99 protein-coding genes and 2 pseudogenes (2 of these 101 cut by a window edge) are annotated in these 115,343 nt (G+C 47.9%); 84 read left to right on the top strand and 17 right to left on the bottom strand.

All coding sequences use genetic code 11. The features are described 5' to 3' along the window. From OIN60_RS15940 to OIN60_RS15850, 19 genes and pseudogenes are all read left to right on the top strand, one after another. Window positions 1–2,244, top strand: partial view of a helix-turn-helix domain-containing protein gene (locus tag OIN60_RS15940; RefSeq protein WP_305755867.1) — the 3' portion only. The gene continues 66 nt to the left of window position 1, outside the view; only the last 2,244 of its 2,310 coding nucleotides appear in the window; the start codon falls outside the window, past its left edge; its stop codon occupies window positions 2,242–2,244. 251 nt (window positions 2,245–2,495) lie between these two features. Next, window positions 2,496–3,464, top strand: coding sequence for a tripartite tricarboxylate transporter substrate binding protein (locus tag OIN60_RS15935; protein WP_370872516.1), 969 nt, complete (start codon window positions 2,496–2,498; stop codon window positions 3,462–3,464). 27 nt (window positions 3,465–3,491) lie between these two features. Beyond that, a complete protein-coding gene (gene kdgT / locus OIN60_RS15930) occupies window positions 3,492–4,496 on the top strand; it encodes a 2-keto-3-deoxygluconate transporter (protein WP_305755865.1) in 1,005 nt (334 codons plus the stop codon). Window positions 4,497–4,686: 190 nt separating this feature from the next. Then, window positions 4,687–6,750 carry a methyl-accepting chemotaxis protein gene (locus OIN60_RS15925; RefSeq protein ID WP_305755864.1) on the top strand — a complete coding sequence of 688 codons (2,064 nt, stop codon included), beginning with the start codon at window positions 4,687–4,689 and terminating at the stop codon, window positions 6,748–6,750. Window positions 6,751–6,798: 48 nt separating this feature from the next. Then, window positions 6,799–6,969, top strand: coding sequence for a hypothetical protein (locus tag OIN60_RS15920; protein ID WP_305755863.1), 171 nt, complete (start codon window positions 6,799–6,801; stop codon window positions 6,967–6,969). Window positions 6,970–7,012: 43 nt separating this feature from the next. After that, on the top strand, window positions 7,013–7,912 hold the full coding sequence (pyrB, locus tag OIN60_RS15915; protein ID WP_305755862.1) for an aspartate carbamoyltransferase: 900 nt from the start codon (window positions 7,013–7,015) through the stop codon (window positions 7,910–7,912). A 222-nt stretch (window positions 7,913–8,134) separates the two neighbouring features. Continuing rightward, window positions 8,135–8,836, top strand: a complete 702-nt coding sequence (sigK, locus tag OIN60_RS15910; RefSeq protein WP_305755861.1) for an RNA polymerase sporulation sigma factor SigK — start codon at window positions 8,135–8,137, stop codon at window positions 8,834–8,836. 194 nt (window positions 8,837–9,030) lie between these two features. Continuing rightward, window positions 9,031–10,284, top strand: coding sequence for a leucine-rich repeat domain-containing protein (locus OIN60_RS15905; RefSeq protein WP_305755860.1), 1,254 nt, complete (start codon window positions 9,031–9,033; stop codon window positions 10,282–10,284). A 244-nt stretch (window positions 10,285–10,528) separates the two neighbouring features. Beyond that, window positions 10,529–10,975 (top strand): annotated as a pseudogene (locus OIN60_RS15900) (sigma-70 family RNA polymerase sigma factor); the annotation flags it as partial. 177 nt (window positions 10,976–11,152) lie between these two features. Then, complete coding sequence (locus tag OIN60_RS15895) at window positions 11,153–11,329, top strand: hypothetical protein (RefSeq protein WP_305755859.1); 177 nt, start codon at window positions 11,153–11,155, stop codon at window positions 11,327–11,329. Continuing rightward, window positions 11,322–11,924, top strand: coding sequence for an ATPase (locus OIN60_RS15890; protein WP_305755858.1), 603 nt, complete (start codon window positions 11,322–11,324; stop codon window positions 11,922–11,924). The genes OIN60_RS15895 and OIN60_RS15890 overlap by 8 nt, the downstream gene beginning before the upstream one ends. A 639-nt stretch (window positions 11,925–12,563) precedes the next feature. After that, complete coding sequence (locus tag OIN60_RS15885) at window positions 12,564–13,385, top strand: C40 family peptidase (RefSeq protein WP_305755857.1); 822 nt, start codon at window positions 12,564–12,566, stop codon at window positions 13,383–13,385. A 264-nt stretch (window positions 13,386–13,649) separates the two neighbouring features. Continuing rightward, a complete protein-coding gene (locus OIN60_RS15880) occupies window positions 13,650–14,666 on the top strand; it encodes a glycoside hydrolase family 130 protein (RefSeq protein ID WP_305755856.1) in 1,017 nt (338 codons plus the stop codon). 404 nt (window positions 14,667–15,070) lie between these two features. Further along, window positions 15,071–16,381, top strand: a complete 1,311-nt coding sequence (locus OIN60_RS15875) for an extracellular solute-binding protein (protein ID WP_305755855.1) — start codon at window positions 15,071–15,073, stop codon at window positions 16,379–16,381. Between the two features lie 126 nt (window positions 16,382–16,507). Next, window positions 16,508–17,383, top strand: coding sequence for a carbohydrate ABC transporter permease (locus OIN60_RS15870; protein ID WP_305755854.1), 876 nt, complete (start codon window positions 16,508–16,510; stop codon window positions 17,381–17,383). A 17-nt stretch (window positions 17,384–17,400) separates the two neighbouring features. Beyond that, window positions 17,401–18,231 carry a carbohydrate ABC transporter permease gene (locus OIN60_RS15865; RefSeq protein WP_305755853.1) on the top strand — a complete coding sequence of 277 codons (831 nt, stop codon included), beginning with the start codon at window positions 17,401–17,403 and terminating at the stop codon, window positions 18,229–18,231. A 36-nt stretch (window positions 18,232–18,267) separates the two neighbouring features. Next, window positions 18,268–20,100 (top strand): sensor histidine kinase, encoded by a 1,833-nt coding sequence (locus OIN60_RS15860; RefSeq protein WP_305755852.1) that lies wholly within the window; start codon window positions 18,268–18,270, stop codon window positions 20,098–20,100. Continuing rightward, the gene (locus OIN60_RS15855; protein WP_305755851.1) at window positions 20,045–21,646 is read left to right on the top strand and encodes a response regulator transcription factor; all 1,602 of its coding nucleotides are present in this window, start codon (window positions 20,045–20,047) and stop codon (window positions 21,644–21,646) included. Before OIN60_RS15860 ends, OIN60_RS15855 begins: the two co-directional genes overlap by 56 nt. A gap of 17 nt (window positions 21,647–21,663) precedes the next feature. Beyond that, entirely contained in the window at window positions 21,664–23,979 is a 2,316-nt protein-coding gene (locus tag OIN60_RS15850) for a glycoside hydrolase family 3 N-terminal domain-containing protein (RefSeq protein WP_305755850.1), read from the top strand. 92 nt (window positions 23,980–24,071) lie between these two features. On the opposite strand, the gene OIN60_RS15845 is transcribed toward OIN60_RS15850, so the two are convergent. Further along, window positions 24,072–25,115, bottom strand: a complete 1,044-nt coding sequence (locus OIN60_RS15845; RefSeq protein WP_305755849.1) for an SIS domain-containing protein — start codon at window positions 25,113–25,115, stop codon at window positions 24,072–24,074. A 476-nt stretch (window positions 25,116–25,591) separates the two neighbouring features. On the opposite strand from OIN60_RS15845, the gene fba reads away from it, so the two are divergent. From fba to OIN60_RS15780, 13 genes are all read left to right on the top strand, one after another. Beyond that, complete coding sequence (gene fba, locus OIN60_RS15840; protein WP_305755848.1) at window positions 25,592–26,458, top strand: class II fructose-1,6-bisphosphate aldolase; 867 nt, start codon at window positions 25,592–25,594, stop codon at window positions 26,456–26,458. Continuing rightward, entirely contained in the window at window positions 26,455–27,402 is a 948-nt protein-coding gene (locus OIN60_RS15835; RefSeq protein WP_305755847.1) for a 1-phosphofructokinase family hexose kinase, read from the top strand. The genes fba and OIN60_RS15835 overlap by 4 nt, the downstream gene beginning before the upstream one ends. 108 nt (window positions 27,403–27,510) lie before the next feature. Then, window positions 27,511–28,311: a DeoR/GlpR family DNA-binding transcription regulator gene (locus OIN60_RS15830; RefSeq protein WP_305755846.1), complete on the top strand. Its 801-nt coding sequence runs from the start codon at window positions 27,511–27,513 to the stop codon at window positions 28,309–28,311. An 82-nt stretch (window positions 28,312–28,393) separates the two neighbouring features. After that, on the top strand, window positions 28,394–29,686 hold the full coding sequence (locus tag OIN60_RS15825) for an ABC transporter substrate-binding protein (protein WP_305755845.1): 1,293 nt from the start codon (window positions 28,394–28,396) through the stop codon (window positions 29,684–29,686). 15 nt (window positions 29,687–29,701) lie between these two features. After that, complete coding sequence (locus OIN60_RS15820; protein WP_305755844.1) at window positions 29,702–30,637, top strand: carbohydrate ABC transporter permease; 936 nt, start codon at window positions 29,702–29,704, stop codon at window positions 30,635–30,637. A gap of 18 nt (window positions 30,638–30,655) precedes the next feature. After that, entirely contained in the window at window positions 30,656–31,480 is an 825-nt protein-coding gene (locus tag OIN60_RS15815) for a carbohydrate ABC transporter permease (protein ID WP_305755843.1), read from the top strand. 18 nt (window positions 31,481–31,498) lie between these two features. Next, window positions 31,499–32,800, top strand: coding sequence for an alpha-galactosidase (melA, locus tag OIN60_RS15810; RefSeq protein ID WP_305755842.1), 1,302 nt, complete (start codon window positions 31,499–31,501; stop codon window positions 32,798–32,800). Window positions 32,801–32,853: 53 nt separating this feature from the next. Next, complete coding sequence (locus OIN60_RS15805) at window positions 32,854–33,756, top strand: carbohydrate kinase family protein (protein ID WP_370872510.1); 903 nt, start codon at window positions 32,854–32,856, stop codon at window positions 33,754–33,756. Between the two features lie 71 nt (window positions 33,757–33,827). Then, entirely contained in the window at window positions 33,828–35,363 is a 1,536-nt protein-coding gene (locus tag OIN60_RS15800; RefSeq protein WP_305755914.1) for a right-handed parallel beta-helix repeat-containing protein, read from the top strand. Between the two features lie 530 nt (window positions 35,364–35,893). Then, window positions 35,894–36,655 carry an SDR family oxidoreductase gene (locus tag OIN60_RS15795; RefSeq protein ID WP_305755841.1) on the top strand — a complete coding sequence of 254 codons (762 nt, stop codon included), beginning with the start codon at window positions 35,894–35,896 and terminating at the stop codon, window positions 36,653–36,655. A 205-nt stretch (window positions 36,656–36,860) separates the two neighbouring features. Further along, the gene (locus OIN60_RS15790) at window positions 36,861–37,271 is read left to right on the top strand and encodes a cupredoxin domain-containing protein (RefSeq protein ID WP_305755840.1); all 411 of its coding nucleotides are present in this window, start codon (window positions 36,861–36,863) and stop codon (window positions 37,269–37,271) included. A 266-nt stretch (window positions 37,272–37,537) separates the two neighbouring features. After that, on the top strand, window positions 37,538–37,849 hold the full coding sequence (locus OIN60_RS15785) for a DUF485 domain-containing protein (RefSeq protein ID WP_305755913.1): 312 nt from the start codon (window positions 37,538–37,540) through the stop codon (window positions 37,847–37,849). Beyond that, window positions 37,846–39,387 carry a solute symporter family protein gene (locus OIN60_RS15780; protein ID WP_305755839.1) on the top strand — a complete coding sequence of 514 codons (1,542 nt, stop codon included), beginning with the start codon at window positions 37,846–37,848 and terminating at the stop codon, window positions 39,385–39,387. The genes OIN60_RS15785 and OIN60_RS15780 overlap by 4 nt, the downstream gene beginning before the upstream one ends. Window positions 39,388–39,520: 133 nt before the next feature. On the opposite strand, the gene trhO is transcribed toward OIN60_RS15780, so the two are convergent. Next, complete coding sequence (trhO, locus tag OIN60_RS15775; RefSeq protein WP_305755838.1) at window positions 39,521–40,423, bottom strand: oxygen-dependent tRNA uridine(34) hydroxylase TrhO; 903 nt, start codon at window positions 40,421–40,423, stop codon at window positions 39,521–39,523. Window positions 40,424–40,609: 186 nt separating this feature from the next. On the opposite strand from trhO, the gene sleB reads away from it, so the two are divergent. Continuing rightward, window positions 40,610–41,257 carry a spore cortex-lytic enzyme gene (gene sleB / locus OIN60_RS15770; protein WP_305755837.1) on the top strand — a complete coding sequence of 216 codons (648 nt, stop codon included), beginning with the start codon at window positions 40,610–40,612 and terminating at the stop codon, window positions 41,255–41,257. A gap of 73 nt (window positions 41,258–41,330) precedes the next feature. On the opposite strand, the gene OIN60_RS15765 is transcribed toward sleB, so the two are convergent. Continuing rightward, entirely contained in the window at window positions 41,331–41,486 is a 156-nt protein-coding gene (locus tag OIN60_RS15765; protein WP_305755836.1) for a tyrosine-protein phosphatase, read from the bottom strand. A gap of 452 nt (window positions 41,487–41,938) precedes the next feature. Here OIN60_RS15765 and yqeK point away from each other — a divergent pair, with 452 nt between their 5' ends. Both yqeK and OIN60_RS15755 read left to right on the top strand, forming a co-directional pair. Continuing rightward, complete coding sequence (yqeK, locus tag OIN60_RS15760) at window positions 41,939–42,556, top strand: bis(5'-nucleosyl)-tetraphosphatase (symmetrical) YqeK (RefSeq protein WP_305755835.1); 618 nt, start codon at window positions 41,939–41,941, stop codon at window positions 42,554–42,556. A gap of 330 nt (window positions 42,557–42,886) precedes the next feature. After that, entirely contained in the window at window positions 42,887–43,444 is a 558-nt protein-coding gene (locus tag OIN60_RS15755) for a YdhK family protein (RefSeq protein WP_305755834.1), read from the top strand. Window positions 43,445–43,509: 65 nt separating this feature from the next. Here the strand turns inward: OIN60_RS15755 and OIN60_RS15750 are convergent, their stop codons facing one another. Both OIN60_RS15750 and OIN60_RS15745 read right to left on the bottom strand, forming a co-directional pair. Beyond that, window positions 43,510–43,668 (bottom strand): hypothetical protein, encoded by a 159-nt coding sequence (locus OIN60_RS15750; protein WP_305755833.1) that lies wholly within the window; start codon window positions 43,666–43,668, stop codon window positions 43,510–43,512. Then, window positions 43,665–43,958: an Atu4866 domain-containing protein gene (locus OIN60_RS15745; RefSeq protein ID WP_370872509.1), complete on the bottom strand. Its 294-nt coding sequence runs from the start codon at window positions 43,956–43,958 to the stop codon at window positions 43,665–43,667. The genes OIN60_RS15750 and OIN60_RS15745 overlap by 4 nt, the downstream gene beginning before the upstream one ends. Window positions 43,959–44,147: 189 nt before the next feature. Here OIN60_RS15745 and OIN60_RS15740 point away from each other — a divergent pair, with 189 nt between their 5' ends. Continuing rightward, the gene (locus tag OIN60_RS15740; RefSeq protein WP_305755832.1) at window positions 44,148–45,101 is read left to right on the top strand and encodes an AraC family transcriptional regulator; all 954 of its coding nucleotides are present in this window, start codon (window positions 44,148–44,150) and stop codon (window positions 45,099–45,101) included. A 205-nt stretch (window positions 45,102–45,306) separates the two neighbouring features. Beyond that, on the top strand, window positions 45,307–45,930 hold the full coding sequence (locus OIN60_RS15735; protein WP_305755831.1) for a flavin reductase family protein: 624 nt from the start codon (window positions 45,307–45,309) through the stop codon (window positions 45,928–45,930). Between the two features lie 84 nt (window positions 45,931–46,014). On the opposite strand, the gene OIN60_RS15730 is transcribed toward OIN60_RS15735, so the two are convergent. Continuing rightward, window positions 46,015–46,884: an arylamine N-acetyltransferase family protein gene (locus OIN60_RS15730; RefSeq protein ID WP_305755830.1), complete on the bottom strand. Its 870-nt coding sequence runs from the start codon at window positions 46,882–46,884 to the stop codon at window positions 46,015–46,017. A 207-nt stretch (window positions 46,885–47,091) separates the two neighbouring features. Between OIN60_RS15730 and OIN60_RS15725 the strand changes: the two genes are divergently transcribed. From OIN60_RS15725 to OIN60_RS15715, 3 genes are read left to right on the top strand one after another with little or no spacing between them, the layout of a single operon-like run. Further along, window positions 47,092–48,663, top strand: a complete 1,572-nt coding sequence (locus tag OIN60_RS15725; RefSeq protein WP_305755829.1) for a spore germination protein — start codon at window positions 47,092–47,094, stop codon at window positions 48,661–48,663. Between the two features lie 12 nt (window positions 48,664–48,675). After that, window positions 48,676–49,881, top strand: coding sequence for a Ger(x)C family spore germination protein (locus OIN60_RS15720; protein WP_305755828.1), 1,206 nt, complete (start codon window positions 48,676–48,678; stop codon window positions 49,879–49,881). Window positions 49,882–49,898: 17 nt separating this feature from the next. After that, window positions 49,899–50,987 carry a GerAB/ArcD/ProY family transporter gene (locus OIN60_RS15715; RefSeq protein WP_305755827.1) on the top strand — a complete coding sequence of 363 codons (1,089 nt, stop codon included), beginning with the start codon at window positions 49,899–49,901 and terminating at the stop codon, window positions 50,985–50,987. A 391-nt stretch (window positions 50,988–51,378) separates the two neighbouring features. Here OIN60_RS15715 and OIN60_RS15710 read toward each other — a convergent pair whose 3' ends face one another. Then, window positions 51,379–52,782 carry a family 43 glycosylhydrolase gene (locus OIN60_RS15710; protein ID WP_370872508.1) on the bottom strand — a complete coding sequence of 468 codons (1,404 nt, stop codon included), beginning with the start codon at window positions 52,780–52,782 and terminating at the stop codon, window positions 51,379–51,381. A gap of 292 nt (window positions 52,783–53,074) precedes the next feature. On the opposite strand from OIN60_RS15710, the gene OIN60_RS15705 reads away from it, so the two are divergent. The 7 genes from OIN60_RS15705 (at window position 53,075) to OIN60_RS15675 (ending at window position 62,693) form a co-directional block, all read left to right on the top strand. Beyond that, on the top strand, window positions 53,075–54,301 hold the full coding sequence (locus tag OIN60_RS15705) for an extracellular solute-binding protein (RefSeq protein ID WP_305755826.1): 1,227 nt from the start codon (window positions 53,075–53,077) through the stop codon (window positions 54,299–54,301). A 1-nt stretch (window position 54,302) separates the two neighbouring features. Continuing rightward, window positions 54,303–56,108: a cache domain-containing sensor histidine kinase gene (locus OIN60_RS15700; protein ID WP_305755825.1), complete on the top strand. Its 1,806-nt coding sequence runs from the start codon at window positions 54,303–54,305 to the stop codon at window positions 56,106–56,108. A 4-nt stretch (window positions 56,109–56,112) separates the two neighbouring features. After that, entirely contained in the window at window positions 56,113–57,705 is a 1,593-nt protein-coding gene (locus OIN60_RS15695) for a response regulator (protein ID WP_305755824.1), read from the top strand. A gap of 97 nt (window positions 57,706–57,802) precedes the next feature. Beyond that, window positions 57,803–59,098 (top strand): ABC transporter substrate-binding protein, encoded by a 1,296-nt coding sequence (locus tag OIN60_RS15690; protein ID WP_305755823.1) that lies wholly within the window; start codon window positions 57,803–57,805, stop codon window positions 59,096–59,098. A gap of 92 nt (window positions 59,099–59,190) precedes the next feature. After that, entirely contained in the window at window positions 59,191–60,075 is an 885-nt protein-coding gene (locus OIN60_RS15685; protein ID WP_305755822.1) for a carbohydrate ABC transporter permease, read from the top strand. 16 nt (window positions 60,076–60,091) lie between these two features. Continuing rightward, window positions 60,092–60,910: a carbohydrate ABC transporter permease gene (locus OIN60_RS15680; protein ID WP_305755821.1), complete on the top strand. Its 819-nt coding sequence runs from the start codon at window positions 60,092–60,094 to the stop codon at window positions 60,908–60,910. 16 nt (window positions 60,911–60,926) lie between these two features. Beyond that, a complete protein-coding gene (locus OIN60_RS15675; protein ID WP_305755820.1) occupies window positions 60,927–62,693 on the top strand; it encodes a glycoside hydrolase family 2 protein in 1,767 nt (588 codons plus the stop codon). Window positions 62,694–63,056: 363 nt separating this feature from the next. Here OIN60_RS15675 and OIN60_RS15670 read toward each other — a convergent pair whose 3' ends face one another. From OIN60_RS15670 to OIN60_RS15660, 3 genes are all read right to left on the bottom strand, one after another. Further along, a complete protein-coding gene (locus OIN60_RS15670) occupies window positions 63,057–63,569 on the bottom strand; it encodes a hypothetical protein (protein WP_305755819.1) in 513 nt (170 codons plus the stop codon). A gap of 189 nt (window positions 63,570–63,758) precedes the next feature. Then, a complete protein-coding gene (locus OIN60_RS15665; RefSeq protein WP_305755818.1) occupies window positions 63,759–65,447 on the bottom strand; it encodes a hypothetical protein in 1,689 nt (562 codons plus the stop codon). An 88-nt stretch (window positions 65,448–65,535) separates the two neighbouring features. Beyond that, window positions 65,536–66,270: a hypothetical protein gene (locus OIN60_RS15660; RefSeq protein ID WP_305755817.1), complete on the bottom strand. Its 735-nt coding sequence runs from the start codon at window positions 66,268–66,270 to the stop codon at window positions 65,536–65,538. A 155-nt stretch (window positions 66,271–66,425) separates the two neighbouring features. Between OIN60_RS15660 and OIN60_RS15655 the strand changes: the two are divergent. Next, a pseudogene (locus tag OIN60_RS15655) lies at window positions 66,426–66,884 on the top strand (glycoside hydrolase family 2); the annotation flags it as partial. Window positions 66,885–67,228: 344 nt separating this feature from the next. Beyond that, complete coding sequence (locus OIN60_RS15650) at window positions 67,229–68,269, top strand: NADH:flavin oxidoreductase (protein ID WP_305755816.1); 1,041 nt, start codon at window positions 67,229–67,231, stop codon at window positions 68,267–68,269. A gap of 111 nt (window positions 68,270–68,380) precedes the next feature. Here OIN60_RS15650 and OIN60_RS15645 read toward each other — a convergent pair whose 3' ends face one another. Both OIN60_RS15645 and OIN60_RS15640 read right to left on the bottom strand, forming a co-directional pair. Further along, window positions 68,381–69,358 (bottom strand): aldo/keto reductase, encoded by a 978-nt coding sequence (locus OIN60_RS15645; protein ID WP_305755815.1) that lies wholly within the window; start codon window positions 69,356–69,358, stop codon window positions 68,381–68,383. Between the two features lie 31 nt (window positions 69,359–69,389). Then, a complete protein-coding gene (locus OIN60_RS15640) occupies window positions 69,390–69,860 on the bottom strand; it encodes a DinB family protein (RefSeq protein ID WP_305755814.1) in 471 nt (156 codons plus the stop codon). A gap of 272 nt (window positions 69,861–70,132) precedes the next feature. Between OIN60_RS15640 and OIN60_RS15635 the strand changes: the two genes are divergently transcribed. The 9 genes from OIN60_RS15635 (at window position 70,133) to cntE (ending at window position 79,356) form a co-directional block, all read left to right on the top strand. Continuing rightward, window positions 70,133–70,960 (top strand): histidine racemase CntK family protein, encoded by an 828-nt coding sequence (locus OIN60_RS15635; protein WP_305755813.1) that lies wholly within the window; start codon window positions 70,133–70,135, stop codon window positions 70,958–70,960. 34 nt (window positions 70,961–70,994) lie between these two features. Next, window positions 70,995–71,789 (top strand): methyltransferase domain-containing protein, encoded by a 795-nt coding sequence (locus OIN60_RS15630; RefSeq protein ID WP_305755812.1) that lies wholly within the window; start codon window positions 70,995–70,997, stop codon window positions 71,787–71,789. 32 nt (window positions 71,790–71,821) lie between these two features. Next, window positions 71,822–73,129, top strand: a complete 1,308-nt coding sequence (locus tag OIN60_RS15625; protein WP_305755811.1) for an opine metallophore biosynthesis dehydrogenase — start codon at window positions 71,822–71,824, stop codon at window positions 73,127–73,129. Next, window positions 73,126–74,739, top strand: coding sequence for a staphylopine-dependent metal ABC transporter substrate-binding lipoprotein (cntA, locus tag OIN60_RS15620; RefSeq protein ID WP_305755810.1), 1,614 nt, complete (start codon window positions 73,126–73,128; stop codon window positions 74,737–74,739). The genes OIN60_RS15625 and cntA overlap by 4 nt, the downstream gene beginning before the upstream one ends. Before the next feature lie 9 nt (window positions 74,740–74,748). Continuing rightward, the gene (gene opp1B / locus OIN60_RS15615) at window positions 74,749–75,681 is read left to right on the top strand and encodes a nickel/cobalt ABC transporter permease (RefSeq protein ID WP_305755809.1); all 933 of its coding nucleotides are present in this window, start codon (window positions 74,749–74,751) and stop codon (window positions 75,679–75,681) included. After that, the gene (gene cntC / locus OIN60_RS15610) at window positions 75,681–76,568 is read left to right on the top strand and encodes a staphylopine uptake ABC transporter permease subunit CntC (protein WP_305755808.1); all 888 of its coding nucleotides are present in this window, start codon (window positions 75,681–75,683) and stop codon (window positions 76,566–76,568) included. Before opp1B ends, cntC begins: the two co-directional genes overlap by 1 nt. Beyond that, window positions 76,549–77,361, top strand: coding sequence for a staphylopine uptake ABC transporter ATP-binding protein CntD (cntD, locus tag OIN60_RS15605; RefSeq protein ID WP_305755807.1), 813 nt, complete (start codon window positions 76,549–76,551; stop codon window positions 77,359–77,361). Before cntC ends, cntD begins: the two co-directional genes overlap by 20 nt. Further along, on the top strand, window positions 77,362–78,108 hold the full coding sequence (locus OIN60_RS15600; RefSeq protein ID WP_305755806.1) for an ABC transporter ATP-binding protein: 747 nt from the start codon (window positions 77,362–77,364) through the stop codon (window positions 78,106–78,108). Between the two features lie 66 nt (window positions 78,109–78,174). Continuing rightward, complete coding sequence (cntE, locus tag OIN60_RS15595; protein WP_305755805.1) at window positions 78,175–79,356, top strand: staphylopine family metallophore export MFS transporter CntE; 1,182 nt, start codon at window positions 78,175–78,177, stop codon at window positions 79,354–79,356. A 146-nt stretch (window positions 79,357–79,502) separates the two neighbouring features. Here cntE and OIN60_RS15590 read toward each other — a convergent pair whose 3' ends face one another. After that, complete coding sequence (locus OIN60_RS15590; RefSeq protein ID WP_305755804.1) at window positions 79,503–81,758, bottom strand: alpha-galactosidase; 2,256 nt, start codon at window positions 81,756–81,758, stop codon at window positions 79,503–79,505. Window positions 81,759–81,810: 52 nt separating this feature from the next. Then, a complete protein-coding gene (locus OIN60_RS15585; RefSeq protein ID WP_305755803.1) occupies window positions 81,811–82,797 on the bottom strand; it encodes a LacI family DNA-binding transcriptional regulator in 987 nt (328 codons plus the stop codon). A 202-nt stretch (window positions 82,798–82,999) separates the two neighbouring features. Here OIN60_RS15585 and OIN60_RS15580 point away from each other — a divergent pair, with 202 nt between their 5' ends. The 13 genes from OIN60_RS15580 to OIN60_RS15520 all read left to right on the top strand — a co-directional run bounded on the left by OIN60_RS15580 (window position 83,000) and on the right by OIN60_RS15520 (window position 99,990). Then, window positions 83,000–83,692 carry a FadR/GntR family transcriptional regulator gene (locus OIN60_RS15580; protein WP_305755802.1) on the top strand — a complete coding sequence of 231 codons (693 nt, stop codon included), beginning with the start codon at window positions 83,000–83,002 and terminating at the stop codon, window positions 83,690–83,692. After that, on the top strand, window positions 83,689–84,897 hold the full coding sequence (locus OIN60_RS15575; RefSeq protein ID WP_305755801.1) for a CynX/NimT family MFS transporter: 1,209 nt from the start codon (window positions 83,689–83,691) through the stop codon (window positions 84,895–84,897). The genes OIN60_RS15580 and OIN60_RS15575 overlap by 4 nt, the downstream gene beginning before the upstream one ends. A 979-nt stretch (window positions 84,898–85,876) precedes the next feature. Then, window positions 85,877–86,524 (top strand): FusB/FusC family EF-G-binding protein, encoded by a 648-nt coding sequence (locus OIN60_RS15570; protein ID WP_305755800.1) that lies wholly within the window; start codon window positions 85,877–85,879, stop codon window positions 86,522–86,524. 206 nt (window positions 86,525–86,730) lie between these two features. Further along, entirely contained in the window at window positions 86,731–88,173 is a 1,443-nt protein-coding gene (locus OIN60_RS15565; RefSeq protein WP_305755799.1) for an amino acid ABC transporter substrate-binding protein/permease, read from the top strand. Next, on the top strand, window positions 88,166–88,894 hold the full coding sequence (locus tag OIN60_RS15560) for an amino acid ABC transporter ATP-binding protein (RefSeq protein WP_305755798.1): 729 nt from the start codon (window positions 88,166–88,168) through the stop codon (window positions 88,892–88,894). The genes OIN60_RS15565 and OIN60_RS15560 overlap by 8 nt, the downstream gene beginning before the upstream one ends. A gap of 327 nt (window positions 88,895–89,221) precedes the next feature. Beyond that, window positions 89,222–90,991: a cache domain-containing sensor histidine kinase gene (locus tag OIN60_RS15555; RefSeq protein ID WP_305755797.1), complete on the top strand. Its 1,770-nt coding sequence runs from the start codon at window positions 89,222–89,224 to the stop codon at window positions 90,989–90,991. A 42-nt stretch (window positions 90,992–91,033) separates the two neighbouring features. Then, window positions 91,034–91,843 (top strand): response regulator transcription factor, encoded by an 810-nt coding sequence (locus tag OIN60_RS15550; RefSeq protein WP_305755796.1) that lies wholly within the window; start codon window positions 91,034–91,036, stop codon window positions 91,841–91,843. A gap of 184 nt (window positions 91,844–92,027) precedes the next feature. Further along, complete coding sequence (locus OIN60_RS15545) at window positions 92,028–92,909, top strand: ABC transporter permease (protein WP_370872514.1); 882 nt, start codon at window positions 92,028–92,030, stop codon at window positions 92,907–92,909. 2 nt (window positions 92,910–92,911) lie between these two features. Continuing rightward, window positions 92,912–93,781 (top strand): carbohydrate ABC transporter permease, encoded by an 870-nt coding sequence (locus OIN60_RS15540; RefSeq protein WP_305755794.1) that lies wholly within the window; start codon window positions 92,912–92,914, stop codon window positions 93,779–93,781. Between the two features lie 13 nt (window positions 93,782–93,794). Then, the gene (locus OIN60_RS15535; RefSeq protein ID WP_305755793.1) at window positions 93,795–95,366 is read left to right on the top strand and encodes a type 2 periplasmic-binding domain-containing protein; all 1,572 of its coding nucleotides are present in this window, start codon (window positions 93,795–93,797) and stop codon (window positions 95,364–95,366) included. Between the two features lie 2 nt (window positions 95,367–95,368). Then, window positions 95,369–98,017 carry a glycosylhydrolase-like jelly roll fold domain-containing protein gene (locus OIN60_RS15530; protein WP_305755792.1) on the top strand — a complete coding sequence of 883 codons (2,649 nt, stop codon included), beginning with the start codon at window positions 95,369–95,371 and terminating at the stop codon, window positions 98,015–98,017. Window positions 98,018–98,239: 222 nt separating this feature from the next. Then, entirely contained in the window at window positions 98,240–98,914 is a 675-nt protein-coding gene (locus tag OIN60_RS15525; RefSeq protein ID WP_305755791.1) for a response regulator transcription factor, read from the top strand. Beyond that, window positions 98,911–99,990, top strand: a complete 1,080-nt coding sequence (locus tag OIN60_RS15520) for a sensor histidine kinase (RefSeq protein ID WP_305755790.1) — start codon at window positions 98,911–98,913, stop codon at window positions 99,988–99,990. Before OIN60_RS15525 ends, OIN60_RS15520 begins: the two co-directional genes overlap by 4 nt. Before the next feature lie 249 nt (window positions 99,991–100,239). Here the strand turns inward: OIN60_RS15520 and OIN60_RS15515 are convergent, their stop codons facing one another. Together OIN60_RS15515 and OIN60_RS15510 are read right to left on the bottom strand one after the other, a co-directional pair. Beyond that, window positions 100,240–100,401 carry a hypothetical protein gene (locus tag OIN60_RS15515; protein ID WP_305755789.1) on the bottom strand — a complete coding sequence of 54 codons (162 nt, stop codon included), beginning with the start codon at window positions 100,399–100,401 and terminating at the stop codon, window positions 100,240–100,242. Continuing rightward, entirely contained in the window at window positions 100,401–101,786 is a 1,386-nt protein-coding gene (locus tag OIN60_RS15510; protein WP_305755788.1) for an MFS transporter, read from the bottom strand. The genes OIN60_RS15515 and OIN60_RS15510 overlap by 1 nt, the downstream gene beginning before the upstream one ends. A gap of 127 nt (window positions 101,787–101,913) precedes the next feature. On the opposite strand from OIN60_RS15510, the gene OIN60_RS15505 reads away from it, so the two are divergent. From OIN60_RS15505 to OIN60_RS15450, 13 genes are all read left to right on the top strand, one after another. Continuing rightward, window positions 101,914–102,798: a LysR family transcriptional regulator gene (locus OIN60_RS15505; RefSeq protein WP_305755787.1), complete on the top strand. Its 885-nt coding sequence runs from the start codon at window positions 101,914–101,916 to the stop codon at window positions 102,796–102,798. Then, window positions 102,798–102,995: a hypothetical protein gene (locus OIN60_RS15500; protein ID WP_305755786.1), complete on the top strand. Its 198-nt coding sequence runs from the start codon at window positions 102,798–102,800 to the stop codon at window positions 102,993–102,995. Before OIN60_RS15505 ends, OIN60_RS15500 begins: the two co-directional genes overlap by 1 nt. 30 nt (window positions 102,996–103,025) lie before the next feature. Next, the gene (locus tag OIN60_RS15495; RefSeq protein ID WP_305755910.1) at window positions 103,026–103,883 is read left to right on the top strand and encodes a DUF1835 domain-containing protein; all 858 of its coding nucleotides are present in this window, start codon (window positions 103,026–103,028) and stop codon (window positions 103,881–103,883) included. 89 nt (window positions 103,884–103,972) lie between these two features. Next, entirely contained in the window at window positions 103,973–104,815 is an 843-nt protein-coding gene (locus OIN60_RS15490) for a GNAT family N-acetyltransferase (protein ID WP_305755785.1), read from the top strand. Between the two features lie 6 nt (window positions 104,816–104,821). Next, complete coding sequence (locus OIN60_RS15485) at window positions 104,822–105,220, top strand: hypothetical protein (protein WP_305755784.1); 399 nt, start codon at window positions 104,822–104,824, stop codon at window positions 105,218–105,220. Between the two features lie 272 nt (window positions 105,221–105,492). Next, a complete protein-coding gene (locus OIN60_RS15480) occupies window positions 105,493–106,446 on the top strand; it encodes an AraC family transcriptional regulator (RefSeq protein ID WP_370872507.1) in 954 nt (317 codons plus the stop codon). Between the two features lie 313 nt (window positions 106,447–106,759). After that, complete coding sequence (locus tag OIN60_RS15475; protein WP_305755782.1) at window positions 106,760–107,650, top strand: SDR family oxidoreductase; 891 nt, start codon at window positions 106,760–106,762, stop codon at window positions 107,648–107,650. A gap of 999 nt (window positions 107,651–108,649) precedes the next feature. Then, entirely contained in the window at window positions 108,650–111,517 is a 2,868-nt protein-coding gene (locus OIN60_RS15470; RefSeq protein WP_305755781.1) for a S1 RNA-binding domain-containing protein, read from the top strand. Between the two features lie 136 nt (window positions 111,518–111,653). Next, on the top strand, window positions 111,654–112,550 hold the full coding sequence (locus tag OIN60_RS15465) for a DUF6414 family protein (RefSeq protein WP_305755780.1): 897 nt from the start codon (window positions 111,654–111,656) through the stop codon (window positions 112,548–112,550). 206 nt (window positions 112,551–112,756) lie between these two features. Beyond that, window positions 112,757–112,939, top strand: coding sequence for a hypothetical protein (locus OIN60_RS15460; protein WP_305755779.1), 183 nt, complete (start codon window positions 112,757–112,759; stop codon window positions 112,937–112,939). A gap of 96 nt (window positions 112,940–113,035) precedes the next feature. Beyond that, entirely contained in the window at window positions 113,036–113,218 is a 183-nt protein-coding gene (locus OIN60_RS22660) for a type II toxin-antitoxin system RelE/ParE family toxin (RefSeq protein WP_370872506.1), read from the top strand. A 506-nt stretch (window positions 113,219–113,724) separates the two neighbouring features. Further along, entirely contained in the window at window positions 113,725–114,288 is a 564-nt protein-coding gene (locus tag OIN60_RS15455) for a GNAT family N-acetyltransferase (RefSeq protein WP_305755778.1), read from the top strand. 443 nt (window positions 114,289–114,731) lie between these two features. Next, window positions 114,732–115,178 (top strand): GNAT family N-acetyltransferase, encoded by a 447-nt coding sequence (locus OIN60_RS15450; RefSeq protein ID WP_305755777.1) that lies wholly within the window; start codon window positions 114,732–114,734, stop codon window positions 115,176–115,178. Window positions 115,179–115,247: 69 nt separating this feature from the next. Here the strand turns inward: OIN60_RS15450 and OIN60_RS15445 are convergent, their stop codons facing one another. Beyond that, on the bottom strand, window positions 115,248–115,343 hold the 3' end of the coding sequence (locus tag OIN60_RS15445) for a MerR family DNA-binding transcriptional regulator (protein ID WP_305755776.1). 612 nt of this gene lie beyond the right edge of the window; 96 of the gene's 708 nt are visible here — the last part of the coding sequence; its start codon lies beyond the right edge, outside the window — the gene reads right to left on this strand; its stop codon occupies window positions 115,248–115,250.

Raw genomic sequence — 115,343 nt, 5'->3', positions numbered from 1 at the left:
CTATGCGTTTCCCTGCTGATTACATTGATTGGCCTAGGCTCGTACGCCCGCTACCGGGAAGGATTGGACACTGAACTGAATGCGCCTAACGTAGAGCTGCTGCAAATCAATATGGACGTTACGAACCGCGCTTTCCGGGAAGCGGATGAGAAGGCGGTGGATTTGTCCTATCGCGAGGAAATCCTGACCTATTTGAATACTGAAGCCTACAGGCAGCCAACTGCGGCTGCCGACGTTCAGCGGCTGCTGGCGAGCGCTTCTGCGGACAAAAAGCTGCATTCCATTGCCATAGCTGACCTTGCCCGTAAATCTGTAGTATCCAGTGACTTTGGCTATACAGCGAAAGGGGAGGAAGCGCCTGCTGCCTCCTGGAGCGCGTGGGTTCAAGGTATTGAGAGCCGTCCGCTGCTGATCAAACGGAGATGGCTTGAAGATGGATCGGGGGACAGCCGCACCGAACTGCTGAGTATTGTCAGGCCGGTGATGGTGGACGGAAAGGCGGCAGGGGCGGTCATCGTCAACCTGGATTACGACCAGTTTTTCTCGCAAATGTATACGCACCTGTCCAGCCAGCAGTATGTGTATAATCTGGACGGGGAACTGATCTACCCCAAGCTGAACGCCGGTGTGCAGCCGTCTGATATGGCCGCGGTTATTGATGAGCTTGCTGTGAGCCCGTTCAGTTATGTGAAGGTACAGGGTCAGGAATATATGGCTAACCAGACATTCTCGGACGTGACAGGCTGGAGGCTGGTTTCACTGGTGCCGATGGACCATTTGCTTAAGAATGTCAAGCTGGCCAGAAATATGATGCTGTTCTTGTCCCTGATCTCGATCATCGTGGGCTGTTCGGCCATTTACTACTATAATTATGCGGCATTCCGGCCCTTGCGCAGAATTCATCATTTGCTAAATCCAGCTTATAACGGAAGTCCGCAGGGCAATTTGTATGATCTGGAGCCTGTGATCGGCAAATGGGTGGGGGAATTCCAGAGCAAGACGTTCGTGGCGGAAAGAAGCCTGCCCGAGCTGAGGAGCAAGTACATCCAGGACATTCTGAACCGCTGCATCGGAATGAGGGAGGTCCACACCAAATGGAGCCACTACTTCCATGATTGGAGCACAGAGCCTTTGAACGTGATGGTGGTGTCCATTGATCGGTACTGGCAGTGGGCGGCGTCTTTTATGGAGGAAGACCGGATGTTGTTGAAATACGCCCTGCAAAATATTATGGAAGAGGTTCTTGATCCGGTGTGGAGATCGGTATGTGTTACAGCGAAGAAGGACAGTTTTGTCGTACTGTTGCAGTCCAAGCACGGATCGATAGGAACGGGGACGCTGCGGTTGGACGCCGAGAAATTGATTGGAATCGTAAGCAGGCACCTTAATATGTCCGTTTCCGTGGGCATTGGCTCGGAGGTGCAGGATATTTCCGGCCTCGAACGGTCGTGTGCCGATGCGCGCAAAGTTCTGGCTTACCGTTTGTACGAAGGTTATGGACGCGTCCGCGAGTATGCAGTCTGGGACCAAGATATGAACGCCAGTATGGAAGAGGCCTGGTCAACCGAGATCCTTAACGGTCTGCAGGCTATGGATGGCAGAGCGAACGAAGCTTCGGTTGTGAAATGGGCTTCCCTGATCCGTGAGCATGGAGTAGAGCCAGAACAGGTGTACAAGGCAGCGGATCATATTTTGGAGGGAATCCTGGACATAGCGGCTTCCTGTAACATCGATCCTCCTGAAGAGATTAGTAACTACAACTGGAATCAGGTCAAGACGATGGATCTTGCGGAAATGGAGCATATGCTGTGTCAGGTAATCGCCAAGATTGCGGAGCAGTTCCAGGTTCACAGTCATTCAAGGGAATACAAGCGTGTGCAGGACATGATTCTGTATATGGAAGAAAATTTGCAGAACAATATCGGACTGCAGGATATCGCCGCACATGTCGGCATGAGCGTTTCATCCGTGAGCAGCATGTTCAAAGAAGAAACAGGAACGACCGTATATGACTATCTGACCCATTTGCGTATCGACAAGGCCTGTGAACTGCTGCGGGAAAGCGACCACAAAATTGCGAGCATCGCATGCATGGTCGGCTATCAGAACGAAAACAGCTTTATTCGTGTGTTTCGTAAAATCAAAGCGGTCACCCCAGGCAAATTCCGGGAGAGCAGCAAATCTTCCAATGGGTATGCAGATCTGCCAAAACCGCGCCACTCCGGCGTTTTTGAAGATATTTAAGAAGATTGAACGATAGATCGGTCTTTCATCGCGGGTTACACTGAGATTGTGAAATGCTTCTCAATCGTTGCAGTTCGCTGTCACACTCAGAATAACCTGCGGGGGGTGAAGTAAGGACGGATACCGGAAGACTTGAGAGAGATTAGAAGAGGGTCAAGCCGGACGACGGCCGTATACATTAGAAAAGAGGGATAACAGACGTGAAAAGTACAAGATGGCGAAGCTGGGCGGCACTTGCGGTAGCCGCTGCGATACTTGCGGCGGTATGGTTCTTAACCCGTCCAGGGAACGGTTGGACTTTGAATGCGGAACAACGTAGTACGGCTGCTTTTCCCAACAGACCGATCACACTGGTCGTCCCGTATGCTGTCGGCGGAGGAACGGACATTATGGCGAGAGCGCTTGCCAAAGCGGCTGAAAAGCAATTGGGTCAGCCGGTTGTCGTTGTGAATCGGACAGGAGGAGGAGGCGCCATCGGATTGATGGAAGGAGCAGATGCCAGAGCGGACGGATACACCGTCACCTGCATGGTAACGGAGCTGGCGATCCTGCCCCATCTCGGATTGCTTCCGATCACCTATGAACAATTCAAGCCGATTGCACAGATCAATCATGATCCTTCGGCCATCACCGTTCGAGCGGACGCGCCGTGGAAGACCGCGGCTGAATTCTTGGATTATGTCAAGGTCCATCCCGGTGAGGTCAAGCTGGGCAATGCGGGAACAGGAAGCATATGGCATCTGGCTGCGGCGACGTTGGAAAAAGAAAGCGGTCTTGCGTTCACACATATTCCGTATGAAGGAGCGGGGCCGGCGGTATCGGCGCTTCTGAGCGGGTTTGTGGATGCGGTGCCTGTAAGTCCGGCAGAAGTGAAAACCTACGTGCAGCAGAGTAAGCTGCGTACGCTGGCTATTAATGACAGCGTTCCATCGGAAGCGCTTACAGGTATTCCAACCCTAAAAGAGGCAACTGGGCTTGACATTAATTTCGCAGGAACCTGGAGGGGGCTTGCTGTGCCGAGAGGCACGTCCGATGAGGTTACGGACATCTTGACGGAAGCTTTCATGAAAGCAGCCGAAGACTCAGAGTTCAAGGAACAAATGAAGGAACACGGATTGGGATTGCTGGTGAAAGACGGCGAAGGTTTCGGCCGTCAACTGAAAGAAAGTCATGATTTGTTCGCGCAGTTGATACCTGAGCTGGGCTTGAGCCGAAAATGAGGGCTAATAAAGAAAGGTATGGTCATTATGAAAATCAAAAAAAGCATTGAGAAAATTCCAGGCGGAATGATGCTGGTTCCTTTATTCATCGGCGCCCTTGTTCATACATTCTGGGCTGGTGCCGGAGAATATTTCGGCTCGTTCACGAATGGGTTGATGACAGGCACGGTGCCGATTCTAGCCGTATGGTTTTTCTGCATGGGGGCATCCATTGATGTCCGCGCCACAGGCACGGTGCTCAGAAAATCGGGGACACTGGTATTGACCAAAATCGCGGTGGCCTGGGTGGTTGCAATGATTGCTTCCAGCTTCCTGCCGGAGGGAGGAATTCAGACCGGATTTTTCGCAGGACTGTCCATTCTGGCGCTGGTTTCCGCGATGGATATGACCAACGGCGGTTTGTATGCTTCCATCATGCAGCAGTACGGCTCCAAGGAGGAGGCGGGCGCATTTGTACTGATGTCGCTGGAATCCGGTCCGCTGGTGACCATGCTCATATTGGGCAGTACAGGACTCGCGGTATTTGAACCGCAAGCCTTCGTAGGTGCTGTTCTGCCATTCCTGGTCGGTTTCTTGCTCGGCAACCTGGATCTTGAGTTTCGCGAGTTTTTCGGCAAAGCCACGCATACTCTGATTCCGTTCTTCGGTTTTGCGCTTGGCAGCACGATCAATCTGGGCGTTATTCTCCAGACAGGGCTGCTGGGTATTCTTCTGGGCGTTGCGGTGATCATCATTACGGGTATTCCACTCATACTGGCTGATAAATTTATCGGAGGCGGCAACGGGACAGCCGGTCTTGCGGCTTCCAGCACGGCAGGGGCGGCGGTGGCCAATCCAGTCATTGTAGCCAATATGAAGCCTGAATTTCTGCCTGCGGCACAATCCGCCACCGCTTTGGTTGCGGCTTGCGTCATCGTTACCTCTATCTTGGTGCCGATCCTGACGGCTTATTGGGCTAAATACCAAAATAAAAATGGCAAGGCCAAGATTTCCGGCTCTGGCGAGCTGCCCCTTCAGGAAGCAAAGGCCTAAATCGGGCACAGAAAATAATAAGAATCCGGAGTGAGATTGGATTCAGAAAGAGCAGTGGACTGCGCGAGGGCGCTCCACTGCTCTTTTTTGTAAGCATTTATCAATAAATTTTTTCGGCAGATCTTCCGATATATATGTCATGGCTACATAAAAACTGCCGTATTGGAATCGAATAAAAGGGGATCATCCTATGAAAACACAAAACAAGGTTAGAACACGTTTTGCTCTATCCCGTCTTTCACTTAGAGTTAAGCTGCCGCTGTTCATCAGTATTTTGCTGGTGATTGCGCTGGCGGGTTCAAGTCTGGTGATGTACCTGTTCGGAGCGAAGATGCTGCTGGAAAAAAGTATGGACGAGGTGCAGGCCAACACGGACAGGATCGGTGAAAATATTTACTCTATCGTGAAGCTGGAGCAGCAGTCCAATTTTATCGCTTCAAATAGTAAGGTACTGAAGGATCTGCTGATGGCTCGCAATGAGGGCGCCCCGGATGCAGAGTTTTTCTCCTCTGACAACGAGCTTATTACAGAAGCCAACAGCCTGTTGCTTGATAATCTTGAGGGAAGCTTGGGCATTCAGGTGATGATCGTGGCTGATACGAAAGGCACGGTTGTGGCCGCCAACAGTCCCGATGCGATACAAGGAGACCGTTCCGACCGAGATTATTTCCATGCTGCGCTTAAAGGGGAACCTGTCATAAGCGATGCGCTTATATCCAAAACGACCGGGAAATTGGGAGTCGTGTTTGCGCAGCCCATCAAAGGTGATGACGGCAATGTCTTGGGTGTATTGATCAGTACGATCGATACATCGATGTTTGTGGACATGCTTCAGGGCATTCAAATTAACAATGAAGGCCGGATTTTTGTTACTAGCCGTGGGGCCACCGTTGTGTATGACTCCAAGGATGAATCTCTTGTCGGAACGGTTCTGGAGGCTGCGGAATATAACAGCGCCCTGAGCTTGCAGCCGTCCGAGGAGCTTCAGACAGGTGACGTTGAAAACCGCGAAAAATACATTCGTTATTCCAAGGTTCCCGGCGCCGATTGGACGGTTTTTGTCGAAGATCACTATAGTGACATCATCCGTCCGCTTGTGAAGCTTTTGCAGAATATTGCTTTTGTCACGGCAGCCGCTGTTGTAGTTGCTATTATTGTAGGAATTTTTCTTTCCCGCTCCATTACGCAGCCTATTGTTCGTCTTAAAGAGCTGTTCAAAAGGCAGGCTGAAGGAGATCTGACCATTCGGGCGGAAGGAAGCTTTAAAAGCGAATTCCGTGATCTTGCAGACAGCTTTAACCTAATGGCAGAAAATAACCGGCAGTTGATCGGGCATATGAATGGTTCGATTGAAGTGTTAAACAGCAACACGAAACAACTGGAGGAGACCTCCAAGCAAACGGCGGTATCTATAAAAGAAACGTCGATTGCTACAGCGGAAATATCCAAGGCTATGGAATCCCAGTCTCAAAATACGGAGCATATGGTGGGCAAATTTACGGAGCTTGGCGACAAAATGGCCTCCATCAGCCACAGCTCGGAAGCAATCAGGGAAAGAGCGGCTTCCATCATGAATGTGTTCCATGCCAATCACGAAATTATTGAATCTCTTATCGAGGTTAACCTTAGAAATGAACAGGAAGTAAGCAACATTTCCGCGATTACGTCTCTGCTTGCCGAGAGCTCCGCCCAGATTGGCAGGATTACGGGAGCTATTAATGAAATCGCTACCCAGACAAATTTGCTTTCCCTGAATGCTTCGATTGAAGCTGCCCGGGCGGGAGAGCATGGGCGCGGCTTTGCGGTAGTTGCCGACGAAATCCGCAAGCTTGCGGAACAATCCTCACGGCAGGCCGGAGAGATCGAGGGCATTATTCGGCAAACCCTTGTTCAGGTGGAGAAGAGCAATCAGAGTGTAGGTGAAATTCAGAATATTGCCGGTTTGCAGGATGAATTTGTAGGGAAAACCAAGGATGCGTTCAAGCATATTATGGAAGATGTAACGGATATTGCGGGCCGGATTCAGACGATGGCTCAGGAAATTACAACCATGAACCATAGCAAGGGCGAGCTGATGGAATCCGCTCACAGCCTGTCTGCTGCCGGAGAAGAAGTATCCGCGTCGGCTGAAGAAGTGACGGCAACCGTTCAGGAGCAGTCCTCCATGGTTGACCAACTGGCGGTTATGGTTGAAAGCATTGATCACCTGACAAGCGCATTAGCCGAATCCGCCTCCCGTTTCAAGGTAGAGTGATGTGAGGTTAGAGATTAGAGATTAGGCTGGTAAAGGCGGTTGTTCCCCATGGATTTGGATAAACTGAATAAACTGCTGCTGGATTACAGCTTTGATGAGGGGCGTATCATTTGGGGAGAGGTGTTTCATCTGTCAAGGATCATGAATTGGTCGATGCTGTGCTTTATCAGGGCAGGTTCCGCCCAAGAAAATAAGTATTTACAAATGCTGATGAGCTGACTACAATCTTTGAGAACAAATACGAGCCCTATTGGAGGACATAATGAAGCATCTCATTTCATCAGAACAATTTACTACTGACCTTCTTCATGAACTGTTCGTACTGGCTGATCAGATGAAAAGCAATCCAAGAGATTTCGACGATGCCTTAAAGCATAAGGTTGTCGCTACCTTGTTCTATGAACCAAGTACACGTACACGCCTCTCCTTCGAATCCGCAGTACAGCGTCTGGGAGCCAAATTAATCAGCACGGAGAATGCCAGGGAAATGTCTTCGGCGATAAAAGGAGAGAACATCCACGATTCCATCCGGGTGGTTCAGGGCTATTGTGACGCGATCATCGTCCGCCATTATGAGAATGATGCCGCCCTCAAAGCCACCGAGGTGGCAAGGGTCCCGATTATCAATGCAGGTGGAGGTACGGGTGAGCACCCTACACAGGCGCTGCTGGATTTATATACGATTTACAGCTTCAAACAAAGAATATCCGGCATCAAAATCGCGGTTCTCGGGGATTTAAAAAATGGACGAACCATCCATTCTCTGCTGAAGGGACTGGCCTTGTACAGCGATATCGAGGTGTTCGGGTTAAGCCGCAAGGGGCTGGAGCTGCCGGATGAATATATTCATTATTTAAGAGATAAAGGCATCACCTATCATGCGATCTCTTCCTTGGAGGACATTCCTGCTTCAATCGATGTGTTATATCACACAAGAACGCAGACGGAGCGAATGAACGGGGAGGAAGCAGGCTCGGGGGAGATCATTATCGATCAGGCGGTAATGAACCGCTTTTCCGATCAGTCGCTGCTCATGCATCCTCTGCCGAGAAACCAGGAAATTTCAGCGGACGTGGATTCCGATCCCCGCGCGATCTATTTCAAGCAAAGTGAAAACGGCCTCTTTATCCGCATGGCCTTGCTCTATTCCTATCTTGGTTAACAATTGAACCGCACCTCTTATTTCAATGGACAACGCTGGTTATCCGATGAAGTAGGAGGTGTTTTTCATACGAAATACCGATATATCATGTAACAACTTTACCTGAACTTCCGACGCTAAAATGTAATTTCTATTTTCAAGGTACAGGCACGAGTGGGCGCTAGCCTACATACAATGAACAGACCGAAGACATTTGTACAATACTTCTTGGAGGTGTCATCCGTGCCCGGACTGTTTACCGCAATTGCCCTGTTTATCAAGGAACTGACGCTGCTTGTCTCGTATGTCAAAAATAATGCATTTCCCCAGCCGCTCAGCGAGCAGGAAGAAGCCAAGCACTTGAAGCTGATGGCCGAAGGCAACTCACATTCCCGCAATATGCTGATCGAGCATAATCTACGCTTAGTAGCCCACATAGTCAAAAAATTCGACAACACAGGGGAGGACCTTGAGGACCTGATCTCCATCGGGACCATCGGACTCATCAAGGCGATCGAGAGCTTCCAGACCGGCAAAGGCACCAAATTGGCAACGTTTGCAGCCCGGTGTATCGAAAATGAGATCCTCATGCATTTACGTTCCCTCAAGAAAACCCGCAAGGACGTCTCCCTGCATGACCCTATCGGTACTGATAAAGAAGGCAATGAAATTACACTTATAGATATCCTTGGCTCCGAGGACGATGATGTGGTCAACACCGTGCAGCTTAAGATCGAAAAAAGCAAAATTTATCGCAACCTGGACATTCTCGACGATCGCGAGAAGGAAGTGGTGATCGGGCGCTTTGGCCTGGAGACAGGCGGCGAGGAGCGAACCCAGCGGGAAATCGCCAAGGAGCTAGGCATCAGCCGCAGTTATGTGTCGCGGATTGAGAAGCGTGCGCTGATGAAGCTGTATCATGAGTTTTATAAGCAGAAGGGGTGAGGAAGAATCGTTCGTTGTATTGAGAAGGAACATGCATATTGAACATTAAGGCTATTGTGAGTCTCTAAATAGATAAGTGAAACACTCGCTTTTAACATTAAGAAAGCGGGTGTTTTTTGTGTTTTAATTCTTTATGGAAGCTGTTTAAGTTACGTTGTGTTAACTGTTTGGACTATTTTATCCGATACAATCCCGTGCAGCATAAAATTTCTATTGGTTTCTTCTCTGAGTATATACATATTTTCCCTGATAAAATTGATCCAAACATACATATATTTAGAATTCCACAACATCATAGTTCACGTGTGTATGTATCTGATACATTTAAGTCAGAAATCGAAAAACACAAATTGAAAGGTTTTGACTTCGTCCTAATCTGGGATACGGAAAATCTTGAGGAAATGAGAAAAGCCAAGTTAAAACGATATGATAGCTATTATGAAAGAATATTATCCCGACCACAGCTATCTTTTACCGATGCACTGCAAAAAGTTGAACAGGAAGGGAAGCTCATTCGGAGAGACGGTAAAATCTTTATAAACCGTAATAGCAGATTATTATATGGTAATGTTGGTGAAGATGAGTCAATTGATTGGGGAGAACTTGTGTACATTCCGCCACTTTTTTTCGACTTGGAATGGATTGTATATGAAGAGAATAACGTAGAATTGGCAATGCGAGAGTATTTGGCAGAGCTTTCTTATGAAGTAAATGGACCCCGTGGTAACGCGGTTCATATTCCTGATAAAATTTTAGAAACCTACTTTCGAAAAGAACTACAAATTTATAAAGAGGAACTTACTGACCTTCATCTAAAAAATCTGCTATATGTTCGCCTGAACAAAAATGAGGGGCCATTTAATTCTTTAAAAGGTATTGAAGCAGCCGTAAATCTGAGAGGACTTAGCATTTCGGATACCCCAAGTTTCAATCTCACTGAGTTGGATTATGTATCTGGAAAAATAGGAAGTTTATCGCTGAATGGCTGCAATTTATCTGATATTTCATACTTAAAGGAACTAAAGTTCCCGCACTTAACTCAAATATATCTTTATGACAATCGTCTCAGTAATTTGTCACCACTTGCAAACTTCACCGGGTTAAGAAGTATTCATGTGTCTAATAATCAGATAGAGGATATTAGCTCATTAAATCTGATTCCTTCGCTGGATTATCTTCACATCGCTAATAATCCTATAAGGAACATAAGTGATTTAAAGCTGCCCAATCTTACGTATTTGTATATGGAAAATATTCAATCTGAGGATTGGAGCGGGCTATTAAATAATTTTCCTTCACTGAAATACCTGCAAGTTTCTGATGAAGGGATGACAGAAGCTAACCGAAAAACGATAAGAGAAGTCATTAAGAAAAAGTTCTGCAAGGTGTCATGGAAAAAGGTTTCGGATGGATTATACCGAGACTACAATGCCAAATTCTCGGAATAATCGGATCAGGTGCTAAGAAGCTGCTAGAACCTAGAGATTTCTAAGCTCATGCAACTAAAATAATGTCAATAAGATAAGACCAAATTAATAAAACGGATCGTACAACCGGACGTCTGTTTTTTAGATCAAGTGATTGAATTAGAATGACTCCGGAATTACTGATGTCGATTATGAACTATTCTCGATCTATAATGTGAATTGGATGGTGGGTACTGAATGAGTCTCTTAAACATCGTTTCGTGTCCACAACGTCAAAAAATTCGACAACACAGGGGAGGACCTTGAGGACCTGATCTCCATCGGGACCATCGGACTCATCAAGGCGATCGAGAGCTTCCAGACCGGCAAAGGCACCAAATTGGCAACGTTTGCAGCCCGGTGTATCGAAAATGAGATCCTCATGCATTTGCGTTCCCTCAAGAAAACCCGCAAGGACGTCTCCCTGCATGACCCTATCGGGACGGATAAAGAAGGCAATGAAATTACACTTATAAATATCCTCGGCTCGGAGGATGATGGTGTGGTGAATACCGTGCAGCTTAAAATAGAGAAGGGTAAAATCTACCGCAACCTGGATATCCTTGATGAACGGGAAAAGAAATTCGTCATTGGGCGCTTTGGCCTGGAGACAGGCGGCGAGGAGCGAACCCAGCGGGAAATCGCTAAGGAGTTGGGCATCAGACGCAGCTAGAAGCGGGCGCTCATAAAGCTGTATCATGAGTTTTATAAGCAGAAGGGATAAAGCGAATATACTTACAGCAGACGAACCGGGTAACGGCCGTCTGTTTTTGTTTGTTTGAAAGTATGGCTTCGAAATCAATTATGATATACTCACGTTATATGATGTAAATTGGATGGTGAATACTGAATGGAGCGTATCCAAGATTTAGGTAAGTTAATTAAACTGACTGGAGACAGAGCAAAACTGGACGCTAAAGCAAATGGGACATACATTGTTTATAAATCACCGGATGGTCAGTTTATAAAAGAACATAGCAATGGCAAGATTGAGCGAATCAATGAACAGGAACTTCATCATGAGTGATCCGAATGCAACGATGTTTGTATTCGCAGGTAACAATGGCAGCGGTAAAAGTACAATTCGCAATCTACTTATTGATAAACTGGGAGTAAGTGTAAATATTGATCCTGATGCTCTAGCTCGGAGAATTGATCGTGATAACCCTGATCGGCGTAAAGTATCTGCGGGGAAAGAAGCGATTAAATTGGCGAGGGATTGCATAAAGAATAGACGTGATTTCACTGTTGAAACCACCCTTGCTGGTGGAAATGTGATTCGACAAATGCGTGAGGCCAAAGACCATGGCTTTGAAGTGATCATGTTCTTTGTAGGGCTGGGGGATTATCGCCTTAATATCGAACGTGTCGCTGCACGAGTTCGAAATGGAGGTCATCATATTGAGAACGCAGATATAATAAGGCGGCATCAGACTTCAATGGATAATTTGCTCTCACATTTTAGTCTTATTGATCATTTAATTGTGATTGATAACAGCAGTGCGGATGGAGTAATTGTATTGGAGGCAAATGGTGAAACCATAAGGCATCATGTGGCGACTTTACCGGATTGGGTACAAGTCATCGATCGTCACTTGCAAAACAAAGTTACCGATCATTAATAAACAGACGACTGTCTAATCTCAGTTGTCTGTTTATTTCATTTTTACATCGTTTCGTGTCCATAACGCAAAAATTTGGTACTACAGGTGGGGCTTGAAGGATCAAATCTCCATCTGCACTATAGGACTAACGAAGTTATGTTGGCTGCGCTCTCGTAGCAAACAAGCATTGCCTTACTCCTGAAAAGCCTAAATGGACCTACATTTATTATGATTAATATATATGATGTGGATAATTTGGATGAGGTTAATATGTGATCCGATGCATGAACGAAGCTAAATAGGTATACGGCTGATGTAATTTTTACCATCTTGCAGCAATTTCAAAGCGTTGATCTAGGACATAGGGCCCTCCGTCCTAGTTGGTGAATTGTACCTGCTCCAAATCATTAAAAAATGTAATGATATCAAAAGGTTACAATAATTTAACCTTATTTTAACCTTTTTGAAATCAGGGGTTTGTACTGCTTTAGCAATCAAATCATAGCTCTTCCTCTGATTCCTTGTGCTCAAGTGTGCCTGAATCCATACAGGACCCTGGGCTGATGATCGTTCTGGACGGTCCGTTTACAATGGGACAAGCCCGGTGCGTAACAGACCAGGTGAAAAATTCTGTGACATCAGGAGGAACACGACTTTATGAATTGGAAGAGCAAGATCATTACGTTGGGTGTAACAGCAACGATGCTAACAGCGAGTCTAACGGCAGGAGCATTCACGGCATCGGTATCGGCTGCCGCGGTTGAATATTCAAAAGCGAAGGTCATCTGGGGTACTAATCTGCGCACGTCGCCTTCGGTTTCGGCAGACGTTATTCGTCAGTTGCCTAAAGGTGAGACGGTAACGATCCTTGAAGAATCCGGATCAGAGTGGTACAAGGTGCAGGATTCCGCCAACCAGACAGGATATATATCATCTTCAACAAAATATACAGAAGCCATCGAAGGCAGTGGTAGTGACAGTGGCGGTTCTGACTATATAAGCACTTCAGACCCGGATGCTGTTTCCACCGCGAAAGGCAGCACATCTGTAGAAAAGGTAATCACTGCAGGCATGAAATATTTGGGCACCCCTTATGAATATGGGGCAAACCGTGCCAGCACTGCAACATTTGACTGCTCCAGCTTTGTACGTCGGGCCTTCCTGGATGCGCTCGGTGTCAAACTGCCATCCGATTCTCGTCAGCAGGGAGATTATGTGAAATCCAAAGGTAAGGTTCAGACCGACTGGAGGAAGCTGAAGCGGGGGGACCTGATGTATTTTATGTCCTATAAAGGAACCAAGGCCTCTGCATATGGCGCTGTTAACAAGGGAAGTCAACGGATTACACACACCGGCATTTATCTGGGGAGTGGCAAAATACTGCATACATATTCCGATGCTGGCGGGGGCGTAACCATCAGCGACATTGCCGGTAATCATTGGGAATATCGTTTCCTGTTTGGAGGAAGCGCACTGTAAGAAGAAATGGACGCCCTGGTATACGAGAACTACACATGGTATAGAGACGCTTCGTTGATTGCAATTAAAGACTCCAGACTCCACTTAAACGTGGTGTCGGAGTCTTATTTATGTTGTAATCCAGAAATGAAATATTAATCGAATTAACAGAATTATTTCGGATGTTTTCTAAAGTTTATCGGATATTACGGCGCTTGATTGCGGGCTATAATTAGGTCACAAATAGGTTTTACAACGAAAACAGCTTAGAACAGGAGGCTTTTCATGAAAATCACAAGACACCCGGAAAACCCGATTGTTGTGCCAGGCTTGTTCGAATGGAGAAAGGTAACCGTTTTCAATCCGGCCGTCATCATCGATAACGGCAAGTTTTACATGATTGAACGTACAGCGGGCTCGCTGACTCCGTGCAAAAATTTTCTTGGTTTGCTGGAAAGTGAAGACGGGGTTCATTTTACACATGTTAAGGATGAGCCGATACTTACACCGGATGAGCTTGGCTTTCCCTACGGCAGCGTACAGGACCCACGGATTGTTAAAATAGACGACACCTTCTATCTGAATTATGCGCTGCGTCCGTGTGCCATGAGCTATTACCCGACCGGTGCGGGAGTGCCGGAAAGATCCATTCCTGAATATCCGAACGGCTGGGGTGAAGACCCCGGACATTGGCTGACCCGTTCCAGTATAGCGACGTCCAATGATCTCATTCATTGGCAGTTCCTTTGTGACACAACCGAGCTTGATATCAATGATCGTGACAATATTTTGTTCCCGGAAAAGATTAACGGCAAATATGCTTTGCTGCGCCGTCCGGAAGAGTACATCGGGGAGGAGTACAGCACGGAGAAGGCGGCCATGTGGATCACGTATTCGGACGATCTAATCCATTGGGATAAACCCAAGCTGCTGGCCAAAGTCGAAAACGAAAGCTGGGAATTTAAAAAAATTGGTGGCTCTACCCCTCCGGTACGTACGGATAAAGGCTGGCTCGTGTTGTACCATGGCGTGGATGAAAATACGGTGTACCGGGTCGGGGCAATGCTGCTTGATCTCGATCATCCCGAAATCATCATTGCCAGAACCCGCAACTTTATTATGGAGCCGGAAACCTATTACGAGAAATTCGGTTACCAAATCCCGAACGTCATTTTCCCGACAGGCAATGTAGTGAAAGACGGACTCCTGTATATCTATTATGGTGTGACGGATACAGCCATCGCGCTGGCGACCGTACCGCTGGACGAATTGGTGGATTACATTTTAAACGAACCGCAGTAAAGCTAAAGGAAAGCTCAGGGTTTGGGTAACAGCGTGCGGCGGGGTAAACGGATTGGGGAATTGGCAGCAGCCTGCACGCCGGGCTTTAGATGGAATGCCGTCAAAGAACGGTATTCTTTTTGAGATGGTTTGTAAGCGGTTACCATTAAGATGATTGAATGTAAACTTTTGTAACGCATAATGATCCTTCATTCTCTATCCTCTGAAATAAAGTTAAAGAAATTAGGATATAATTGATGTTTTGTGGTATGTGTTGAAAAAAACATAACACTTATAATTTCGTTAACAGCTTTTGATGATATAAAAGACATCATATTCTGTCATATTAAGTTGCGAAGTCGAGCATGGCAAGGACAATGTGAGCAACAGGCAAAGCATTCAAACTCAGAAACGGGGGCTGCAATATGAAATGGTTAAACAAAATGAAAACGACAGTGCTGATCGGTTCAGTCACGCTGCTGGCGCTTACGACCGCCGCGTGCGGGAATAGTGCGGACAACGGTGCGGCGCAGAACACGGGGAAAATCACGCTGACGATGATGCATCCGTGGACTTCCCCGAACGTGGACAATGAAGTGTACAAGCAACGCATCGCCGCTTTTGAGAAGGAGCATCCGAATATTGTTATCGAGCAGGACGGTGTTCCTGCAGCGCAATATAAAACAAAGCTGCGCACGCTGGCCGCCGCCAACAATTTGGCAGATATTAATGTCGTGTGGCCGGGAGCCGATTTGCAGCCGATCGCGAGCGGAAACCTGCTGGAGCCGATTGATTCGGAAATGGATGCCTGGAGCAGCATTTTGCCTGAGGATGCTTTGGCCGGCTTTGCTCTCGATGGCAAGCAGTATGCGGTTCCGACCAAACAAACCTTTGTCGATATTATTTACTACAATAAGGAAATGTTTGCAAGCGTGGGTTATGACTACTTTCCGGCAACGTACGATGAATTCATTGATGCGGTCACCAAATTGAAAGCCGCCAGCATTACGCCGATTTCCCTGGGCAACAAGGAAAAATGGCCACTGCAGTCATCTTATCTATCGGCGCTCGGAGAGCGGTTTGCGGGCAGTGATTTCCTTAATAAAGTGCTGAGCGGTGAAGCGAAGTTTACCGATCCGCAGTTTGTGAAAGCCCTCGGTGTCATTGAAGAATTAACGAAGCTGGATGCCTTCAATACGGATGCCAACAATATGGATTCGGTGCAGGCGCAGGATTATTTTATTCAAGGCAAAGCTGCCATGCACATTTCTTCCTCCACGGTGGACAGCAGAATCCGCATCGACAACGAGCAAGGTGACAAATTTGGCATTGCGCTCTTTCCAAGCGTGCCGGGTGGAAGCGGTGATGCGGTCAAATCCGCAGGTGTCGTGCAGTATGGAATTGCTATCAAAAGCGGTCTCGACGAGCAAAAGCAGCAGGCAGCGCTTGAGTTTATGAAATATTTTGTAAATGAGGATCTGTACAAGGAACTGATCAGCAAAGGGGTTGTTGTGCCGGCCAAGGTGGATATTCCCGAAGATGCCAGCAAATATTTGAAAGAAATGATCGAGCTGACAGGCAATGGGACATCTCCGGTATTCGACAGTGTGATCCCGACACAAGTGGTTGACGTGATGCAAAACGGTCTGCAGGCCATGACGGTAGGCCGCACCACTCCGGAGGAGCTGGCCCAGGAAGTACAGGAAGCCATGGACAGAAAGCTGGGTAGCAAGTAAGTACGTTACAGCAGAAGGAAACCCGCATAACCCGAATTCTCCGGCAACCCGAGAATCCGTTATCGGGTTTTCTTTCTTAGAACGGCGGAGGCTTTTAAGGAAGTTACGAAAAAGGAGGACATTACAGTGCATACGCTTAAAGGGACGAAATATGCCATTTTTCTTGGGCTGCTGCCCGCACTGGTCATTTATATCGGTATAGCCCTCGTTCCGATCGGAATGTCGTTTTATTATGCCTTTATGGACTGGGACGGGATCAGTCCGATGACCTTTGTGGGTCTCGACAATTTTATTGAAATATTTAAGGACGATACCTTTTGGGTATCCGTTGAAAATAATGTATTCATTATGCTGACAGGGGTCGTAGGGCAAATTCCGCTTGGTTTGCTGCTCGCGCTGCTGCTGAACGGAAAGCTGAAGGGAGCGGGATTTTTCCGCACCGTCGGTTTCCTGCCGGTCGTGATTTCCTCCGTTATGGTTTCGCTGATTTGGGGGATGATCTATAACACGGAATACGGGCTGCTGAACGGTCTGCTCGGAGTAGTAGGCCTGGAAAGCTGGCAGCGGAACTGGCTTGGTGATACGTCCTGGTCCATGATCTCGTTAAGCATCGCGTATATCTGGCAGAACTGCGGTTTGTACATGGTTATTTTCCTGGCGGCTCTGCAAAATATATCCGAAGAGGTCAATGAAGCAGCCGAACTGGATGGGGCGACTGGACTCAAACGGACGTTTCTCATTACGATCCCGATGATCCGCAGCACCCTTATCGTTGCTGTTGTGTACAGCATCAGCAATTCGTTCCGGGTCTTCGACCTGATTCAGATCATGACCGGCGGCGGACCGGCGCATGCTACGGAAGTGATGACTGTCTATATGTATAACAACGCGTTTATGAACATGCGTTTCGGTTACGGCAGCGCCGTATCCATTCTGATTCTGGTTTTCAGCCTGATTGTCATCAGTATTGTGAACCGTATTAGCAGAGAAAAAGATGCTTAAAGAAAGGGGAACATCTGATGAGAAAAAAATCGGGTCTGCTAACATTTTTGACATACCTGCTGCTCAGTGCATTTGCTATCATTAATATATTTCCTCTCTTCTGGATGGTGGTCGATTCCTTCAAAACGGAACAGGAATATGCACAAAGTCCGTTTTCGCTGCCAACGGTGCTGCAGTTCTCCAACTATGCCAAGGCGTGGGAAGTAGCCAATATGAATGTCTATTTCCTGAACAGTGTAATTATAACGTTCGCTTCCCTGATTTTGACGGTTCTGCTGGGAGCGCTTGCTGCTTATTTTCTGTCCCGCTTTCAATTCAAGCTGCGGGGGTTCACGTACGGTCTATTTTTGCTGGGCATGATTGTGCCGATCCATGCAACGCTGATTCCGATCTTTATCATTATGCAAAAGCTGCATTTGCTTGATACCAGGTGGTCGCTTATTTTACCGTATACGGCTTTCCATTTGTCGTTGACGATTTTTATATTGGAAGGTTTTATGAAAGGTTTCCCTAAAGATTTGGAGGAGTCCGGTGTCATGGACGGTGCCGGCGTATTCCGCATTTTCTGGTCGATCATTCTGCCGATTACGAGGCCCGCGATGGCAACTGTCGTGATTCTTAATTTCATATATAATTGGAATGAATATTTGTTCGCGCTAGTATTGATCAACTCATCCGATTTGAAGACATTGCCGCTTGGCCTGGCTAATTTTGTCGGCATCGAAACCGCCAGTCTGACACTGCAAATGGCCGCATTGACCATTGCGCTCATTCCGATCCTCATTTTCTACCTGTTGCTGCAAAAGCAACTGGTGAATGGCATGACCGCAGGTTCTGTCAAGGGTTGATCATGCATCCGGTCGGGCGTTGGGGGGAGGAAAGGCATGATGATAAAACGCAGAAGCTTTGGTTTGACAAAAAAAGCACTCGTTATCTTTTTACTCTTCATTATTCTTCCGACCCTTGGCGTGGGCGTGATTGTGCAGTACCGGTTTACACTGGTGCTGCGCGATCAGTTCGTGCAGGCAACCAGGCTGAATCTGGATACCGTAACCAATCAGCTTGAGGAGCAAACCGAGATGGTGGAGGATATCGCGGATTATTTAATATTGAACCCGGATATGCGGGATTTTTTACGTATCAACTCTCCGCTGAGCGGGGACCTGTTGGATAACAGCAAACAAAACATTGAGGATTTCCTTACGTTCCAGTTGATGTCCAAAAGTTATATTAAATCTATTACGATTTCCGGTTTGAACGGCAACTCTATCCAAATGGGAGAGCCGGTGCGGGGCAATGAGCAGCCCTGGCTGGATAAGGCCGATCTCCGCAAGGGAGGCATCGTCTGGAGTGAGGGTTACCCTATATACAGCGATTGGAGCGGAAATATCCGGCTGATTTCCCTGTTTCGGGTGCTCAATTCTTACAATGAGATCACTGTTCCGCAGGGCCGTTTGGTGATCAGGCTGGATGAATCCAGCGTATCTAGACTGCTGGAAAGCGGAACTGTCAAAGAAAATGGTAGCGTGTTTGTGATTGGACCGGAGGGCGAAAGCATTTTGCAGACCGGCAGCCCGCTGCCGGATGGACTCAGGCCAGACGGTGAATTGCTGGACCGGCTCAAATCGGAAGGGGACGGTTATGTCCGCTATAAGGTTAAGCAAAGCAGCTATTTGACCTTTTACCATCAAATGAAAAATACGGGCTGGAGCGTTGTAGCGATGATTCCCCAATCCGCGCTCGACAAGGAGCTCAGTGGCGTTAAAAGAACGATGAACCTTGTTCTGTGCTCCATACTGCTGCTGGGTCTCTCTGCCCTTTACGGTTTTCATTATACGATTATCCGTCCGATTTTACGGCTGAAGAAGGAGACGAACCGGGTTAAACTGGGCGATTTCAGCGCCAGGGTACCGATTGAATCGAACGATGAAATTTCAGAGTTAAACAGCCAGTTTAATGAAATGGTTGCCACGATTGAGGAGCTGATTGAGCATAAATACAAGCTGGAGCTGCGCGAACGGGAAGCTGAGCTGAAGCTGCTGCAGAACCAAATGGATCCGCATTTTCTTTACAACACGCTTGATATGATCCGCTGGACGGCACGGCTGGAGAAAGCGGAGCAGTCAAGTCAACTGATTGAAATGTTATCCAAATTTTTTCGTTCAAGCCTGAACAGCGGAAGCTATGTGACCACGATTCGGCAGGAGTTGGAGTTTGTGCGTTCTTACCTGTATTTGCAGCAGCGCCGCTTGGGGAAAAAGCTAGTCTATACGCTGCATACCGAGGCGGCGATTGCCGAAGCGGTTACGTTGAAAGCCACAATTCAGCCTTTGGTGGAAAATTTTCTGAAGCACGGTTTAGACCGTGAAAAAAAAGTGAGTGTCATATCTGTCCGTTGTTATGCGAATGAAGGGGATATTTGGATAGATGTGAAGGACAACGGGAAGGGATTTCCTCCGGGACAGGTGGAGGTGTTGAACTTCTCGCTGCGTCATATGAGCGCAGGTTCCGGCGGCAGGATGGGAGCGATCCACAATATCCATGAACGGTTGTCCATTTATTTCGGAGAGGGTTATGGTTTGGAAATGATGCAACCGGATGAGGAAGGGGCCTGGATTCGGCTGAAGATTCCATGTACCGGGAACGGAGGAGGTCTGGAGCATGAAGAACAACCTAGAGGCAGGGAAACAGACGATCCGGATGCTGATCGTGGATGATGAGCCGGTGATCTGTCAGGGTCTGCGCTGTACGATAGACTGGGAGAAGTTGGGTATTGAAGTCGCCGGTGAAGCGTATGACGGAGAAGAAGCGCTGCAACTGACGGAGGAACAGCAAATTGATTTGCTGCTGACCGATATCCGTATGGAGGGAATGGACGGTCTGGAGCTGACCGCTCAGTTGAAGAGGCGTTATCCGCATGTGCGTGTCATCATGATCAGTGGTTATGAAGATTTTGACTATGCCCGCCAGGCCGTACGCTTGCACGTGTCAGACTACTTGCTTAAGCCGGTTGATATCGATGAGCTTGTTACTGTCGTCCGTAAGGTAGCAGCTGAAATAAGGGATGACAAGGATATGGAATCCGGGCAGAATGACGCGCAGCGTTTGTCAAATGAGGTGCTGTGGTTGTCGAATATGGTTCGAAACGTACCATCTTATGACAGAGAATTGCCGCCTCATCTGCAGGGCGAGCAGTACCGCATCATTGCAATGCAGATAGATCAGTTCTCAGTGTGGCGAACAGGCTTGTCCAATCAGGAATATACGGATGTCCAGCAGCAGTGGCTGCAGTCCATAGGCCGCCGTCTTGAGAAGCACTCTTTACGCTGTATTTCCGTATTCGATCACATCAATCTGCTGTTTACGCTGGTGGTTGCGGACAGGCTGCTTGAACGTGAAGAATGGGACAGAGCACTTGCGGAAGCGGTGCGGCCTATGAACGGTGACATTCGGCTGTACTGCGCCGCTTCCCGTCCTTATGAACGGTTGGACGATACGGCTGATTACTGTATGGAGGCTCGGCGGATTTTGGAGCATCATGTGCTGGATCACGCGGCAGTGGTGCTGCTGTCCGAATCACGGGAGCGTGCCGAGGTCAGCAGAACCGTGGCTGAATATAACAGTGCCGGCCGGGTACAACTGCTGGCGGCTGCTTTATTCAAGCAGGACACGGCAGAAGTACAGCAAATTGTGCGGGAGATGTTTCTTTTTTTCAGAGAAAGGGATTTTCTGTTGAATGAGGTGGTTAAAGCCTGTGAGGAGGTTGCCATCCTGTTGCGTCAGCGGCTGCGCCAAAGCGGACTGACAGAGCTTGATCATGGACGCGGAGAGCCTGTCGATCCGTATGTGTACAATTCATATGAGGCCATCGAGGCGCTGGTGAACGAAGAAATGCTGCATCTGCTCCGGCTTATGGGCAAAAATGGCATGGACAAGTCCTATTGGATCATTGAAAAAGCCAAGAAGTATATGCAGGAGCAGTACAGTAACGAGCTCAAGGCGTTCGAGGTGGCGGCCTGGCTCAAAATTACCCCAAGCTATTTTAGTTATATTTTTAAGCAGAGTACCAGCAAAAGCTTTACCGAATACGTGAACGAGCTGCGCATTGACCATGCGAAGCGTCTGCTTGCTACAACCCATGACAAAGTGTTTGAGATCGCCGACAAGGTGGGCTACAAGGAATATAAGTATTTTGTGTCCGTATTTAAAGCGCATACAGGGATGACACCAAAGGAGTTTCGGGCACTGAATGTTAGACATTGACGGAGGTGCATCAAGGCATGGAAAAGTATAAGGATCATTCACTTTCGGCGGAGGAAAGAACTGCTGATCTCCTTCTCAGGATGACGCTGCAGGAAAAGGTCGGACAGCTCAACCAGCGCATGTATGGCTGGGATGCTTATCGGCGCACAGAAACGGGAACTGAACTGACAGACGAATTTAAGTGGGAGGTGGCTTTCGGCGGCGGGATGGGCGCACTTTACGGGCTGTTCCGCAGCGATCCCTGGTCAGGAGTCAACTATGCGAACGGTATACCTACAATGGATAATGCACAGGTGGCTAATGAGGTGCAGCGATACGTGATTGAGCATTCAAGGCTGGGCATTCCTGTTTTGCTGTCCGAAGAATGCCCGCATGGACATCAGGCGTTGGACGGTACTTTATTCCCCGTTAATATTGGCGCAGGCTCCACGTGGAACCCGGCTCTGCTTGAGCGTGCATATGCCCAGGTCGCAGCGGAAATCCGCGCCAGGGGGGCCCATATCGGTCTGGTGTCGGCACTGGATATCCTGCATGAACCGAGATGGGGCCGTTCTGAGGAGTGCTACGGGGAGGACCCTTACCTGGCGGCTCGGATGACGAAGGCTGTTGTCCAGGGAATGCAAGGGGAAGATGCCAAAGATTTGAAGGCGCCGGATAAGGTTGCTGCTGTACTTAAGCATTTATGTGCACAAGGCGCAGCGCAAGGCGGAATGAACTCCGGTCCGGCGGTGATTGGTGAGCGTGAGCTGCGCGAGATTCATCTGCCGGGTATGCTGGCTGGCGTCCGTGCGGGGGCTGCCGGCTGCATGGCGGCCTACAATGAAATCGACGGCATGCCTTGCCATGCCAACTCCAAGCTGCTTACGGGCATTTTGCGCGATGAATGGGGATTTGATGGAATCGTCATGGCGGACGGCGCCGCCGTTGACCGTCTGCTTGCGCTGACGGAATCCTATGAGGCCGCCGCTGCCTTGGCACTTTCTTCCGGTGTGGATTTAAGCCTGTGGGATAAAGCGTTCACTACTTTGCAGCAGGCGGTTGAACAGGGACTGATTCAGGAGCATTACATAGACCGGGCCGTAGCCCGCGTACTGCTGCTCAAGTTCAGGCTAGGGCTGTTTGATCAGCCTTATGCGGACACCACGCGTGCTGCATCAGTCGTTAAAAGCGAAGCTGCGCGGACAGTTAATTTGCAGTTGGCACGCGAGTCTGTCGTGCTGCTGCGTAATGACGGCAGGCTGCTGCCCCTGGGGGCCAGTGCCCGGCGCATCGCGGTCATCGGTCCGAACGCCGACAGTTTGTATCATCAGCTTGGCGATTATACAAGCGTGCAGCGCAAAGGAACAGGCACGACCGTGCTGCAGGGAATCCGACTGGCGGCTCCCGCCGATACGGAGATCGTATACGCGCGTGGCTGTGGTATCCGTGACGAATCCACGGAGTGGCTGGAAGAGGCTGTGGAGGCGGCGCGCAGCGCAGATGTCGCTGTGCTCGTTGTTGGCGGCAGCAGTGCCCGCCAGTTCGGCGGCGAGTTTGATAACAACGGCGAAGCGATCATCTCTGAAGGAGCTGTCTCGGAAATGGACTGCGGCGAAGGTGTTGATGTAGCCGACTTGAAGCTGGGTGGAATTCAGGAGCGCCTTGTGCGGGAAATACAGTCGACCGGTACACCTGTTGTTGTTGTCGTGATCCAGGGAAGACCCCATGAGCTGACGGCGATTGATGAACATTGCGGTGCGCTGTTGTGCGCCTGGTATCCGGGAACGGAGGGCGGACAGGCGATCGGGGAGATTTTGTTTGGCAAGGTAAATCCGAGCGGCAAGCTGCCGGTTTCGCTGCCGCGTGCGGTCGGTCAGCTGCCCATCTATTACAATCAGAAAAAAACGAGCCGGATCAGGCATTACGCCGATGTAAGCTCGCTGCCTTTATACCCGTTCGGATATGGTTTGAGCTACACCACCTTCCGTTACACCAGTCTGCGTGTACAGTCTGCCTTCATGGCCGTTGCGGAACTGCAGCAGGGGCAGGCTTTCGAGATCAGTGTTGAGGTGGAGAATACCGGGGAAACGGCCGGGGCTGAGACGGCCCAGTTATATATTCAAGCCAGCGGATCGGGCATCACACGCCGCAGGCTTGAGCTGAAGGCGTTTGAGAAAGTATGGCTTGCGCCGGGTGAATCGAAAACGATCACTTTTCTGCTGGATCAGGAGAAGCTGTCAATCTGGAACCGGGACATGGAATTCGCTTTGGAGCCATGCCGGCTTAAAGTCATGGTTGGCACGAGCTCTGCGACTGCTGCGGAACGGGAGCTGGAATTAACGGTAACCGGTTAGACAGCTTTCACACGTCAGAGGCTATAAATCCATATGCAAAAAGAACCTTCATCACCGCTTGACAGGCGGTGTGGAGGTTCTTTGACGTTTTTTTAAAGCTTTACCCAGGCCACCAGCCCGTCGGGCTGATCCGGGTTGATGCCGTGGCGTTCGGCGCTGGCGAGGGCGGCGATTTGCGGGATGAAAATAAACGGGATGCCCCGCACCGCAGCGTCCAGCGGACGGTCTGTCGTGATCGCGAGGTCGACGATGTCCTGCGGCACCGCTTCCGCCCGATCGGCAAAAGCGATGACGGTGGCACCGCGATCCTTGATATCGAGCATCAGGTTGCGCTGATGCTCGATGCCGCTGTCCGACAAGGCCGCGATCACGAGTGTATCTGGGCCAACCGTCACCATCGGGCCATGGCGCACGTCGAGCAGATGGTAGGCATGGGCCTGCGTCTTGGCGATTTCGGTCAAAGCGATCGCGCCCTCGGCGGCCAGTCCCTGCAGCTCGCCGTCCGCCAGCACGACAGCGTTCGTCCAGGCAAAGTTGGAGGCTCGACGGATGTCATTTTCCACCCGTGTCATGTAGGCTTCGCCCTGGTGAATAGCCGCTTGCATGTCTGCGATCAGAAGCTCATCGCCAGCAAGAAAGGCGGCAAGCAGCAGATTGGCTGCATACAGATTGGTAACCGTGCGGGTCTGGCAAACGCTGTCGTCGAAGGCCCAAGGCAGCTCCAGGGCAAAATCAGCCCTCGCAGATAACGGAGAGTCTGCGACACAGGAAATCGACAATACGGGAATGTGCTTTTCCGATTGAATCAGGCGCAGCGCTTCGACGACTTCGCTGGTGCTGCCGGACCGTGACGGAGCGATGGCCAGGGTGCCTGTCAGCATAGGGCGGTAGCGGTTGGCATGGAGCATCAGGTCGCCGGCGGCGAGGGAAAGCGCGGGCAGGCCAGCACGCAAACGGAAGGAGAAAGCGGCCGCCTCACTCAAGCAATAGCTGGACCCGGAACCGACAAAGGTTACGGAGGTGACCGCCTGTTCACGGACAAAAGCGGTAAATTCAGCGCGCTTGGCCACCATATATTCGAAGGTCTGTTGTAAGGCCTTATACTGGCCTTTAATTTCACGATACGTCAAGCTCATAAAAGGAACCTCCCGGAAATAGATTGATATGACGACTCGTGTCAATTTTATAATCATTTAGATCGAAAATGCAATAAAAATGATTAATTAATTCAAATATACGATTTTATAATAAAAAAATGAGCATTTTTTTATTTAATGATTGATTTAATCAAATTAAAAGATTATTATGATCACAAGAACAAGTGTTATCCAATCTTGTTGCAGTCATTTGCATAGTGGAAAGATCCCCCCAAATAACGTGAACGTTGGTGACGGCAGATCAGATCGCATGCAGCTAACGGACTTGAGAGAGCTTATTTGTCTGGAAAGGCAGCATTTGGCCGCACTCTGCACGTGATTACCGGATCGTTCCACTAAGGAAAGGGAGGTGTTAAGCGCGCTCAAATCCGCCGCTATACAGCCAAATAAAGGGTCTCCTAATCAACCTTTTGTACCCGGCATGCGGCCATACCTTTCAAGGGGGAAAAAAAGATATGCCACTGATCTCGTCTACTAAAATGCTGCAAACAGCCCGCAGGGAGAAATACGCGATCCCCGCTTTTAACGTGCACACCCTGGAAATGCTGCAGGCGGTCGTAGAAGCGGCGGTTGAAACGGATTCCCCGCTCATTATTCAAACGACGGTGGGCACGGTCAAACATTTGGGTCCGGATTACATCGCCCATGCGGCTAAAACCGCCGCAGACCGGACAGATCTGCCCATGGCGCTGCATCTGGATCACTGCACTGATTTCCCTACAATCATCCAATGTATACGGGCAGGTTATACCTCGGTTATGATCGACGCCTCCATGTTTCCATTCGAAGAAAATGTAAAGCAAACCTGCAAAGTGATGGAAATCGCCCAGGCTTCCGGTGTGAATGTGGAAGCGGAGCTTGGCAAGGTCGGCGGCGTCGAGGATGACATTGTGGTGGATGAGCGGGATGCTTTGCTGGCCGATCCTGAAGAATGTGCTCTGTTTATTGAACGTACCGATGTAACTACGCTTGCGCCTGCGATTGGCACCGCCCACGGTATTTACAAGGGTACGCCGAACATTGATTTCGAGCGGATTGCGCGCATCGCGGATCGTGTGGAGGTTCCTTTGGTGCTGCATGGCGGGTCGGGCATTCCGGCTGAGCAAATTCATCAGGCGGTCGCGCTGGGCATGGCCAAGGTGAACATTGCCACCGAGCTGCGCATCGCGTTCTCCGACGCGATCAAAGGCGTTTTTACAGAGCATCCTGCGGAAAACGATCCGCGCAAATACATGGTTCCGGCGAAGGAAGCGGTCAAACAGCTTGCTATGGAAAAAATGCGGCTCTGCGGTTCTGTCGGCAAAGCGGGCGTGGCCAGATGATCACCACCGTCACACTCCATGCGGCCATCGACCGGACGTATTATGTTGATAAGTTCAACGTGGGTCAGGTGCAGCGGGTGGCCCGTCAGGTCGATGAACCAGGCGGCAAAGGCAACAATGTCGCCAAGGTGATTCGCCAGCTCGGTGGGGAGGTCACGGCTACTGGCATCATTGCTGGCAGCAATGGCGCGTTTATCGAGAGCAGCCTGACGGACCGGGGCATCCAGACAGCCTTTGTCCATGGACCGGGAGAGTCGCGGGTCTGCCTCAATATTCTGGATGAGTCCAGCGGAACGTCCACCGAGCTGCTCGGGCAAGGACCGGCCATAACCGGCAGCGAAGTTGAAGCGATCAAGCAAAGGGTGCGGCAGCTTGCCCTGCAATCCACCGTAGTTGTGCTGTCTGGCAGTTTGCCCGCCGGTGCACCGGAGGGTTTGTACGCGGAGCTGACCGGCATCGTGCGTTCCACTGGAGCGCGGGCCTTCCTGGATACCAGCGGAAGGGCATTCAGCGCTGCGCTCGACGGAACGTCTCATCTCGACGTAATGCCTCACTTCGTGAAGCCGAACGAGCAGGAGCTATCCGGCTGGTTGGGACACATACCGCAGGAACTTAGCGAGTGGACCCGGGCCGCGCAGATGCTAGCCGACCAGGGGATTGCCGAGGTATGTGTAACACTGGGCAGCCGCGGAGCCGTGGCAATTCTGGACGGAGCAGCGTATCTGGTGACACCGCCGGTCATCCAGCCCGTGAACACGGTGGGCTGCGGCGACGCCTTTGTGGCAGGTATGGCGTATGCGGAAGAACGCGGCGATTCGGCCGCAGACAGACTGCGCACCGCCGCTGCAGCGGCGGCCGCCAATGCGATGTCCGCGAAAGCGGGAGATATCGACTACCGCCATTTCCGGGAATACGAGCGGCAGGTGCAGATTACAGCTTTGTGAAGAGCCCTGCAAGCGGGTTCATTTCGGCGTATTGCAATCCATCCTTCCATCCTCCACAATAGAGCTAACACGGGTTGTAACGGCCCAGATATATCAAAGGAGAGACATATGCAATATTCAAAGGGTGAACTTCGCAGAGCGAAAACACTGGAACTGATCAAATCGCGTGGAAAAATATCGGTGCAGGAGATTGTTGAGGCCATCGGCTGCTCGGAAGCGACCGCTAGGCGTGACCTGGACGTACTAGAGAAAGCGGGCGGCATTATCCGCACGACCGGTGGAGCCATTTACGAAGGGGCGCTGATGTCGTCGGCCGCAGAACTGCCCTTTGCCGCCAAGCATGATTTCAAACGGCAGGATAAGGAGCGGATTGCCGAAGCTGCGGCTGCCCTGGTCCAGGAAGGGGACATTATCTGCCTCACCGGGGGAACTACGACATTTTTTATTGCGAAAGCGCTGAAAAAACACCGGAATATCACGATTGTCACCAATGCGGTGAACATTGCTTTTGAGCTGGCCGATGCGGAAGATATTCAGGTGGTGGTGATCGGCGGCGTGATGCGGGCCAAGAGCTACGAGCTGAGCGGTCCGCTGGCGGAGAACGTGATCGATAAAATCAACATTACCAAAATGTTTCTTGGGGTGGACGGAGTGTCTCTCAATCACGGGTTTACGATGCACTCCGAGCTTGAAGCACGTATTGCCCAATTAATGATGGAACGTTCCAGCGAAGTATATGCTGTATTCGATCAAAGCAAGCTGGAGAAGAGCGCTTTGTTTACCATTACTCCCCTGAATCAGGTGACAGGGGTAATTACGAATAAACAGCCGGAGGGATGGTTTGAGCAAGCGTGCCGGGAGCAGCGGATTGCCGTACATACACCTATGGACCACACTGCTTTTATTTAATGGCTTCGGCTTCATGGCGCTTATCCTCAAGCAATCTCCCCTTCATATGCTGGTTAATTTGCAGGATTAGGGGGATATGCAAATGCGGTTTTCCAAGTTTATGCTGATCATCATGGCGGTTTGCGTTGTATTCGCTGCAGCGGGGTGTGGAGGCCCTTCCACTTCCGGCGGCGATACATCCGCAGACCCGCAAGGCAAGGTGAAACTTGTCTTTTGGAGCCATCAGGAAGACGCAATTGTAAACGCATACAAAAAGCTGGTCGTCAAATATCAGGATGCACACCCTGATGTAACCATCGAGTATCAAACCTTTCCGTATGACGTGTACAACCAGAAGCTAAAGGCTTCATTCTCCGCGAAACAACCGCCCGATATCGCCGAGTTTTTTGGCACATGGGTTCCCGAATATTCCAAGAACAATCTGCTCGTTGAAATCCCTGATAGTGAAAATGTAAAAAAAGCCTACTATGACGCGCCTCTTGGCGGGTATATGCGGGATAACAAGCTGTACGGGCTGCCGCTGGAATACAACATTGAAAATGGCGGCATGCTGATTCATCCGCAAATACTGAAGCAGCAAGGCTTCGATCAGCCGCCGTCCACCTGGGCGGAGCTTGTGGATTATGCCCGAAAACTGACCGTGCGTGAAGGTGATGTCGTTAAGGTCAAAGGCTTTGATTTTGTATCGTCGGACAATATTACATTTACCTTTTTGTCGCTTATCTTGCAGCAAGGGGCAAGCTTCTGGGGAGAAGGCGGACATGTGAATTTCAATACTCCGGAGGCGCGGACGGCGATGTCGGCCCTGGTCTCGCTTGTGGCTGATGACAAAGTCACGGATTTGACCGCGTTTGGCGGGGAGCTGGATACCTCCGATCATTTCTTTCGTGGCAACTCGGCCATGACCTACCGTGGCCCTTGGACGATTTCTGCGGGAATCAACAACTATAAGGTTAGCGATTTTGAATATGTGCCAGTGCCGTCCTTTACGGACAGCCCGCCTGTCTTTGCCGCCGAATCCGGCTGGGGCCTTGCGGTGGCGAAGCAAAGCAAGCAGCAGGAGGCTGCGCTGGATTTCATCCAGTTCATCTCGGAGAAGGACAACCTTGAGGCGTGGAATACGGACACCTTTACCGTTCCGGCCAAAAAAGAAATCGCCGAAGACCCGGCATTCCAGAGCAGCAATCCTTATATGAAAACCTCGCTGGCAGTGCTGCCGTTAGGCCAATGGATCGGCCCCGTGGCCGACCGGGATCACTTCTTCAAGCAGGTCAACGACAACTTTCAGTTGATGGTCAGCGGACAACTGAGTGTGGAGGACGGATTGGCGAACATCGAAAAGGCTATCAATGATAGCCAGGATCAACATAAGTGATAAGGGGGCTCGGGCATGAGTGTTGCTGTACCAACCGACAAGGCGAAGGGGCTTAAAACAGCGGGAAAAGCGGCGGGGTACAGGGCCAAACGGCGGTTTATCATCCTATCACTGGTGCCGATTCTGCTCCTGTTCGGGGTGTTTGCTTTTCTTCCCATCGCGTGGAGCCTTGGTTTGTCTGTATTCAAGTATGACCCGCTCAGCTCAAATGCGGTGTTTGTGGGAGCGGAGAATTATGTCCGCATGCTGCAGGACGCTGTTTTTCTAAAGTCGTTATGGGTCACGTTCAAGTTTGTCATCATCACCGTGCTGGCCAATATCGTCATTACGCTGCTGATCGCTGCGGCCATTCAGCGGGTCAGCATCCCTTGGCTTAAAAATTTGTTCCGGACGCTGTTCTTTCTGCCAACGATCGCACCACTCGCGGGCACGGCCATTGTATGGAGCACGATGTTTAATTACAACAACGGCTTGTTCAACATGGTGCTGGCTAAGCTGCATATGGCCCCGATCCAGTGGCTGAGCGATCCGCATTATGCGCTCTACTCTGTCATTTTGATGACCCTGTGGGCCGATATTGGCTATAACATCGTTCTGTTCATCGCCGGGCTGGATTCTATTCCCGATATGTATTATGAAGCGGCGATTCTGGAGGGCGCGGGCCGGGGGCATATCTTTTTCCACATCACTTTGCCGCTGCTGCGCAGAACGTTGCTGTTCGTCTCCGTGACCACCGTCGTTTCCTATTTTCAGGCCTTCCCGCAATTCCAGATCATGACCAAAGGGGAACCCTTCAACGAGACACGTGTGCTGGCGCTGCACATTTATGACCAGGCCTTCTCCAACTCGAATATGGGATACGCCTCCGCGATGGCGACTGTGTTTCTTATGATCATTCTGCTCGTGACTTTGCTGCAGCTGAGATGGGGACGTACGCAGTGGGAACATTGAGAGGGGGAAAAGAAGCTTATGCCGCATAAACGCAGTGTCTGGGATGGGGTGCTGATCGCTGTACTGGCAGTGGCAGCTTGTATCATGCTGCTGCCTTACGCCTGGATGGTGCTGTCTTCGCTGAAGAGTAATATGGAGATCGTGTCAGGCTCTGGCGGTTTTTTTCCCAGACAGCCCAGCCTTGAGGGATACCGGACGGTTTTCCGTGATGCGCCGTTTGTCACGTGGTTGTTGAACAGCCTGGTGACCTCGGTCATCATCACGGTGATCACCTTGTTCACCAGCTCGCTGGCGGGCTATATTTTTGCCAAACATCAATTTAAAGGGAAGAGGCTGCTGTTCATCCTGATCCTGGCGACGATGATGATTCCGTTCCAGGTAATTATGGTTCCGACCTATCTGATCACGTCCGAGCTCGGATTGGTTAACAGTTTGATGGCAATTATTTTGCCTAATCTGGTCAGCTCCTACGGCGTGTTCCTGGCCAAACAGTTCATCGAGGAAATCCCGCAGGATCTGCTGGAAGCCGCGAGAATAGACGGCGCTGGCGAGTTCAGGCTAATGCTGCGCATCATTTCGCCGCTCATCATGCCGATGCTGTCGGCGCTGGGCATATTTACGTTCATGAACTCGTGGAACAACTACCTGTGGCCGCTGATCGTGCTGAATGATGAGAGTAAAATGACCGTTCCGCTCGCCTTGGTCTATTTTAACGGAACCCACCAGGTCAATTACAATGTCGTCATGTCTGCAGCGGTTCTGATTACGATACCGGTTATTATGGTGTTCCTGATCTTCCAGAAGCAATTCATTAAAGGCTTGACCATGACAGGCATGAAATAAGGGGCGAGGAGAAGAGCTATGACGAAAATTTCAATTATCGGTGCAGGCAGTGCGTTTACCCGTGAAATCGCGATGGATATCCTTCTGATCGAAGGGTTGGAGGGCGGTACGATCGCCCTGGTCGATATCGACGAGCGGCGGCTTGAGCTGGCGCGCAGGCTGGTGCTCAAGATCGTAGAAATGACGGGGAAGAAGTGGGAGGTCATTGCTTCTACGGACCGTAGACAGGTCATCGGTGGTTCCCGTTTCGTGATCAACCAGATTGAGGTTGGCGGGCTGGAGACGGTGCGATACGAATATGAAATTCCGCTGAAATACGGGGTCAAGCAATGTATCGGCGATACGCTGGGGCCGGGAGGCCTGTTCAAGACGCTGCGCACCCTCCCCAGTTGGATCGAGATCGTCCGGGACGTTGAGGAGCTGTGCCCGGACAGCATGATTTTGAACTATACCAATCCGATGTCTGCGGTAACCCTGCTGACTTCCCGCATCACGGACATTCCTGTGGTCGGTCTCTGCCATTCCATCCAGAATACGTCCGCTCAACTGGCGGAATACGCTGGGGTTCCGTATGAAGAGATGCACTGGAGGGCAGGCGGCATCAACCACATGTCCTGGTTTGTGGAGCTGTCCCACGCCGGGCAAGACCTGTATCCGGTTCTGCTGGAAAAAATACAGGACCACGAGCTGCTGCGCCAGGATCCGGTCCGTTTTGACGCGATGAAGTATTTGGGAGCCTTTGTCTCGGAATCGAGCGGCCATTTCTCGGAGTATATTCCGTATTACCGCAAACGCGAGTCACTCATCGATGTGCACTGCAGCACCGGTTATAACGGGGCGACGGGCTTTTATGCCGACAACTGGCCGATTTGGCGCAAAGAGAACGATGAGCAGATCGCCCAACAGCTCGCAGGTACGCTGCCGCTCGAAATGCAATCCAGCAATGAATATGCGGCTGTCATTATCGAAGCTGTATTGAAACACGAGCCAAAGGTCATTTATGGCAACGTTCCTAACCGGGGACTGATCGAAAATCTGCCGTCAGACGGCGTGGTTGAGGTGGCCTGTCTCGTTGACCAGAGGGGCGTTCAGCCTACCCGCTTCGGTAAACTCCCTGAGCACTTGGCTGCACTGTGCCGCTCGAACATGGCCTTTTTCGATCTGGCTGTAGAAGCCGTGCTGAAGAGTGACAAGGAAATGGCCCGCCATGCCTTGATGGTGGACCCGTTGACGGCAGCCGTATGCTCGCTGGATGAAATCGGCAGCATGTTCGAAGAGCTGTATGAGGCGGAGCAAGGTATTGTTCCGGTATTGACATGATGCGGCCTCAGGAGGGGGCAAAGCCCGTCGTTGTTGTCGCCGGGGAGCTCAACGTGGACATTATTGTGTCTGGGAATGATGTTATGCCGGAATGGAACCGGGAAAAGATGGTCGACGGCTTCGAGGTCGTGCTCGGTTCCTCCTCGGCGATCACAGCCTGTGCGCTGGCCAGCCTTGGAGCGGATGTGCGGTTCGTCAGCGTGGTAGGGGACGACGATTTTGGCACCTTCTGCACGGGCGAGCTGCAGCGCATGGGTGTCAACACAGAGCACGTCACCCGGCTGCCGGGCATCAAGACAGGCGTGACCCTGTCCTTATCCACGCCTGCCGACCGGGGATTGTTAACCTACGCTGGCAGCATTCCGCTGTTGACGCCGGACTACATCCCCGAGACGCTGCTGCGGCAGACCCGCCACCTGCATTTTGGCTCCTATTATTTGCAGGACGGCATGAGGCCTCACTGGCTGGAGCTCTTTAAAAAGCTGCGTGCGGATGGGATCAGCACGTCCTTTGATACAGGCTGGGATGTGGCCAATCAATGGGATCGTGAGGGAATCAGTGCGCTGCTGGCGGAAACGGAGTTGTTCATTCCGAGCGAGGATGAGCTGCTGCATATTTTTCCAGCCGATCGGGTCGCTAGTGTGCTTGAATCTATGCTTCCGCCTGTGGCGGGTTTGGTGGCAGTCAAGCAAGGCTCCAGAGGCGCTTCGCTGCGCGAGCCTGACGGAAGTGTGATATCGGCAGCGCCTTATGTGGTGACCCCGGTGGATACGACGGGAGCGGGAGACTGCTTCAATGCGGGAATCATTTACGGTTATCTGCTCGGCCGCCGTGGCGAGGAGCTGCTGCGATTTGCCAATGCATGCGGGGCGCTGTCAACGCTTGGGGTTGGAGGCACCGGTAGTCTGCCGACGGTGGAGACCGCCTTACGTTTGCAAGCTGGGCATGGTCAGTGAAGGCGGGACACGCTCAGTGAAGACGGGTTATCATGTACGAATCCAAATTGGACGATGGGGGTTGAGGGATGATGTTGAAGCTCGGGAAAATGCTGCTGGCAGGTATAAGTTTGATGGTGGGTATTGGTCTGGCATCTGAACATGTGCAGCCTGCTGCCGCCTCTGCGGCGGGTGCTGAATATTATGTGGCGACGAGCGGCAGCGATACCAATGCGGGTACGAGTGCTGCACCGTGGAAGACGCTGCAGCATGCGGCTGACGTGGCTCCTGCGGGCAGCACGGTTTATGTGCGAGGGGGCGTGTACAATGAGAAGCTGAAGATCACCCGTTCCGGCTCTGCTTCGCAAGGCCCTATCGTGTTTAGCAACTATGACAATGAGACGCCAATCATTGACGGCAAGGGGCTTCCGGTCAGCGGTTCTGAAGGGCTGGTCGAGCTGGCCGATGTGAATTACGTTACCGTGCAGGGGTTTGAAATCCGCAATTTTACTACAGCTTTCAAGAATGCGGTGCCTGTGGGCATCTATGTTCATGGAGCGGGCGGCTTCATTAATCTGTCCAACAACAAAGTTCATGATATCCAAAACACAGCCACCCCGAGCGGCAGTGATCGGCTGGGGCGGGACGCCCATGGCATCGCCGTGTACGGAACGAAAGCTCCCGATGCGATTCACGACCTTACGATTGACGGCAATGAGCTGTTTAATCTCGTGCTGGGCTCCAGCGAAGCGCTCGTTTTGAACGGCAACGTGGACGGTTTTATGGTGAGCAATAACCTCGTGCACGACAACGATAATATCGGGATCGATCTGATCGGCTTTGAGGGCACCGCGCCGAATACTGCTTACGATCAGGCACGCAACGGCTTGGTGAAGGGCAACCGGGTGTACAACAACTCTGTTAGCAATAACCCGTCTTACGCGAAAGACGACAACTCGGCTGGCGGCATCTATGTGGATGGCGGCAAGGACAGCGTGATCGAGCAGAACTACAGCTACAATAACGATATCGGCATCGAAATTGCCTCCGAGCATGCCGGCAAGTCTACCAGCAATATTACGGTGCGCAGCAACGTGATTTATAACAACCGGCTGACAGGCATCGCCATAGGCGGTTACGACGACGAGCGTGGTTCAACGGTAAACTGCAAGATCGTGAACAACACAGTGTACAAAAATGACACTTTGAACGATTATAACGGTCAGCTCCTCGTGCAGTATGATACGAAAAATAACGTGATCAAGAACAATATTTTCGTGGCCAACTCCACAGATGTGCTGATCTACAATGAATACACCAAAAACTCCGGCAACGTGGTGGATTATAATTTGTATTTTGCTCCTGGCGGCAGCGCCGATGCCACCTGGACCTGGAAAAATAAAGAGTACACGGGCTTCGCCGCGTACAAATCGGGAACAGGCAACGATGGACATTCTTTGTTTGCCGATCCTAAATTCGTGAATGCGGCAGGTGGCGACTTCCATCTGCAGTCTTCGTCCCCAGCGATCGATGCCGGGCACACGGACAGCGCCATCATCGGAACGCAGGATATTAACGGGGAACCCAGAGTGCAGGGAGCTGCTGTAAATATCGGCGCCGACGAGTAAGCTCATATGCAATGAAATCTAGTGGGGCTGTCCCAAAAGTCATGAAAATGGCTTAGGGCAGCCCCCTTTTCAATTTTGTTAAGCCAGAAGATTGCGATTTCCGGTTGTTCTTTTTAAGTTGGGGGATGCACAAAAGCAGCGGAGAGAACGAAGCAATTCCGGAAAAGCGGAGCGGTCACCTTTGGCCCGGAGGGTCAACAGTGATGGAGGAATGCTTCGTTCTCGGAGCGTCTCACCCACGCACGAAACACGCACGAAAAGAGTGCCCCGGTCAAGAGCCTTTGGGGACACCCACACTGTTTATTCGCTTGGCCGGATAATCCGGATTTTCAAATACAGTTATTATATCGTTGAACACGATCACAATGTTGTGTATTGGTCGGAATACGACCAAGGGGGGACATTTTGCAGCATTGGAAGCTCCTGATTCCCCCTTTCGGACATGCACCTTCGTACAATTGACCTGGGGTTATAAGCAGATCTATAATTTGAATGAATAATTGTTTATTAAAATATTGGAGGGATTTTTCATGCGTTTGGAAGGGAAGGTTGCGGTCGTTACGGGCTCAGCATCGGGGATGGGAAAAGAGATTGCGACATTATTTGCAAAAGAAGGTGCAAGTGTTGTTGTTTCAGACCTGAACATGGAAGGCGCGGAAGCGGTTGCCGCAGCAATTAAAGCAGCAGGCGGATCTGCAATCGCAGTCCAGACCAACGTTGCCGACCTGAATGATATTAACGCGATGATCGATACAGCCGTTAATGAATTCGGCACCCTTGATATTTTGGTAAACAATGCCGGCATTATGGATAACATGGCGCCTGTAGGAGATGTGGACGACGAGAAATGGGATTTTATATTTGATGTGAATACGAAAGGCGTTATGCGTGCGATTCGCAAAGCGATTCCGATTTTCCTGGAAAAAGGACAAGGAGTGATTATAAATACGGCATCTACAGGCGGCTTCAGCGGTGCGCATGCAGGCGCTGCTTATACCGCTTCGAAGCATGCGGTAGTCGGCATTACGAAAAACACCGGTTTCATGTATGCTCAAAAAGGCATCCGATGTAATGCCATTGCACCAGGAGCGACAGCGACCAACATTTCTTCAACGATGCATAACTTGAATGAGTTTGGCGCTTCCCGAACGAAGGTTACACAAGGCGTAATTCCTCGTGTAGGACAAGCGGAAGAAATCGCAAAAGTAGCTCTTTTCCTGGCTTCCGACGAATCGAGTTTTGTAAACGGGGCTGTGATCGCCGCTGACGCCGGTTGGACGGCAGGCTTCTAATTCTGGCGCATTCGCTTGCAGCGCTCAAATGCTTGTGTTGAATTCAAGGCTACCAGCAGTTCGTTGCTGGTAGCCTTTTCGGATTCGGCGAAAGCGGCAGCGGTTTTTAACTGTAGCCCCCAAGAGCTATTTTGCAGAGCGCCGATTTCGTGGTATGTTGGATGAAGGGAATTTCACAATAAATACTCAAGATGGGATCTGTTAAATGATGACCAAAATCATTACGAAATGGTGGCCTTTGTTGGTTCTCGGACTGGCAGTTATAGTAGTGATAACAGGCTTACTGTTTTATTTAAAAAACACCTCCGTGTTGGACAAGCAGCAAGTCACGCAGAAAGAGGATTTGGCCAATTATGAAATTGTAACGATTAAAGTGGAGAACGACAGCTTCACCCCTGCTCATATCGAGGTGAAGGAAGGCGTGCCTACAAAAATCAATTTCAAAAAAATGACCAACTTAACACACATTAGAAGTATAGTATCGCAGGATCTTGATATGTTTGTATATTTAGAGAATGAAGATAATTACTTTACGGTTGATGAAACTTTGAAGCTGGGAACCTATAATTTTAATTGTGGAATGTATATGACCTATGGCACGATCACAGTGAAATAAAACGTTCATGAAGGCTACTGGCAACCCACTGCTAGTAGCCTCTTTACTTATGATGACCTCTAAAGGAAAGATGGGCAACGACAGCGAGTCCTCTAGTTCTCAAGGGTTTCAAAATTACATAAAAGTTTATAAGACACCCTAAGTTTGAAAGGGCTTACAATTGGTTAATGATTTGTAGATGCTTTGACACAAAAACGCTTACATACGAATGGATTCTAGTGTACTCCATTACAGTACAAGGAGGAATTTATTTGAACAACAAGCGAATGACGTACAGCGAAGCTGCCAAAACGGAGACCTTCCGGAACCTGATGGCAAAGAAAAAAAGGTTCATTATTCCGCTTTCCGTGTTTTTTCTGGCATTTTACTTTACCCTTCCGATCTTGACGTCCTACTCCGATGTATTGAATCAAGCGGCTTTCGGCTCCATCACTTGGGCATGGGTGTTTGCATTTGCCCAGTTTATTATGACCTGGGTGCTGTGCTATTTATACTCCAGGCAGTCGGTCAAGTTCGACGCCATGTGCAATGAGCTTAGAGCGCAAACCATTCAAGATGAAAAGAGGGCGGATCAATGATGAATACGGCATTTTTCCTGTTCCTCGTTATTGTTCTCGGTACCCTCGTCATCACCTATTATGCCTCCAAAAAAACAAAAACCGCCAGCGAGTTTTACACCGCCGGAGGAGGATTGACCGGTTGGCAGAACGGGCTGGCCATCGCAGGGGATTACATGTCTGCGGCTTCCTTCCTGGGGATCGCAGGCATGATTGCGCTGTTCGGGTTTGACGGATTTTTCTATAGCATCGGTTTCCTGGTCGCTTATCTGGTCGTGTTGTACATCATTGCAGAGCCCTTGCGCAATTTGGGTAAATACACGATGGCCGACATGATTGCCGCCCGCTTCGATAATAAGAAAATCCGCGGTGTCGCCGCTCTGAACTCCATCGTGATCTCCATTTTCTATATGATTGCCCAATTGGTCGGTGCAGGTGCATTGATCCAGCTTTTGATCCCCGGCCTTGATTATACAACTTCCGTACTTATTGTCGGTGTTTTAATGACTGTTTATGTTGTTTTTGGCGGCATGACGGCGACAAGCTGGGTACAAATCATTAAATGTGTTCTCCTCATCGCAGGTACCTTCATCATTTCGCTAATCGTCTTCGCCAAGTTTGATTTCAACATCGCTCATATGTTTCATGAAATGCGGACGTCAACGCCGCTCAAGGAAGCCTTTCTGCATCCGGGTAATAAATTCGCCGACGGGCTGGATACCCTATCGCTGAATCTGGCACTGGTGCTGGGAACCGCAGGGCTTCCGCATATTTTGATCCGCTTTTTTACGGTCAAAGATGCGCCGACGGCGAGGAAATCCGTAGTTGTCGCTACATGGATCATAGGGGTGTTTTATGTGCTGACCCTGTTTCTTGGTTTCGGTGCTGCCGCTTTCGTAGGGGAAAGTGCGATTGTGGAAGCCAACGCCGCAGGCAACATGGCCGCACCGCTGCTTGCCAGGGCCCTCGGCGGGGAATTTCTGTTCGCCTTTGTGTCAGCCGTTGCCTTCGCCACTATTCTGGCAGTAGTCGCCGGTCTGGTATTGTCTGGGGCATCTGCCTTCGCCCATGATTTTTACGGTCATATTATCCGCAAGGGCCAAGCACAGGAAAAGGAGCAGGTAAAAGCAGCCAAACTGGCTTCTGTCGGAGTTGCCGTGATATCGATTTTGCTGGCGTTGTTTGCCCAGAAGCTCAATGTCGCCTTTCTGGTTGCGCTTGCTTTTGCCGTCGCCGCCAGTGCGAACCTGCCTGTACTCGTTTTTACGGTATTTTGGAGAAGATTTAATACCGCAGGAGCGGTTACAGGCATGCTGGTCGGTTTATTGAGTGCGCTCATTCTTGTCGCGGTCAGTCCCAACGTATGGAATCCGGTTGAGGGGAAAGCGATCCTTGTAGGCACGCCACTGATCTCGCTCACCAATCCGGGCATTATTTCGATACCATTGGGATTTTTGGGAGCTTTCGCAGGAACCTATTTCTCATCCAGACGGGATGATGTGAAATTCGATGAGATTCTGGTAAAAGCAAATACCGGGATTCAGGACCTGAATTCGTAGGCTTTCATTTTTAAGTAAAGAAAAAGACGACTCTCATTCGGAAATACGCGAATGAGAGTCGTCTTTTGTATCAGCCGTATTTAGTTAAAGCGTTATTTGCGAACGGAGAGTATGAACTTCTCCAGCGATCCTTTTACAATGCCTGTGATTTAGTATCGTTAATTCTGCAATCCTCTGAGCAATAGCCTCCATGAGCCTCAAGACAATCATCACAGCACAGATGCTGAGCGTGGCACGTATCATCTGCACAATTGATATAACGATCAGTCGGGCTGCCACAGTGATGACATTTACCAATCGTGATATCTTCATCCGTCTGGTTGACCCGTACGGAAATACGCTCGTCAAAAACGTACATTTTACCATCAAATAAACGGCCTTGTACCTCTGGATCTTTACCGTAAGTCACAATGCCTCCGTCCAGTTGCGCGACATTGGTGAATCCTTCATTGATCAGGACACCGGTTAACTTCTCGCATCGAATACCACCTGTGCAGTAAGTGAGAATAGGCTTGTCCTTGGCGTCCTGTAAATGGGTGCGAATCCATTCAGGGAATTCACGGAAGGATTCAACATCAGGCCGTATGGCATTCCGAAAATGACCGAGATCATACTCGTAATTATTTCTTCCGTCCAGGACAATGATATCTTCATTTTGGAGTTGCTCATAAAACTCTTGAGGTGATAGCCGTTTACCGCTGGTTACGTTAGGATCTAGCGGGGTGTCATATTTTAAGGTCACCAATTCCTGCTTAGGGCGTACAAAGAGTTTTTTGAAGGCATGCTGCCCGGCTTCGTCGATTTTAAAAATCATATCCGAAAACAGCGGATGCTGCTGCATGTAATGCATGTAAGCCTCTGTTTGCTCAATCGTTCCGGACAACGTTCCGTTGATGCCTTCTTCAGCAACTAAAATTCTTCCTTTAATTCCAAGCTGCGTGCAGTATTCAAGATGCTCCTTGGCGAAGGTCTCATGCTCGGGAATCGTTACATATTTATAATAAAGCAGAATTCTGTAAGAATTACTATTTTCCATTCTGTACTCTCCTTGCTAGTCTGGTCGTTGCTAAAGTAAATGCTAGATAAATAAGCATCACTTAGAATGCTAAGCCACATTCAGAGCTTAGTCAACATTTTTGTTTATAAAGTATTATGCATTTCCAGTTAATAACGGTTGTCCTTACATGATAGGGAATTTATAATGCGACGAAAGGAGGGAGTTATGCTTTTCTTTAAAAAATCGTTGTTGCTTTTGATTACCGTGTGCGCATTGGTGTTTTCTTGGGTACCCGGTGCGGCAGAGGCCGCTCCGGTGCTGAAAGCCGGTAGTGCAAACGGAGATGTCTGGGATCTTCAGTATCGCTTAAAGACGCTCGGTTATTATACTGTGGATTTGGACGGCAGCTATGGCAGCCACACGTTGAATGCTGTCCGCAAATTTCAGCGGGACTACGGGATCACACCTGATGGAGTCGCAGGTGAGCAGACCTGGAGGCAGCTAAAAAGAAACAGTCTGAATAGATACGAAATGGACATGATGGCTAAAATTATATACAGTGAAGCACGTGGTGAACCGTACGAAGGGCAGGTTGCGGTTGGCGCGGTGGTCATGAACCGCATTCAATCCCCGTTATTTCCTGACTCGATTGAAGAGATCGTATTTCAGCCCGGCGCCTTTACGGCAGTGGCTGACGGACAATACTGGCTTGTCCCGAACCGTACCGCTTATTTGGCTGCATCGGACGCGGTGCGCGGCTGGGACCCGAGCGGCGGCTCATTGTATTATTTCAATCCGGACACAGCTACAAGCAAGTGGATTTGGACGCGTCCGCAAAACGTGAAAATCGGTAAACACATTTTTGCTGATTGAACTAAAAACAGAGAGCAGGGTATCTCACAACCGTTACGGTTGGTACCCTGCTCTTTTTCTATCGTCTCTTTCACTATACCAGGTATTTACTTTGCAATCGCGTTATTTCATCCGCTGTGATGCCGAGCCCATCATGAAGGTATTGATCCAGGGAACCGTACACCTCATCAATGGCATCCAGCGCGGCCTCGATAAAGGCTGCCTTCACCGTCGGCAAAATGCCCTGCATCACAATTTGCAGCTAGCTTGCACCTGTGGCCCGCATCGCTTCGAGCACCCCTTTATCGATTTCCTCAATCGATTGAGAATGGCTACCTGCAGAGATTCGATCGCTGCAAGAAGTGCATGGTGCGGCTGCTTCCGTGTCTGATTTGGAGTGGTTGCAAGCTTTATGGGGTCGCTGTTAAGATGAGTGAAAAAGGCAATGCAGGCAGGAAAGTCCCGTCTGGAATCGGAAGGTTATGTCACTTCACTTAAGAATCGTGGGATTTTGGTTAAAGAGCTCAACGGAAAGATGTTTCTTGACCTGATTTGCAACGCAGGGATTATTCCTCGGCGCAGGACATTGTGCTGTCGTTAGCCCGGATTTCGAAAGAAAAAATGTTGGCTTCCGGATACTTCTAAGCAGAGGACTGCTTAACCGCTTGCTGCATCGGAAACCACGGTAAAGGGGATAGGTGCATGAATTCAGTTTTAGAACCATATGTACAAGGTCTGAAAATATCCGAAGACCTGGAAACTGATATCAAGTCTTTCTTTTTAGTGCACGATGACATCGAAACTCTAGATCATACACTCAAGGTTGCGAATGAAGCGGAACGGGTGGCAAAGCTGTATGGGTTGCATCCAGGCAAGGCTAAACAAGCAGGACTATTACATGATATTAGTAATGTAGTTCCGGTAAGCGATATGATGCATGTCGCAGAAGAGTTATCCCTAGATATTCTGGAGGAGGAGCATCTATATCCGCAAATTATTCATCAGAAGCTATCTAAGGCTATGGCTGCGGAAATCTTTAATATCCGGGACCGTGAAGTATTAGAGGCGATCGAATGCCATACAACGCTAAAGCCTCAATCAGGCATGCTGGATAAAGTGCTGTTCATCTCAGATAAGATCTCCTGGGAGCTCCCGGGTGAACATTCGTATTTACTCGATATTAGAGACAAGGTAAATGATCGGAAACTGATTGAGGGAATACTGATCTATTTAAATCATGTTTGGGAACAACGCGACCAGCTTAAACTGGTACATCCATGGCTTATTTCTGCAAGAGAAGAATTATTGCTTGTCCCATAGGATTGAGGTGCATGAATGCTTTTGAAATGGATAGCATGCTCAGTCCCGGATCGGATACGCTATATATCTGAGAATTCCGAACAGGGTTCTTTTGTACACCTTGAACTGTTGAATAAATCCCTGGTGCAATTTGAAAGCAAAATCATAATAAAAGATGACCAGCAGAAAAAAATCCATCTGGATATAGAGTTGGAATCCTCCTGGATAATATGGAAAAACAAATCCACACAGCAATAATACACTTAGATCTTCACAATCTCTTCACAAGTTATGTTTAAAATTTTAATAAGCGTAAAACATAATTTGATGAAGGAGAGATGTTTCGTGCACATGAATCAGAAAAAAATGATAACGATACTGCTTATCGTCTTCATGATTGGGTTAAGCGCATGCGGAGACAGATCTACTGACAATGCCTCCCCGCAAGGAGAAATGAATCATGCAGGCATGGAAATGGACCACTCCGGCAGCGGCGAAGTTCCGGAGGGGCTCAAAGAGGCGCAAAACCCGCGATTTGCAGTAGGGAGTCAGGCCGTGATTAACGCCGACCATATGCCAGGCATGAACGGTGCCGAAGCAACCATCGTAGGGGCATATGATACAATAGCCTATACCATAGCTTATACTCCAACCACAGGCGGGGAGAGGGTAACCAATCACAAATGGATTATTCATGAAGAGATTGAAAATGCCAGTGATGCTCCATATGAGCCGGGAGCGGAGGTCACCATCACGGCTGACCATATGGAAGGGATGAAAGGAGCGGTCGCCACCATTGAATCCGCCGAGCCCACGACAGTGTATATGGTTGATTACGTCCCCGCTACGGGAGGAGAAAAGGTAACCAATCATCAATGGGTGACCGAAAGCGAGCTGTCAGATCAATAAGAAGTTTAAAACAAAGACCGCCCTCACCATGTTGGAATGGAGGAGGCGGTCTTATTCTATTATATTCAGGCGAGACCGTAAACCAACAGCACAAGACTGATAATCGGCGCGGATAAGCCCATTGTTGTTTGCAGATAAGGCGTAATATACGCATAGATTGTAAATTGCCCCGTCATCTGCAGAATGGAAACCAAATGGGCAGAGAGAATCTTGGGGCTTTTCAACGTACCAAGCTGTTCCCATCCTTCTCCCGATACAGAATCATACCGGCATGATAGAGAATACCGTCCCGAAAGTCGCCGTCCGCAGTGAAGCCTGTATCATCCACATAATCGATATGGTTTCCTGTAATTGTATAGCTGCCTCTATAAGCGCTTGTTCTGTTGCCCCGTGCCTCGTCATAGCGGCCATTCGGCAGGAGCTCATGACGGATATAACCGTCCGCGGTGACCCACATCCCAACATAGGTGTTGGCATTTTCCATGTTCATTTTACTACCAGCATTGTTTTTCATGTGAATCTTCTCCTTTATAATGTTGTTGATTGCTTGCAACCGATAAGGATATTATGGAGCAATTGCAAATCTGGCCGATAGAAGATTCATGGCAAAAGATTGCTCAATCCTCTCAAGCTGCTAACGAAAATTAGGAAAAAGGTTATAATAATTGTAGTAAACCGATCTGACGTGGAAGGTGGGGAAGACGTGCCAGAAACAACAAGCCTTGTACAAAAACAGAAGGACCTAGCAGCACTTATTGATCGCTTCTCATTCGGCGAAGGGGTTCACCCGACGGATATACCATCCTTGTACTGCCTACGCAGCTCGCAGGTCACCGAGCCGATCTACAGAGTTCATGAACCTGCTTTATGCATCATTGCCCAGGGAAGAAAAGAAGTCATGCTGGCAGAGGAGAGATATCTATACGGGCCTTCGGACTATCTGGTGGTTTCGGTCGATTTACCTGTATCGGGGCAGGTTATTGAGGCTTCTTCCGATGTGCCCTATCTGTGCTTCAGGCTTGATTTTAACCCTGGTCAAATTGTAGAGCTGCTGGAGGAGTCCGAGCTGCGGTCCGCTCAGTCCGGCGAATCCAAGCGTGGACTGTTTATCAGCCAAACAAGCTCTTCCCTCCTTGATGCTGCGATAAGACTTGTCCGGTTACTAGAGACACCCGAGGACATTCAAGCTTTAGCACCGATGTATATTCGTGAAATACTGTACAGGGTCTTAAAGGGGCAGCAGGGGGATATGCTGAAGCAGATTGCGGTGGAGGGAAGTGGCGCCTACCGGATCAAAGAGGTTATTGAGCGCATCAAGGAGAGTTATGCTCAGCCGCTGCGGATCGAAGAGCTGGCCGAACTGGCCAATATGAGTCCTTCATCCTTGCACAGACATTTTAAAGAAGTCACAGCCATGAGCCCTCTGCAATATCAGAAAAGAATCAGGCTGCAGGAAGCGCGCCGTATGCTGTTATCCGAGTCCGCCGATGCAGCGGATACTGCTTTTCAGGTAGGCTATGAAAGCCCGTCTCATTTCAGCCGTGACTATGCAAGAATGTTCGGGCTTCCGCCGATAGCGGATATGAAGCGCCTACGTGATGCTGTAGCAGGCCGTCCCGGCAAGGAAGTGCTGGAATCCGCAACCTTGATGCTCTGATAGAGGATGGGTATACTTCATACATTTGTTGGACAGAGCGCAGCCCGGTGATTTTCGTAATCTTGCGATTATATTTGGGAAACCTTCCAGCCTCCTGCCACCGATAGTATACTTAAGTCGAGATATTTCCTCAGGTCGCTGCAGCCCTATAGAATATCCCATTGTCATATACCTATTACACGAATGCATAGGGGGAAGTAAGAGGATGCATAAAACCATTGAACCCAATATTCTCTACTTTGGTACGCCTGTAGTCCTGATCAGCACCTTGAATGAGGATGGTTCGGCTAATTTGGCCCCGATGTCATCCGCCTGGTGGCTTAATCAGTCGTGCATGCTCGGGATGAGCGGCAAATCGAAAACCGTCCAAAATATCAAGCGCGAGCGCGAATGTGTGCTGAATCTGCCGTCGGTGGATTTGGTCAATCGGGTGGACCGCCTTGCTCTGAAAACAGGGGACAATTCAATACCTGCGTACAAGGCTGAGATGGGCTACCAATATGAGCCGGATAAGTTCGGCATTTCCGGATTTACACAGGTTCCCTCGGAGCTCGTGAAAGCGCCGCGCGCCGGGGAGTGCCCGGTGCAACTCGAGGCGGAGCTGGTGCAGATGCACTCCTTCGAGGACCCTAGCTCCATCGTGGCGATGGAAGTCAAAATCAAGCGAGTTCATATCGAGGAGGAGTTACTCATGGGGGAGAGAAACCATATCAACCCCGAGCGGTGGAACCCGCTGATCATGAGTTTTTGCGAGTTTTTCGGCCTTGGCCGGAAGCTGCACCCGTCAAGTCTGGTTGAGCCGTTTATGGCGAAAAACTATGGGAAGTAAGCGTCCGATAAAAGACATAAAGCGGAATTGTAAAAAAACACCGGATTGAACATATACGCATATATCAGTCCAAACAGCAGCCAGTTAATCGGCTGCTGTTTGTTCTCTTTTCCATTGCTCATGCAAATGCCAAACCCGTTTCCACAATGCATCCCGCTCCAATGAGCTGTAGTTCACCAGCTTCTCATGAAATACATCTCCCAATACCTCCAGCCACATCGATTTCGTTAATATTTCGGTTTTCTCTATGCGATCACCCTCCCGTTTCTTCCAGATACATCCTTTAAGTTCATTGCTACCCTCAGCGTGCCTGTTGCGAACCAAAAATAAATGGATCCACGGGGATTCAGGTGACTGGCTATAGATTTCATGCTTCGGAATAAACTCATCAACACGTTGGAGACTTTCACGCTCGTAATCCACACCGGCAGAGGAGCCCATAGGATCGTGAACCATCCTCCACCCGTTCGGGTCAATGACAGAAGCAGTGACCTGATATTGAAAAGGACCTTGCGCATAAGAACCGGCGCGAATTGGAAGAGGCCCATAGGGCATGTCCCCGAGTCCCACGTCCGCAATCCAAATTTCCTCTTCTTGCTGTTCATTTAATAATGTTACGGATAGACCGAGGTGAAAGGAATTGATCCTCGGCTCTTGACCAAGCGGTTGAACGCCTGCTCTATGCCAGGAGACCTTATAGCCGAGTGTCCGAAGCAGCTCGCCAAAAGCCCCGTTCAAATGAAAGCAGTAGCCGCTTCTTCCATTAATCATCAGCTGTATGGAAGAACGAAGATCGATCGGCACCGGATTGCCTGAGACAATATCGATGGTTTGCCAGGTCATGTTCTCAACATGCGCTTGATGCAATTTACACAGATAAGCAAGAGTAGGTGGTTCTATATCTGCGATTCCCAGCCTTTTTAAATACGCTTTGGTTTCTTCATATTGCAGCATTGTTGGTTTCCCCCTCTTTTTATCTTGTCCATCAGACCCTTTTCCATTTGCTCGTAACCATATTAAATCGAATTCTTTCTAATGACCAACGTTATTTGCGTCATCTGTACCGGTACAGAAATGCAAGCAACATCCAGTGTATAAAAGTAAAACAAAGGAAGCAACTTACTTGGTATCTAGAAAGTAATCAAAAGGAGTCGTTATTGTATGACTCAGAACGATCAGGTGCGGAATGCCAATGAAGATCAAAACCACCACCACTCCAACATATTAAGTCCTTCACTTGAAGAGACACTATCTGTCTTAAAGCAAAAGTTGGGGAAAAATTCAGATTTTATCATTCGGCAATTACACGCTCCTCTCTCTTCGTCACCAGGCATTGCTGTCAGTTATATCGATGGTCTGATCGATCAGCAATTACTGATAAGACTTATGGAAGCTTTGTCGCTTCAATTAAGTGAAGGTATATCTCACATCAATCTGGAAGCGCGGTTAGGCAGTCAACTGCCGATAGGGAATCTGAAATCCCTTTATACAGAGGAGGATATGATCAACTCTCTTCTTGAAGGAGAAGCCATTATCATTGTTGACGATTCCACCCGGGCCTTCGCTGCAGCTATATCTGGCGGGGCGAAGCGAGCTGTTGAGGAACCATCTTCCCAGACGGTGATCCGAGGGCCGAAAGAAGGCTTCACGGAGGATATTGCCGTCAATATTGCAATGCTGCGCCGAAAAATAAAATCACCCGATTTGTGCATTGAGTCACTCAAGATAGGCAAGTATACACAAACCAGGGTAGCTGTTTCCTACATCCAGGGCATTGCCGATCCGGAAATCGTACAAGAAATCATGAGACGACTCAACTCTATCGAGACCGACAGTATTTTGGAAAGTGGTTATATCGAGGAGTTTATTCAGGATCAAGGCCAAAGCTTTTTTCCGACAATCTACAATACAGAACGGCCGGATTCCGTAGCCGGGGGATTGCTTGAAGGAATTGTGGCCATATTGGTGGATGGAACTCCCTTTGTTTTACTGGCACCGGCAACATTTTTCAGATTTTTCACTTCAAGTGAGGACTACTATGAGCGATTTGATCTTTCCTCATTTTTGCGAATCATCCGGCTGGGGTCGTTCATGACCACTCTGCTGCTGCCAGCCCTGTATATTGCCACCACTACGTTTCAACAGGAGATGCTGCCGACAACACTGTTCATTTCACTGGCTGCGCAACGAGAAAGCACCCCCCTCCCGGCGTTATTAGAAGCTCTAGTTATGGAGGTGACATTCGAGATCATACGTGAAGCAGGCATCCGCATGCCACGAGCCGTTGGTCCCGCCATCTCCATCGTTGGAGCGCTGGTGCTTGGTCAAGCCGCAGTTCAAGCAGGATTGGTGTCTGCAGCTATGGTTATTGTCGTGTCTTTCACTGCCATTTCTAATTTTGTAATACCTTCAACTACGATGGCCGGTGCGGTGAGGCTGCTCCGGTTTGGTCTTATGATCCTTGCAGGCTCCTTTGGCATGTATGGAATTCTAATCGGCTTTGTGCCTATTTTATTTCGCATTGTCACCATTCAATCGTTAGGGGTTCCTTATTTTATGACGCTTGTCCCGCTCAATAAAACAAACTGGAAAGACCTGATTATTCGTGCACCATGGTGGAAAATGAAAACACGTCCCAAGCTCATCGGAGACAAAAACAAGCATCGGCAATCCGTCCAACAAAAACCGTTCGCACAGCAAGCGATGAAGCAAGAGCGTGATCCCTTGGAGTGAGGAGTACAGGCAATGCAAACAGGCAAATTTATAATTTTGCTATTTATGACGATGCTTTTGTCCGGTTGCTGGAACCGAACGGAATTGAACGAATTGTGGGTTACTACAGCTACAGGGGTGGACTATCGAAACGGTCAATGGGAGGTCTCCTACCAAACGATCGTACCGTCCGCCATAGCAAGTGGTTCAGGTGGTGTGGGGAGTGCAACTCAGGCAGCTTTACACGTGCACACTGAAAAATCAAAAACAATACATCAGGCATTAAATCTAAGCAACCTGGGGGCTTCCCGCCGTATTTATGTTGCCCATAACAGGGTGATTTTCATCGGAAAAACGGCAGCCGAGAAGGGACTGGGTCAGCTTATTGATTATTATTTTCGAAACAGCGAAGCAAGGGAGACCGTCCTGATGCTGTTCACGGATGGTCATGCTTCTGAAATGTTAAAGAAGTTGGCTCCGCCAGAAAAGCTGGCGGGGGCTGCTTATGCCGAGCTCATTACTAAAGAGAGTGAGTTGGTTTCTATTTTCCCCTCCATCTCTGTGTATGATTTTGCGCTCAGTTTACATTCCGATGCAAAAGGAATCGGTATGCCTGCAGTTTCTTTGAAAGGTGAAAAAAGTGAAAAAAATCAAAAAGAGTTAGAGTCTCTGGATGTCATCAAGAAAACTTCAGCACCACTACAAATCTCATTGTCTGAATTGGCTGTGTTTGAGGAGGGACGCTTTATCGGAGTTCTTAATCGCAGGGAAAGTCTCGGTCTTTCGTGGATTGCTGACAAAATACAAAGCACAGAAATCTCCTTTCCATGTAAGGATGAACAAAAGAAAACACAGCAGGCTTCTTTCATGATCAACAGTTCCAACACTAAATTGGTACCGAGATTTAATGGATATCATTACACCATGCAGGTGCAGGTTAAGGTTGACGGGAGTTTAGTCGAAAGCGCTTGTAAACAGGATCTGTCTAAACCTGGCGAAACTGAAAAACTGGAAAGACTGATTGAAAAACAAGTTGAAAAAATCATTGATGAGGGGTGGAAAGGAACCCAGAGACTTGGTGTGGACACCGCAGGCTTTGGTGACATCATACACAGGAAATTTCCGGAGCGATGGAAAAGCTTGAAGCACAATTGGCCGGCCGAGTTTAAAAAAATGGATATCGAAGTACAGGCCCATGCATTAATTCGTCTTCCGGGACTGCTGCAAAAACATCTCTAGCGGAGGAATCAAACAGGATGAACAAAGTAACCACAGAAGTGTCCCAGCTTGCGTTTACACTGGCAGCATTTGAGATTGGCAGCACTACGCTATTCTTGCTCGGGTCCAAAGCGAAACAGGATGCATGGTTAGCCATGCTAATAGGAGCAGTTGGCGGTTTTCTGCTGCTCTTATTACACCTGGGAATCGTTCGTATGGATTCAGGACATGATCTGTTTGAACTTTGCAAAAAATATATGGGAAAATGGCTTGGCAGTGTAATAGGGATTGCTTTTGTTTTCTATTTTACATATGAATCTTCCCGAAATTTGCGCGATATCGGTGATTTGGCAACTTTGACATTGCTAAACCGAACCCCTACAGCAATTGTAACTTTGTTAGCCCTATTGGTTATAGCCGATAGTATTCACTTAGGTCCAAGAGCGTGGTTTCTGATTGTTTCGGTCCTTTTTTATTTGATAGCGATTGGTTATGTAATGCTGCTCTTAATTATTTCATTCACCGGACTTATCCACCCCCAATTTATGTTCCCTATTCTGGAAAATGGTTGGAAGCCGGTGTGGGAAGCTGCGATTCCGGAAATTATTTCTTTTCCGTTTGGACAAACCGTTCTATTTCTGGTTTTTTTCAGACTGGTTTCCCGTAACCAAAAAATCAACAAAAGCATTATGTTCACTTACTGGCTGACTGCCATATTATTGATTGGAGTCAATCAAATATGTATCCTCGTGCTGGGACCTGATCTGGCCGCGAGTACTACGTATCCGTTATTCCAAGTCACCCAACTGACGAAGGTGGACAAAATTATTGAAAGAGCCGATCCACTTTTCGCTATGATTTTATTTCTGGGGTTGGGGATAAAGTCAGCGGCCTTTTATATAGGGGCCGTTATAGGGATGAGCAGAATTACTGTAGTCAAGTACAAGGTTTGGATCGTAGTTGTGGGTACGGTCATCTATTCGCTGACTTTTCTGTCTCCAGTATTTACTGAGTTTCTCTGGATCGGTCTTCATATTGCTTTGGACAGAGTTTGGCCTATATTTCAAATCGCACTGCCGCTTTTACTTTTCTTCACCATGTCCATTCGTAAAAACAAACGGGCTTGAGAATACAAACGATGCCCCCGAATTTACATTGCTTGTGAAGTGTGCATTCGGGGGCATCGTTTAATGGGAAAACGGAATCAATCTCGGCTTTTGCGCGTTCGGAAGCTGTGTCAGGGAAACGAGCACGCCGCCCCGTTTCAGGACGCCTCACGAACGATCTTCCGTATCGCCTCCCAGGCCGATTCGTTATTTTTGAGGTAGGGATACGCACGCAGCAGCGGAGAGAACGAAGCAATTCCGGAAAAGCGGAGCGGTCACCTTTGGCCCGAAGGGTCAACAGTGATTGTAGGAATGCTTCGTTCTCGGAGCGTCTCATAATACACACACAGGGGCAGCCCAGGTCAACAGACCTTTTAAGGCAGCCCCTAATCATGTCATTTGATGGAGGATATCAGTTGGCAGGAAACACATCAATCAGATCAATTTCCCCGTATCCGTTACCTTTAGTAAACCGCACTACATTTTCTCCTGCCTGCAGGTAAACACGTTTGGTGGAGACTCCCCAGTTTTCCCAGCCTTTATTGGTAATATAAAAAGGAGCAGGTTCCGCTCCGTTCACGCTGATCTGCAGAGTAGACCAGGCCAGATCCGTTGTCCCGTTTGCGGTACGGGCAGATAAAATATACTCGCCGGCAGAAGCAATGGCGATACGGTACTCCACATAGCTATCTGCCGTGTCAATATGGCCTGCCTTCATGCCGCCCGAGCCGTTCGGACTTCCGGAGGCGTAGGCTGCGCCGCCAAATTGTCCTTCTTCGCCTTCGATACGAATGCGTTCAGGCTCACCGGAGGGAACGGGGATTTTGCTGTTCGGGGCCAGCGGGCTGCCCAGATTCGGCGTATTGTTGGCATTCCAGGTGAAAGGCTGCATGCGGATTTCCCGGTTCCAGCCTGACTGGTTATTTTTTGCGTTATGGTAAACAATCCAGTCCTCGGTACCGTCCGGGGAGGTCGTGAAGGAAGCGTGTCCGGGTCCGTAGATTCCATTGGCTGATTTGAAAATAGGCTCGCTGCGTTTATGCCAGGATGAGCTCTGCAGCAGATCGGCGTTCATATCCGCCGTGATCAGGCCAAGGCAATAATCATTGGTCCAACTGCCGCTGGCGGAGTAAATCAGGTTGATGACATTGCCGCGAATCACGACCTGTGGCCCTTCATTGACGTGCGGGTTATGATTGGTTTCCCACGCGTACTCCGGAGTTGAAATTTCCACACGGTCCGAGACGATCGTCCACGGATTGCTCATGCGCGCAATATATAGCTTTTGGCTGACGTTTACATTGCCCTCCCATCCCGACCAGATGAAATAAAGCTGGTTGCCCACCTGCAGGACTGTGCCGTCAATCGCCCATTTATTGGTCTTGTCCGTCACTTGCCCACGGTCTTGCCAGGTTCCCTGCAGCGGGTCCTGGGACGTGTTCTCCAGAACATACATGCGGTGATTGGCGTTGTCCCCGTCATCCTTGGCGTAGTAGATATACCAGGCACCGTTCAGGTAATGGATTTCAGGAGCCCAGATACTTTGCCCCCCTGTTGTAATGCTTACGGATTCACCCGCATCCAGCCCGGTCAACGTGCGAGATTTCCAGATGGTGACGTTGTTGCCGGTCGTTTTGGTGAAATAGTAGTTTCCGTCCGTATGCTTGTATACCCACGGGTCGGCACCGTCCTGAATCACCACGTTGTACAAATCCTGCTGCACGGATGCCGCGCCTGCATGTCCGGCCATTCCCCAACTAAACAGCATCATGAGCAGCACTCCTCCAATCCACCCCGTTGTTTTCCGCTTGCGCATAACATCACTCCTTACTCAGAATATGAAGCGCTTACAAAATAAACCTACCCTAAATGCATTTTGATAAAAAGGTCATATTTTTGCACATGGGAGACAATTTTTTGGATGCATGGTTTTTGACAGCAGCATTGGATTTACAGAAGAAACAAGAGGGAGTACATTAAGAGTGCGTATGAGGTAGGAGAAGCAGTTCCGGAAAGGATGTAAGCGTATGCATTTCTGTCGTATAGGGTTTGCAAGGATCGCGGTTTTTTTGATGATATCCGTTTGTATATGTGTTACCTCGGGATGCATGAATACCGCTGCTGAGAAGACGGATGGGGAGCAGCAGTCTGTGAATTCGGTTGCGATTGAATTTTGGACACCGTTCAGCGGTGGGGACAGCTCTTATATGAACGGACTCGTCCAGCGTTACAACCGTGAAAATAAGGACAAGGTTAAAGTTATCATGAAAAATAACAAATCGGATGATTATTACACTAAACTATCCACGGCAATCGTCACTGAGGAAGGGCCTGAGGTCGCCATCGTACATGCTTCCAAATTCGCTCAATACGTGCCGGCAGGATTTCTGACGCCCATAGATGAAACGCAGGCTGCAGAGGCAATCCTTTGGCATCAATACAACCCGGATATCGTGGAGCGGACCGTCAGCGGGGGGCGGCATTATGCCGTGCCTCTTGATACCCACTTTACGGTTCTATACTACAACAAGAAATGGCTTAAAGAAGCCGGGCTGCTGCAAAACGGAACGGTGGTTATTGAGCCTGGCGAAGAGGGATTTATCCGCTTTCTGACCACTTTGCGGGACCATATTCCTGAGGATGTTGCTCCGTTCGCCGTTCCCGACGTACGGATTGATTCGCTCTGGTTATGGTGGTCGCTGTATTCACAGATTGAAGGTGGGGGCGGCTTGTACAATCCGGACGGGAGCAAAGCCCAGGTCAACATGGAGGCTGCGGCCAGATCCTTGAATATGGTGGCCTCCCTGTATGAAAGTAAGCTGATTCCACCGGATATTTCCGACGCGGGCAGCCGCTTTATCAGCGGCAAGGCTGCAGTATTATTGTCAGGGACATGGTCCATCGGCTCCTTTGAAAAGCTGGAGGATCCGGATTTTGGCATCATGCCTCTGCCGCAAATCTATGACAGGCCCGGTACCTGGGGGGACGCACATACCCTGGCCTTTCCATCACATAGCGAGACAAACTCGGTCAAGATGGAGGCCGCGGTCCATTTTGCGGAGTGGCTGGCCGATCAAGGGCAAGTATGGGCACAGGCCGGCCATATTCCGGCTGCGCGGGAGGCATTGAATTCAGAAGCCTTTAAGGTGCTACCCTACCGTTCCGATTATGCTGGTGCGGCAGAGGCTGTCCGCTATTTTCCAAGCCATGCCAAGCAGGGAGAAATCAATGATGCGCTGGTGGCCGAGTTGGAGAAAATCTGGCATGGCAAACAGACGACAGGTGACATGCTGCAGCGGCTGGAGCCGCTGATCGACAGCATCCTGGGTGAATGATATGAAAATAAGAGCATGGATACGGCGACTGATGGGCAAAAGGCTTGCCGCCAAGCTAATCGCCACCAACGTCCTCTTAATTGCTCTGGCTTTGACGATTACCTCCATCATGGGTTATAACGATTTTTCACAATCCATGCAGAGAAATGTCGGCAAATATCAGGCAGACGTGGTGCAGGGCCTGACAGCTAATATAGATGTCTATATGAATGAATTGAACCTGTTATCGGCGACGCCCTACCAGTCTCCCGAAATTATGGCCTATCTTGAGCAGCGAAGAGAGCAGGGGCAAACGTTAAGCTATGAAGAGAAGCAGAGGGTCAGCGGATTTATGCGCAAAACGATGGCGAACGGCCGTGTGGATGTGGCAGGGATCACGTTGTACAGCTATCGCGGCCCTTCATATCGGGAACTGGAGGACAGTCCCGGACGGTTTATCACGAATGATGATCAGCAGCAAGCTGTGTTCCCTGGTGACGTGCAAAGCGGAAAAGCCTATTTCACGGGTCCGCGTTTGCTCCGTTCTTATTCAGGGGCAACCTTTGAAGTATTTTCTGTTACCCGGAGAATTTCCAGCCTGGAGAATGGAGAGGTGCTGGGTTATTTTGTGATCGATGTGCCCCTTGCATCCCTGACTCAACGGATCACGGATTTGTCCCGCCAGGCAGGCAACTTGTTATGGATTGTTGACCAGACGGGCCAAGACATCTATTACAGCGGCGCTTCGGCTTCAGCCAGAGGGGAGTGGGACGCAGGCAGCTATCGCGGAGAGGGCACATTGACTATAGGACAAGGAGCAGATGCCGATCTGCTGACCTATTATACGTCCCCGGTTACAGATTGGACGGTAATCCAGGCTGTGCCGCTGTCTGTACTGCTCAAAGATACGATTGGTTTGAAAAACAAGACGATAGGGCTTGGTTTATTCTGTCTGGGTCTGGCCGCATTGGTCTCCGTGCTGATATCCCTGCGGATCACACGCCCTTTGCGCCTGCTGCGCAGCTCCATGCAGCAGGTGGAGCGCGGAGAGTTTGACGTAGCTATTCCAGTCGTCTCCGAGGACGAGGTTGGCCATCTCAGCCGTACCTTTAATGTGATGGTGTCCAGGCTGGAGACGTTAACCTACAGGCTGTATGAAACGGAAATCAGAGAAAAGAATGCCGAGATTGCCGCGCTCCAGAGCCAGATTAACCCGCATTTTCTGTACAACACGCTTGGTTCCATCAGCCTGTACGCGGAGCTGCAGGATAACAGGGAGGTCGTACAGATGACGAATCATTTGAGCGCATTGTTGCGTTACAGCATGAACGGCGGGAACAGTGAGGTCAGACTGCAGCAGGAGCTTGAGCATATTCAAGGGTATTTGGAAATCCAGCAGATCCGATTTGAAGACAGGCTCACATACCGGCTGGCTGTGGGCCCGCGGCTGCTGGATGTAAGCATCGTCCGCCTTACCTTGCAGCCTATTGTAGAAAACTCCATTATTCACGGGCTGGAGAAGGGGCGTGGAGATGTGTTTATTCAGGTGAACGGTTTCAACCTTGGCACGAGTATCTGCATTGAAGTCACTGACAACGGGCCGGGCATGACCCGGAAACAGCTTGAACAGCAGGAAAGAAACATGGAGGAAGGGATCATTCCCGCTTCTCCCGGGGGTCACGGTCTTGTTAATGTCCACCGGCGCCTGGTGCTCCGGTATGGACTCGGATATGGACTTCAATTGCAGAGTTCAGCGGGAGCGGGCATGAAGGTAAAGGTTAAACTGCCGTCAGGGCAGAAGGACAACATGATGCCGAAAGGGGAATAAGCATATGCCAAAAATGGTGATTGTCGATGACGAATCCATCTTCCGCAAAGGAATTGCCCACCTTGTTCAAGGTTTTGATCTGGATTGGGAGGTAGTGGGGGAGGCTCGTGACGGGTTGGAGGCGCTTGAACAGGTGCAGCGTCTGCAGCCCGACCTCGTGATTACAGACATCCGCATGCCGCGTATGAACGGACTAGAGCTGCAGACTGCGCTTGCCAAGAAAGCCCCTGGCACCAGATGCATCGTGCTCAGCGGTTATAATGATTTCAAATATGTGCAGAGCTCCATCCGAACGGGAGCAAGAGATTATTTACTGAAACCGATTAACAAGGCTGAGCTGTATCAGACTCTCGAACGGCTGCTTGACGAGTGGCGGCAAAACCGCCGTGCAGCGAATAAGGATAATGCACTGTTCAAGCGAAGCATGCGCAGCCAGCTACTGTTGGGACTGGTGCAGGGAAGCGTGCAGCTTGGGGATACGGAGGTGCTGGAGCATGTTGGCCTGAAGCTGGATAACAGCGGTCTGTACTGCATGATCGCCGAGTTGGATAAGGAATCGGTTCAAGAAGAGCGGTACCGGCGCAGTGATCCGGGATTATTTACGCTTTACCTCAGTCAGTTTATAGAAGAAATGATCCGCTTGCACTTTCATGGCTACGTTTTTAATCAGCAGAATAAAATTGTAGCCGTCATTTGTGAGGAAACATCTGAACAGGCCAAAGCACGGATCGCCGCGGCGGCCCGCAGTATGATCAGGGAGATCAGGAACATTTCGGACATCACCATTACCGCCGGCATTGGCAATGGTGTTGCCGATTTGGAGTCACTTCCGACAGCATACCAGCAAGCAGAGCTTGCGCTGCTCTACCGTCTGACGGACGGTGGCAACCGTGTGCTGATGTATGATGAGGCTGCTGCGAATAAATTGGTATGGCAGGCGACGCAGGATTGGGATATTTCGGAGCTGATGATCACGGAGGGCAGCGCTGCGGGGCTGCGCCAGGAGGTTCAGCGCCTTGTGGAAGAACTGAGTCAAAGCGGCAGTCCGGAGTTGCTCCGGCAGCATATTTGCAAGTTCCTGCTTCAATGTTATGAAATGGCCGTCAATCGTGGTGTTGTGCAGGCGTGGCTGGGCAAGCGTGATATTAAAAAAGTGCTGGAAGAAGCGCTATCCATCACTTCACGTGTGGACATCACCTGTTATTGCGAGGAACTGGTACTCTCCCTGTCCGCCATTCTTCAGCAGCAGGGGAGAGATCATATTACACATGCCGTTGACAAGGTGGTAGCGTATATCGAAACTCATTACGCCGAACCTATTACGCTCAGTATGATGGCTGACAAGGTCTATTTGAACGCCTCCTACTTGAGCAGCCTGTTCAAGGCTCGCCTTGGCTGCTCGTTCGTGGAGGTTCTGACTCGCAGACGTATCCGTGAGGCCTGCCGCAGGCTGGCACACAGCAGCGAGAAGATCGTTCAGATTGCTGAGAGGACCGGTTTTGCGAATATCCGTCATTTCAACCGTGTATTCAAGACGGAGACTGGTCGGACGCCCAAGCAGTATCGTGAAGAGATGAGGGCGGCAAGCATGCCCTAAATATATGTCTACAGGTTCAAAAGAAGCGTCATGGGCGTCTGGGCCTCCTTCCTTGTAAGCTATAGATGTAAGCGTAATCAACGGGGAGGTCGAACAGATGAACAAAACAAAAATCATCAAGCTGTCCACGCTTCTGCTGTCTGTGATCGTGTTTCTGTCCGCTTGTGCTGCACAGAGCAGCACGGCACCGGAAGGCTCGGATGGAAGTGATGGCGGAGGAAAAACAAAAATCACCTTTTGGACTCCATTTAGTGGTGGTGACGGCGAATTCATGACCGCAATGATCGGGAAATTCAATGCGGAAAATGCCGACATCCAGGTAGAACAGTTGAGCAACCGCTCGGAGGACTATTATACCAAGCTGCAGACCGCGCTCGCATCCGATCAAGGACCGGATCTTGCCGTCCTGCATTCTTCCAGGATGCCGCAGTATGTGCCCTCCGGTTATATGAGCGAGCTAGACGGTCTGGCGGCAGAAGCAGGTGTGAATTGGAGTGATTTTAATCCGACGATTCTGGATTCCACCATTTATGACGGCAAGCATTATTCCATTCCGCTCGATACGCATGCCATGGTCATGTACTACAACAAGAAATATCTCGAAGAAGCCGGTGTGCTGAAGGACGGCAAGCCGGTATACGAGCCGTCACCGGAGGGATTCACCAATCTCCTGACTGCGATCAAAAATGTAGTGCCAGCGGATGTAGCACCTCTTGCCCAGCCGAATGTGCGCATTGACTCCTACTGGATGTTCTGGGGCTTCTACAATCAGTTGACCGGGGGCGGCAATTTTTATGATGAGAGCGGCAAAGCGGCATTGAACAATCCGCAGGCGCTGCAAGCCCTGGAGTACGTGAACAGTCTCTACACCTCCAAGCTGATTCCACCCAACATCAATGACGCGGTGAAAATGTTCCAGGATCAAAAAGCGGCCGTATTGATCACCGGTGTTTGGAGTACAGGGTCGTTCGAGAATATAGAAGGGCTGGATTTTGGTGTCGTGCCGATGCCGCAAATTTATGATCAGCCTGCGACCTGGGGCGATTCGCATACGCTGGCGCTGCCGAAGCACAGCAAGGAGGACCCGGCGAAGCAGAAAGCGGCGCTTGTATTTGCCAACTGGCTCGCCCAGAACGGAGAAATGTGGGCCAAAGCTGGTCATATTCCGAGTGTAACGAAAGTTCTTGATTCCGAAGCCTTCAAGGCAATGGACTACCGCAGCGATTATGCGCAGTCCGCCGATTTCGTCAAATACTGGCCGCGCCATGACAAGCAGGGCCAGGTAAACGACAATGTCGTCAAGGAGTTTGAAAAAATGATGATGGGCAAGCAGGACCCTGCCACCACCTTGCAAAAAGCGGACGAAGTCATTAACAAAACAACGGGCAACTAACCGACGAAGCGGCCAGGTCTGGGAACCGACATGGACCCGGCTTGCTTCTTCTCCCGTCATGCAGACTTACAAGAAAGGAGACTTCGACTACCATGCGTTCAAAATCGCTTGCAAGGCAAGGCTGGGGGACAGGGCTTGCGATGGTGCTGCCCTATACTCTATTTTTTTTAATCTTTTCGTTATTGCCCATTTTGTTCGGTTTGCGTATCAGCTTCTACGACTGGTCACTGCTGGAGGATAAAACCTTTATCGGCATGGAGAACTACGCCAATCTGTTAAGAGATGAGGAGTTTCGCAGCAATCTGCTGCATACCGTCCTGTTTACCCTTATTAGTGTTCCGCTGATCAGCGGTGCGGGGCTGCTGGCGGCGGTGCTGGTTCATCAGGTCAGAAGGGGGCAGTCGCTGCTGCGTGTGTCGGTGTTCATGCCGTATGTGCTGTCCGTATCCGTCATTTCCAGCATCTGGGTCATTTTTTTGCAGCCATACAGCGGTCTGCTGAATCAGGTGCTCAAAGCTCTGCATATTATTAACGCCGATATTTATTGGATTTCCGAGCCCAGGCTTGCGTGGGTATCGATCATTATGGCTACCCTTTGGTGGACCGTCGGTTTTGTGTTTGTCCTCTTTCTCGCAGGACTGCAGGATATCCCCTCCTCCTATTACGAGGCGAGCCAGCTCGAAGGCGCCTCCCGCTGGCAGACGTTCCGGTACATCACCTTTCCGTCCTTGTCCAAGATTACGGTGCTGGTTATTGTGCTGCAGACGATCGCTTCCTTCAAAATATTCGGCCAGTCGAAGCTCATTACCGGCGGCGGACCGGCCGGAGCGACCAAAACGGTGGTGTTCTCGATTTACGAGAACGGCTTCCAGACGTTTGAAATGGGCTACGCTTCCGCGATTGCCTTTGTATTGATGATCGTGATTCTGGTCATTTCATTGCTGCAGACCGTCCTGCTGCGCAGATTGGACCATTAGGAAGGAGAGAGGCAATATGACGATGGACCGGTTGTATTATATTTTTATCCGTGTGGTTGCCCTGCTCATGGTCATCCTGTTTTTGGTACCGATTGTGTGGATGCTGCTGCTGTCGTTTACACCTGAGGGACAGAATATATTCGGAAGCGAAGCTCTGCATTTTACGTTGGATAACTATAGAAAGGTGCTGAGTCTGGCGCCTGTTTTCGGCTGGATGGGTAACAGTGTTATCGTCTCCGTGGCAACGACGGTGCTGGTGCTGCTGTTCTCCTCCATGGCGGCCTACGCATTTTCACGCATCCGCTTTCCGGGCAGTAGGCTGCTGTTCCTACTGTTCTTGTCCGGTATGATGATCCCGGCGGAAGCCACATTGATTCCACTCTATTTGTTCATGCGTGACTTCGGGCTGCTGGGCACGCGCATGTCACTGGTGCTGCCGGCAGTTGCGGGTCCAATGGGAATTTTTATATTGAAGCAGTTTTTTGACGGATTGCCGAAGGATCTGGAGGAGGCTGCACGTATGGACGGTGCAGGCTTCATCAAAATCTGGTACAGCATATTTCTTCCCTTGTCCAGACCAGCCCTTGCCGCTCTTGGCATCTTCACGTTTATCGGCGCCTGGAATGACTTCGTCTGGCCACTGATTTCCATCTCGGATAAAGCGTATATGACGATTACACTTGGGTTGCCGATGTTTCAGAGCTCGTATGTTCAGCAGTACGCCCTGCCGATGACGGCGAACGCGCTTGCCGCCATTCCAGTGCTGATCGTGTTCCTTATTTTTCAAAAGCAGATTATTAAGGGCATCGCCTTTACTGGCGGCAAAGAAATGTAGAAAAGAGGAGATGCAAATGAACAGCCAGCCAAGACCGGAATATCCGCGTCCGCAGTTCGAGAGGAAGCAGTGGTTAAATCTGAACGGGGAATGGGAGTTTGTGTTTGATGACGAGCGCCGGGGAGACCGTGAGCGATGGTACGAGGCGGAGAGAGATGTCCCTTTTGATCAAAAGATCCAGGTTCCCTTTGCTTTTCAAAGTCCGTTAAGCGGGATTGGAGATCCCGACTTTCATGATCTGGTATGGTACCGTAAGAAGCTGGTGCTGCCTGTGGAATGGAAGTCCAAGCGCATTCTGCTGCACTTTGGCGCAGTAGATTATTCTGCAACGGTATGGGTCAACGGCCGCTGGGCAGCATCCCATGAGGGAGGGCATACTGCCTTTGAAGCCGATATTACGGATTTGCTTACAAACGGCGAAAATGTAATTGTAGTCCGTGTGGAGGATTTCAGCCGTGATGTGACACTGCCGCGGGGCAAGCAGTACTGGAAGCAGGATTCGGCAAGCATTTTTTATACACGTACTACGGGCATCTGGCAGACCGTCTGGCTTGAACCAGTGGATGAAGCTCACTTGAAGAGAGTGAAATTTACGCCAGACATCGACCGTAATGACATCCAAGTTCGCCTGTTTTTTTCGGCGGCGGCCGCTGCGCGCAAGGTAAGAGTGCGCATGAACATTTCTTTCGCAGGGGAGAGTGTTGCAGAGGATGAGTTTACAGTCCGTCACTCGGAAGAGATACGTACCATCGGCCTGCATGATTTCAATGACCACGGGCTCGGCCGCTGGTGGAGCCCGGAGCAGCCGCATTTGTATGATATCCAATTTGAGCTGATGGATGGGCTGGAAGTTATCGATACCGTGTTGTCCTATTTCGGTATGCGTAAAGTTACCGTGGAAAATGGACAGCTTCTTTTGAATAACCGGCCTTATTTCCTCAGACTGGTGCTGGATCAGGGGTATTTTCCGGATGGCATCTTAACGGCACCTTCCGATGAGGCGCTGCTGCGTGATATTGAGCTGACGCAAGAGATGGGCTTTAATGGCGTCCGCAAGCATCAGAAAACGGAAGATCCCCGTTTCCTCTACTGGTGTGATCGGAAAGGGCTGCTGGTATGGGGCGAGGCGGCAAATGCTTATGATTACTCGGAAGAGTATGTCCGCAAATTTACAAAGGAATGGCAAGAAGTCATCGAGCGTGACTACAACCATCCTTCCATTATCGTCTGGGTTCCGCTCAACGAGAGCTGGGGTATTCCTAACGCCCAGGTGGATGAGCGGCAGCAGCAGCATGGCTTAACGATGTATCATTTAACCAAGTCGCTTGATCCGACCCGGCCTGTCATTTACAACGATGGCTGGGAAATGATGAAGACGGATATCGTGGCCATTCACGATTATGAGTGGCGTGAAGAAGTGCTGACAGAACGTTATACTACGGCAGAAAGCGCGGTAAGCTCCTTGCCAGGCGGAAGACGCATTTTTGTAGGCGGTGCCGGATATGAAGGACAGCCGATCATGATTACGGAATTTGGCGGTATTGCCTATAAGAAAAGCGATTGGGACGGCTGGGGGTATTCCGGCGCACAGGACGACGAAGATTATGTGAAAAGGCTGCGGGCTGTGATCCGGCCAATGTACGTATCCCCTGTAATTGAGGGCTTTTGCTACACGCAGTTGACCGATGTGGAGCAGGAAATCAACGGATTGCTCACTTATGACCGGACACCGAAGGTGCCGCTGGCTGATATTCGTAAAATTGTTTGCAATGAGGAGCAATAGAGATCCCGTCAGGGATATTAATTGTTGGTTTGGCCATGTAAGCCATCACATCGCTTCCGTTAATTGAAAATCAGCCAGCATTATCTACAGGCTGTTTTGTTGAATAGCCAGGTAAAGAAAACGGTGATTGGGGTGTAAAAGATGTTGAGCAAGAATGTTTGTGAAAAAATGGAATTGATTTAAGTTTCATTTACGACCAATCGAATAAGATGCCATATATGGGCAGGCTAACTGAAGATGCGAAGCATCCTACGAGAAAACTAAGGAAGGGATCCATGCAGGTGATGATCATTTATGCTTGCATGAATCCCCAAAAAATAAGATAACTCAGAGTTTCGTTCGGAACAAAGGAGTTTGTCTTATTTAACTTATAATTGAATCAATAACTCGCATATAAATCAATATAGATTCCTTATTTCCCCAATTAATCATAGCATCTTGAACCCCTGCATTTTCTAATTTATCTTTTAATTTGTTAAGTTCTTCAATTTCCTTGTTTTTTGCAGTGTTATTTACCGGTAACCTATCTATCATATCGGGATATGGAGCCATAAAATATCCAAGTTCACCTAACTTGGTGCTTAATGAAGAATAAACACCACCAGTAAAAAAGACATAATTGTTACCCATTCTTGATATTGTAGATAATAGCACCATTTCATTTTTTAGCTCTTGTAGCGTTAGAGGTGATTGTGACCACTCTGATCGATTTAATATGGACAATATGTTCAATAAGTGTTCGTGGGTCATATTGACATGTAATTCAACGGCTTGCTTTCCTATAGTATATTGTCTAATCAAGATACTACCGAATATAACGTTGATTACAACAGAAATAATTAGCACTCTTCTTACCCATGATTTTTGATTATTCATAAATAAATCACTGCCTCTGCATCATCTGCCTGAATTTTTCGTGAGAAAAATAGATTATTACCATAATCGAACTAATTAAGAGTGCTTGTAAATTGTTTAATGGAGTATAGTACGCAAAAATAAAAGGGAATAGAATCGCAATAATTGCTATAAATACTTTGTATCTTCTCAATGTAATTCCTCCTTCAATTAAAAAAGAACAGGTGGAGTTTTACCAGCTAATCTATCTTGCAGCATCAATCCTATCATGGTTGCAAATAAATCTGAATCTTCATCTTTTATTAAAGCAAACCCCCCATAATTGTTCATATAATTTCTTAACTCTCTTGTAATATCCACCATATTTTTTTCGTCGATTTTTATTAGGCCCAATCCAAGGTTAGTATCAATGCTTATAATGAAAAAAGTACTCAACAGATTCTCATAGTTATCTTTTACAAAAAAATAATTATTAACTTTTGTTTTGTTAATTTCTTTTGAGATTTTATTATTTATCTTTTCATCAGGTTGAATAATTCCGCTTTGAACCAAGTCACTATAAAAATAGAAATGAGTATAATGATCATTTAATTGCTCTGTGTTTAACAGTTCTATCAATTCTTTTTGAAATTCTACTAATTTAGCTGCTTGTATCTCTAAATTATAGAACTTCATTGTTTTAAAAAAATAATATTTCTGATCAATGGAGATATCGTCTACATTTAGATTGTCTGGTGTAAGTTCAATAAGCCCTTTTCCTAATATATTTATATTATTTTCATTATCAGATAATTGAATATAGGAATAAACATGTCGCCAATTTATATTTGGAGGGACTGATTTAACATTACCTATAAGTTCTTTAAATAGTGTTGTTAAGATTTCATCTTTCTTCGTAGAAGAAGCATCAAGTGAGTTATAGATATATATTCCGAAATAAGTAAATTCGGTTGGTAAAATCTCTTTTACAAGTTCCCTATAGCCACCTGATAAAACTTGGCAATTTCTCATTCTTACTTCTATTATCTCTTGTTTATTGTTAAGTTCATTTTTATCTAACATATTGAAAAGCTCTAATAGGTATAGCAGTTGCATATTACTCATGTCACTAATCAGTATTGATTTACTTTCTAGTTTAGTAATAAGTTGATCTTTCAGTTTTTCAATTTCACTTATATTTCTCAATAAAGAAACTAACTGGAATATTTCCCAAAAGTCGTTTTTTTCTTTATTAAGTAGTACTTTTAATCTTCCGCTGATTTTACTATCAATACCTTCTCTTAAAGGGATTACGTCGTCCTCTGTCAAAATACTCAAAGGATAGAGGACTCTCAGTATTTTAGTGTCATTACTATTTTGAATATCATTTGATATTTTTGATAATGTTTGGTCGAGTTCAATCCTCTGCTGCTCAGAAATTAATGCATTTACATTCGACAAAAAGTAAATATCATTGATAATAATAGCATCTAGATTTTTATAAGTTTTTAAAGTTTTTATTTTCGAATCTATTTTATTTCTGAGAAAATTGTCCAGGTTATCTGGAGAACTATCAAGTAGCACAGACGCTTTATATAAATATGCTAATTCCTGAAGATCACTGTCGGAATAGTTGTAATTTTTCAAATAATTTTTGTTGGCATCTAAAAATGAGTCTTCACGTATATCTAATATTTCTTTAATCCTCAATAAATAAAAGGTTTCATATATATTAGGATTAAATTTTATATTGTCATGAAAATCCCCATAATATCCATTTTCTTTTTGGTTTAATGATAATAATAGTTCAGTATTAGAAGCCCAGTTTTTATTATCTTTATTGATTTTGTTCTCAGTAAATGTTTGGCTACACCCGACCATTAAGAAGATAAGAAGATAGATTAAAATATTTTTCCACAAACTTCCCTACTCCTCCCTATACTAAATCTTTAAAAATAGGATAAGTATCGTCATTAGACGACACTTATCCTATTAAATATAATTTCAATTAATAACCAGGATCGTAGTATGTAATCTGAGCTGAAGTGCTGTCAGTTGCGGATCCACTAGTTTTAATCAATGCCGAAGAAGACGCGAATACTGCTTTAATTGTACTTCCTGAACTAAATGCATCGAATAGATTTCGTGCAGCAATAGCGTTAGAACGAGAAGCAGTTACTGTACTACTACCAGAAGTAGCACCTGAGAAGCTTATCCCACTCAGACTTCCTGAAATAGCTACACCGTTTGCTGAAAAAGTTAATGTATTCTTTAATGAATAGGCTTTTTCCGGATTTTCACCATACCAATCTGAACGACTTTCGCCACTCCAATCGAATCCTGAATTCACATCATCTAAAGTAACTTCAATACTTGCTACATGATCAGGTTCATGGGAACTTCTATTAGAGTTATAGTCATGGGCTCCTTCAGACGCGAACCAGTGGTCCTTGTTTAACGCTTGCGTAGAAAACCCACCATTACTTCCTTTAGTTTCAGTTTTCGCCAACTGTTCTTCTATCAATGCTTTCGACTTCTCCAAATTTTCCAACTTCTCTGGGTCAGTTATTGTTTGAATTTTTTGATTAACATATTCAAGTTGATCTTCTAACTGGTTTTTGTCGAATTCAACGATAAACCCTTTTTCTTTGACACTGGCCTCCTCAGCGTTAACATAGTTAACACTTCCAACAAGTAAAGGTAATACCAAGAAAGATGATGTTAGAGCTTGCTTTAATTTCAAATCATACTCCTCCATTTCCTTTTCTATAATTTTTATTACAAAACAAACTATATAACATTATCAAACGCAAAACAAGGATTTTATGGAATTTTTTTTGAAAAATTTGGAAGATGAATTCGTAATCATAGGTGGGAAAACAATATAGCTGTCCATGCACCCGCCCTGTCATTTACAACGATGGCTGGGAAATGATGAAGACGGATATCGTGGCCATTCACGATTATGAGTGGCGTGAAGAAGTGCTGACAGAACGTTATACTACGGCAGAAAGCGCGGTAAGCTCCTTGCCAGGTGGAAGACGCATTTTTGTCGGCGGTGCCGGATATGAGGGACAGCCGATCATGATTACGGAGTTTGGCGGCATTGCCTATAAGAAAAGCGATTGGGACGGCTGGGGGTATTCCGGCGCACAGGACGACGAAGATTATGTGAAAAGGCTGCAGGCTGTGATCCGGCCAATGTACGTATCCCCTGTAATTGAGGGCTTTTGCTACACGCAGTTGACCGATGTGGAGCAGGAAATCAACGGCTTGCTAACCTACGATCGTGTTCCGAAGGTGCCACTGGCTGAAATTCGTAAAATTGTTTGCAATGAGGAGCAAGAATCTGTTTAGATAGCAAAGAGAACAAAGATCCGATGCATTTGCATCGGATCAAGTCGCTTAATCCTCTTCAAGTTAGCTTCGTTTTTAGCTCCTGCACTTGTTCAGTAACGGGTACGGGATATCTCTCTAATAAATAGTTATTGACTACTTGGTCAATAACTGATATGATTTCTCCGTGAGTACAGATAAATTTTTTTACAGTGTTCTTGACTTTATAGTCAAAAAAAGGCGTTTAACGCTACATAATCGACACAAAAAGCGAACTGAAGGAGGTGGTACTTTTAGATCGTCTGTTTGGTATGAAACTTGCAATCACGTTTTAGTTTAAATAATAAATTAATGTGGAGGTTTTTATGAATAATTCTCAAGCTGTTCAACCACTGTTCCAACCTTTTACACTGGGTAATTTGAGCCTGTCCAATCGTATCGTAATGGCACCGATGACCCGTCAATTTTCGCCAGAGGGAGTGCCAGGGGAAGATGTGGTTGCCTACTATCGCCGCAGAGCTGAAAATGGGGTTGGCCTTATCGTGACAGAAGGAACGATAATCAATCATCCGGACTCCTCCAATCAAGACAATGTACCACACTTCTATGGTGAAGCTGCATTAAACGGTTGGGCAAACGTAGTAGCTGCAGTACACGAGGCTGGCGGACGGATCATGCCACAGATTTGGCATATGGGGGCACGTGGCCATGTTGGGGATTATTCGGAATCTGATATTGCTGCCATCGTCGAAGCCTTTGCACAGGCAGCATCCGAAGCGAAGCGAATTGGCTTTGACGGCATTGAGCTTCACGGTGCGCATGGATATTTGATCGACCAGTTCTTCTGGGAAAAAACGAACCCGCGCACCGACAAATATGGCGGTGACATGGTTGGACGCACGAGCTTTGCGGTAGAAGTGATAGAAGCTTGCCGTCGTGCAGTTGGACCGGAATTCCCGATCGTGTTACGCTTCTCGCAATGGAAGGGTAGCGACTACGCGGCGAAACTGGCTGAAACGCCGGAACAACTGGAGCAGTTCCTGGCTCCTTTGGTTAATGCCGGTGTTGATATTTTCCACTGCTCAACTCGCCGTTTCTGGGAGCCTGAGTTCGCAGGCTCTAATCTGAACCTTGCCGGATGGACCAAAAAGCTGACAGGCAAACCGACGATTACGGTTGGATCGGTTGGTTTGGATGGTGATTTTATGAGTCTCTTTACAGAAGGAAAAGGAGCCGGTAATGCCAAGGTCGACGGGTTAATCGAGATGCTTGAGCGTGAAGAGTTTGATCTTGTCGCGATTGGTCGCGCATTATTGGTTGATCCTGCCTGGGCCAACAAGATCCGCGACGGGCAAATAACTGAACTGGTTCCCTTTACATCTGAGGCATTGAAAACACTGTATTAAGCAAGATCATCAAATAGCCCATCTTCTCCTGTTTTGGAATGAAAATTTCCAATTTAGGGATGATGGGCTTTTTTGATCTATTCATGTACTGCAGGTACGAGTGAGTTCGCTTTATTTCTCTGGCAGACGATATACGGCAAAAGGCTCGCTGTGTACAAATCGGCAGCTCGCTTCATTGAGTCTGTCCTCGGTCTCGGCATCATAAACCAGAGACACACTCTGCAAGCTGTCCTGTAGCTGCTCAACCCGGGTGGCACCGACGATAACGGTGGAGACCGCAGGCCGGTTCATCAGCCAGGCCAAAGACAGCGCGGTTGGGCTGGAACCCACTTCACCCGCAATCCGGCCTACCTCTTCACCGAGTTGGATCCGTTCTTCCGTAAGGAAGCGGGTGAAGCTGGGATCGGTGTCTGCTCTTGATCCGGCCGGTGCCCGATTGCTGGCATATTTTCCGGTTAAGATGCCGCCGGCTAAAGGGAAATACGGAATGATGCCGACACCTTGGTCCAGACAAAGGGGGACCAGCTCTTTTTCCGGTGTCCGATCGGCCAGGGAGTAGCTGCATTGTGTGGAAATGTATCCGGCGAACCGCTGCCGTTCGCTGATACTTAGCGCCTTCATCAATTCCCATGCTGCATAATTGGATGCCCCGATATAGCGGACTTTGCCGGAAGAGATCATATCGTCCAAGGTGCGAAGCGTTTCTTCCAACGGTGTAGATGGATCGAATGTATGTATCTGATATAGATCGACATAATCGGTCCGCAGACGGCGGAGGCTGTCCTCCAGCTCCTGCTGCAGATGGTAACGGGAGGAGCCGCTTTGATTAGGGCCTCGTCCTGCGGGCAGGCCGGCTTTGGTTGCAAGCACAGCTTGCTGCCGTTTCCCTTTCAGAGCCAAACCGATGATTCTCTCGGATTCTGTGCCTGCGTAAATGTTGGCCGTATCCATGAAATTGAGGCCGCTGTCCAAGGCATGATGGACAATCCGAATCGATGTTGCTTCATCGGCACGTTTGCCGAATGCATTTGTTCCGAGTCCGAGTGAGGATACTTGTAGCCCGCTGTTGCCAAGGCGGCGGAAGTTCATGGTGTTCACTCCTTCTATTGATCATCACGGATCAAGCTTTTTCGTCGAGTAGGGCGTACAGGAAGTAGTCCACAGGCGCCGGCTCGAATCCGTCCGCACGGAGTGCGGCGTTGATCTGACCGCGGTGGTACTGGCCGTGCAGGCAGATATGTATCGCAATGTCCCGTGCAGACATTTCGAATGGTGCTCCGGCCTGACTGCGATACGCCATGGGCGTGTCCAACTGATCTTCGGGCAGAGCGTCGAGCCAAGTGCGGAACCCGCCGCTGTTCGCCTCGATCAGCGCCGCGCAGGCGGCAAGATCCGCATGATCCGCCCACAATTCGAGCCCTTCGCTGCTTTCGCCGCGCAGCCGGGTCAGCCAGATGTTCTCCGCTTGGAGCGTGTGCAGGAATAGTGTCGCAGTCTTGCTGGCTTCGTCCACCGGTGCGGCACGCATCGCTTCAAACAGTCGGTGGTTTGCCCAATCCATATGTGCGAACATGTTCCGAATCGTTTGCATGGTATTTCAACCTCCATCGTCTCTTGATCGCTTGCTTTTTCCTTTTGATCGTACCACGAACGGACACGATCGCCAACGGCCTTGCGTGCAAGCCTGTGGGCGAACTGCTGTTTTTCTCATTTCATGAATTGAATAGCTTCTAATTTTTGTTGACACAAACAAAAAAACCATGCTATATTTTCCTCGTTGATTAATTGTAAATATTACTAATAAATACGAAGAGCAGCAGAGATTACAACTGAATATGGAACTGGGGATAGGAGGTGAATGAGATGAGTCAGGTGATCGAATTTGTCAAGTGTAATCCAACCCAAAACATGACCATTCTTGTGAAGACCAGTCATGCAACTGAGGAGTACATACACATTGCTTCGAAAATCATGTCTTATGACAACGTGTATGGGGAGCAAGTGGGATTTATAGAAAAATCATATAACAATGGAGTAGATGCATCTTTAAAAATGGCCGGGGGTGAGTTTTGCGGAAACGCCTGCATGGCATTGGCAGCTTTTGTAGCGGCTGAAAGAGGAGTACAACATCTTGATATAACCGAGGTAGTCCTGGAGGCTTCAGGGACGGAGCAATTCGTGAGATGTCAGGTGAAACGAAATGGGGATGAGTACGACTGTGAACTTGGCATGCCGCTACCTAAACAGATCGAACGGAAAACAATCCAGTATGAAGGGTCCGATTTGGAAATGGTTATCGTGAGATATGAGGATTTTATCCATATCGTGCTGAAAGTGGATGACTTTGATGAAGCAGTGAAAAGGAAAGCACAAACATTGGCAAAGCTGCTGGGGGTCACTTTAGGCTCCAAGCTGATTGGGATTTTGTTGTATAAGCGTAAATCCGCTGAGATGGCTCCGTTAATTTATGTTCCGCACCTGGATAGCATGGTCTGGGAACGCGGGTGTGGTTCAGGAACGGCCTCTCTGGGAGCCTGCTTGGCCTGGGAAAATAAAAGAGAATTCAGCATGCCCATCAAACAGCCTGGCGGGATCATTAACGTGGCAGCTTATTTTAATGGAGAGAAACTGACAGACCTGAAAATTGCAGGCACCGTCGGAATTGTGGCACAAGGCCAAGCGTTTATTTGAAAATAACGATGATGCGCTGAAAGGGGTTGGCTGAATGATAACCTTAGCAAATTTCCAGCAACAATTACACGAGTATCTGGAAAAGTTTGAATTTATGGCGGAAAAGTACGATCAGACTGCCCGTCACAGCTTGGAGCTTGAACTTTTAATAGATGACTATTCGAGATTTATAACCAACGTGGACAACGAGGAAGCTTGGAGACAGCTAGAACGGCAGAACCCCTGGCAATTGGACGCGGTAGCAGCGGAGTTAAGAGCAAAATCGGCGCTTTGTGTGGCTATTATGGAGAAATACCGGGCATTGAAGCTGCTGCATGGAGAGCGTGAAATAGCCCATTATTTCAGAAACATAGAAGCATGTATTGAGAAAGAATTTGGCAGTTTCCACATTACGTCAGACGCTAAAGTGTTATTGGTCGGCTCCGGCTCTTTCCCCATGACCCCCTTGTTGATTGCCAAGCGAACTGGAGCAGAGGTGATCGGCATTGATATCGATGAAGAGGCCATTTCGCTCGGATTAAGGGTCGTGGAGAAGCTGGGGGCAGGACTGAACATTAGATTAGAACAAACGTCAGCTGAAGACTTGGATGTGCTAAAAGACATCACGCATATCATTTTCAGTTCAACGGTTGCAGCTAAATATGACATCTTGGATCAGCTCTACATATTGACGAGTGACCAGGTCGTAGTGGCCATGAGATATGGCAATCAGCTGAAGTCATTATTTAATTATCCAATGAAAGAGTGTGATCGTCGAAAATGGAAGCTGGTTGATCATATCCTGCGTCCGGATGATGTGTTTGACATTGCATTGTATACAAAAGCATAGGTGATTCTGCTGGAAAGAAAGGAGGCTGTTATATGAATGATTTAAAGCGTGTTTTATTGTTTGGAACCGGCCCTGCAAGCATCCAGTTAGCTGTAACCATGAAAGAACAGCTACAGTGCCAAGTGGGGATTGTTGGAAGACAGTCTGTTCGAGCGGCTGATTTTTTCACATCTGTTCAGCAGAGCAAGCTGCGGGTCCAGGCAAGCATCCAGAACGAAAACCATCGCAATATGGCAGGTGAATGTGATCTTGATCAGGTTTTTCAAGGTTATGAAACGATAGAAGGGCATTGGGATACTTTTATATTGGCGGTGACGACGGATGCTTATGTTGAAGTCTTGCAACAAGTTCATGATCAGCTTTTAAAAAGGGTCAGATGTATTGTGCTGATATCTCCGACATTCGGTTCAAATCGTCTGATTCACAATTATATACGGCAGTTTAATCCGAATGCGGAAGTGATCAGTTTTTCTACGTATTATGGGGATACCCGTTGGAAACACAGCAAAGCTTCTAACCATGTCATAACTACGGGAGTCAAGAAAAAGGTTTATATAGGCTCCACGCACCCTTCCTCTGCGAATGTCAACCAGCTATGCGAGGTGTACGAGAAATTAGGCATTGCGGTGGAACGGATGTTATCTCCGCTGGAGGCGGAAACGAGAAATATTTCTTTGTATGTTCACCCGCCGCTGTTCATGAACGGCATCTCCTTGCAGGCTATTTTCGACAGTGCGGATTCCAGAAAATATGTATATAAACTTTTCCCTGAAGGGCCGATTACACAGTATTTAATTCGTGACATGTTGGCCCAATGGAAAGAAATGATGAATATCCTTGACAGACTGAATGTCAAACCTGTTAACCTGCTTAAATTTATGACAGATGATAACTATCCGGTGAGAGTGGAAAGCCTGTCACGCCAGGATATCGATAACTTCGATCAGCTCGAGACGATTCATCAGGAGTATTTATTGTATATACGGTACAGCTCTTTGTTGATCGACCCTTTTTCCCAGCCGGATCAGGAGGGCAAATACTTTGATTTTTCCGCTGTCCCTATTCGAAAAATGTTCGTTAATAAGGAAGGATATCTGGATATTCCAAGAATGCCCAAGGAGGATTATTACCGCATCAAAATCATTCAGGGTATTGCCAGGCATTTGCAGGTGAGTTGTCCAACCATCGATAAATTCATTATAACCTATGAGCATAAAATCAAAGAAGTAGCACAAGCCCACCAAGGGAGCTTATTGTCGGATGCTTTTGTTGTACAAAGCTTCGCTGCAGATGTGCAGATGATATGCCATGTCGACCACTTTCAGGAGGATATACGGTGAAAAAAAATACTGTTGTTGTATTCATTATGGTGATGTTCTCAATTTTCCTATTGGCAGGCTGCACGCAAGCTAATAAATCTGATGATAGTTCATCTGACATCGTATTGAAGACAGGATTAGTTTACGCTTCAGCCAAGGATATTAACGATATGAATCCTCATTTATACACAGGCTCCATGCCCGCTCAAGGCATGGTGTATGAATCATTGGTAGAAAACACCGCAGACGGGATCAAGCCCTTGCTTGCCGAATCATGGGATATTTCAGAGGATGGAAAGACATATACCTTCCATCTTAGAAAAGATGTGAAGTTTCACGACGGGCAGCCTTTTAATGCAGAAGCAGTGAAATTAAATATCGATGCCGTACAACATCATGCCGAAAAGCACGCCTGGATCAAGCTATCCACCAAAATTACAAGTGTCGATGTTGTGGATGAGCATACCGTTAAAATTTCGTTATCCGAGCCCTACTACCCAACACTGGTTGAGTTGTCCATGACCAGACCTTATGTGTTTTTGTCTCCTAACGATTTTATGGCCGGGCAGACGAAAGAAGGGGTAAAAGGTCATCACGGCACAGGCCCTTACATGCTTACGGAACATAAAGTAGATGAGCAGGCTGTCTTTACAGCCAACGAAAGCTATTGGGGCGGATCACCTGCCATTAAGAAAATGACCGCCAAGGTTCTTCCGGCCGGGGAGACGACATTTTTGGCATTGCAAAAAGGAGAAGTGAATTTCATATTCACAGATGACCGGGGCGCGGACAGTATCGATGTCGAGGCTATGAGTCAACTGGTGGATTCAGGCGATTATCAGCTGATCAGAAGTGAAGCCATGAATACGAAAATGATTGCAGCTAACAGCAGCAAATCGGATAGCCCGGTGAGCGAGACCGCTGTGCGGGAAGCCATTTGGCACGCTATTGACCGGGAGACCATCAGCAATGAAATATTCGGGGGTACCGAAACGGTGGCGAATACGCTGTTCTCAGCGAATGTGAATTACGCCAATGTTGAGCTGAAGCAGCGGGGTTATGACTTGGAGGCCGCGGCTGCTGTGCTGGACAATGCCGGATGGGCGCGGGGAGATAACGAGCGTGTCAGAACGAAGAATGGAAAAGAACTGGCGCTGAAATTGTATTATGACAGCAATTCTTCTTCCCAAAAAACGCAGGCCGAATTCATTCAAAGTTCCGTAAGCGAAATCGGCATGCAGTTGGAGATTATCGGTGAAGAATCGACCTCTATCGCCAACAGGAGAGCGACGGGAGACTATGACCTGCTGTTCAATCAGACATGGGGATTGGCGTATGATCCGCAGAGTACAATTGCGGCGTTCACTTCAGAAGCATCTTATTTGCATACGACAAGCGGGATGAAGCAAGCAGAAGAGCTTTACCGCAAAATTGATGAGGTCATGGTGTCCACGAAGGAAGAACAGCGGAAAGCGTTGTATGCCGACATTATGAAAATGGTGCATGACGAAGCTGTTTTTATTCCCATTACTAATGGCAGTGTTACCGTGCTTGCTCCTAAGGATTTAAAAGGAATCACGTTCAAGCAAACTCAGTTTGAGCTGCCATTTGAACAAATGAGTTTTGAATAAGGAGGCAGCATGGGAAGTTATATTGCCAAACGCTTGCTCCTGTCCGTTCCGCTGCTGTTGGTGATCTCTTTTTTAACCTTCATTTTAATAAACCTGTCGCCGATGGACCCGGCTGAAGTTGTACTGAGAGCACAAGAGGTTCCGTTGATTACAGAGGAGTTAATCGCACAGACGAAGGAAGAACTGGGATTGAATCAACCATTCATGATGCAGTATGCGGATTGGCTGATGGCCTGTTTACAGTTTGATTTTGGAACATCCTACGTTACAGGGGAGCCGGTATGGTCTTTAATAGGCCCGGCTTTTCTGAATACGTTCAAGCTGACGCTGGTCTCATCGATCGTGATCATTGTTCTGTCCATCGTTTTGGGGGTTATCTGTGCATTACGGGAAGGGAAGCTTGTGGATCAATCGGTGAGAGGCATTTCGTTCTTCCTTACAGCCATGCCGTCCTACTGGCTTGCGTCGGTTATGATCTGGTATTTTTCGGTCAAGCTGGACCTGCTGCCTACAAGCGGAATGGGTTCGTATCAACATTATATTCTCCCGGTTACTGTGATTTCTATAGGTTATGTCGGGATTTATTTCAGGAACGTCAGAAGCTCCATGTTAAACAACCTGAACGAAGACTATGTTCTGTATGGAAGAGCCTGCGGTTTACCGGAGAACAAGATTACCCTTCGTATTTTACGGAATTCGTTGCAGGTGGCCATTTCTATCTTTTGCATGGCTATACCTATTATATTGGGCAGTACCGTAGTCATCGAGAATGTGTTTGCATGGCCGGGGTTAGGAAGACTCAGCATCAAATCGATACTTAGCAGGGATTTTCCGGTTATTCAGGCGTATGTTCTGATTGTGGCAGTGGCCTTTGTCATGTTCAATACGATATCGGATATTATCAATGCAGCGTTGAATCCTAAATTGCGAAAGGAGCTCTGATGAACATACTAAAAGAGTTGAGCAAAGATAAGCTCGCCAGCATATCTTTGTTCATCGTGATTGGAACGATGCTTGCGGGCATTTTTGCCCCTTTGTTCGCACCCCATGATCCTTATGAAGTGAATATGAAGCTGCGGTATGCAGGCTCATCCTGGGAGTATTTGTTAGGAAACGATCATTTGGGCAGATGTATTCTGTCCCGTTTAATTTATGGAATCCGTCCCAGCCTGTTATGGGTTTTGCTTGCATTAGGGATATCCGTTCTGGTCGGGGCACTTGTAGGTTTTATTGCCGGGTATTTCAAAGGGAAAACGGATACTGTTTTGATGAGAATTTGTGATGTCATGCTTTCTTTTCCGGGTTATGTCATGACCTTGGCGGTTGTGGGCATTTTGGGTCCTGGACTTGAGAACATATTAATTGCTTTTGTGGTGATGAAATGGGCATGGTTTGCCCGGGTCATCAGAACCTCTGTCATGCAGTATTCGGATATGAACTATGTGAAATTTGCAAAAGCAGCCGGCATCAGTCATGTGAAAATCATTTACAAGCATATTCTGCCTGTAACCTTTTCCGATATCGCGGTCATTGCAAGTGGTTCGATATGCTCCATGATTTTGCAAATATCCGGACTTTCATTTCTGGGTCTGGGAATTCAGGCCCCTCATGCCGAGTGGGGAATGATGCTGAATGAAGCAAGGGAGGTCATGTTTTCAAGACCTGAGCTTATGCTGGCGCCTGGTTTGGCTATTGTTGTCGTAGTGTCGGCATTTAATTATTTGGCGGATGGACTTCAAGTTGCCTTAGACCCTAAATTGAGGAGCGTTCACAATAGGCTGCAGGAACAAGAGGTGGAGAAACCGGCTTATGAATATGCTAGAGGTTAAAAAATTAAAAGTATGGGATCAAAAAAGCCATAAAGTGATTATCCATAACAGTTCTTTTCAACTGCAATCAGGCCGATGTCTTGCCATCGTAGGGGAAAGTGGCAGCGGGAAATCGGTGACATGCAGATCCATTATACGCTTGAATAACCCATGGATCGCTCAATCCGGAGAAATATTTTTTAAAGGCGAGAATTTGAACCAGCTTTCGGAACAAGAAATGAGGAAAAAAAGAGGAAAGCAGATCAGCATGATCATGCAAAACGGGATGAATGCCTTTGATCCCTCCCGTGTGGTTGGTGTTCATTTCAAAGAGACGCTGGCAGAGCATTTTGGCTGGAGCAAGAGTGAGATCGAAGGCAACATGAAAAAAGCGATGGAAAGTGTTAGGCTGCAAAATCCAATCGAGATGATGAATAAGTACCCTTATCAGCTATCAGGCGGAATGCTGCAGCGCATGATGATTGCGCTCGCCCTTGTGCTGGAGCCTGACCTGATTATTGCAGATGAGCCTACCACGGCACTGGATACGATTTCGCAGTTTGAGGTTGTGGAACAATTGATTCATCTGCGGGCAAGGATGGGCTGCTGCATGCTCTTTGTTTCTCATGATTTGGGAGTGGTCAAAAAGATTGCCGACGATGTTCTGGTTATGAAAAATGGAGAAATTGTCGAACACGGACGGATGGACGCCGTATTTTCGGATTCACAGCATGCTTATACCCGACATTTGGTGGCTACCCGGCTGGAGCTTGGTCATCATTTTAAAAAGATTATGATGCAGGAGGAGTTATAAGTGCTGAAAGTAAAGGAGGTTGAAAAATCCTACAAAAAGGGTGGATTTTTGTCCAAAGAGCGACAGCAGATTATCAGGAATGTAAGCTTTGAATGCGGCCGCGGCGAATGTCTCGGCATTATCGGAGAAAGTGGCAGCGGAAAATCAACGCTGGGCCGCCTGCTGTTAGGCATTGAAAAGCCGGATCACGGGAATGTGCTGCTGGAGGGGAAGAGTATTCTTCGCAGGACGGAGAGATTGGGCAGGATCAGCGCTGTGTTTCAGGATTATACGTCTTCGATAAATCCGTTCTTCACGGTTGAAGAGGCGATTATGGAGCCTTTAACGGCTCAAAAACAAAGTCAGCAGGAGCAACGAAGCAAGGTGGATCTTCTGCTGGATCAGGTTGGGTTAAACCCTTCCTATAAGGGAAAGTACGCACATGAATTATCAGGAGGAGAAGCTCAGCGGGTCTGCATAGCACGAGCTATATCAACAGCCCCCAAATGTATGGTATTGGACGAAGCCATCAGTTCATTGGATGTATCCGTACAAGTTCAGGTGCTCGGCACCCTGAAGGAATTAAAAGAGCTTTACAAGATGAGTTATATATTTATTACGCACGATATTCAGGCTGCAGCCTATATCTGTGACCGAATCATCATTTTCAGAGACGGGCAGATTGAAGAAACGGTCCCGGTGCAGCAACTGAAACATGTACGGTCTGATTATGCCAAAAAATTATTGGACTCTTTAATTACACTTTAGCAGAGCAGGTTGAATCGTTAAAGTGGAATGAACCGGAGCCCAAGCAGGAGGAGAGGGAGAGAAGCAGTGAGCAAAGCGGTGTCTTGGCCTTTTTTACGTCTCTATATGCTGACGCTGCTTTATTTTAGCGCCAACGCGATTCTTAATGTGATGATCCCGCTGCGGGGAGAAGCATTGGGGGCAAGCAGCACAGCCATTGGGTTGATTATGGGTGCCTATATGCTGACAACGATGTTCTTCCGGCCATGGGCAGGTTATATCATACAAAAGCATGGGCCAGTCAGGGTGCTTCGGCTGATTCTTATCGTCAACGGTCTGGCCCTGATACTGTATACATTTACAGGCTTGGGGGGTTACCTGGTGGCCCGTATTTTACAGGGGGTATCGACCGCTTTTTTTTCGATGGCGCTGCAGATTGGCATTATTGATGCGCTGCCGGAGAAGGAGCGGTCCCAGGGGATATCCTTTTATTCTTTGTTCACTTATATTCCCGGCATCATTGGACCTGTTCTGGCTTTAGGCCTCTGGCAAGCAGGAGGCATGAATTATTTTACTGTTTTAATGATATCGATTGCCATCGTGACCGGATGTTTTGGCTACAGCGTGAAAATGGAGAAAAGTCAGGAAACGGTGGCCCCCAATCATCCTGCTCAGGAAGCAAACATGTTTGGGTCATTTGCGCAGCTGGTAAAAAATCCGTTTCTGTTTAAATGCAGTGTACTGATGCTGGTGTCTTCCATTGTATTTGGTGCGATTACAGCATTTATCCCTTTATACGCTTTCCAGGTGAAAAACAGTAATGCCGGCATTTATTTAATGATTCAGGCTGCAGTTGTTGTAATAGCCCGTTTTACTTTGCGAAAAAAAATTCCGTCAGACGGAAAATGGCATTCATCTTATATCATGGGTACGCTGCTGCTATTGGCATCCGCTGCAGGATGTGTGAGCTTTTCCATCAAGGGAGGAGCCGTTTTCTTCTATGCCGGTGCGGTTCAGATGGGAATTGCTCAGGCCATTCTGTACCCTATGCTCACCACCTATTTGTCCTTTGTCCTGCCCAAATCGGATCGCAACGTGCTCATCGGGTTATTTATAGCTACGGCTGATTTGGGAGTTTCCTTGGGAGGTGTGGTAATGGGGCCGGTTGCCGATTTAACATCCTATTCTTTTATGTATATGATTTGTGCTCTCTTGGGAGCGGCAATGATCTTTTTTGTCTCTGATCGGCAAAGACGCTTTTCTAGGTGAAATAAGCCCCTGGGGAGTAACCGTCAGTGACATTCAGCATCCGGTATGATGGCTCCACGAGCAGCTGATGCGGGATATTCAAGGAACAGGGCTGCCGTGTCTATCCGCAGCAGCCCCTAATCGTAAGCTCATAACTCCATATGTGATCAGCGTGGCAGTCCCTTTAGCCGGAAGGTTAAGCTGGCGAAGTCCCCTTTCAGGTCAGAGACGACAAGTCCGATGTTCATTAAGCGGTCTCCGCCAAAGGTTTCGCCGTCGAACGCGATCCGGAATGGGGAGACGCCGTCTCCCGCCAGGGTGTTACCTGTCACCCCGGTTTCGATGCTGTATTTTAGCTGCGGATCAAGTCCTTTGAGCGTTAATCGCCGGATCGGCCCGTTCGGCTCAGCCAGCACGCGGAAGTAAGCGACGAACGCTTCCGACCGGTCCTCGCTGACGAACATCCAGGCCGTATCGCCCCGGCCTTCGAACGGGCTGAGGAGCCGGTACATATCCCCTTGCTGTACAAGGGAACGAATTTCTTTGTACTGGGCAATTTGTCTTGCGGCGAGCTCCTTTTCTTCCTTTGTAAATTTGGTAAGGTCAAGCTCGTAGCCAAAGTTGCCGCTCATCGCCACATCGCCGCGAATAGAGAGCGAGGTCATTCGGCCCACCTGGTGGTTCGGAACACTTGAGACATGTGCTCCCATGGTGCTGGCCGGATAGACGATGCTCGTTCCATATTGGATCGCCAACCTTTCGATAGCATCGGTATCGTCGCTGGTCCAGGTTTGCGGCATGTAATACAGCATGCCTGGATCAAACCGTCCGCCGCCTCCGGAACAGCTTTCGAACAGGATGTCCGGGAAGCGGGAGGTAAGCCGTTCCATCAGATCGTACAGTCCGAGCATGTAACGGTGTGCGGTTTCTTTTTGTCTTGCGGCAGGAGCTGCTGCCGAGGCAATCTCCGTCATATTCCGGTTCATGTCCCACTTGACGTAAGTAATCGGAGCGGAAGAGAATACGGAGCTCAGCGTATCGTATAAATAATTGCATACTTCCTTGCGGGAGAGGTCGAGCACCAGTTGGGACCGCGCCTCTGTCCGCCGCCGGCCTTCGGCATGCAGGCACCAGTCAGGATGCTTGCGGTACAGCTCGCTGTCTGGAGATACCATCTCCGGTTCTACCCAAAGACCAAATTGCAAGCCTTGTTCATTCACCCGTTTGGCCAGGTCGGCCAGACCGCCAGGCAGCTTGCGCCGATCCTCAAACCAGTCCCCAAGCGAACTGTCGTCTTTATCGCGCTTTCCGAACCAACCGTCGTCAAGCACGAAGAGCTCTATGCCAAGGGGGCCTGCTTCCTTAGCAATCGCTTCAATTTTATCAGCGTCAAAATTGAAATACGTGGCTTCCCAATTGTTCACCAGGATCGGACGCACTTGGTCACGATAGACACCCCGGCACAGGCGTGTGCGGTAGAGCCGGTGATAGGTGCGTGACATGCCGCCGATTCCTGCTCCGGAATAGACCATGACCGCTTCGGGAGTTTGAAAGGACTGCCCTGGTTCAAGCTGCCAGGAGAAGTCAAAGGCATTGATGCCGATGCTTACGCGCGTCTGGCTGAACTGCTCCACTTCCGCTTGTGCGATAAAGCTGCCGCTGTAAACGAGACTGAAGCCATACACATCCCCATGGTCCTCGGTTGCATCAGGACGAAGCAGGGCCAGAAAGGGATTCATCTGGTGACCGCTGGAGCCCCGCCGGCTCTCCAGCCGAATGGCACCAGGGCCGAGCTCGCGGCGCTGGATATGCCGCTCCCGCACCCAGGCTCCGGACAGATAGAGGGCCTGGTAGTTGGAATCGGCAAAATCGACAGAGGCGCTCATGGCTTGCTCAAGCTTCATGGTAGCGCTTCCTTTATTCTCAATCAAGGCCGACCGGGCAATAACGCTGTGATCCGCAAATACGGTATAGAGAAGCGTGACCTGAACGCCCGCGTATTTGTCCTCAAGGGTTAGCAAAAGCGTTGCCGCTTCATCATCTGCTTCGGTATAGACGGCGGGAAGTCCTTCGAGCTTGGGTTTACCCGGTACAATACGGTAACCGGTGTATTTTAGTTCTGTAATCCGGGTACCGTCTGCTAAAGTCAACTGGTAAGCGGGCTGCCGGAAGTCGCTCGTACCATACTGGGGATACTCCTGGGGCAGCGTGTCCAGAGAGATCGAGTGGTCGGAAGGGACGGGATTGGGAGAGAAGGAGCAGCGCTCCCGAAGCTCCAGTATACTGGCCAGGCTGCTGTCATGATGAAGCCTGGCTCCCCAATAAACATGGGCGGGATAACCTTCTACGAGTTGGATAATGTAGCTGGAATCCTTGGACTGCAGGTGAAATAAACCAAGCGTTTCGTCTACGTGAATGTTCATGGAAATTCACTCCTTTAGGGGTTCATTAAATAGATTTGGCTGAGCTGCCGGTTTAGCTGCTGCTGTATGAGCTTTCCCGTATGATCAGCTTGGTTCCGATGACGCTGTGAGCAGGCGCTTCACGGCCCTCAAACCGTTCGGCCAGCAGTTGAACTGCAGCTTTTCCCATCTGTTCAGGATAGGCCCGCACTGTGGTCAGCGCAGGCTGTACGAAGGCGGCCATCTCAATATCGTCAAAGCCCACGATAGCCATATTCTCCGGCACTTTAACTCCATGTCCATGCAGAGCGCGCAGGGCGCCGATGGCAAGCGGGTCGCTGGCTGCGAAGCAGGCCGTCGGACGCTCCTTTTCGGCCAAAAGCTCGTTCATCATCCGGTATCCGTCAGCCGTGCTCCAGGCTCCCGTGCGGACGAATTGAGGATGATATAACCCCCGTTCCCGCAAAAACCTTTCAAAATAATGCGCCCGCCGCTCTCCTTCGCCCTCACCGCCAATAAATCCGATTTGGTGGTGGCCCAGTTCAAGCAAATGTCCGAGCGCCTGGTCTACAGCTTGCCGGAAATGAAGCCGTACCGAATCGTATTCCAACTGCTCCCGGTATTGGTCCACCAGAACCATGGTATTTTTGTCGGGGTGCAGCTTGAGGGCCTCTTCGGGATCGACACCACCCACCACAATCAATCCATCCGTCTTCTGCAGGGCAACGAGGGAAGACCGGCCCCGCAGCGTCTGTCCCAGCGTCAGGCCGAGCTCTTCACAGCGCAGCTCGATTCCCCGGCGGATCGAGGCATAATACGGATCGTCCCTTTCCTCTTCAATCGAACACCATAGGAGGAGGGAGACTGTTTTTCCGGCCCGTTCCGTGTTTTGCTTTAGCTGCCTCAGTCTGGAAGGTTTGTATCCAAGCTGTTCGGCAACTGTGAAAATCCGGTTTTTTGTATCCGGGCTTACGGCCAGGGACAGGTCGTTGTTTAGAACTCGTGAAACTGTTGCTGCAGACACCCCCGCTTCACGGGCAACGTCTTTAATGGTTGCCAAAAAAACTCACGCCTTTTTAGTTAATATTTTTACTAAATGAAACTGAGTTTATCCTATCACACTGCTTCAGTACTTTCAAGAATAAACGGAACTTTAGACTATGATGAACAGGCAGGGAGTTGTCTCAATTAAAAAAGTGTGATAAAGTACCAATTAACCAAACATCCTATGTTTGATAAATAGATGAAAAGAGGGTAGACACATGCTTGAGAAAACAAAGCGGCTGACGCTGGTTGAGCAAGTCGCACTGCAAATGGAAAGTCTGATTGAATCAGGCAAGTGGGCTGTCGGGATGCGCATTCCGGCCGAGCCGGAGTTGATGGCGGAGTTGAATGTTAGCCGCAATACATTAAGGGAAGCCATTCGGGCATTGATACACGCAGGCCTCTTGAAGACGAAGCAAGGGGACGGAACTTATGTCTGTTCTGCAAGCGTTTTGGGGGTTGTGCTGCAAAAACGCATTTTGCGCTCTGATACGCTGCACACGTTAGAAGTCCGGCATGCGCTCGAACGTGAGGGAGCCCATCTGGCTGCACAGCGCAGAACGAGCGACGAGGCGAATGAGCTTCTTCTCCAGCTTGAACGCTGCGAGGCGGCTGCGGCACGCGGTGATATTGATGGTTTTGTAACAGAGGATATTCGTCTTCACCAAAGCATTGTCACGGCGTCTCACAATGAAATATTGATCGAATTATACGACCATATTGCTGAGGGGTCGCAAGATTCGATTACAAGCTTGACTCGTTATGAAGCCAGTGCGGATCTCTTGGGACTGCACCGGCAGATGGTCGAAGCGATTATTGACCAGGACGCCGATCGTGCCGTGGCAGCGGTTCACCGTTATATTGCCGAATCGAAGGCTGTTCTCGAAGCCAAGGGAGAGGGGCGGCTATGAGCGTACAAAGCAATACAAAGTCAATGATCATGAAGAAGTCGTTGTCGGCGAGTTGGCCGATTATCATAGGTATTGTCCTGATCGCACTGACCATGCGATCACCGCTAACGTCGGTAGGACCATTGGCGGGCTCGATTCGTGAATCCCTTGGGCTGTCGAACACTGCGGCAGGTCTGCTTACGACATTGCCGCTGCTTGCTTTCTCGCTTCTGTCACCGTTCACACCGATTCTGGCGCGCCGCTTCGGGGTGGAACGGACGATGCTTTATGCGTTGGTACTACTTATGGCGGGTATCGCTATCCGCTCGCTCGGCGCGACAGTTCCTCTAATGGCAGGTACCGTTTTGCTGGGGCTTGCGATTGCGGTGTGCAACGTGCTCATTCCGAGTCTGGTTAAACGGGATTTTTCTCATCATGTTGGCCTCATGACAGGAGTGTACTCCGTGTCGATGAATTTATTCGGGGCGATAGCATCCGGTGTCAGCATTCCGCTCGCGCGTGATCTCGGTTTTGGGTGGACTGGCGCACTCGGAATCTGGGGAGCGCTTGCTCTGCTAGCTACGCTACTCTGGTTTCCTCAAGCTCAGGCGAGTCGCGTGTCTGCCGGGGCAGCAACTGGCGGCGCCTCGTCACGGCGAAGTCTATGGCGTTCACCGCTGGCATGGATGATCACGCTTTTTATGGGCATGCAGTCGCTCCTGTTCTATGTCTTGATCGCTTGGTTGCCCGAAATCATGACAAGCCGGGGCTTGAGTGAAGACAGTGCTGGTTGGATGTTATCGCTGTTTCAAATCGCTGCGCTGCCCGTATCGTTCATCGTTCCGATCGTTGCAGGACGCATGAAGAACCAACGTGTACTGGTCATATTCATGACTGTCCTGTTGTTTGTTGCTTTGGGAGGCCTTTATTTCGGCGGAAATGCATTCATTGCGTTATGGACAATTTTACTCGGAATTGGCGGGGGATGTGCGTTCAGCTTGGCCATGATCTTTTTAAGCCTGCGGACGAAAGACGCCCACGATGCAGCCGCTTTGTCCGGCATGTCGCAATCCGTCGGATATTTGCTGGCAGCAGCCGGACCGACCTTATTCGGTTTGCTCCATGACATCACGGCAAGTTGGAACCTTCCGCTGTTGCTGTTGCTTGCCGTTAGCGCTCTGTTGTTGATACCCGGCTTGGGTGCTTCGAAGAATCATACGGTGTAAGGGGCCTCTTTCGCAGCATGAAATCAGCAAACAGGCCTTGATGTAACTGGGCAAAACGGAGATTCACTGCTGGAGTTGACGCTGAATCAGCAGACAGCTTTTTGCTAGCTTTCTTGGAAGAAGGGGATTCGTCCCGCTCAGAGTCTGGCATCCAGAGTGAGACGGGTGTCTATAGGGTATGGTGTTATGGTGTATGGCGTTTGGTGTCCTTTACCTGATGCCTGTTGTCTCTCCATACAGCTTTGCATGATTATCCCTTTTGCTCAGACTCTCAGTCCGTTTCACATCACCTAAACGCTCTGCTTTCTTCTAAGATCGCCTCATCTCGAACCGATCTGTTGCTCCATAAGGTACGATCAAAAAAATAATAGACCCATTTGATGATCCCGAATAGCGTAACAACAGGCATTTTCGTGCCTCGCTTCGTATATTTTCGGTTCCCGGTTTTCTATTTTTCTGTACCTGATCCAACGGGATAATCATGCAAAGCTCCCGGGCAGCGAGTTCACATGCCTCGCCACAGTCAACGGGCGGCTTGACTGTCAAGCACTTAACTCAACTTTCGCAGCATGAAATTGGCAAACTGGCAAGGAGAGAATTCGAATTCCTCAGAACCCAGCAGCTACAAAGGTTTAATTGGATTTGTGCTCTGCGAAAGTTGAGTTATAAGTTTTCAGCGGAGCTGAACAATTCTATGATCGCAAGAAAAACTTCCTCTACATGCGGTCTGGCTTCTTTGAGTTGCATCGATAGACGTTTTTTTTATATACTTTCCTTATAACTTGTGATCGGGGGTTTTACCGTGGCAATGCTGAATTGCTCATTCACTAGGGAGTCCTCATGCAAAGCCTGATTTAGGGCGATACTTTGCATGGGGCGGATAGGATGGAAGACTGATTTTATCGCCCAAGCGTAATCGTTTCTTATAGCAGGCTTTGCACCTTATGATCTTTAATGAAAAATAAGGGGCTGAAGAGCTATGAGTAAACCATTTATTAAAAATCATCAATACAACGTCATTAAGAAACAAGCGGAATTTATTCAGAGCACCTTGCGAAACGTAGCAGATCAGAGAGTCCTGGACACGGTGAGGTATAGTGCCTTAACGAATATGCTTGAAGCATTTCCTGACCTGACAGAGGATCAGCAGCGGATGCTGGAACAAATAACGACCTTCGAGACGGCATACGATTTCCAAAGATATCTTGGCGAATTGGAATCATATCTGGAGTCATATCCGGCGATTATGCCGAAACAGATTGAGAAGCTTTTTCCGAAAAATAAGAAACTGAAAGTGCCTGATCTGCAATCCATCGACTTTCGATTTGTGACGTATCTAAGCTGGGTGGATATTGCCGCGGGCAGGTTATTCATTGTGTATCCGTTCGAAGGGCAGTTCATCGGGGTCGAGGGGAAAATTACGCCGACCAACAAGAAAGGATATTGCCTCTTCTGCAATCGGCATCATGAGCTTGCCTTCTTTCTGGTCAAGACCAAGCCTTCTATCCCTTCACCGGATAACTATGCCGCCATCGGCCAATACGTATGCATGGATAATCAGGTATGCAATCAGAGTATTACGGATACAGGGGCACTGGAGAAGTTCATTCTCTCCGTTCGAAAATAAAGGCTTTAACTCAAAAAATGGCTGCCTTCCCAAGGCAGCCTATTTAACTTCTGACTAGTCAGTCTTCCCCTTGCATCTTATTACATAAAAATATTCCCCCAATATATTAATGGAATGTATAATAATTACGGCTAAAAATGAGAATAGCTGATGCTACAAAGAAATTCGGGTTCAATGCCCGAAGTCGATCGAGAAGAGGAGGACATATGAAAACAACAAAGATCTCATTATTTATACTATCGCTGCTCCTCCTGGTAACCGGTTTGTCCGGTTGGGCGGGAAGTGTTGCAGCGGAGCCGAACTCCGGCAAAACGTATGTGATCGGTACCGACATTACGTTTGCACCGTTTGAGTTTCAGGACGTAAACGGAAAATTCGTCGGCATTGATATGGATCTGATGGAGGCCATCGCGAAGGATCAAAATTTCAAATATGAAATTAAACCGTTAGGCTTTAACGCAGCCGTGCAGGCGCTTGAGGCCAATCAGGTGGATGGCGTCATCGCGGGCATGAGTATCACCGACGAGAGGAAGCAAAAATTCGATTTTTCAGAGCCTTATTTTCAATCCGGCGTGGTCATGGGCATTAGTCAAAATAATGACACGATCAAAAGTTACGAGGATTTAAAGGGAAAAAAGGTAGCCGTTAAAACAGGTACAGAAGGTTATAGCTTTGCTGAATCGATTGCCTCGAAGTATGGGTTTACGATCGTGCCGTTCGACGATTCTTCCCAGATGTATGATGATGTGAAAACCGGCAATTCAGCCGCCTGCTTTGAGGATTATCCCGTATTAGCCTATGGTGTGACTCAAAACAACGGTCTGAAAATCGTCACGGAGAAGGAAGAGGGAGGTTCGTATGGCTTTGCGGTGAGCAAGGGCCAGAACCAGGAGCTTCTGCAAAAGTTTAACGCAGGTCTGGCCAATCTCCATACGAATGGGGAATATGACCGGATTTTGGAAAAATATCTGGGCGAAAATGCTGAAATGGCGCCTCCAAGCCGCTGGGAGCTTATTCAGCAGTCTTTGCCACCGCTTTTGAATGGTCTTGGGAAAACAGTGCTGTACACGATTATTTCCTTGATTTTTGCCTTTATTCTGGGACTGGTTTTCGGATTTATGAAAGTAGGGCAAAACCGCTTTCTGCGCGGCGTGGCGACTGTATTTGTTGACCTGTTCCGCGGAATTCCGCTCATTGTCCTGGCTTTCTTCATCTACTTCGGCATTCCGCAGGCGTTTGGGTTTACAATGCCGTTGTTTCTGGCTGCGATCTTGACACTCAGCTTGAATGCGGGGGCTTATATCACGGAAATTATCCGGGGTGGAATTCAATCGATCGACCACGGTCAATTGGAGGCGGCACGTTCGCTCGGTCTGCCTTACCGTACAGCGATGTTGAAGATTGTCATCCCGCAGGCCATACGTGTGATGATTCCGGCCTTTATTAATCAGTTTGTCATTACACTCAAGGACACGTCCATTTTGTCAGCCATCGGTCTTGTCGAGTTGACACAATCGGGTAAAATCATCATCGCCAGAACGTTTGCCTCCTTTGAGATTTGGCTTATGGTTGCGGTCATGTACCTGATTGTCATCACGGTGTTAACGAAAATTTCTGACAGACTGGAGGCGAAAACTCGTCGTGGGTAAAATCCGAGTTGAAGGTTTAAAGAAAAGCTATGGCTCGAATGAGGTGCTGAAGGGCATCGATGTGCAGGTCCAGGAAGGGGAAGTCGTCTGCCTCATCGGCCCTTCCGGTTCGGGAAAAAGTACGTTTTTGCGCTGTATTAACCGGTTGGAGGAGATCACAGGGGGCCGGGTGATCGTGGATGATCAGGACCTGAATGATGCCAAAACGGACATTAATAAAGCGCGTGAAAATATCGGCATGGTGTTCCAGCATTTTAACCTGTTCCCACACTTCAATGTGCTGAGAAATATCACGTTTGCTCCCATGGAGCTCGGCAAAATGAAAGAGGAAGAGGCGCACAGCACAGCGCTCCGTCTGCTGGAGCGGGTGGGCTTGGCAGATAAAGCAGATGCTTTCCCAAGTCAGTTGTCAGGTGGACAGAAACAGCGGGTCGCGATCGCCCGCGCTCTTGCCATGAATCCCGATGTCATGCTGTTCGATGAACCAACTTCAGCGCTAGACCCTGAAATGGTTGGTGAAGTGCTTGGCGTCATGAAGGACCTGGCGCGTGAAGGCATGACGATGGTGATCGTTACCCATGAAATGGGTTTTGCCCGTGAGGTAGCGGACCGGGTCATCTTTATGGACGGTGGTTTTATCGTTGAGCAAGGCCCACCGGAAGAAGTATTCGGAAATCCGAAGCATGAGCGTACGATCAGCTTTTTGGAAAAGGTGCTGTAAAGCGTGCTAAGAAGCGAGAAGACGCTTGCGAAACTAAAATCGCGGTTTAAAAAACCGATCACTGTCTGATTTCAGTCAGTGATCGGTTTTTTTAAACTTCCAGAATGCAGAGCGCATCTTTTATCACCCAGGTTAGTCTGCAAGAGGCTACAAAGCCACTCAACAGGCCATTTTTATGTTTCCGCAGGGGCATTTTTAAGATGCTGTCAAAGTCCCTATAGCTACTTTACAATGCAGGCCTTAAAATGAGGGGGAAAGTTACACCGGGAAGGGATGAATATGAAGCATATGGGTTGGAGCCACAGGATAACCTCATGGATAAAAAACATGAAGTTCCAGCATAAATTGATGGCGGGTTACCTTTTGGCTTGTGTGATTCCGCTGATAATTGTAAGCGCAATCATTTTTCGGCAGGCGGCAGTGGAGCTGGAGAGCTCATCCGAAGAATTTGCTGCTCTGTACACGTCCCAGATTAGGATTTCATTGAATAAATTCATGAAAGAATATGACCAGATTACCAAGTCCGTATTGGTCGATAACGATTTGATTTACAGGCTTGGTGGAGAGCGAAGGTTGTCGATAGACGAAATGATCCTCCAGAGGGTTACCGTACAGAAGCTGCTGATGCGTGTTGCCCTGCTGGAGCCGGAAATCAGCAGTCTGATGCTGATCAGCCGGGATAACACGGTCTATCAGTACACGACTACTACAAGCAGAGTGAATGAAGCTGCGCTCTTATCTCAGGCATGGTTTAAGCGGCTCCGCAATGCAGACGATACGTTTTTTATAACCGGGTTGCATGATCGTATGTACTACGAAGACAAAGGGGAGGGTGCCGTTGTCACCGTAGGAAGGGTGCTGCTCAATTCCGACGGCGCTTACGCCGGTGTGCTTCTGATGGATCTGGACCCCTTCATGCTGCTGCCCCTGGACAATGATTTTGTCCAGGCCAGGGACAAATATGGCATAAGTGTCGTCATAAGCAATCACCTGGGGGAAATGGTGTATCATTCCGAGGCGGCGAGCGGCCGGATGACCTGGACGCAGGTGCTGGAATCAGGCAGGGATTATACGAGGGATGCCGATCGTTCTGAGCGGATTATTTTGTCCGAGGAGACCGAATCGGGTGAGCTTTTCATCCAGACTGAAATCCCCCGGTCGAAGCTGCTGCTGAGGATTAGCAAAATCCAAGCGGTTACGGTAGTAGTCATCCTGGTGAGCTGCCTGATTATAACGCTGATCTCCATGGGATTAAGCTATTATATTACGAGGCCTATACAGGCTCTGCGCAAAAGTATGAAAAAGGCGGAAGGCGGTCAGTATGTGCCGATTCCGGATCATCAATCCAATGACGAGCTGGGCAGCCTGGTCCAAAGCTATAACCAAATGATCGTTACGATTCGGACCTTGATCGAAGACGTCTATGTTGCCGAGATCAAGCAGCGCAAAGCCAAATTGCTGGCGCTTCAGAACCAGATCAATCCCCACATGCTGTACAATACGTTGGAATCCATTCGCATGAAAGCGCTTGCCAAAGACGACGATGAGGTCGCCGATATGATCAAGATCCTGGCACGCATGTTTCGGCTGGCCTTGGGCAAGGAAGGCAGGCAGCATTTGGTGAAGCATGAAGTGCAATATACGATGAATTATTTGCAGCTCCAGAACATCCGGTTCGATCATCGCTTCAAGCTGCATATCAGGCTGCCTGAGGAAATTCAGCAGTGCAGCATCATTCCTCTCGTTTTACAGCCTATCGTGGAGAACAGCATCAACCATGGCTTTCAAGGTTATAACCAGCCGATGAATATCACGATCGAAGGCATGTGCACGGGAGATGAAGGTATTGTCATCCGCATTACGGATGATGGAATCGGGATGCTGCCGGCCAAGCAAGCGGAACTGCAGTCTCTCCTGAAGGATGCCGAGTCGGACAAGTACAGGCTGGAGCCAACGGATGAATTGGCGGAGAAAGGATTAGGCCTCAAAAATATTGCTGAACGCATCAAGCTGCATTATGGAAACCCATATGACTTGTCCTTCTCCTCAGCCTATGGAATAGGCACGACGGTCGAGATTTATATCCCCAGAACTTGAATCAATCCTGTATGGAATAGGTAAGGGAAAGGGTGAGCTGAAATGAAGATGATGATCGTGGACGACGAAAAAGGCATTGTGGACGGACTTCATAAGATGATCGGCCGTTACGTTCCCGAATGTGAGATGATCGGCGCAGCCTACAATGGTCTGGATGGATTCAGGCTGATTCTGGAACGGCAACCGGACATTGTGATAACGGATATTCGCATGCCGCAGGCAGACGGCCTGGAGATGATCCGGATGCTGAAGGATGAGGCCTGTCATGCCCAATTTATTCTCTTGAGTGGCTATGCGGAGTTCGAATACGCCCGCAAAGGCATGCAGTTGGGCGTTCAATTCTACATCAACAAGCCGGTGGAAGAAGAGGAGCTGCAGAACTGTGTGTACAAGGTGATGGAGATCATTCGCTCCGAACGGGCCAAGCAGCAAGAAGTATACAACTTAAAGCTGCAGGTGCACAACCGGATGGTGGAGAGTGCATTTCGAGATCATATGGATGCTGGCGGTGATAACCTTCCCCGAAAGAAGGATATCATCACGGAGATTAAGGAGTATGTGTCAGAGCATTACAGCGAACCGATCAGCCTGGCGGATTTATCTGCCCGCTTCTTTATCAATCCTTATTATTTGAGCCAACTGTTCAAGCAAAAGACGGGGGAGACTTATCTGAGCTATCTGGCACAGACCCGGATCAATAAGGCTAAGGAGCTGCTGATCAGGACGGACTTGAAGGTCTATGAGATATGCCAGCGGGTCGGTTACTCCGATACACAGCATTTTGCCCGCTTATTTGAGAAACTGACAGGCTGCAAGCCCAGCGAATACCGTAAAAACCCGCTCAGACAGTAAGCATGATCCGTCCTTTCGCCGATTCACAGGCGGGAGGATTTTTTTGTACAGCTAAAAAATGACCCTGTGAAAACTATAAAACGTCCCTTTGTGCGTTTGGACTCCTGAACTTATAGTGAATGTAAGCGAATACAATAAGTGCGCACAGGAGGGATCAAAATTGCAAAGCAGTTATGATCATCGTATGAAGATTTATTGGCCGCTGTATGTGATGGCGGTTCCGGGAATCGTTTTTCTTATCGTATTTAAATTTATTCCACTGGTTGGGGCCGTCATCGCCTTCAAGGACTATTCGGTTTTCCAAGGGTTCATCGATAGTCCCTGGGTAGGCCTCAAGCATTTTGAGACCCTGCTTCACCATCCAGACTTTGTCCGCGTGTTCGGCAATACACTGATGCTGGGATTTTTCAAGCTTGTATTGATTTTCCCGGTGCCTGTTCTGCTGGCGCTGATGATCAACGAGATTCGAAAATCGGCGCTCAAGAAAGGAATCCAGACCGCTCTGTACATTCCGCACTTTTTATCCTGGGTGATCGTTGGCGGTATTCTCTTTGATTTGTTTTCGTTAAGCGGTGTGTTCAACATTGTCATGGGGTGGTTTGGTCATGAACCGGTGCTAGCCATGCAAGAAAGCGCATATTTCCGGCCGATTTACGTGCTTGCTTCGATATGGAGGGATGCCGGATGGGGGACCGTGGTGTATATGGCCGCCATTAGCGCGATCGACCCGCAGCTTTATGAATCGGCGATGATCGATGGCGCCTCCAAATTCCGGCAAATCCGCCACATTACGTTTCCGCTTCTTTTGCCTACCGTGCTGGTGCTGTTCTTGCTCGAAATAGGCAATTTTATGGATCTTGGCTTTGATCAAGTGTATAACCTGCTCACTCCGATGACCTATAACGTAGGAGATATCCTGGATACGTATGTGTTCCGGGCCGGCATTCAGCAGGGGCAGTACAGTTTTGCTACGGCGGTAGGGCTGTTTCAATCGGTGATTGGTTTTATGATGGTGTACACCTTCAATAAGCTGTCGAAAAAAGTGTCGGATGGGGGGCTATGGTAGGTATGCTCGAATCGAGAGGGGAAAAAGTATTCGGTACGGCAATCACAATCTTTCTCATCCTGTTTTCTATCATCGCACTCGTACCGCTCCTGTCCGTAATCGCAACCTCGTTCAGTTCCAAGAGTGCTGTGGACATGAACCTGGTAACGTTATGGCCACAGCAATTTACGTTAGACTCGTGGAAGTATATCATCGGCCGTCCCGACTTATGGAAATCATTCTTCCTGACGCTTGGCACGACGTTAATCGGAACGGTATTGGCACTTTTGCTGACTGCCCTGTTTGCGTACCCGCTGTCGAAGTCCGAGTTCCGCTGGGGTTCCGTCATTATGGTGGGGGTGGTGATCGCTATGATTTTTAAAGCGCCTATCGTGCCTTACTTCCTGACGGTCCGTAGTGTTGGCCTTTATGATAATCCGTTGGTCCTGGTCATACCCCATGTTCTGAATCCATTCAATTTAATCATCATGAGAACGTTCTTCAAGCAATTCTCCAAGGAATTGGAGGAAGCAGCCTTGCTTGAAGGCTGCGGGTATTTCCGCATGCTGTTCCAGTTCGTGCTACCGCTATCCAAGGCCGTGTTAGCAACTCTTGCTTTGTTTTACGGTGTGGTGCTGTGGAACCAGTTTCAGCATCCGCTGTTCTTCCTGCAGAACCCGGACTGGTTTCCGCTGCAGATCAAGATCCGGCAGTTCATCACCGACGGCAACGTGATTATGGCAGGCGCCCCATCCACGGTTGATCTTAATTATAACGAGCGGACTTTAAGAGCAGCGACCGTTATTTTTGCGATCATCCCGATCATTCTGGTGTATCCTTTCCTGCAGAAATATTTTGTCAAAGGAGCCATGATCGGCTCCGTAAAAGGTTGAAGGAGGAGAAAATATGAATTTCAAAAAGCTCGGATTATTATTAGCGGCAGGTATGCTCGCGCTTAGCACTGTAAGCGGTTGCAGTGGGGGCTCTTCTGAAGGTTCATCTGCTGACCAGAGCCAAACCTCTAACGGAGTAGTCGATATTGAAGTATGGGGCACCAACATCGGATATCAGCCGATCGAAAAAGGCAGCAAGCTGTATGAATTTTATAAGGAAAAGCTTGGCGTGGGTGTCATCCATCCGTATGTGGAATGGAACGGGGGTACCAACTATCTGAATCAGCTAAACCTGAAAATTGCTGCTAATGAAATGCCGGACCTGTTCATCCCCCAGCAGGGCATTGAAGACAGCCTGGCCAAGAACGGTGCGATTGCGGATTTGACAGAACTGCTGCCTAAATATGCACCGAATGTATGGGAAGCCATTCCGCAGGATATGTGGGATGTGGTCAAGGCGAACGACCCTACCGGTCAGGGGAGAATCTATTATATCCCCGGTGTGGTGGACTACGGAAGATATGCCGGCATGATCCGGCAGGATTGGCTCGACAAGGTGGGTCTGCCGATGCCGAAGACCCAGGACGAATACGTAAAGATGCTGGAGGCATTCCGGGATCAGGATCCCAACGGCAATGGCCAGCAGGATGAGCTTCCAACCGGCGGTCGGGAGCAGGCTCGCTGGATGGATCATTTGTTCGCCATGTACGGGGTAGCTATGTTCGAAGGCTACCCGGAGTGGGACATTTACGATGGCGAGCTGACGTATTCCGCAGTGACTCCGAATATGAAGGCGGCCTTGGAATTCGTCTCTAAGCTGTACAAGGAAGGCTTGATCGACAAGGAATCGCTTTTGAACACGAAGGATAAATGGGACGGCAAGATTCAGTCAGACAAGGCAGGAAACTATTTTCACTGGGTAGAGCATGGAAATTTGATTTTAGAGAATCTAAACAAAAATACGGGCGTAAAGGCTGATTTTACTGTACTGCCCGTGCCGGAAGTTGAGGGTTATGAAGGCTTCTACACGATGAAAAGATTTGCGCCTCCGCAATGGGTCATCAAGAACAATAAGGATGAGAACAAGCTGATGGCCACCCTGAAGCTGCTGAACAACATGTACGACAAGAAGAATTGGAAAGATCTGTTCCTGGGTGTGGAAGGTATGCATTATACGATGAAGGACGGTAAAGCCGTCAAGCTTCCTGATGACAAGAGCAGTCAGGAAAATCAAATCCTGAATCCATATTCAACGTTAGCCACACTTGATTTTACCATCGATCTTTTCAATAGTACTTCATCAGAAGACAGCAAATGGGCGATTGATCAGGTCACCCGAAATATGCAGGAAGCCCAGAAATATGCCAAAGTCATTGCCGGTGACGGGATGCCGGCCAGCGTATACGACGGTTTCCCGGACATTAACAATCGTACTTTATACGTGGAATATGCCACCAAGATTATCATTGGCCAATATCCGATCAGCAAGTTCGACGAATTCGTCGATAAGTGGTACCAGTCGGGTGGCGAAGAAGTGACGAAGCGGGCCAGAGAATGGCATGCCAAAGTGAAGAAGGGGCAGTAATCATGAGAAGTCGTCTACAAGATGTGCTTGAAGGTCAAGAACAAAATTATATTCTTCCTTTTCTCTGGCAGCATGGCGAGGAGGAACAGGTGATTCGGGAAGAGATGGCCCGTGTGCATGAGGCTGGTATCGGGGCTGTGTGTGTGGAATCCCGGCCTCATCCTGATTTTCTGGGACCGAAATGGTGGATGGATATGGACGTTATTATGGAGGAAGCTCGGACTCGCGGCATGAAGGTATGGATTCTTGATGACGATCATTTTCCGACAGGACACGCGGGGGGCAAGGTGAAGGAGGCCCCGGAAGAGCTTCATCGCATGTTTTTGGGTGAACGTTATATCGATACCCTCGGTCCTGCCAAGGGAGCATCTCTGCTGCTCGATACCTTACTGATGTGCGGGCTGCGGCCGACGATCTCGTTGACTCAGCACGCGAGCGGCAAAAATAAGCTGGTTTCAGCGGTCGCGGTCCGCCGCGACCCATCCCATGGAGCATTGCTCAATGACTGTGTCGATTTAACTGATCTTGTGCAGGACGGTATCCTTTATTGGGATATCCCTGAAGGGTACTGGCGGGTTTTTATTATTTCCGAAAATAAGCATGGCGGCAGTAAAGAGCAGAAGGATTATTTGAACCCGTTGGATCGGGATTCAGTTCGCATTTTGCTTGATACGGTATATGAAGCTTTTTACGAACGGTACAAAACGGATTTCGGAAAGACATTTGCTGGTTTTTTTTCAGACGAACCCGGATTCTACAATGATGAGCAAACCTTTGACTTCAATTCTAAACCAGGAAAACAGGGCGTGGCGCTGCCGTGGAGCCGGGAGATGCCGGCTTTACTTGAAGCGGCGTTAGGCCTGGACTGGCGCAAGCTTGTATACCTTCTCTGGCAGGATGCGGGAGAACCATCGAATATTGTGCGGTACACCTATATGAATATCGTCAGCAAGCTTTATGCGGACTATTTCTGCAGCCAGATCGGAGCATGGTGCAGAGCGCGCGGGGTAGAATACATCGGGCATGTGCTCGAGGACAACAACGTTCATGCAAGACTTGGTTCCGGCACCGGACACTTCTTCCGCTCGCTCTGGGGGCAAGATATGTCGGGCCTCGATGTGGTGCTGTGGCAGATCGTTCCGGGTTTTGATGAATTGTCCTTCCGCCAGCCAACGGGGGAGACGGATAGTGAGTTCTACCACTATGGCCTCGCTAAGCTTGCTGTGTCGCTTGGGCATATCGACCCGAAAAAACAAGGCCGGACGATGTGCGAACTGTACGGGGCATACGGCTGGACGGAAGGGCTAAAGCTGATGAAATGGCTCACAGATCATATGCTCGTGCGAGGTGTCAACTATTTTGTTCCGCATGCCTTTACCCAAAAAGCCTTTCCGGATCCGGATTGTCCGCCACATATGTATGCTGGCGGGAGAAATCCGCAATACCGTTACTACAAGCATTTAAATCGATATATTAATCGCATCAGTCACCTGATTTCAGGCGGAAGGCATGTGGCGGCCGCAGCCGTTCTATATCACGCTGAGGCCGAATGGTCCGGGGAATCGATGTATTTTCATAAACCTGTGAAAAAATTGATGCAGCATCAGATTGACTGTGACGTTTTGCCTGTCGATGTTCTTTTGGAAGCGTCCAGTGTGAAAGACAACAAGTTGTATGTCCATCGCGAGGACTACAAGTGTCTGATCGTGCCCTATTCTGAAGCGCTTCCGGTGGCAATGCTGCGGCGTTTGATCCAGTTTGCCGAACAGGGATTACCTGTTCGTTTTGTTGACGGGCTGCCGGTCCGATCGAGCGAGGGTATAGATGTTTCTGCCGAGCTATCTTGTCTTGCCAAGCATAGAAATGTTACGGTTGCACCCCTGGAGGAGTTGGCGAATGAACTCATTGCAGACGGACATTGCGATATCATCGTCGAAACATATGAACCTTATCTTCGTAACTATCGTTATCTTCATGAAGGTTTGGATGTTTTTATGTTTTTTAACGAAAGCCCACATCAAACGATTCGCACGAAGATGGTTTTGCCTGTCGAGGGTGATGTGTATGCTTATGACGCCTTCCTGAATCGTTTGACCTGTTTGCATGCATCCGAGAGGGACGGTGCGATAACGGTCGAGCTTGCCCTGCATCCGTATGAATCCATCGTGCTGCTCCATGGAGCTGCCCTTGAAGGATATACTGCTGCACCGCTGCGGTATGCAACGGCTTCGGATTTTGAGCTTGAAGGGGAATGGACCATATCCATCGCTAAAGCTGAGCAATATCCTTATTTTCAGGAATGGGGCCGGCGGGCGGCTTTAACGAATATGAGCGGCCCTGATGGCCTGCCGCGATTCACGGGCACCTTCCGTTATGAAATGGAATTTGAGTGGGATGAATCCGCAAGCGAGGTTCTGCTCGATTTGGGTGAGGTCTATGAGACGGCAGAGGTATGGTTAAACGGTGAGCATGCTGGTGTCCGCATCTGTCCGCCATACATCCTGAAGATCAACGGCTCGCTAAAGAAGGGCACAAACAGGCTGGTCATTGAAGTTACGAATACGTTGGTGAAGGATCAGTGCGATTTCCTTTCTTCCTTTGCACAGCAGGAACCCAGCGGACTTATCGGCCCTGTTCGGGTGATCCGATGAGTTACATGGACCATTAAGTCCTTTTTGCGTTTGATTCATATTCAGTTCATAAATGTAAGCTACCCTCTCTATATCCAACGTTTCAAATCACTTCCAATCGCGCGCAGTGCGCCTGTGGCCGGTGCACTGCTGGCTGACAGCGTCCGTTATACTATAGCGACTGTACTTACTTTTACTATGGGGTATATTATGGGATATCAGCGTTACAGAAGGGGGGATGAAATGGCACGTGTATTAGTCGTTGATGATGATCCGCATATCAGGGAATTGGTTAAGCACTTTTTGAAGCTGGAAGGCTTGGAAGTATCGGAGGCCGTGGACGGACTGGATGCACTGCGCATCCTTGACGAAATTAAAGTGGATCTAGTTGTGCTTGATATTATGATGCCAGGCATGGACGGCTGGGAGCTGTGCCGGGAGCTGCGCGAGCACACCGAGCTGCCGCTGCTTATGCTTACGGCTAAAGGAGAGTCCTCACAGATCGTGAAAGGCTTCGCGCTTGGCACGGATGATTATCTTGTCAAGCCGTTTGATCCCATGGTGCTCGTCGCCCGCGTGAAGGCTCTACTGAAACGCTACCGCATTATGGCCTCCAACTCGGTGGCGGTTGGAGACCTTGTCCTGCGCAGCGATACCTTTGAGTGCCGGGCTGGTGGGCAGGAGATTACACTGCCGCGCAAGGAATTCGAACTGCTCTTCAGACTGGCCAGCTATCCTGGCAAGACCTTTACCCGCGACCAACTGATCGAGCAGATCTGGGGTTATGATTATGAGGGCGACGAAAGAACAGTTGATGTGCATATCAAGCGCCTTCGGGAACGGTTCCCGGAGGCAGCTCACTCCTTTCGGATCAGCACGATCCGGGGCTTGGGCTACCGGCTGGAGGTGCGGCAATGAAGCAGGAACCGGGGTTTCTTCATATCCTCGGGCGCGTCGTACTGCTGTTATGCATGCTATATTTTAGCTGGGGCGCCGCCTTCTATATTACGAAGGCGGTCTATGCGCGAATAGCATGGGCTCCCCATGGGTTGATCGATTTTTTTATCAATACAACGCTTGGTTTTGTTTTCTTCGGTATTATTGGCATGACGATAAGCCAGTTATTCGGAGATAGAAACCAACACGTTTTTACGGAAATGATCGATGCATTAAAACGTATTTCGCAGGGCGATTTTCATGTGAATCTGGAGTGGGGTTTTGACGGCAGGAAGGAAGGACAGGGAAGGCCGCATCCTTATGCCCAACTGGCGGACAGCATTAATGATATGGCGGCAAATTTAAAGGCTATGGAAGAGCTGCGGGAGGAATTCATTTCTAACGTATCCCATGAAATCGGCTCGCCGCTGACTTCGATCATGGGATTCGCCAAGGCACTCAAGGATGACCATCTGGTTCGTGAGCAGCGGGACCGGTACTTGACGATCATCGAGACGGAATGCTTACGTTTGTCCAAGCTAAGCGATAATCTTATGAAGCTGGCGGTTCTGGATTCGGAACGGCATTCGTTCCACCCGTCCCCTTACCGGCTGGACAAGCAACTGATATCGCTTATTCTCGCCTGCGAGCCGCAATGGGAGGCCAAAAACATCGAGATGGACGTGGAGGCGGATGAGACCGAGGTAAACGCGGATGAGGAACTGCTGGGCCAGGTGTGGGTGAATTTCCTGCATAATGCCATAAAATTTACGCCAGAGGGTGGAAGCATATCGGTTTTTCTTTCAAGCAACGGGGATGAGGCCGTTGTCTGTATTGCCGACACGGGGCCGGGCATCGATGAGCAGGACCAGGAGCGTATCTTCGAGCGCTTTTATAAGGCGGACAAATCACGGACCAGGACAGTAGGAGGCAGCGGTCTGGGGCTGGCCATCGCTCATAAAATTGTTGACATGCACCAAGGTAAGATCGCTGTGCACAGCAGGCTGGGAGAAGGAGCCGCATTTACAATAGAACTGCCGGTGCAAATAAGAGAATAATCAACCGATCCAGCCACCGGCGAGGCCGTCGAGCAGTCGAGCAGGAGCACCAGACTGATTATAGATGCGGATAAGCCCATTATATAGAAGAAATCGCCGCTCATCTTCCGTCATTGGAAGTGAGCAGCGACATCTTTGCACTGTTGATTCGCATCATACCACTCCTGGTGCTCTTTTAGCGATTCTGCGTGCCAAGTCGTCCACAAAATCGTCAAGTTGGTCTGCGGGAAGTGCCCTATTTACCCATCCTTAGCGCTCTGCCTTCTCAGCGCTAAGGAGTGCAGCTTCAGTGATAATCTCCAATGCTCGGGCGCGCCCGACGATGTGCGGCAGGAATACGGTGCCGCTGGCGCCCGGAATAATATCGTCAATATCGTCGGAGATACGTGAGCGGCGGGTATTTGGTGACACTACGACTCCTGCAATTGTCCTGACTCACGGTGCCGCCAACTCATGAATACCAAGGACAATGCAATGACCATGAGGATAATGCCCAGCCATCGAAATCCCCCAGAGCTGGGCTGGTCTCCCATGACGATCCCTATCAGCAATGAAGATAAAATGGTTCCCAGATACCTTGATGTATTAAATATTCCGGATGTTACACCGACCATTTCCTTTGGTGAACTTTGGAACAATGCTGCTTGCATAGCGACACTGTTCAATCCGTTACTCATGCCGAACGCAGCTAACGCCACACAAACACTGGCGACCGGTGAAGCTGGATGTAATGTCACAATCCACAAGGCCCCAAATGTCATTAACATTCCGGATACAAGCAGTGCCGGACGAGGTCCCGATTGATCTACCCATCGTCCTGCAATCGGAGACGCAACGAGCGAGCACAAGCCCAAAGACAGCATAAGAATCCCTGTATGGAACTCACTGACATGGCGCACCAATTGCAAGTAGGATGGAACCCCGAAAAAGAGAGCGTAATAAAGGATGTTAACGAGCATAAATTCGACATTAACCCAAGTCAGCGCAGGATATTTGGCGAAGGTGCGCAAAGGAATAAAGGGTGCCGTTGTTTTTAGCTCATGCCGTACGAAAGCCGCAAGCAGCACGAGGCCTGTCAGCCCGGCAAAAACATTTATGAATGAGACATGCCCGGATGATTTTGCCGACAATAATCCAACAAGCAGGGCCACCAGACCTACTGTGAAGAGTACAATCCCTGGTACATCAATCAGAGCTAACCATTTGCGTATGGACATGTTGGTGGCAGCGGATGCTGGTGCTTTATCTTTCGGAATGGTCCTCCAGGAGAGCAGAAAGCTTGCCGCCACGAAAGGAATATTGACGTAAAAGATGGCAGGCCAATCCCACCAGTGAAGCAAGACCCCGCCAATAAAGGGTCCGATAGCTGCCGCTCCAGATAGGAAAATGGACAAAACGGATAACGCAGCTGCTTGTTTTTCTGTAATATGAATGCGCACAATGGCCATTCCAACGGCAACCATCATGCTGGTTCCGACGGATTGCACAATGCGGAACACGATAAGCCATCCAAAGCTTGGCGATAATGGAGCTAATAAGGAGGCAACGAAGGTTGTAACAAGCCCGGTGAGGAATATTTTCCTGCGGCCGAATAAATCGCTGGCCTTGCCCATGACAGGCTGGGCGACAGCACTTGCAATGTAAAAGGAAAAGATAATCCAGGAAACCCCTGTAAAGTCAAGGTGGTACACATTTTGCAGCCTTGCAATAGCAATAGAAATCATCGAAGAATTTAATGGATTTAATAGAACCCCGAATCCAACGGCAATTAACAGCCACCTGCTGCGAACATCCATTTTTGTCCCCTCCAACACGTTTTGATGATATCGTACTTGACCCCGATTATTTATTCCAACGCATTTTGTGCTATGATTTCATTGACTGGAAGGAATAAGTGAATAAGGGATGAACGGAGGGGGCGCAATGGAGCTTCTGCAACTGCAATATTTTCTCACGGTAGCCCGCTTGCAGCATATGACCGAAGCTGCGCGAAGTCTGCATGTAACACAATCGTCACTCAGCAAAACGATTCAACGCCTGGAGGAGGATATAGGGGTTCCTCTATTTGATCGAACAGGGAGAAAGCTGCGATTGAACGAGTTTGGACACAGTTTTCTGCGCAGGGCGGAAAGGGCTTTGTTTGAATTGGAACAGGGCAAGCAGGAGATTCACGATTTATCCAGCCCGGAGCATGGCACCATTGAATTGGCGGTGACCAACGCTAGCACGCTGCCCAATATCCTGAGCAAGTTTCGGAAAAAGCATCCGCATACCCAATTTCACGTGCAAATGCTGACCACGCAGGAAATGCTTACACTTCTTCAGCGCGGAGAGGTGGATTTTGGCTTGTCCTCACCTCCAATACAAGGAGATGACATTGAATGTCAAATCGTGTTCAGCGATCCTATCCTTGTGGCCGTTCCCAAGGGGCATCGACTGTCAGACCGAAGCAGCGTATCCCTGGCAGAACTGAAAGATGAATCATTTGTCGGTGTTAAGAAGGGTTACCACACTCGCGATCTGGTGGACTCTGTATTCGAATCGGCAGGATTTGTACCCAAATATGTGTACGAGGGGAATGAGCCTGCCAGACTGAGCGCTTTTGTGGAAGCTGGAATAGGCATCGCTTTTATGCCCGCCTCGGCAATGAATGCACGGGAACAGATTCAGTACCTTCGAGTAGAGGAACACGAGCTGGTACGGGAGATTGCTTTGTTGCGGCACAAAAGCCGCTACATATCACGGGCTGCCCTAGAATTCCGTGAGGTCGTTTTGGAATATTTTGAAGAAGTTAGGAGTGTGATCTAATGAGTATGAAGGATATGCTTGCAATCAGACAAGCTGTTGATTATCTGGGAGAGGAGGACATACGGTCATATTTGAGGATGATATTAGCTGAAATCAAGATACTGAAAGAGCAGGGAGAATCGCCCGAAGCATTTGCTGCCGGTTTAATTGAGCTTTATGATAGCTTGATAGGGCTTCAAGGGAAAAAAGTTTCCTGAGATCCCGTTCCGTCCTGTGCCCACGTACATATCGTCTGCGGGGATTCCTTTGCCGGAAGTATGAAGATGGTCTTGAAAGGGCTTGGCTGGTCAGAAACGCATAAAATGATTATTCTGCGTGAGAATTATGCCATCGGTCCACTCTGCGCCTTGGACACGTCTGCAGGAAGAAAAGCGCGGAATGACTGGTTTCGCGACAATATTACAGATGCTTATGAAGACTGTACCGATTTTGAAGAAGAATACGATGAGCTGGTTCACACAATAGAGCAGATTCCCGAACAGGCAAAAATAGTGGTATGGACCAGCAGCAATGTTTTCGAGCAGGCAGGCATGAGACACGCCATGTATTTGCTGCGCGATAAGCGCAATACGGTGGCAGTATACGATGCTTGTGCAGTCTGTGAAGCGCTGTATAATCGTCCGGATGCATCTATCACCTATCGGTATTCGGGAGAAGTTTCGGCTAAGAACCTTCAGGAAGCACTTATGCGCATGGATGAAAGTAACTGCCTGAACGACGTCGAGATGATGCATTTTGTACAGGAATGGCAGGTGATTTGTGAGCAGGACGGAGTGCTGCGCATTTGGCAGAACGATGCCGTAGTTGAGGTATCGGCTGATTATTATGATTCGTATCTATTGGAGAAGCTGGACGGTATCACCCCTCCGGCGGGCAATAATGGTTTCCTAAAATCAGCTCGGGTCATCGGAGAAGCGCTCGGCTGGTGTGATCAATATGTCGGAGACTCTTATTTTGAATACCGGTTAAGAGAGCTGATTTATAGTGGTGTGCTGGAGATCAAGGGCATCCCGGCAGCAATGAGATTTTACAGTGTCAGACGCAAACGGGACATTTCGGAAGGTCCGTTCCGTCTTGAAATTTAACAAAATTGATAGAGCCTTTGGAAGGAAGGCGGGATTGCAGGCGGCGAGCTATATTCTTAATGATTTTGAAGTTAGCTGGAGGGGAAGAGGTGGAATTATTTCATTATGCAGATGCTAAGGAGTTTTATGCGGAGGCTGAACAATTTCTAATTAAATCCGAAATAGAGAATAATTTAACGATTGGGGTTTTGCGAGCAGTAATTGGGAATACAAGTGACAGTCAGGTACCCTGTATGCTTCTTGTTAAAGAGAAAAATGAGGTAATCCTGACATTTACAATGAGAGGATCACATACCGCAATTATAGGATATGGATCAGAAGTAGACGCTATTGATCTGATAATTAATTATATGTCGACCAATAACATGAAAATTAAGAGAGTAACGGCAGATTATGAATTATCGACTTATTTCTCGAAACAATGGACAACATGCACCGGGCAGTCCTCTGTGGTTCGTGTGGATCAGATCATTTATGCAACCAATGGTATTGTTGAGCGAAAATCAATCCCCGGGACGCTTAAAAAAGCTGTGATTGAAGAGGAGGATAACATATCAGAGATAATCTATAAATTTTTTGAAGAGACAGGGCAAAAAATTAGTTTTGAGGTTGCTCGAAAGAAAGCAAACCTATCAATCTTAAATGAAGATTTATTTGTATGGCATGATGGGGAAATTGTGTGTGTGGCAAAGAAGGTTAGAGAAACACCGAACTGTGCAATTATTAGTATGGTTTATACGCCAAAGCCTTATCGAAGCAAAGGGTACGCTAGTGCTTGCGTTTCAGAATTAAGTAAGCAACTTTTACTAAAAGGTTACAGGTATTGCATCTTACATGCAGATTCGGATAATCATATTTCTACCAATCTTTACGAGAGCATTGGTTATCATGCGGTTGGACGTCTTATAACCTATCATTTTTTTTATGAATGAGGGATATTGGTCGTTGCCGTTTCTGCCTCTGCCGCATTTTTGACAGGTTCTGCAGAGGCTGCCGCTTCCAAGGAAGTCGCAGCTTCGGTCCAGTCCGGTGGTACGGGAATTGAAGCTGCCAGTGTAGAGTATATGAAAAGAACAGTATTTAGCCCGGATGGCAAGCTTGTAAGTGTTTTTGAGGAGTGGCGGGATACGGTGTCCCCGCGCCACAAAGGTGCAGCTACTTCGGCCGAGGATGGCACAGCCAGCATTGCCATCCAGAACGGGAAAGAGTTTGTCAAATATTTTACGGATGCAAATGGGAACGTTGTAGATGGTATGAAGCAAAGCTCGCCGCAAGCCAGTGAGCCAAGCAGTCTTTTTGCAGCAGAGAAGGAGCGCTACACCCATCTATACCATTGAGAATGGGAAATCCGAATTGCTGTTTAATGTGGATGGTGTCAAACTTCCAAAAAAATAAGCTGGAAGCTTGTGATTTTCAAAGGGAACGCAGTCCGTGAATGACGGCTGCGTTCCTGCTTTTTTTCACTATAAGTATCAACAGAATTCAAATGAAAAGTTAATTATGTGTTTAATAGAACGTTAGGATATGGTTGAGAGCAGTTTGACGCTTGTCGTAATTGTTTGTATACTTTTCGCAATTGAAACAAGGAGCTGTTTAGGAGACGATGAGGATGCTAGATGAACATGCGGTTCCACAGACGTCGGGTAATGTCAAGAGTATGCTTGCTGCAGAAACGGCCCAACTGGCACGTCAGATTTACACCCGTGTCCCACATGACGGTGCTATTGTCCAACCTGTCCCTGGTTTGCTCCTCGCTCGCCACTCACAAATAGACGCAGACTACGTGCATACCATTGAGCTGCCCTCTTTATGGATCGCTGCACAAGGAACAAAGGCCGTTACGGTAGGGAATGAGGTCTATTCTTTCGGTGGTGGGCAGATGTTTATTGTCCCTGTTGCCCTCCCGGTTGCTGCCCAGATGACGCTTGCCAGTCCTTCCGAACCGGTTCTCGGTGTCAGGCTGGATCTCAACCCGCAAAGGATCGCCGAGCTGGTCCTGAAAGTGTATCCTCACGGGTTGCCTCCCATTCGTCAGCGGAGCGCGGGTTATGTCACGAACGCTGACCTGAGCGTTATAAGTGCGGTGAGTAGGCTGGTGGAGTGTTTATCCGATCCTGGCGACACCGAATTGGTTGCTCCGCTCGTGGTGGATGAAATATTGATACGTGTCCTGCGAAGTCCTATAGGCGTTCATGCCGCTGAAATCGGTTTTGCTGATTCGGGCGTGCAGCGGGTTGCAAAGGCGATTGCCTGGCTCCGCAGCAACTTTGCCCAGCAGATGAAGGTCGCGGACTTGGCTGATTTGGTGCATTTGAGTGTGTCCTCATTTAACGAGTATTTTAAGTCAGTTACTTCGATGAGCCCGCTGCAGTACCAAAAAGCGCTGCGTCTTCATGAAGCAAGGCGTCTGATGTTATCCGCTTCAATGGATGCAACCACGGCATGCCGGCTGGTGGGGTATGTGAGCACCTCTCAATTTAGCCGCGATTACAGCCGCTTTTTTGGCAGTCCGCCAAGCAAAGATATCGCCAGATGGCGTCAACAGACACAAATGCTGGACTAATTAAACTGTTGGCATGAAGCTTCGGCTTTCACCGTTTCGATCTCCATCGCGTCAGACTTGTCCGGCTGAAGTGTATACGCTACGATTTCCTTTATACTCGCAGCCATAAGGCTAGCGGGTTTTCTTTTTCTTCCAAACCCGAGAACCTGTTGTATTGGACATGAGTAGTTCAGAGCTATTTATGTTGATCTGAGGTTGTACTGTTTTCCGGTGGATCAGGCAAGAAGCAGCGTGGAACAGGCAAACATCCTGACGATGCTTGGTCTAAAATATGTTTATGGCTTTACTACTTAATGTGTAGGAGGAATTCATTATGCGTGTTTTTGTTACAGGGGCAACTGGCTTTATCGGGTCCGCTATCGTGCGGGAATTGATCGGAGCGGGGCATGAGGTGGTAGGCCTCGCCCGCTCGGAAGTGGCAGCAGCAGCGCTCACCGCGGCTGGAGCAGCAGTACATCGCGGATCTCTTGACGATCTCGACAGTCTGCGCAGCGGAGCAGCCGCTGCAGATGGCGTGATCCATGCTGCTTTCGTTCATGATTTCTCGGATTATGCGGGTGCCAACAAAAAAGATAGTCAAGTTGTCAAGGTGCTCGGGGAGGCATTGGCCGGTTCTGATCGGCCTTTAGTAGTTACTTCAGTAACTGCTCTCCTTACCCCGGGCCGTCTCGGAACCGAAAATGATAAACCCGACCCCAATTCAGCCGCCCGCATCGCATCGGAAGAGACGGCGTTAACTATGGCTTCGCACGGAGTTCGGGCTTCGGTGGTGCGGCTTCCGGCATCGGTGCATGGTGATGGTGACCGGGGCTTAGTACCAGCTTTAATCGATATCGCCCGCAGAACGGGTGTCTCCGCTTATGTAGGTGATGGAGCTAACCGTTGGCCTGCTGTGCATCGGCTAGATGCGGCGCTTCTCTATCGGCTGGCGCTTGAGTCTGCACCTGCCGGTACCAGACTGCATGCGATCGGCGATGAGGGTGTGCCGCTTTGCGACATCGCTGCCGTAATCGGCCGGCGCCTTAATGTGCCTGTCGTCAGCAAGTCCCCTGAGGAGGCCGCCGATCACTTTGGTTGGCTGGCGCACTTTGTTACGATGGACAATCCGACCTCAAGCACTCTGACCCAGGAACGCTTCAGGGTGCGTCCCGTCCAGCCAAAGCTCATTCCGGATATCGACAGTGAAGCGTACTTTAGCAGCTGATGGTTTGTGTTTGTATAATTGATAAAGTTGGGCCGTTGAAAGGACAGACGAGGTATCCTCGTTCTGTCCTTTCTTTGAACTATAGATTGGTTGATCCGTATTCGTATATAAAGCCTATCAATGACATTCATAGGTTCAGAATTCACACGTTCATGAAAGCAGCAACATTGATTCAGGTGTGGTAGAACTTTTTTGTGAGAATACGAGGCGCCGCATGGTAATTCTGCCGTTGTTCAAAATCATCATATTTACTGAGGTGTTGTATAAACAGAGAGACTGAATAAGTAACGGAAAGGGATTTATTAAAATGAAAAATTTAAAGTTAAACGGTGAAACAACATATGCGTCGAAAGAATCAGGGTTTAAGAGAAATTTCCTTCTTAAGGCCCTTTTTTTTGTGGGATTGGATTTCCTATTTTTTGAATGACTGATATACTAGGGAGGCAAGTGAGATGAAGATTAATCCACTCTACTTGATGAAAAATGATCGGTGCACGAGTGTAGATACGGAGCCTGAGGAACGGGAGGAGGTTTGGTCCATACCAAGCAGACAATAGTTCTGGATAGAAAATTTGGACGGTGCTGAACAGTATCAAAGTTGTAGGAAAGTCCACCCGAAACGTATCAGCACTGCGACTTCGAGTGAGCGGATAGATACATTTTATTGCAATTACAAAATTTGCTTGAAATATGTACCAGAATAATAGTGAGAGTTGATTGAACCGTCTCCACAGAAGCCGATGTATGCAAGATGGATTTCATAAAGGAACTTTATAGGTTGGTCCCTCAGGTACAATATATTCAAGCTAGGATTTTACAGATTGTGTAATTTTTCTCATGTAAGTATGTATCTAAAGTTTTTCCTCACAATTTGTATTAAACAGAAAACGAGATGTGTGAAGCCCTATTTTTAACTGAATACATTATTACTGAATGAGATTATAAGCCGAAAAATCTACGTTTTAGCGCTGCGGTATATATCATAAACTGGAGGAGTATATGGATTATATAATTAATAAACTTAACCGGAACATTGATGTGAGCGAATCTGGTACCATTGAAAAACTCACTTTATTAAGGGAAAGAATAGAGTATTCATTGTTTTTGATTTTTGGGTATTTATGGAATAAAAACATAAACGAAATTGATTTAAATAATCGCGAAAGAATAATTGCTAATCTAGATAGAATTAGTATCGGGCAAGTGGTTGAGGCCATAAGGATTCTTGATATTAATAGCGAAATCCACAAAAGCGCTAAAAAAATTCTAGACAAGTACCCAAATGTAAGAAATAAAGCCATAGGCCATGGGTATACTCATAGCGACAAGGTAGAAAATATTGAGAATGAGTTAGATCAGATGTTTTTAGAGTTATATGACTTTGTTTACATTCTGAAACAACCCTCTGATGTGATTTTGGTTGAGAGTGAATCGGAACATAGCTATAAAGGGATTCGATTATCATTACAGGACGGTGGATTGCCTGCTAAATGGTCTTGTCCAAAAGAACTTATTGGGGAAGAGAACAATGTAATAGAACGAGTCTTTATATGTATTGAGGGTACATACTATAAAATATCTCCTTTTATTTATTTAACTCAAAAAGGTAATGGTGTTTATGTATTTAGTTCATTATTCGAAAAATTATCTGGCGGTGTAAAATTTTGTAGGTTATTTGATACAGAGAATTTTAATGTTCATTTCCCAGAATTGGTAATGATAAGCGAGGATGGGGAACATCGAAGAATAAGTGGGAATGGAACCATTATGAATTATTTTGAAAAAAACTATACACAATTCATTGATATGACCGTAAAAAAAACAGTTGTTGATTTTTTAACAAGAGACAGTTCATCAGTCTCTGCAACAATATGGGGTCATGGTGGTGTAGGGAAGACCGCCTGTATTCAAAGCATATGTAATGATTTTTATAACAATTCTCAAAGATTTTTTTCTTATATAATTTTTATGACAGCTAAAGATCGGAAGTATGATACAAAATCGGGATATATTCAAGAAATAACTAATATAAGAACGTACAAAGAAATTATTAGTGGCATTATGAATGTAATATTTGACGAAAGAACTATAAATGCTGAAGAAAGTGATTTAAGGACATTTGAGGATAAGATAAAAAAATTCAATAACGGTAAAGTGTTGATTGTAATTGATGATTACGAAACTTTTGATGATCGTGAAAAGGAGAAAATAAATTTATTTATAGGTGATTTGAATTTATTGAATCATAAAGTAGTAATAACTACACGTAACAAAAGATTGTCTATTGGGAAGAATATTTCTACCACCGAATTTAACAGTCAAGCTGCTACAATGGATTTCTTGAAATCTGTAATAAAAAATGAATACCCAGAGCATCTTAGCCGAATTGACAAACTCTTAACAAGTACACTAAACGTAAGTGATAAAATCCATGATGCGACATCAGGGCGCCCTATATTTATTTATCAGTTTGCTCATTTATTTGCTCAACGGGACTATTCAGATAGCTTGCTTAAAAATTTGGGTACTAGTGAAAATGCTCAGAAATTTCTCTACGGAAAAATCTATGAACATCTTTCAGAAAAAGCTCAAGATGCTTTCGTTTGTATATCCCAAATAGCTAATGAGAGTGACATGATTTTTAGAAATAGTGTCTTAGAGTATTTGTTAATGAAGGACGACACATCTCAGAATGAACTGATTCCAGCGGCGGTTGAAGAACTTACAAATCAAAGAGTTATAGAAATATACGATGAGATGTATTGTAGGGTTTACTCGAAAGAATTGCTGAATATGATGCTAACTAATTACCAAAACCGTCCTCCGGGTTTCAGAGATACCGTAAAGAATCGTTTAGATAGTATAGGTGGAACAGATGTTAAAGGTAGTATTTATGATGCGATGCTAAATGAAGCAAATAAGAGCAGAAATGTTGGGAATGAAAAAGAAACAACTGAAAAATATAAGCGTTTACTCAATGAAAAAAAATGTCCAAAGTCCGTTAAAAGGGCTGCTATTATCAACTTGACGAGCTATCTTAGCAACGACAGACTAGATCCCGAAGCAGCTATAAATGTGTTCAAGGACAATTACAATGCGTTTCGTGATGACTTTGAAGTTAACAAAATATATGCACAATTGCTTTGGTCTAACAGTGAGGAACATAAAAAAGAAGCCGTGAAAAATTTAAAGCAATTTTTTCATCAAAATAAAAAGTCAGATCCAAAGTTCTTGGAGCTTTTTGCACTGACCGTTGGATATACCTGTAATATTATAATGAACACAAAACAAAAAAATAGTGAGACAGAAGAATCTCAAGCCAAGGAAAGACTCTCATTTAATGCTTTAAATAAAGAGCTTAACGAATATGGTAGAGAACTCTTTGAGCTTGTTAAAAATAAAACTTTGAATGAATTTAAACCGGGTGCTAAACATAATATTATGGTTGCTATATTGCAAGTAATGAAATTATGTGTTGAGATTTGTAAGACTGATAAGAGTAAATTGAATTATTGTAAACAAATGGTCGAATATTCTAAAAAGAACTTTACTGGTAGATTTTTCTTTAATATAAAACGCATTGAACAATCAATTGAAGGTATGGAGAAATCTTGGTGGGAGAGCTTCTTAAAAGAATATAAACGTGGAGATATTGTTGAATGTAAAATTAATTCAATAAAAGAGTATGGAGCATTTGTTAGTTTTGGAGACAGCTATACTGGCATGATCCATGTATCAGAAATCTCACGAAATTATATAGCAGATATTACGACAGAACTAGTGGTTACTCAAGAATTACAAGCAAAAATAATATCAATTGATAAAATAAAAAGAAGAATTAACTTGAGTATTAAACAGTTACACTAAGAAATAATAATATTTAAGCTGTGTCTCCTAATGGAGCCTATGTTTGCAAGATAATTTTGAGAAGAATTCAGCAAACACCCCCTTTGAGGTTTATGAATAGGAAACGTTAGAGGAAATCACAATAGGAGAGGATAAAATGAAATCGAAAAATCTAAACATTCCAATTTATTTAAATCAGCAGATCGTATTTGATCTTCTGGCTATCCTAGAAGATGGGTTTTCTAAGTTTCGTGCTGTTAAAAGTCAATCAATGGATTCAGAGTCCAAAAATTCTGAGGCTAGTGGGTCGTTAAACGCAAGTAATTTATTTTCGTTGTTGGGTGTATCACTATCAGGTAAACTTGGAAAGTCTTCTAAAAATGATAACACGCAGGAATTTTCGGAAGAGAGAGTACACACACCAGCTTCTTTATTTTCAAAACTTAAAACTACATTACAAGAACAATCAGAAATAAATTTCGTGTCATTAGAAGCACTTCAAGAAAATGAAATTGGTACAGGTGATTTTGTTGAATTTGAGGGCGTACTAAGAAAAAATCCCATGGTTAATACTATGGAGATATTTGTTAAGGTTTTTGAATCATTTATTCCTTTGACAGATCAGACACAAGCGAAAGCACGAAACAATGGTAGAAAACAACATAATGAAAGTGAAATAATATTAGAACAAATGAAAACAGTATTGAATGATCTGACCAGATCTAAATCAGTTGATTTGGTTGTTGATTTAGATAATGGAGTTAAAGCTGTTCTTTCATGTAATCTAGAGTATTTCAATGAGCAAGATGCCCATGAAATCATTGATGGCAAATTCAAAGTGTTAGGTAAAGTGATAAGGGTTGTTAAATCGGAAAATGAAGAAAGTATAAATCTTTTGCGAAAAACAAGTTTTGGTATTTTTAATACTGATGTTATGAGTAGTTTGGTGGAGAGTTTCAAAGGGTTATCGGAAAGTGGAATTAATATGCCAGATTTGGTTACTGAGATTAAAGGGCCCTCGATTCAAGTGATTCCAATAGCGATTTACGCCTGATCAAAGAAGATGTGACTCAGCCTAACATAATATTCATGCTCGCTTCATGGAGCCTTGGTCTGTAAGATGGATTACGAAGAGCCACTTCAGCAGACAAGCCCTTCGGGGCTCATAATTATAGATACGTTATGTGAAAGAGCGAAGCGAATGAGTTAATTCATCCAATCAAAAGCAGTGTGAAATAATGTAGTTGAGGAGATTTCAACATGCTTAAAGATGATGTCAAAGAAATGATTGATACACTTCCGGAGAATTGTACTATTGAGGACATTCGATATACTTTATATGTCCGCTCTAAAATTGAAATAGGGCAGAAGAATATTGACGAAGTGAATTTTTTTACTCACGATGAAATCAATGCGAGGATGGATAACAAGAACAATCAATAGTCTGGACGGTTAGGGCATTTTAAGAGTAACAAAACATTGAGGAATTTATATCACAAGATTCTGTTAATTATGGAATGGCCTTTTTATTAAGACGTAATGAACAAAGCTCAATCATTAATTGACTTCCCGCAAAGAGGGAGAATTGTTCGAGAAATGGACGATTCTAATTTGCGGGAAGTTTTCATTCATAGATATGGATTAATCTATCAAATACATAATAAAAGTGTGATTACAAAGACAATAGTACATAGAGCAAGAGAAATTTCTAATGACAAATAAAGATTTGCGGTTATTTTAGGTGTATACATCATATTCACACTTCGGCCTTGTGGTCCTTGGTCCACGAGAAGTAGTTGGCAGGGGAGAGGATTCAGCGGACACATCCCCCACCCATATAAGGCCTCATAAAATTATTAATGTAATCGAAAAGCAGCACTCCTTCAACACCGCTTAATTTGTTGGAATGCTGCTTTACACTTTTAAAAATGAATTCCATAAATCATATGTATACCGCATGAATCGTGATCCCCCATTCAGATTAACAACCTGATGCCAAGGCAGATTGTATTCGTGGCTCAAGGAATGCAAAAATTCAACTGAAAAAGGCCAGCAAAAGTTAGCAAATTTGCTTTTGCTTATTAAGACGAAATTTGTAAAACTAAATACCGAAGTCACCTGCTCTATCGATCCCTCGAGTGTGGCGTTCATGAATCCAGGCACTGCATAGGGCGGATTGTCGTTTAGGAACAAGATCATGAGAACAGCAAGAAGGAGTACAAACCAACATGGAAGCAGAACAATTGAAGCTGATTACCTTGGACAGGCTGGACGAAAAATGGTGGCCGGAGGCAAGGCTGATTTATCATCAATCTTTTGAGCACGGCCGCAAGCCAGACCGGATTATTAAGCAGATGTTTGACCGGAAGCTCAGCTTATTGCATGTCGTGGTGGATAAGTCTGCCGTGGCAGCCATGGCCATTACAGGCAAGGCGGAGAATGGTAAAGCACTGATTATTGATTATTTGGCGGTTAAAGAGGAGTATAGAGGCCAGGGCCTCGGGGAATGGTTGGTAAAAGCACTGGCTTCCTGGGCTTCATCGGAGCTTCAGCTAGAAGAGCTGATCATAGAAGTGGAAAGCGAGCAACTGCCTGAGAATGATCTTCGCAAACGATTTTGGCAAAAATGCGGTTTTCGGATGACCGATTATGTCCACACGTACAAATGGATACCGGAAACGTATCAGGCGATGTATTTTCCCTTGACCCAGGCTTCAAGTCAAGCTGTCACTGAAGATGGGCGGGCGTTGTTTAAGCAAATCACTGCTTTTCATCATCAGTCATTTCGATAATTGAATAAATAGAATATGTGAAAAATACAGAACCGCCGAGTTTAGCCAGTAGGTCGGCTTTTTGGAATGGGAAAGAGTTTGTCAAATATTTTACGGATGCAAATGGGAACGTTGTAGATGGTGTTAAGCAAAGCTCCCCGCAAGCCAGTGAGCCAAGCAGTCTTTTTGCAGCAGAGAAGGAGCGCTACACTCAAGAAGAATGGAAGAAGTAACCAGAACCTATACATCTGTTGGCACAAAATTTACAGAGACGGTTTTGCTGAATGATAGCGGATTGCTGTTCAATGCAAGTTATGAGTATGACAAGCTGAAAGCAGATAAAAGCCTGTTTACGTGGAGAGTATCAAACTTCCAAAATAATAAGCTGGAGGCTGTCTGTCACATCTTTTTCCGTGCCATGTTTGAGATGTTATAATGGGCATCAGGGAAAGGAAGTGTAATCCATGGAATGGAAATTGAAGACTTTTGACGAATTGACGGGCCGCGAGGTATACCGGATTTTGCAAGCCCGTATCGAGGTATTTATGCTGGAGCAAGATTGTCTTTATCCGGAAATCGACGGCAAAGACCAGGCGAGCCGCCACCTGTTTCTGGAGGCGGACGGGGAAATTGCTGCTTATTGCAGGCTTTTACCGCCTGGAATCTCTTATCCGGAGGCTTCTATTGGCAGGGTTCTCGTAAAGGAAACGTATAGAGGACAAGGACTGGCGCAAGAGCTTATGAAGAGGGCGCTTGCCTGTCTGAAAGAAGAATGGGGCGAGACAGCAGTCAAGATTCAGGCGCAAAATTATTTGCACAGCTTTTATGGCTCCTTTGGCTTCCAAGCCGTTTCGGACGTTTACCTGGAGGATAATATTCCCCATGTGGACATGATTTTGAGCCAACCCTAAATCAATCTGTAACCCTGCTTTACCGCTTTCCCAGGAAGGCGGTTGTTTTGTTTCAGGGGCGGCAATGCTTCAACAATCATGGTTGGTTACATATTCTATGAGCTGGTGCAAATGAAACAAAGCTTTAAGCTGCGCACGGTTTATTCCGTCAAAATACTCCAATAA

Origin of the sequence: Paenibacillus zeirhizosphaerae (genome assembly GCF_030705605.1) — a bacterium.
Lineage (GTDB): Bacteria > Bacillota > Bacilli > Paenibacillales > Paenibacillaceae > Paenibacillus > Paenibacillus zeirhizosphaerae.
This window is presented reverse-complemented; position numbering and strand designations above follow the sequence as displayed.

Bases quoted from the DNA above. Each gene is read 5' to 3' on its own strand.
- kdgT (WP_305755865.1), top strand. From the start codon at position 3,492: ATGAAAATCAAAAAAAGCATTGAGAAAATTCCAGGCGGAATGATGCTG.
- OIN60_RS15925 (WP_305755864.1), top strand. From the start codon at position 4,687: ATGAAAACACAAAACAAGGTTAGAACACGTTTTGCTCTATCCCGTCTT.
- OIN60_RS15920 (WP_305755863.1), top strand. From the start codon at position 6,799: ATGGATTTGGATAAACTGAATAAACTGCTGCTGGATTACAGCTTTGAT.
- pyrB (WP_305755862.1), top strand. From the start codon at position 7,013: ATGAAGCATCTCATTTCATCAGAACAATTTACTACTGACCTTCTTCAT.
- OIN60_RS15895 (WP_305755859.1), top strand. From the start codon at position 11,153: ATGGAGCGTATCCAAGATTTAGGTAAGTTAATTAAACTGACTGGAGAC.
- OIN60_RS15890 (WP_305755858.1), top strand. From the start codon at position 11,322: ATGAGTGATCCGAATGCAACGATGTTTGTATTCGCAGGTAACAATGGC.
- OIN60_RS15885 (WP_305755857.1), top strand. From the start codon at position 12,564: ATGAATTGGAAGAGCAAGATCATTACGTTGGGTGTAACAGCAACGATG.
- OIN60_RS15880 (WP_305755856.1), top strand. From the start codon at position 13,650: ATGAAAATCACAAGACACCCGGAAAACCCGATTGTTGTGCCAGGCTTG.
- OIN60_RS15875 (WP_305755855.1), top strand. From the start codon at position 15,071: ATGAAATGGTTAAACAAAATGAAAACGACAGTGCTGATCGGTTCAGTC.
- OIN60_RS15865 (WP_305755853.1), top strand. From the start codon at position 17,401: ATGAGAAAAAAATCGGGTCTGCTAACATTTTTGACATACCTGCTGCTC.
- OIN60_RS15860 (WP_305755852.1), top strand. From the start codon at position 18,268: ATGATGATAAAACGCAGAAGCTTTGGTTTGACAAAAAAAGCACTCGTT.
- OIN60_RS15855 (WP_305755851.1), top strand. From the start codon at position 20,045: ATGAAGAACAACCTAGAGGCAGGGAAACAGACGATCCGGATGCTGATC.
- OIN60_RS15850 (WP_305755850.1), top strand. From the start codon at position 21,664: ATGGAAAAGTATAAGGATCATTCACTTTCGGCGGAGGAAAGAACTGCT.
- OIN60_RS15845 (WP_305755849.1), bottom strand. From the start codon at position 25,115: ATGAGCTTGACGTATCGTGAAATTAAAGGCCAGTATAAGGCCTTACAA.
- fba (WP_305755848.1), top strand. From the start codon at position 25,592: ATGCCACTGATCTCGTCTACTAAAATGCTGCAAACAGCCCGCAGGGAG.
- OIN60_RS15835 (WP_305755847.1), top strand. From the start codon at position 26,455: ATGATCACCACCGTCACACTCCATGCGGCCATCGACCGGACGTATTAT.
- OIN60_RS15830 (WP_305755846.1), top strand. From the start codon at position 27,511: ATGCAATATTCAAAGGGTGAACTTCGCAGAGCGAAAACACTGGAACTG.
- OIN60_RS15825 (WP_305755845.1), top strand. From the start codon at position 28,394: ATGCGGTTTTCCAAGTTTATGCTGATCATCATGGCGGTTTGCGTTGTA.
- OIN60_RS15820 (WP_305755844.1), top strand. From the start codon at position 29,702: ATGAGTGTTGCTGTACCAACCGACAAGGCGAAGGGGCTTAAAACAGCG.
- OIN60_RS15815 (WP_305755843.1), top strand. From the start codon at position 30,656: ATGCCGCATAAACGCAGTGTCTGGGATGGGGTGCTGATCGCTGTACTG.
- melA (WP_305755842.1), top strand. From the start codon at position 31,499: ATGACGAAAATTTCAATTATCGGTGCAGGCAGTGCGTTTACCCGTGAA.
- OIN60_RS15800 (WP_305755914.1), top strand. From the start codon at position 33,828: ATGTTGAAGCTCGGGAAAATGCTGCTGGCAGGTATAAGTTTGATGGTG.
- OIN60_RS15795 (WP_305755841.1), top strand. From the start codon at position 35,894: ATGCGTTTGGAAGGGAAGGTTGCGGTCGTTACGGGCTCAGCATCGGGG.
- OIN60_RS15790 (WP_305755840.1), top strand. From the start codon at position 36,861: ATGATGACCAAAATCATTACGAAATGGTGGCCTTTGTTGGTTCTCGGA.
- OIN60_RS15785 (WP_305755913.1), top strand. From the start codon at position 37,538: ATGACGTACAGCGAAGCTGCCAAAACGGAGACCTTCCGGAACCTGATG.
- OIN60_RS15780 (WP_305755839.1), top strand. From the start codon at position 37,846: ATGATGAATACGGCATTTTTCCTGTTCCTCGTTATTGTTCTCGGTACC.
- trhO (WP_305755838.1), bottom strand. From the start codon at position 40,423: ATGGAAAATAGTAATTCTTACAGAATTCTGCTTTATTATAAATATGTA.
- sleB (WP_305755837.1), top strand. From the start codon at position 40,610: ATGCTTTTCTTTAAAAAATCGTTGTTGCTTTTGATTACCGTGTGCGCA.
- OIN60_RS15765 (WP_305755836.1), bottom strand. From the start codon at position 41,486: ATGCAGGGCATTTTGCCGACGGTGAAGGCAGCCTTTATCGAGGCCGCG.
- yqeK (WP_305755835.1), top strand. From the start codon at position 41,939: ATGAATTCAGTTTTAGAACCATATGTACAAGGTCTGAAAATATCCGAA.
- OIN60_RS15755 (WP_305755834.1), top strand. From the start codon at position 42,887: ATGAATCAGAAAAAAATGATAACGATACTGCTTATCGTCTTCATGATT.
- OIN60_RS15745 (WP_370872509.1), bottom strand. From the start codon at position 43,958: ATGAAAAACAATGCTGGTAGTAAAATGAACATGGAAAATGCCAACACC.
- OIN60_RS15735 (WP_305755831.1), top strand. From the start codon at position 45,307: ATGCATAAAACCATTGAACCCAATATTCTCTACTTTGGTACGCCTGTA.
- OIN60_RS15730 (WP_305755830.1), bottom strand. From the start codon at position 46,884: ATGCTGCAATATGAAGAAACCAAAGCGTATTTAAAAAGGCTGGGAATC.
- OIN60_RS15725 (WP_305755829.1), top strand. From the start codon at position 47,092: ATGACTCAGAACGATCAGGTGCGGAATGCCAATGAAGATCAAAACCAC.
- OIN60_RS15720 (WP_305755828.1), top strand. From the start codon at position 48,676: ATGCAAACAGGCAAATTTATAATTTTGCTATTTATGACGATGCTTTTG.
- OIN60_RS15715 (WP_305755827.1), top strand. From the start codon at position 49,899: ATGAACAAAGTAACCACAGAAGTGTCCCAGCTTGCGTTTACACTGGCA.
- OIN60_RS15710 (WP_370872508.1), bottom strand. From the start codon at position 52,782: ATGCGCAAGCGGAAAACAACGGGGTGGATTGGAGGAGTGCTGCTCATG.
- OIN60_RS15705 (WP_305755826.1), top strand. From the start codon at position 53,075: ATGAATACCGCTGCTGAGAAGACGGATGGGGAGCAGCAGTCTGTGAAT.
- OIN60_RS15700 (WP_305755825.1), top strand. From the start codon at position 54,303: ATGAAAATAAGAGCATGGATACGGCGACTGATGGGCAAAAGGCTTGCC.
- OIN60_RS15695 (WP_305755824.1), top strand. From the start codon at position 56,113: ATGCCAAAAATGGTGATTGTCGATGACGAATCCATCTTCCGCAAAGGA.
- OIN60_RS15690 (WP_305755823.1), top strand. From the start codon at position 57,803: ATGAACAAAACAAAAATCATCAAGCTGTCCACGCTTCTGCTGTCTGTG.
- OIN60_RS15685 (WP_305755822.1), top strand. From the start codon at position 59,191: ATGCGTTCAAAATCGCTTGCAAGGCAAGGCTGGGGGACAGGGCTTGCG.
- OIN60_RS15680 (WP_305755821.1), top strand. From the start codon at position 60,092: ATGACGATGGACCGGTTGTATTATATTTTTATCCGTGTGGTTGCCCTG.
- OIN60_RS15675 (WP_305755820.1), top strand. From the start codon at position 60,927: ATGAACAGCCAGCCAAGACCGGAATATCCGCGTCCGCAGTTCGAGAGG.
- OIN60_RS15670 (WP_305755819.1), bottom strand. From the start codon at position 63,569: ATGAATAATCAAAAATCATGGGTAAGAAGAGTGCTAATTATTTCTGTT.
- OIN60_RS15650 (WP_305755816.1), top strand. From the start codon at position 67,229: ATGAATAATTCTCAAGCTGTTCAACCACTGTTCCAACCTTTTACACTG.
- OIN60_RS15645 (WP_305755815.1), bottom strand. From the start codon at position 69,358: ATGAACTTCCGCCGCCTTGGCAACAGCGGGCTACAAGTATCCTCACTC.
- OIN60_RS15640 (WP_305755814.1), bottom strand. From the start codon at position 69,860: ATGCAAACGATTCGGAACATGTTCGCACATATGGATTGGGCAAACCAC.
- OIN60_RS15635 (WP_305755813.1), top strand. From the start codon at position 70,133: ATGAGTCAGGTGATCGAATTTGTCAAGTGTAATCCAACCCAAAACATG.
- OIN60_RS15630 (WP_305755812.1), top strand. From the start codon at position 70,995: ATGATAACCTTAGCAAATTTCCAGCAACAATTACACGAGTATCTGGAA.
- OIN60_RS15625 (WP_305755811.1), top strand. From the start codon at position 71,822: ATGAATGATTTAAAGCGTGTTTTATTGTTTGGAACCGGCCCTGCAAGC.
- opp1B (WP_305755809.1), top strand. From the start codon at position 74,749: ATGGGAAGTTATATTGCCAAACGCTTGCTCCTGTCCGTTCCGCTGCTG.
- cntC (WP_305755808.1), top strand. From the start codon at position 75,681: ATGAACATACTAAAAGAGTTGAGCAAAGATAAGCTCGCCAGCATATCT.
- cntD (WP_305755807.1), top strand. From the start codon at position 76,549: ATGAATATGCTAGAGGTTAAAAAATTAAAAGTATGGGATCAAAAAAGC.
- OIN60_RS15590 (WP_305755804.1), bottom strand. From the start codon at position 81,758: ATGAACATTCACGTAGACGAAACGCTTGGTTTATTTCACCTGCAGTCC.
- OIN60_RS15580 (WP_305755802.1), top strand. From the start codon at position 83,000: ATGCTTGAGAAAACAAAGCGGCTGACGCTGGTTGAGCAAGTCGCACTG.
- OIN60_RS15575 (WP_305755801.1), top strand. From the start codon at position 83,689: ATGAGCGTACAAAGCAATACAAAGTCAATGATCATGAAGAAGTCGTTG.
- OIN60_RS15570 (WP_305755800.1), top strand. From the start codon at position 85,877: ATGAGTAAACCATTTATTAAAAATCATCAATACAACGTCATTAAGAAA.
- OIN60_RS15565 (WP_305755799.1), top strand. From the start codon at position 86,731: ATGAAAACAACAAAGATCTCATTATTTATACTATCGCTGCTCCTCCTG.
- OIN60_RS15555 (WP_305755797.1), top strand. From the start codon at position 89,222: ATGAAGTTCCAGCATAAATTGATGGCGGGTTACCTTTTGGCTTGTGTG.
- OIN60_RS15550 (WP_305755796.1), top strand. From the start codon at position 91,034: ATGAAGATGATGATCGTGGACGACGAAAAAGGCATTGTGGACGGACTT.
- OIN60_RS15545 (WP_370872514.1), top strand. From the start codon at position 92,028: ATGAAGATTTATTGGCCGCTGTATGTGATGGCGGTTCCGGGAATCGTT.
- OIN60_RS15540 (WP_305755794.1), top strand. From the start codon at position 92,912: ATGCTCGAATCGAGAGGGGAAAAAGTATTCGGTACGGCAATCACAATC.
- OIN60_RS15535 (WP_305755793.1), top strand. From the start codon at position 93,795: ATGAATTTCAAAAAGCTCGGATTATTATTAGCGGCAGGTATGCTCGCG.
- OIN60_RS15530 (WP_305755792.1), top strand. From the start codon at position 95,369: ATGAGAAGTCGTCTACAAGATGTGCTTGAAGGTCAAGAACAAAATTAT.
- OIN60_RS15525 (WP_305755791.1), top strand. From the start codon at position 98,240: ATGGCACGTGTATTAGTCGTTGATGATGATCCGCATATCAGGGAATTG.
- OIN60_RS15520 (WP_305755790.1), top strand. From the start codon at position 98,911: ATGAAGCAGGAACCGGGGTTTCTTCATATCCTCGGGCGCGTCGTACTG.
- OIN60_RS15510 (WP_305755788.1), bottom strand. From the start codon at position 101,786: ATGGATGTTCGCAGCAGGTGGCTGTTAATTGCCGTTGGATTCGGGGTT.
- OIN60_RS15505 (WP_305755787.1), top strand. From the start codon at position 101,914: ATGGAGCTTCTGCAACTGCAATATTTTCTCACGGTAGCCCGCTTGCAG.
- OIN60_RS15500 (WP_305755786.1), top strand. From the start codon at position 102,798: ATGAGTATGAAGGATATGCTTGCAATCAGACAAGCTGTTGATTATCTG.
- OIN60_RS15480 (WP_370872507.1), top strand. From the start codon at position 105,493: ATGCTAGATGAACATGCGGTTCCACAGACGTCGGGTAATGTCAAGAGT.
- OIN60_RS15475 (WP_305755782.1), top strand. From the start codon at position 106,760: ATGCGTGTTTTTGTTACAGGGGCAACTGGCTTTATCGGGTCCGCTATC.
- OIN60_RS15470 (WP_305755781.1), top strand. From the start codon at position 108,650: ATGGATTATATAATTAATAAACTTAACCGGAACATTGATGTGAGCGAA.
- OIN60_RS15465 (WP_305755780.1), top strand. From the start codon at position 111,654: ATGAAATCGAAAAATCTAAACATTCCAATTTATTTAAATCAGCAGATC.
- OIN60_RS15460 (WP_305755779.1), top strand. From the start codon at position 112,757: ATGCTTAAAGATGATGTCAAAGAAATGATTGATACACTTCCGGAGAAT.
- OIN60_RS22660 (WP_370872506.1), top strand. From the start codon at position 113,036: ATGAACAAAGCTCAATCATTAATTGACTTCCCGCAAAGAGGGAGAATT.
- OIN60_RS15455 (WP_305755778.1), top strand. From the start codon at position 113,725: ATGGAAGCAGAACAATTGAAGCTGATTACCTTGGACAGGCTGGACGAA.
- OIN60_RS15450 (WP_305755777.1), top strand. From the start codon at position 114,732: ATGGAATGGAAATTGAAGACTTTTGACGAATTGACGGGCCGCGAGGTA.